This is a genomic window from Pseudomonas sp. UTLPPB19802 (genome assembly GCF_059730225.1).
In genome coordinates this window covers 2415683-2527968 of the sequence record NZ_AP048545.1, presented here as the reverse complement: position 1 = coordinate 2527968, position 112286 = coordinate 2415683, and the positions used below count along the sequence as shown (strand labels likewise).

Genomic DNA, 112286 nt, shown 5'->3' with positions numbered 1-112286 from the left:
ACCGATGGCCGTTCCCTGCGCACATTTCATGGTCGCCTGCTGTCGGCGGCCATCGATGCGCACGTGTCGCTGCAACCGGTGGCGATCCGTTACAGCCGTGACGGGCAACCGGACACACTGGCCCCGTTCATCGGCGATGATGATCTGCTCTCGCACCTGATGCGCCTGTTCTCCAACGACCAGGGCGATGTGGAAATCCAGTTGCTGCAGCCGATTCCCTGCAATGGCCAGGAACGTGCGGCCCTGGCGTTCCAGGCGCAGCAGGCGGTGCAGATGGCCCTGTTTGGCGAGACCGCCGAAGTGAAACGCCCGGTTCCACGCCCGGTGGTCACCGGCGAGGCGGAAGCCGCCTGATAATCGCCGCATATCCGTGGGAGCGGGCAAGCCCGCTCCTACAGGTACTCCCGCGAAAATGCCTGCAGCTCGGGATAGAACGAGCGAAAATCCTCGCTCAACGGCTCGTACAGCGCCTCCAACTCGGCCATGGCATGGGCCATTTCCTCCGGCCGCGACAAGCGCCGGGAAATCCCCCGCAGCACCGGCCCCAACACATCGAACCGCCGATACGAACCCAGCCAGTCATCCGCTGCCATATAAGGCGCGATCTGTGCCAGCCGCCCCGGCAAGCGTGGCTCACCGGCCAGTACCCGATAGACTCCGGCGGTAAAACTCTCCAGCGAGCCTTCGGCATACAGGGCCCAGTCCCGGGCCAGGCAATGATCGAAAAACACATCCAGGACGATCCCGGCATACCGCCGACGGGTCAGCTCGAAACGCGATAGCGCCTGGCCCACCAGGGGATGGCTGTCGGTAAACACATCAATGCGCCGATGCAGCTGGATAGCGGCCTCGATCGAAGGCGTGAACTGCCCGTCCACGCGGCCCTTGACGAAGTCGCCGTAGAGGCTGCCGAGCAGTTGTTCCGGGTGCTGGCCACCCAGATGGAGATGCGCGAGATAATTCATGCCTGCAAGCTTAGCACCCTCCGCATCTATATCGTTATAACCCGATATAGCGATTTACGCTGATGACAGAGCAAAATCATATTGGTATATCGCGAAATAGCGATTTATATTTCGCTCTATCGCGATATACCGTTTTATCACCCCCGAGACACCGCCATGACCATCGACCTCGACGAAATAATAAAAGCGCTGGCACACCCAGTACGCCGAGACATCCTCCACTGGCTGAAAGACCCGAAAGTCCAGTTCCCCGACCAACTGCACAACCATGAGTACGGCATCTGCGCCGGACAGATCGACCAACGCTGCGGCCTGTCGCAGTCCACCGTGTCGGCGCACCTGGCGACCTTGCAACGGGCCGGCCTGATCAGCAGCCAGAAAGCGGGCCAGTGGCACTTCTTCAAACGCAACGAGGAAACCATCCAGGAATTCCTCCGCATCATGAGCCAAGAGCTCTAAAAGGACCGCAGACAATGCCCCTCTCGCTACTCATCCTGGCCCTGAGCGCCTTTGCCATCGGTACCACCGAGTTCGTCATCATGGGCCTGCTGCCCGATGTGGCGGCCGACCTCGGCGTGTCGATCCCCGGTGCCGGCTGGCTGGTGACCGGCTACGCCCTCGGCGTGGCGATCGGTGCACCGTTCATGGCCATGGCCACCTCGCGGCTGCCACGCAAGGCGGCCCTGGTGGTGCTGATGGGCATCTTCATCATCGGCAACCTGCTGTGTGCCATTGCCAGCGACTATAACGTGCTGATGCTGGCACGGATCATCACCGCCCTGTGCCATGGCGCCTTCTTCGGCATCGGCTCGGTCGTCGCGGCCAACCTGGTGGCCCCGGACAAGCGCGCCTCCGCCGTGGCCCTGATGTTCACCGGGCTGACCCTGGCCAACGTCCTCGGCGTTCCCCTGGGCACCGCCCTCGGCGTTCCCCTGGGCACCGCCCTCGGCGTTCCCCTGGGCACCGCCCTCGGCCAACAGGCCGGCTGGCGCTCGACCTTCTGGGCCGTGACCGTCATCGGCGTGATCGCGCTGATCGGCCTGATCCGCTTCCTGCCGGCCAGGCATGACGAGGAAAAACTCGACATGCGCGCCGAACTCGGCGCACTCAAGGGTGCCGGCCTGTGGCTGTCGCTGAGCATGACCGCGCTGTTCTCCGCCGCCGTGTTCGCCCTCTTCACCTACATCGCGCCGCTGCTTGGCGAAGTCACCGGCGTCTCGCCACGCGGCGTGACCTGGACCCTGGTGCTGATGGGCCTGGGCCTGACCGTCGGCAACATCATTGGCGGCAAGCTGGCAGACCGCAATCTTGCCGCGACACTGATCGGCGTGTTCATCGCCATGGCCGTGCTGGCCAGCGTGCTGACCTGGACCAGCGTGCTGCTCATTCCCGCCGAGATCACCCTGTTCCTCTGGGCCACGGCCTGCTTCGCCGCTGTCCCGGCGCTGCAGATCAACGTAGTGACCTACGGCCAGGCGGCCCCCAACCTGGTCTCGACCCTGAACATCGGCGCCTTCAACGTCGGCAACGCCCTCGGCGCCTGGGTCGGCGGCAGCGTCATCGCCCACGGCATGGGCCTCACCAGCGTGCCCCTGGCCGCCGGCGCACTGGCAGTGCTCGCGCTGCTGGTGACCCTGATCACCTTTCGCCAGAACGGCAATGCCGGGCTGGCCCCCGCTAGCAACTAATCATCAAGAGGGTTGTACACATGACAACTATTTTCGATCCGATCAAACTGGGCGACCTCGAACTGCCGAACCGCATCGTCATGGCGCCGCTGACCCGCTGCCGGGCCGACGAGGGCCGTGTACCGAACGCGTTGATGGCCGAGTACTACGTCCAACGCGCCTCTGCCGGGCTGATCCTCAGCGAGGCGACCTCGGTGACGCCGATGGGCGTCGGCTACCCGGACACCCCCGGCATCTGGTCCAACGACCAGGTCCGCGGCTGGACCAACGTGACCAAGGCCCTGCATGCCGCCGGTGGCCGGATCTTCCTGCAACTGTGGCACGTCGGCCGGATTTCCCACCCGTCCTACCTGGACGGTGAACTGCCGGTCGCCCCCAGCGCGATTCAGCCCAAGGGCCACGTGAGCCTGGTCCGTCCGCAAGCGGACTACCCGACCCCGCGCGCACTGGAAACCGCAGAAATCGCCGACATCGTCGAGGCCTATCGCGTTGGCGCGGAAAATGCCAAGGCCGCCGGTTTCGACGGCGTGGAAATCCACGCAGCCAACGGCTACCTGCTCGACCAGTTCCTGCAGAGCAGCACCAACCAGCGCACCGACCAATACGGCGGCTCCCTGGAAAACCGTGCCCGCCTGCTGCTCGAAGTGACCGACGCCGTAGTGGAAATCTGGGGCGCGGGCCGCGTTGGCGTCCACCTGGCCCCACGTGCCGACTCCCACGACATGGGCGACGACAACCTGGCGGAAACCTTCACCTACGTCGCCCGTGAACTGGGCAAGCGTGGCATCGCGTTCATCTGCTCGCGGGAAAAGGAAGCCGACGACAGCCTCGGCCCACAACTGAAGGCGGCGTTTGGCGGCACCTACATTGCCAACGAACGATTCACCAAGGACAGTGCCAACGCCTGGCTCGCCGAGGGCAAGGCCGATGCCGTGGCCTTCGGCGTGCCATTCATCGCCAACCCGGACCTGCCGGCCCGCCTGAAGGCAGGCGCCGAGCTGAATGCGCCGCATCCTGAAACCTTCTACGGCAAGGGCCCGGTCGGCTACATCGACTACCCGACGCTGTAAGCGCAGAAAAGTCAGTAGTGTGTGCAGGCCCCGGTTCGAAAGAGCCGGGGCTTTTTCGTCTTAGTTGAATGTCCCGAACTGACTATCGGAAAACACTCACAAAATAGAGAGTGGTTTTCCCCGAGCTTTTTTGGGCGCAATCCGCATACTTGCCTGACGCCTCAGGAGCACGGGGCGGATTGCAGCGTCAGGGAATGGCGCTGCCAACGCGAGCCACCTAAAAGGACTTAACATGTACCTCCTGCAAATACTGGGCATAGCCCTGTCCTGCGCGACCCTTTCCGGCCTCTTGTCACTGGCCGCCTATGCCTCGGGACCCGAGCCCCTGGCGACGGTCACCGTGGAGATCCGCAACGACTCGCCACAACCGCTCGAACTGCTCGGCACCGGTCTCGACCTGCAGGGGGCTCCGGTCTCGAACTTCTCCATCGCCAGCGGCGAACGTCGGGAACTGCGCCTGGAGGGGCCACGGGCCTGGTTCATCTACGGTTCCGGGCCACGCAAATGCCGGTTCGTTGCCCAGCAATCGCTGCGGCAACGCTTCACCGACTCGGAACACACCAGCTACCTGCCCACCTGGACCCGCCAGGCCGAGTCGATCGGCGAACGCGCAGCCTCCTGCAAGGCGCGCCTGAGCAGGCCCCTCAAGGCCCCACCCTACAGCTACAGCGTGGAATTCAGCATGAGCTGAGCCGTTGACGGCGCGCAAGCCCTCTTCATCGAGCGTGTCAGCGTCACTCGAAACGCTGACACCAATGGAAAATTCCCACAGAACAAACGGAAACCATTCCTATTTAGTCCCCCTTCCTGCGGCCGATTCTTGAAGCATCTGAGCGATGCAGTGATCGGCCCAAAAGGAGGACAGCAACATGGCATCCAAGCCTCAGCGGCAAGCTGAATGGCTGCCCTGGCAACATCAGCACAAGCCGTACATCAAGGCTGCCGAAACGGGCGGCATGCGGCTGGCTGAACGGGGTGTGGCATGACCCTCCTCGAACACTACGGCCCGCTACCCGGACAGGTGCTTGCCGAGGCCATCGACAACCTGCGACTGGCCGGTCGACGCGCCGGGCTCAGCCTGCTGGTGTCGGGCGTCGGCGTGATGAACGTGATGCTGATGAACCTGGCCGAACGGCGCCGGGAGATCGGCCTGCGCCTGGCGCTCGGCGCGCGTCCCCGGGATATCCGCAATGCCTTCCTCTGCGAGACGCTGTGCCTGTCGCTGCCCGGCGTCCTCCTGGGAGCGCTGCTGGGCAGCCTCGCCGCGCTCGTCTTCAGCCATTTCGCCGGGTGGCCCCTGCGCCTGAGCCTGGTCGCCCTGCTGCTCGGCACCGGCAGTTCCCTGCTGACCGGGGTGTTCTTCGGCCTGCATCCGGCCCTCAAGGCCTCTCGCCTGCAACCCATGGAAGCACTACGGGAGACTGCCTATGAGTAACTAACACCGGAACACCACTTACAACTCAAATATCTCTCTATTTTTCAGGAATACCATCATGAAAAAGGTGCTTTCGCTCGCCTTGATTTTGGCCAGCACTCAAACTTTTGCAGCGGATGCCAGCATTACAAAATCGCAAAGACCACCTAGCCTTCACAGCTATATAAACACAGCAACATCAATACACCGAGCGCAACGCGCTGACTTCCTTCATCCAATCAACATCCAGATGAGGCTCAGAAATATTCGCTGGAGCACAACCTTCTTTCCTGAAGCAATCAACGAGAAAGTAAGGATCTGCTACTTCGAGCCTTACTCCAGTACCGAAATCGATTGTCAATTCATCAGTCCAAATTCGACAGGAAACATCAACACATTCAATCAAAAACGTTTCGGACAGGGTGTAAAGGTTTATCTCACACACATATCGGAAGATCTGAAAATTACTGCGCACCCGCAAGGGGAAGACAGCATCACCTTTGAATACAGCTACTAGCAGGGAGCTGCTCCGTCAGCCAAACAGACTGACGGAGCATCCATACATCTGGAGAATCAAGTGATATGAAAATCACTCAAACAGGCAATTCATACAACTACGCGCCCCCAACCCCCCTCTATCCCGCAAAAGCGAACGAAGAAAAACCTACTAGTAAAACCAACTCACCATCGGTCTCGATCAGTGGTCATGCGCTGCTAATAACTCATATGTACGGAGGAGAGCCCAACCCACACTTTGAAACAGTGCTAGATTCAACAAAAAGCGAGAAATACTACCTGACCCAAGCTGACAGAAATCTATTGGCAAGCATCTACGAGTTCGCCCAGGAACAGGGGGCATCCCCCAGATATGTAACATGTTTGGCCAGAGATCTGGCGACCTATCGCCAATTTCAAAATGGCACGATGCTACACAACTTGAACTGTGGACATAATTACGATACCGAAGGACATCGACTGAGTTACAGTTTCCTCGACAAGGACGCGGCAACAGCCGAAAGAATTCTCAAGAGTGAAGCCTTAAAAGGCAGCGCCCTGGATCAGGATTTCATTCGCTATATGATGGACCCTGGCTTTGGCGCTCACCATCTCTTCGATTTTGACTTTCTGGAAACAGTCATCAGCCGCTTTTCCACTACAGGCGACCCAGATGTAAAACTGCCTCCCCAATTCCAGACCTACGAAAGCAAGCAGGGCTACATCGAACATAAATCTGCGGAAATTCTCCACCCCCTGACACTGGAACGCATGGCCAAAAAGCAGCAAGCCTCCACCACCGAGAACAGCACCACGCCCTCCGCCGAGCCCGGCGCAACAACCACCGAAACCCTGAAGGACGTCTGGCACAGGGCCCTGCTGCAAATGATGCGCAAGGGCGGCTGGCAATCTTCTTTGGCCACCTTCCTCAGCGGCAAGCGCAACGGCTGACGGCCGCTCCCGGGGTCAGCCGCGCTTGCGCTGCCCCCAGGCCACCAACAATCCGCTCAGGCAGATCACCCCGATACCGAATACGGCAAACACGTCCGGCATGTGGTCGAAAACCAGGTAGCCATACATGCCGGCGAAAAGAATCTGCCCGTAGCTGAACGGTGCCAGCATCGCCGGTGGGGCGTGCCGGAAGGCCTGGGTCAGCAGCAGATGGCCGAGCATGCCGCAGGTACCCAGGCCGATCATGAACAGGCCGTGGACCAGGGTCGGCGCGCTCCAGAAGAACGGCAGCATCGCACTCATGATCAGGGTATTGAGGATACCGGTGAGAAAGTTGCTGGTAGTCGGGCTGTCGATGCCGCTGAGCATGCGGGTCAGCAGTTGATAGAAACCGAAGCACAACGCCGAACAAAGTGGTAGCAGGATCGCCGGGGTGAACAGCGAGCTGCCAGGGCGGATGATGATGAGCACCCCGACAAAACCGGCGATCACCGCCGCCCACTGGCCACGGCTGACCCGCTCGCCCAACAGCGGAACCGAGAGGGCCGTCACCAACAGAGGCGCAAGAAAGTTGACCGAGGTGGCTTCCGCCAGGGGGATATAGCGCAGACCTGTGGTGAAGAACAGGCTGGTACCGATCAGGCAAAGCGCCCGCAGCAGTTGCAGACCGGGCCGTTTGGTGCGCACCACCGCCGACAGGCCACTGCGCGGCACGAAGATCACCAGCATCATCAGGGTGTGGACCACATAACGGGCCCAGACCACCATCACGATCGGGTAGAACCCCGACAGGTACTTGGACAACGCGTCATGGCTGGCGAACAGCAGCACCGCCATGCAGATCAGCGCAATGCCCTTGAGTGGTTGCTCAGCACTCTTGTGCAGCAGGTTGGGTACATTCATTCACAGGCTCGCAACAAATTCAGTACAAAATACTTAGCACACTAACTACCAAGATGCGCCGTACCGGTATATAAATGTTGCCCGCTGTCGAGGCACGTACCGTCAGGCCGATGTGACTGGCACGGAAGATATTGACACAACTAGACTCACTTACGCATTTTGACTCAATTGCGTAGGCTGGGGCTCAGGCGCAGCATGTCCAGGCCGGTATCGACCCAACGCTCGGCATCCTTGTTCAGGTCGAAGCTGTCCGGCACCAACAACCATTGATACAGGGTGCCATCGATCCAGGCATGGAGACTGATTGCCGCACGGACCGTGTCGAGATTCTCGGGAAGCTGTCCCCGGTTCACCGCATTGCGCAAGGCTCGCTCGATGTGTTCGTTGCAGTCCAGGCTGACTGCACGGCGCTGGCGGCGCAGGTCACACATTTCATCGGTGAACTCGCACTTATGAAACAAAATCTCATTAATGCGCCGGACTTTCGGGTCAAGAGCAATCTGTTGAAACAAGTGAATCAGCAACTGCCGCATGCAGCCCAACGGATCGGGTTCGTCCTGGTCTTCGCTGGCCTTGGCCATGTCATCCAGCGGCTCACGCAGCGAATCGAGCATCGCCTGCACCAGGTCGGCCTTGTTGCTGAAATGCCAGTAGATGGCACCGCGCGTGACGCCCGCCAGGGTCGCAATATCGGCCAGGGTGGTGCGCGCCACGCCGCGCTCGTAGAACGCCTTCTCGGCGGCTTCGAGTATCTGCCTGCGGGTTTCCTGAGCTTCTTCTTTGGTACGACGAACCATGGCAGTAAAACCTCGATCAGGGTGCCGCGGATTTCCCCTGGGCTTAATCCGGGCTTAACGACGGGCGGCGATTTTTGTGCCTTTTCCCGAGATGAATTCCATGCTTTGTAACGACTTTGGGCAAAAGTTCAAGTCTTTACAAACAAACGTGAATGTAAGTATATTCATTAGCAGCCTATTTATCCAGCCAGATCATCCTTCATACCCTTCCACCCTTCTTGTGCGCTTCACGCGCGCCTGACCCGAGGATCTTCATGCAACTCAAGCCAGCTGTTACCGCTCTGGTCACCGCCGTCGCCCTGGCATCGCTGCTCAGCGGATGCAATAAAAAGGAAGAGGCCGCACCAGCGGCCGCACCCGCCCCTCAGGTCGGCGTCGTAACCCTGCAAGCCCAGCCGTTCACCCTGACCTCCGAACTGCCTGGCCGTACCACGGCCTACCGCATCGCTGAAGTGCGTCCACAGGTCAACGGCATCATTCTCAAGCGCCTGTTCAAGGAAGGCGGTGACGTCAAGGCCGGCCAGCAGCTCTACCAGATCGATCCATCGGTCTACGAAGCGACCCTGAAAAGCGCCGAGGCTAGCCTGCAATCGACCAAGTCGATCGCTGATCGCTACAAGCAACTGGTCAACGAACAGGCCGTCAGCCGCCAGGAGTACGACACCGCCGTCGCCAACCGCCTGCAATCGGAAGCGAACCTGCAGAGCGCGCAGATCAACGTGCGCTACACCAAGGTCTTCGCGCCGCTGTCCGGCCGCATCGGCCGCTCCTCGGTGACCGAGGGCGCACTGGTCAGCACTGGCCAGACCGATGCCATGGCGACGATCACCCAGCTCGACCCTATCTACGTCGACATCACGCAATCCACCGCCGAGTTGCTGAAGCTGCGTCGGGAACTGGAAAGCGGTCGCCTGCAGAAAGCCGGCGACAATGCGGCCATGGTCAAGCTGACCCTGGAAGACGGCAGCACCTACGGCCAGCCGGGCAAGCTGGAGTTCTCGGAAGTTACCGTGGATGAAACCACCGGCTCCGTGACCCTGCGCGCGGTATTCCCGAACCCCGACCATTCGCTGCTGCCGGGCATGTTCGTGCATGCGCAACTGCAGTCCGGGGTGAACAGCGCGGCGATCCTCGTGCCGCAGCAGGGTGTGACCCGTGACCTCAAGGGCACCCCGACCGCACTGGTCGTCGGTGCGGATAACAAGGTCGAGCTGCGCCAACTCAAGGCCAGCCGTACCCAGGGCAGCCAGTGGCTGGTCGAGGAAGGCCTCAAGTCGGGCGATCGCGTGATCACCGAAGGCCTGCAGTTCGTGCGCCCAGGCGCCGAGGTCAAGGCCAGCGAAGCTACCAACGTCAAAACCGCCAACCCGGCCCCTGCCCCGGCAACCGACAAAGCCGCGAGCAGCAAAGGGGAGTAAACCATGTCGAAATTCTTTATCGACCGCCCGATCTTCGCCTGGGTGATCGCCCTTGTGATCATGCTGGTCGGCGCGCTCTCGATCCTCAAGTTGCCGATCAACCAGTACCCGGCGATCGCGCCACCGGCCATCGCCATTTCCGTGACCTACCCGGGCGCCTCGGCGCAGACCGTGCAGGACACCGTGGTCCAGGTGATCGAACAACAGCTCAACGGTATCGACAACCTGCGTTATGTATCGTCGGAAAGTAACTCCGACGGCAGCATGACCATCACCGCTACCTTCGAACAGGGCACCAGTTCCGACACCGCCCAGGTCCAGGTCCAGAACAAGCTGAACCTGGCGACCCCCTTGCTGCCGCAGGAAGTGCAGCAGCAAGGTATCCGCGTCACCAAGGCAGTGAAGAACTTCCTGATGGTGATCGGCGTGGTGTCGACCGACGGCAGCATGACCAAGGACGACCTGTCGAACTACATCGTCTCGAACATGCAGGACCCGATCTCGCGGACCGCGGGTGTCGGTGACTTCCAGGTATTCGGTGCCCAGTACGCGATGCGCATCTGGCTCGACCCGGCCAAACTGAACAACTACCAGCTCACGCCGGTAGACGTGAAAACTGCCGTGTCCGCACAGAACGTCCAGGTGTCTTCCGGGCAACTGGGTGGCCTGCCGGCCATGCCTGGCCAGCAACTGAACGCCACCATCATCGGCAAGACCCGCCTGCAGACCGCCGAGCAGTTCAAGAACATCCTGCTCAAGGTCAACAAGGACGGTTCGCAGGTACGCCTGGGCGACGTCGCCGACGTCGGCCTGGGGGGCGAGAACTACAGCATCGCGGCGCAGTACAACGGCAGCCCGGCCTCGGGCCTGGCGGTCAAGCTCGCCAACGGTGCCAACGCCCTGGACACCGCCAAGGCATTGCGCAAGACCATCAGCGACCTGGAACCGTTCTTCCCGCCTGGGATGAAGGTGGTATTCCCGTACGACACCACGCCGGTGGTGAGCGAATCGATCAAGGGTGTGGTTGAAACCCTGGTCGAAGCGATCGTGCTGGTGTTCCTGGTGATGTTCCTGTTCCTGCAGAACTTCCGTGCCACCATCATCACCACCATGACCGTACCGGTGGTATTGCTCGGTACCTTCGGGATCCTCGCGGCGGCCGGTTTCAGCATCAACACCCTGACCATGTTCGGCATGGTCCTGGCCATCGGCTTGCTGGTGGACGACGCCATCGTCGTGGTGGAAAACGTCGAACGGGTCATGAGCGAGGAAGGGCTATCGCCCAAGGAAGCCACCAAGAAATCCATGGGGCAGATCCAGGGTGCATTGGTGGGTATTGCCATGGTGCTCTCGGCGGTACTGCTGCCGATGGCCTTCTTCGGCGGCTCCACCGGGGTGATCTACCGCCAGTTCTCCATCACCATCGTGTCGGCCATGGGCCTGTCGGTGCTGGTGGCGCTGATCTTCACCCCGGCGCTGTGCGCCACCATGCTCAAGGCCATTCCCCATGGCGAGCACGGCACGCCGAAACGCGGCTTCTTCGGCTGGTTCAACCGCAACTTCGATCGCAGCGTCAGTGCCTACGAGCGTAGCGTCGGCAACATCCTGACGCACAAGCTGCCGTACCTGCTGGCCTACGCGCTGATCGTGGTCGGCATGATCTGGCTGTTTGCCCGTATCCCAAGCTCGTTCCTGCCGGAAGAAGACCAGGGCGTACTCTTCGCCCAGGTCCAGACCCCGGCCGGTTCCAGTGCCGAACGGACCCAGGCGGTAGTCGACCAGATGCGCGCCTACCTGCTCAAGGACGAATCGGGTGCCGTGAGTTCGGTGTTCACCGTGACCGGCTTCAACTTCGCCGGTCGCGGCCAGAGTTCGGGCATGGCTTTCATCATGCTCAAGCCCTGGGATCAGCGTAACGCCGACAACAGCGTGTTCAAGCTGGCGGAACGGGCCCAGGCACACTTCTTCAGCTTCCGCGACGCGATGGTATTCGCCTTCGCCCCGCCGGCAGTATTGGAGTTGGGTAACGCCACCGGTTTCGACGTGTACCTGCAGGACCGTGCCGGTATCGGTCACGAGAAGCTGATGGAGGCACGCAACCAGTTCCTCGGCATGGCGGCACAGAGCAAGGTCCTGGCGGCGGTGCGCCCCAACGGCCTGAACGATGAACCGCAATACCAACTGAGCATCGACGATGAGCGTGCCAGCGCCCTGGGCGTGAGCATTTCGGACATCAACAACAGCCTGTCGATTGCGCTGGGCGGCAGTTATGTCAACGACTTCATCGACCGCGGCCGCGTGAAGAAGGTCTACATCCAGGGCAAATCCGCTGCCCGGATGAGCCCTGAAGACCTGCAGAAGTGGTACGTGCGCAGCAGCAGCGGCACCATGGTTCCGTTCTCGGCGTTCGCCAAGGGCGAATGGGTCTACGGCTCGCCGAAACTGGCGCGCTACAACGGCGTCGAGGCGGTGGAAGTGCTGGGTGCCCCGGCACCGGGCCACACCACCGGTGAGGCCATGGCGGAAGTCGAGGCCATCGCCAAGAAACTGCCGGCGGGTGTCGGTATTTCCTGGACCGGCCTGTCGTATGAAGAACGCCTGTCCGGCTCCCAGGCGCCAGCGTTGTTCGCCCTGTCGCTGCTGATGGTCTTCCTGTGCCTGGCGGCACTGTACGAAAGCTGGTCGATCCCGATCGCGGTGGTGCTCGTCGTACCGCTGGGGATCATCGGTGCACTGCTGGCAACCAGCCTGCGTGGCCTGTCCAATGACGTGTACTTCCTGGTGGGTCTGTTGACCACGATCGGTCTGGCGGCGAAAAACGCCATCCTGATCGTCGAGTTCGCCAAGGAACTCCACGAACAGGGCAAGAGCCTGCGTGATGCGGCGATCGAGGCGTGCCGCATGCGTCTGCGTCCGATCATCATGACCTCGCTGGCGTTCATCCTCGGCGTGGTTCCGCTGGCGATCTCCACCGGCGCCGGTTCCGGCAGTCAGCATGCCATCGGTACCGTGGTGGTTGGCGGTATGATCAGTGCGACCATCTTGGCGATTTTCTGGGTTCCGTTATTCTTCGTTGCAGTCTCGGCCATCGGTGGCGAGAAGAAGCACGCGAAACCCGCAACCCCTGAAACTCCACACCACGAGGCTGGCCAATGAGCAAGTCCCTTCTCTCTGTAGCGGTCGCAGCCTTCGTGCTCAGCGGCTGCTCGCTGATCCCCGACTACCAGCGCCCGCAAGCGCCGGTAGCGGCACAGTACCCGCAAGGTCCGGCCTATTCGCCGGCCCAGGCGGCGAACGTCGCCGCGGCCGAACAGGGCTGGCGCCAGTTCTTCAACGACCCGGCGCTGCAGCAACTGATCCAGGTCGCCCTGGAAAACAACCGCGACCTGAAGGTCGCGGCGCTGAACATCGAAGCCTACCGGGCCCAGTACCAGATCCAGCGCGCCGATCTGTTCCCGGCCGTCACCGCCGACGGCAGCGGCAGCCGCCAGCGGGTCCCGGCCAATGCATCGAGCACCGGCAAGGCAGCGATCACCAGCCAATACTCGGCAACCCTCGGCGTCAGCTCCTATGAGCTGGACCTGTTCGGCCGTATCCGCAGCCTGAGCGAGCAGGCGCTGCAGACCTACTTCGCCAGCGAAGAGGCCCGCCGCACCACGCAGATCAGCCTGGTGGCCAGTGTCGCCAATGCCTACCTGACCTGGCAGGCCGACAAGGAACTGCTCAAGCTGACCCAGGAAACCCTGACGGCCTACGAGGAAAGCTACCGGCTGACCTCGCGCAGCAACGAAGTCGGCGTGGCCTCGGCCCTCGACCTGAGCCAGTCGCGCACCTCCGTCGAAAGTGCACGGGTCAAGCTGGCGCAGTTCACCCGCCAGGTCGCCGAAGACCAGAACAGCCTGACGCAACTGTTGGGTACCGGTATTCCGGCCAACCTGCCAGCGGCCCAGCCGCTGTCGGCCAAGCTGCTCAGCGAACTGCCGGCCGGGTTGCCTTCGGACCTGTTGCAGCGGCGCCCGGACATCCTCGGCGCCGAGCACCAACTGATGGCGGCCAACGCCAACATCGGCGCGGCGCGGGCGGCGTTCTTCCCGAGCATCAGCCTGACCGCCAATGCCGGGACCCTGAGCCCCGACATGGGCGGCCTGTTCAAGGGCGGCTCGGGTACCTGGCTGTTCTCGCCGAAGATCAGCATTCCGATCTTCAACGCCGGCAGCCTGCGAGCCAGCCTGGACTACTCCAAGATCCAGAAGGACATCAGCGTCGCCAACTACGAGAAAGCCATCCAGACCGGCTTCAAGGAAGTCGCCGATGGCCTGGCCGCGCGCCAGACCTTCAACGAACAGTTGCAGGCCCAGCGCGATCTGGTCGCCGCCAACCAGGACTACTACCGACTGGCCGAGCGTCGCTACCGCATCGGTGTCGACAGCAACCTGACCTTCCTCGATGCCCAGCGCTCGTTGTTCAGCGCCCAGCAGTCGCTGATCAGCGATCGCCTGTCGCAGCTCACCAGCGAGGTCAACCTGTACAAGGCCCTCGGCGGTGGCTGGAACGAACAGACCGGCCAGGCCCGGCCGATCGACGAGACGCCACCGAAGGGCTGAGGCCTTTCACGCTGTACAAAAAACCCGCCCAGGCGGGTTTTTTCATGCCTGCACTGTTCCGTTCGGTAATCGCCCGAAACCGTGGAATCGCGATTGAACACAGCGCTCGATCCACCGCACCATGCCAGCGCACTGACCCAGACCAATAACAACAGGTTCATCCGCCATGTCCCGACGCCCTGCTCCCAGCGGCTGATCGCTTCCGCTCGTTCCCCCTGCACGAATCCCTTGTCTGCAACTCCAGGTTGCGGCTGTGCCCCGTTGCATCCCTAACAATTAGAGAGACCGATCCATGAAGCCACTGAACACGAGCAACCGTTCCTTCCGCGCCCTGCTGACACTCGCCATGACCAGTGCGGCCCTGCCGGCCATGGCCGAGGAGCATGGCTTTGTGGAAGACGCCAGCGCCAACCTGAACCTGCGCAACTTCTACATCAACCGCAACTTCACCAACCCGGCCTACCCCCAGGACAAGGCCGAGGAATGGACGCAAAACTTCATCCTCGACGCCAAATCCGGCTTCACCCAGGGTACTGTCGGTTTCGGCGTGGATGTGCTCGGCACCTATTCGCAGAAGCTCGATGGCGGCAAGGGCACCGGCGGCACGCAGCTTTTACCGCTGGACCGCGACGGTCGCCCGGCCGACAACTTCGGTCGCCTCGGCGTGGCGTTCAAGGCAAAAATCTCCAGGACCGAACTGAAGGTCGGCGAGTGGATGCCGGTGCTGCCGATCCTGCGCTCCGACGATGGTCGCTCGCTGCCACAGACGTTCCGCGGCGGCCAGGTCACCTCGAAGGAAATCGACGGCCTGACCCTCTACGGCGGCCAGTTCCAGAAGAACAGCCCGCGCAACGATTCGAGCATGACCGACATGTACATGCAGGGTAAGGCCACCGCCACCTCCGACCGCTTCAACTTCGCTGGCGGCGAATACACCTTCAACGACAAGCGCACGATGATCGGCATCTGGAACGCGCAATTGAAAGACATCTATCGCCAGCAATACGTCAACCTGGTGCACAGCCAGCCCCTGGGCGACTGGACCCTGGGTGCCAACCTCGGTTTCTTCTACGGCAAGGAAGATGGCAACGCGCTGGCCGGCGGCCTGGAGAACAGGACCTGGTCGGGCATGTTCTCGGCCAAGTACGGCGGCAGCACCTTCTACGTCGGCCTGCAGAAGCTCACCGGCGACAGTGCCTGGATGCGCGTCAACGGCACCAGCGGCGGGACCCTGGCCAACGACAGCTACAACAGCAGCTACGACAACGCCCAGGAAAAATCCTGGCAGTTGCGTCATGACTACAACTTCGCCGCCCTGGGAATTGCGGGGTTGACCCTGATGAACCGCTACATCAGCGGTAGCAATGTGCACGTCGGCGCGATTACCGACGGCAAGGAATGGGGCCGTGAGTCGGAGCTGGCCTACACCATCCAGAGCGGCACCTTGCGAGATCTGAGCCTGCGCTGGCGCAACTCGAGTATGCGCAGGGACTACAGCACCAATGAGTTCGACGAGAATCGCCTGATCATCAGCTATCCGATTTCGTTACTGTAAGTCAGTGTGAGTCGCTGTCCCACCACCAGTTCCAGAGCCCGGGCAGGTGCACAGCCACTGCGCTGCTCGGTACCGTTCGGGCCAGCGCCGCCCGCAACAAAGCCGGACGATCGGTGTAGAACGGCTGCTCGGCCGTCCGCACACCGGTTTCCTTCGCGCAGTCCATCAGGATCTGCAGGTACTCCTGCAGATGCCGCGCGGTGTAGCGGTTGAGGTCGTGAAAGGTCACCACCACCGGAATCACTCCATCGACCACCGGCATCTCGCCCCGGGCGATCTGCTCGCGCACCTCGGCCAGGTGCTTGAGCAGGTTGGCCCGGCGCTGCGGGCTCGCCGTGATTCCCCAGACCTTGCCATCGTTGGCACTGAGATCCGTCAGCAACACATGCAAGCCATGCCGCTGGTAGGCAGCGAAGGTACGCTTGTCATAGTTCCAGAATGGCGGGCGCAGCAGGGTCGGCGGTGCCCCGGTGATCGCGGCGATGGCGGCACTGCCGTCGTTCAGCGATTGCTCCAGCTCCTCTGGATTCAACGAGCGATGATTGGTGTGCCAATGGCCTGCGGTATGAAAACCGAGAATATGCCCCTCGGCATGCTCACGGCGCATCAGCGCCCGGCCGATGTCGCTGTTGCCGGCCCGCGGCGCACCGGTCTGGACGAAGAACAGCGCCTTGATGCCCGGCTGGATCGGGTTATGGGCCAGGTCATCGAGTACCGAGGCGGTCGGGTTGTAGAAACTCGACGCACTGGGCCCGTCATCGAAGGTCAGCAGAAAGCGGATCGGCGGCTGCGTGCGCAGGGCCTGCTCGGTGCCGGGGCTCAAGGGTATCGGCGGGCCGATACAGCCAGCCAGGCTTGTGGCGAGCGCAAGCACCAAAAAAGAAGTTAGAAGCGATTTCATGAGGTTGGCCTGGTCCAGGTCACGACAATTGCAGAACCAAGATGTAATCAAGCCATCGTCATGCAGAACGGAATGGGAACTTGAGTGCGCATCTTACTGACAGAATGGCGCAACGTCCCTGCCCTCCGCCGTCACGCAAGAGGGGCCATCGTTGCTGTCAGATTATCGCAAAGGCAAAGCGTTCCGAAGCGGGCGGTGTTTTTTCAGACGAATGAGAACAGCCTGCAACACTGGAGCGTTCCCTGGCGAGGGAACGCTCAACGACCTGTCTACTGGCGCGACTCCACGCCCAGTTCGTCCCACACCGACTCCGCCAGGTGGAATGTCGCATTGGCCGCCGGGATGCCGCAGTAGATCGCGCTCTGCATCAGCACTTCCTTGATCTCTTCGCGGGTCACGCCGTTGCTGGCTGCCGCGCGCAGGTGCAGCTTGAGTTCCTCGTTGCGGTTCATGCCGATCAGCATCGCAATGGTGATCAGGCTGCGAGTGTGCCGTGGCAACCCCGGACGGGTCCAGATATCGCCCCAGGCATGGCGAGTGATCATTTCCTGGAATTCCGAATTGAACTCGGTGAGGTTGTTCAGGCTGCGGTCGACATGGGCATCGCCCAGTACCGCACGACGCACCTGCATTCCCTCGGCATAACGTTGTTTCTCGTCCACGGACAATCTCCTCAAACCCGGTCCAGCAGGAAATCCAGCACGCGCTGGCTGAAAGCATCGCCCGCCTGCACGTTCGACAGGTGGGCGGCATGGAATTCGGCGTACTCGGCGCCCTTGACGTGCTGCTGGATGAACAGGCCGCCCGCCGGGGGCGTCACCGCATCCTCGCGGCCGGCGATCACCAGCAACGGTGCCCGGATCGCGCCGAGCTGCTCGCGAAAATCGGCATCACGTACCGCCGCGCAGTTGGCCGCATAGCCCTGCGGCGAGGTGGCGGCAAGCATGTCGGTGATCGGCTTGACTTGCCGCGGCTGTGCAGCGGAGAACTCGGGGGTGAACCAGCGGGCGATCGCCCCGTCACGCAACGCAGCCATGGCCGCCGCACCGTCGCGCAGTACAGTTTCGATGCGCGGGTTCCACATGGTCGGGTCGCCAATCTTCGCCGCCGTGTTGCACACGATCAGCTTGTTCAAGCGCGGGCCGGCATGGATACCCAGCCACTGGCCGATCAGGCCGCCCATGGACAAGCCACAGAAATGCGCACGGCCAATATCCAGCGCATCGAGCAAGGCCAGCACGTCGTGCCCCAGTTGCTCGATACTGTAGGGCCCCTCGCTCACCAGCGAACGGCCGTGACCACGGGTGTCGTAGCGCAACACCCGAAAGTGCTCGGCGAACGCCGGGATCTGGGTGTCCCACATGCCAAGGTCAGTGCCCAGGGAGTTGGAGAGCACCAGTACCGGTGCCTCTTGCGGACCATCGAAGCGGTAGTGCAGTTCGCCTTCAGCCAGTTGTACAAAAGCCACGACAATCTCCTTCAGGTAAAAGCCCGATGCTCGGCCACCGCACGCTCGACCCAGGTACGCGCCTGGCCGAGGTAATTGGCCGGATCGAGCAAGCGGTCCAATTCTTGCGCGGACAGTTGCGCGGTCACTTGCGGTTCATCGCCCAACACCGCCCGCAGGTGCCGCTGTTCGGCAACCGCGCGCAGGCAACACTGCTCCAGCAGATGGTGGGCGGCATCACGGCCCAGGCGCTGGGCGAGGACGATGCTCACCGCCTCCGCCAACAACAGGCCACGGGTCAGGTCGAGGTTGCGCAGCATCCGCGCCGGGTCGACCTCCAGGCCTTCGGCGACGATCAACGCCTGGTGCAGCGCGCCGGAGACCAGCCGGCAGATCTCCGGCAACGTCTCCCACTCGGCGTGCCACAGGCCAAGGCTGCGCTCGTGCTCCTGGGGCATGGCGCTGAACAGCGTCGAGAGCAGGCCTGGAACCCGCGTCGAGGCGCCGATCAGCACGGCGGCACCCACCGGATTGCGCTTGTGCGGCATGGTCGAGGAACCACCCTTGCCCGGCGCCGACGGCTCGAACACTTCCGCCGCCTCGGTCTGCATCAGCAAGCTGATATCGCGCCCCAGCTTGCCCAGGCTGCCGGCGATCAGGCCGAGCACGGATCCGAATTCCACCAGGCGGTCACGATGGGTGTGCCAGGGCTGCTCCGCGAGATCGAGCTGCAGTTCCTCGGCCAGCGCCTCGGCCACCGGCATCGCCTGTTCACCAAGGGCCGCCAGGGTGCCCGAGGCACCGCCAAACTGCAGGCACAGCAATCGCGGTTGCAGTTCACGCAGGCGCTGACGGTGACGGGTGACCGCCCCCAGCCAGCCGGCGATCTTCATGCCGAGGGTAACCGGCGTCGCCTGTTGCAACCAGGTCCGCCCGGCCAGTGGCGTGGCCGCATGACGCTGGGCCTGGGCCGCCAGGACTTCGCCCAGACGCTGCAGGTCGGTATCGATCAGTTGCCAGGCACTGCGCAATTGCAGCACCAGGCCGGAATCCATGACGTCCTGGCTGGTAGCGCCCAGGTGTACATAACGCTCGGCACCGGCATCGACCGCAGCGATCTGCTTGCCCAGGGCCTTGACCAACGGGATCGCCGAATTGCCGGCCGTGGCGATCGCCTCGCCGAGTGCGCCGAAATCGTAAAGCCCGGCCTGGCATGCCGCGGCAATCGGCGCGACCGCCGCCTGGGGAATCAGCCCGACCCGCGCCTGGGCCCGGGCCAGCGCGGCCTCGAAGTCGAGCATCGCCTGGACCCGGCCCTGGTCGGAAAACACCTGGGCCATGTCACGGGCGATAAAGTAGGCATCGAACAGTTGATTGCTCGGTCGTTGCATGGGAAATCCCTGGTAAGGGCGCGCCCGCCGGGGGCGCGCAGTTCGATCAATGATCGTGGTGCAGGTACGCTGCCTGTTTCGGCAGGCGCAGGCTGAACAGGAAGGCGACCACCATCATCACGGTCACATACCAGTAGAAGGCGTTTTCCATTCCGGCCGACTTCAGGTTCAGCGCCACATACTCCGCCGAACCACCAAACACCGCGTTGGCCACTGCGTAGGCCAGGCCCACGCCAAGCGCCCGCACCTGGACCGGGAACATCTCGGCCTTCACCAGGCCACTGATCGAGGTATAGAAGCTGACGATCGCCAGCGCCAGGCTGATCAGCACGAAGGCCAGGAACGGGCTGGTGACAGTCTTCAGGGCCAGCAGGATCGGCACCGTGCACAGCGCGCCCAATGCGCCGAACCAGAGCATCGAGTTGCGCCGGCCGATCTTGTCCGAGAGCATGCCGAACACCGGCTGCAGGCACATGTAGAGGAACAGTGCGCCGGTCATCACGAAGCTGGCGGTCTTGGCACTCATCCCGGCAGTGTTCACCAGGTACTTCTGCATGTAGGTGGTGAAGGTGTAGAAAATCAGCGAGCCACCGGCGGTGTAGCCAAGTACGGTAAGGAAAGCCGCCTTGTGGTCGCGGAACAGCGCACGCATGCTGCCGGCGTCCTTGTCCTCGCGGGTTTCCTTGCTGGTGGTTTCCTTCAGCGAGCGACGCAGCAGCAACGAAATCACCGCAGCGATGGCCCCCACCACGAACGGGATGCGCCAGCCCCAGGCCTTGAGCTCGGGTTCGGTGAGGAACTGCTGCAGGATCACCACCACCAGCACGGCCAACAGTTGGCCGCCGATCAGGGTCACGTACTGGAACGAGGCGAAGAAACCACGCTGGCCACGCAGCGCAACTTCACTCATGTAGGTCGCGGTGGTGCCGTACTCACCGCCCACCGACAGGCCCTGGAACAGCCGCGCCACCAACAGCAGCGCCGGCGCCCAGGCGCCGATGCTGGCGTAGGTCGGCAGGAAGGCGATGACCAGCGAGCCGGCGCACATCATCAGCACCGAGATCATCATCGAATTCTTGCGCCCGTGCTTGTCGGCCACCCGGCCGAACAACCAGCCGCCGATCGGGCGCATCAGGAAGCCGGCAGCGAAGACGCCAGCGGTGTTGAGCAGTTGCACCGTCGGGTCATCGGAAGGGAAAAAGGCTGGGGCGAAATAGATGGCACAGAAGGCATACACATAAAAGTCGAACCATTCGACCAGATTGCCGGAAGAAGCACCGACGATTGCAAAGATCCTTTTGCTGCGTTCCTCACCGGTGTACGGCGTCGTTGTTGTTGTCATGTTCATTCACTCGTAAAAGGGAAGTTGCAGTCTAGACATACTTTGCAATAGACCTGTTCCCCTGCACACCAGACCTTTGTAGGAGCCGGCTTGCTGGCGATCAGGACAATGCGGTGTGGCAGAGGTACCGCAGCCTATCGATCGCCAGCAAGCCGGCTCCCACAAGGCGGGTCAGACCCGCTCGATCGCCAGGGCCAGGCCCTGGCCGACGCCCACGCACATGGTAGCCAGCCCCTTGCGGCCGCCAGTCTTCTCCAGATGGTGCAGCGCAGTCAGCACCAGCCGCGCACCGCTCATGCCCAGGGGATGGCCGAGGGCAATGGCGCCGCCATTCGGATTGACCTGGGCTGCGTCGTCGGCAATCCCCAGCTCGCGCAGCACCGCCAGGCCCTGGCTGGCGAAGGCTTCATTGAGTTCGATGACATCGAAATCGCTGACAGCCAACCCGAGGCGCTCGGTCAGCTTGCGCACCGCCGGTACCGGGCCGATGCCCATGACTCGCGGCGCCACACCGGCGCTGGCCATGCCGAGTACCCGCGCCCGCGCGGTCAGGCCATGCTTCTTCACCGCGTCGGCGGAGGCCAGGATCAGCGCCGCTGCCCCATCGTTGACACCCGAGGCGTTGCCGGCGGTAACGGTCTTGTCGGGACCGTTGACCGGCTTGAGTTTCGCCAGTGCCTCCAGGGTGGTATCGGCACGCGGATGCTCATCCTGCTCGACCAACGTCTCGCCTTTTTTCTGGACGATACGCACCGGCACGATCTCCTCGGCGAAGAAACCGGCGGCCTGGGCCGCAGCGGTACGCTGCTGGCTACGCAGGGCGAACGCGTCCTGGTCGGCGCGGGACACCTGGTAGTCGTCGGCGACGTTGTCGGCGGTCTGCGGCATCGCATCGACCCCGTACTTCGCCTTCATCAGCGGGTTGATGAAGCGCCAGCCGATGGTAGTGTCTTCCAGTTTCATGTTGCGGGAAAACGCCGCCTCGGCCTTGCCCATGACAAACGGCGCACGGGACATCGACTCGACGCCACCGGCGATTGCCAGCTCCATCTCGCCGCTGGCAATGGCGCGAAAGGCATTGCCAATCGCCTCCATGCCCGAGGCACAAAGACGGTTGAGCGTCACGCCAGGAACGCTCTCCGGCAGGCCGGCCAGCAACAGCGCCATGCGCGCAACGTTGCGGTTGTCTTCGCCGGCCTGGTTGGCGCAGCCGAGAAACACCTCGTCGACCTCACTCCAGTTCACCGACGGGTTGCGCTCCAGCAGTGCCTTGATCGGCACCGCCGCCAGGTCGTCGGCGCGTACCCCGGCCAGGCCACCGCCGAAACGGCCAATGGGGGTACGAACGGCATCACAGATGAAGACTTCGCGCATCAGGCTTCTCCAGGAGCTTGGCCATGGGCTTCAGCGGTGCGGGCCTCGAGGTCACGCAGGGCACTGAGCTCGACGTCGGTCGGCTCGCTGGTGCTGGCAACCTGCTCGGCAAAGCGGACCGGCCAGCCAGTGGCGGCCACCACCTGCTCGCGGGTCACCCCCGGATGCAGCGAGGTAACGACGAACTCGTTGGTACCGGCTTCGGGTTCCATGATGCACAGGTCGGTGATGATCCCCACCGGACCTGCGCCCGGCAGGCCGAGGCGCTGGCGGGAGTCACCACCTTCGCCGTGACCGACCGAAGTGACGAAGTCCAGCTTGTCGACGAAGGAACGTGCCGACTGCTTGAGGATGATCAGCACGCTCTTCGCCGAACCGGCGATCTCCGGCGCGCCGCCAGCTCCTGGCAAGCGAACCTTCGGCGAGAAATAGTCACCGACCACCGTAGTGTTGATGTTGCCGAAGCGGTCGACCTGGGCCGCGCCGAGGAAGCCGACGTCGATACGCCCGCCCTGCAGCCAGTAGCGGAAGATCTCGCCGGTCGGTACCACGGTATCGGCGGTTTCCGCCAGCTCACCGTCGCCGATGGACAGCGGCAATACGCTGGGCTTGGCGCCGATCGGGCCGGATTCGTAGATCAGCACCACGTCCGGCGAGGACGTCAGCCGCGCCAGGTTGGCCGCCTTGGACGGCAGGCCGATGCCGACGAAACAGACCGAACCGTTCTTCAGACGGCGGGCGGCGGCAACGGTCATCATTTCATTGGTGGTGTAGGTCATTATTTTGCCTCCGAGGCTTGGGCCAGCTTGGCCCGGAACTCGGCGAAGTCCGCCGTGCCATGGATGTATTCGGCGATCCAGGCGGTGAAGCTTTCGCGGTCGCGGGCAATCGGGTCCCAGGCCTGGTAGAAACGGTTGTCGCGCTCGCTGTAGCCGTGGGCATAGGACGGGTGGGCCCCGCCGGGCACATGGCAGACGGCGCTCAAGGCCCAGGTCGGCAACACGCAGGCATTCATCGGTGCCTGGAGGTCATCGACGATCTCCTCGACCGTGACGATGCAACGCCTGGCGGCCAGGGCCGCTTCCTTCTGCACCCCGAGAATGCCCCAGAGCAGCACGTTGCCCTTGCGGTCGGCCTTCTGCGCATGGATCACCGTGACATCGGGACGTACCGAAGGCACCGCCGCCAGCACTTCACCCGTGAACGGGCAGGTCACGCTCTTGATCAGCGGATTGACCTTCGGCAGGTCGGAGCCGGCGTAGGCCCGCAGCACCGCGAATGGCAGGCCGGAGGCACCGGCGACGTAGGCGTTGGCCAGGTCGGCGTGACTGTGTTCCTCGATTTCCAGCGAGTGCGGCCAATGCTTCTCGACCGCATCGCGCAGGCGATGCAGGGAACCGACGCCAGGGTTGCCACCCCAGGAAAACACCAGCTTGCGGGCACAACCGGCACCAATCAACTGGTCGTAGATCAGGTCGGGGGTCATCCGCACCAGCGTCAGGTCTTTCTTGCCTTGACGAATGATTTCATGACCCGCCGCAGTCGGAATCAAATGGGTGAAGCCTTCGAGCGCGACGGTATCCCCGTCGTTGACGAACTGCTTCACCGCTTCATGCAGCGAAAGGATTTCAGCCATGGATACAGACTCCCGGTTTCAACAAGCCAGCTTGGAAGAAAAAGGCGCGAGGTCAGCGCCGGAGTGGAGCCAGATTAAGCTGGCGCTCGACCTGCAAACAATCCGATAATCGATTATGTGTTCGATAATCGAACTCATTGTTTGCAGGCTATCAAACCCTCGCCTCCTACCCGCCCGGCTCAGGTGGCATCCGCGTGACTGACCCGGCCCTTGATCAACACGCCCGCCGTGGCCAACGCCGCAGGAACCACCAGCACGGTCAGCACCTGCTCGAAGTTCCAACCCATGCCCAACAGCGTAGCGCCCATCCAGGCGCCGAGAATCGCGCCAAAGCGGCCGATCCCGAGCATCCACGACACGCCCGTGGCCCGGCCCTGGGTCGGATAGAAGCGAGCCGCCAACGACGGCATCGCCGACTGCGCACCGTTCACGCACATGCCCGCCGCCAGCACCAGGGTCCCCAGCAGGGCGATATGACCGAGGCTCTGGCCAACCGCGTAGGCAAAGATCCCGGCCAGCAGATAGAAGATGCCGATGACCTTGTGCGGGTTGAACCGGTCCATTGCCCAGCCGACCCCGACCGCGCTCAGGACGCCGCCGAACTGGAACAGCGCGCCGATGAAAGCGGCCTGCTCCAGGCTCGCGCCGCTGTCGCGCATCAGCGTCGGCAGCCAGCTGGTCAGCAGGTAGACGATCACCAGGCCCATGAAATAGGTCAGCCACAGCAGCAGGGTGCCGGCGCTGTAGGTACCGGAGAAGATCACCGCCAACACATTGCGCGCCTTGACCGTTTTCTGCTCCGGCACGCTGAAGCTCGCCGCTGCCGCCACCTGCTGCGGCGCGATCGGCGCCAGGGCCTTGCGCACCTTGTCCGTGCCGCGGTTGCGTACCACCAGGTAGCGGGCCGACTCCGGCAACCAGACGAGCAGGATCACCACCAGCAACAGCGGCAGCAATCCGCCGATCATCAGCAGGCTATGCCAGCCAAAAGCCGGAATCAGCTTGGCCGAAACAAAACCGCCACCGGCCATGCCCAGGTTGAAACCGCAGAACATGCTGGTCACCAGCAGCGACTTGTGTCGCTCGGGGGTGTATTCCGACAGCAGCGTCGTGGCATTCGGCATGCCCGCGCCCAATCCCAGGCCGGTGAGGAAACGCAGCACCAGCAACTGGTCGACGTTGCTGCTGTAGGCCGAGGCCAGGCTGAAGGCGCCAAACAGCAGAACCGCCCCCACCAGCACCACCTTGCGCCCGAAACGGTCTGCCAGCGGGCCCGAGCCGAGTGCGCCGAAGACCATGCCGATCAGCGCCGCGCTCATCACCGGCCCCAGGCTGGCGCGGTCGATCCCCCAGTCCTGGGACAACGCCGGTGCGATGAAACCCATGGCCGCGGTGTCCAGGCCATCGAGGAAAACGATCAGGAAACAGAGAATCACCACCCGCCACTGGTAGCGCGACAGCGGTTGGCTATTGATGAGGGACTGCACATCGAGGCAGTGACCGACAGCGGATTGAGGTTGGTTCATTATTTTTATTTCCACACAAGCGCGCAGACGAACAGGCGCCGACCGGGCCGGCGACGTTGGATGAAACAGGTTGGATCAGGCGGGCCGTGTCAGGACGACAGGCGCGCGGGAGAGGTATCGGCGGAGATGCTCATGGCGGTTTGGCCTCTTCATTATTATCAGGGCGTCCCCGACGCGAGCCTTGCAGGCTCATCAACTCAGGACGCTGCCGCGACATTAATCAGCAGCATCGAAAGGCGCAATTCGATAAACGCGTAATTGGGCGGTTATCGAACAGCTTCGCCCGCCGGGTGGCCGGTCAGGCGAACAACTGGGCGCTCAGGTCGCGGCTGGCGGCGAGCATATTCGGCAGGAAACGCTGCTCCAACTCACTGCGGCTGACACTGCCGGCGTGGGTGCTGACGTTCAGGGCGGCAAGCACCTGGCCAGAAGCATCGTAGACCGGCACGGCAATCGAGCGCAGGCCCTGCTCCAGTTCCTGGTCGACGATGCACCAACCCTGGCTGCGCACCTGTTGCAGGCATTCCAGCAGTGCTTCAGGAGTATGCAGGGTACGGCTGGTCTTGGCCTGTAGGTCGGCATGCTCGAGATACTCATGCAGTGACGCGTCGTCCAGCGCAGCCAGGAGAATCCGGCCCATCGAGGTGCAGTAGGCCGGCAAGCGTCCACCCACCGACAAATCGACCGAGATCAGCTTCTGGGGTGTGGCCGAGCGAGCGATATAGAGAATGTCGTCACCTTCCAGCGTCGCCATGTTGCAGGCTTCGTGAAGCTGCTCGCTCATGCGGTCCAGATAGGGCTGGGCAGAAACCGCCAGGGGCGTCGAGGACAGGTAGGCATGCCCCAGGGTGAGTACCTTGGGCAGTAGTGAATAGGTGCGCCCGTCGGTGGTGGCATAGCCGAGCTTGATCAGCGTATGCAGGCAGCGCCGCACCGCAGCGCGGGGAATTTCCGTGCGGTGACTGATCTGCGCGATGGTCAGGTGTCGCTTGCGCTCCTGGAACGCCTGCACCACGGCTAGCCCGCGGGCGAGCGAAGTCATGAAATCCGGATCACCGGTAAAGGCCTGGATCCGCTTGGCGGGCGAGGCAACGATGGGCGGTGCTACGGAATTGAAGGCGGTGCGCAGTGGGTCGTTCATTCCAGGTCCTTGTTCACGCGGTCAGCCGCTATTACAGGCTGCTACCGCCCGAGAAACAAGCCAGCCGGGCGGTACATTGTGCGATTATCGAACAGACGGCCGATAATCGCAATTGACCAACGTGACGACGAGGCTTATAACGTTGCCTTGCCGCTCTGCGATTCCCGGCATACTGGTCAGGTACCCACCGGGGAACTCACCGGCACGGCCTTACCCACGAAGTAAGGCCGTTCTCCCCTCCTCTTCTGTATCACTACCGATACACACTTATTTATGGAACAGGCACTATTTGGCCAACTCGCGCCGATAGCAACTTCCAGCGATAATTCACCGCCAAAAAACAGTCAGCACTTTCTCAAGTCCTCAACTTACAGTTAACAACTCCTACGCCTTAAACTCCTTGGACAAAGTTGACGAACTGTCCCCTCTTCGCGGTAATATTGCCCAACACCACCGCTATACTCCTCATACGTTTCCAGCACCGCCCGATGCTGTGGTAACGACGAGAGCCTGGGCTTCGCCCTGAGATGCATGTCCATTGCGCGCGGTGGTGCTTGTCGAAACCGAAAACCATTCAATTCAATTCAATTAGGTAACACTGTGACGAAAGACGAACTGCGCGCGGAACTTGAGCGCCAGGAACAACGTTACAAGGATGTTTACGGCGGGGCAGTCACCACCTACGCCGCCCAACCCGAACCGGAACGCAAACCCTGGCGCAAGCGAGCCAGCCTTCTGGACCAGGCCTTTACCCAGGAACTGCAAAAGATGGAACAGGAACTCAAGCCCCAGGAGTCCTAGGCTACGGTGTCGCGTTTTGTGAGACTTGCCCGAGGCAGCCGGTTCATCCTATCCGGATCTTTCCAGGTTCCCTGGGCGCCTGCGGCCTGCGCTATCCGCGACGAGCCCGGGTATCCGCTCCATCCAGCGGACTGATTGACGCCTGGCAGGTCCTCACGCAGAAATTTCATACCGCTGTTTCGGCCGTAGGGCTTGACACCAAAACCTCATGCATTCCGAGCATTTCCAATGAAATCAGAAGCTTGCCATACCCCCGAAAAGTCTGGGTTTTGAGGGATTCCTACATTTTTTTTCATTGAAGAATGTTACCGATGGGCAGCTAGTGCATCGATTAGCGGGCTTTTCTGGCATAATCGCGCCCCCTTATGACCGGGTCAGAAAACCTACATGATCGATTTATTCAGCGGACTGGATGCCTGGGTCCTGGTGAGCCTGGTGCTCGCACTGGCCTTTGTCCTCAGCTTCGAGTTCATCAACGGCTTTCATGACACCGCTAACGCGGTGGCTACAGTTATCTACACCAAAGCCATGCCGCCCCAGCTCGCGGTGTTCTTTTCCGGTGTATTCAATTTCTTCGGGGTACTGCTCGGCGGGGTCGGCGTCGCCTATGCCATCGTCCACCTGTTGCCGGTGGAGCTGCTGATCAACGTCAACACCGGTCATGGCCTGGCCATGGTGTTCTCGCTGCTGGCTGCGGCCATCACCTGGAACCTGGGCACCTGGTACTTCGGTATCCCGGCTTCAAGTTCCCATACCCTGATCGGTTCGATCCTCGGTGTAGGCCTGGCCAATGCCCTGCTCAACGACATTCCGCTGGGTGATGGGGTCAACTGGCAGAAAGCGATCGATATCGGCGCCTCGCTGGTATTCTCGCCGCTCGCCGGCATGTTGGTCGCGGGCCTGATCCTGGTAGGGCTGAAGTGGTGGCGTCCGCTGTCCAAGATGCACAAGACCCCGGAACAGCGCCGCAAGCTCGACGACAAGAAGCACCCGCCATTCTGGAATCGCCTGGTGCTGGTGGTTTCGGCCATGGCCGTCAGCTTCGTGCACGGCTCCAACGATGGTCAGAAAGGTATCGGCCTGATCATGCTGGTGTTGATCGGTATCGTGCCGGCGCAGTTCGTGCTCGACCTGAGCACCACCACCTACCAGATCGAGCGTACCCGTGACGCCACGTTGCACCTGAGCCAGTTCTACCAGCGCAACAACGCTACCCTGAGCGAGTTCCTGGCCCTGGGCAAGAGCGCGCAGGATGACCTGCCCGGCAAGTTCAGCTGCAACCCGCAGCAGACCGAACCGACCATCGCGGCCTTGCTGAACAATCTCAAGGGCGTGAACGACTACCATTCGCTGGCGCCTGAAAAGCGTATCGAAGTCCGTCGCTACCTGCTCTGTCTGGATGACACCGCGAAGAAGGTCGGCAAGCTGCCGGGCCTGGATGCGCGGGAGAAGGCGGACCTCGACAAGCTGCGCAAGGACCTGACCGCGACCACCGAATACGCACCGTTCTGGGTGATCCTGGCAGTGGCCCTGGCCCTTGGCCTGGGCACCATGGTCGGCTGGAAACGCGTGGTCCTGACCATTGGCGAGAAGATCGGCAAGCAGGGCATGACCTATGCCCAGGGCATGTCGGCCCAGATCACCACAGCCGGGATGATTGGCCTGGCGAATATCTTCGCGTTGCCGGTTTCGACGACTCATGTGTTGTCGTCGGGTGTGGCGGGGACCATGTTGGCGAACAAGAGCGGGCTGCAGAGCAGTACAATCAAGACCATTCTGTTGGCTTGGGTACTGACTTTGCCGGCGACCGTTGGGTTGTCCGCAGGTTTGTTCTGGATTGCCTCGAAGATCATTGGCAGTTGATTTGACTGCTTTGATCTGAAAATCAAGGTGCACCTTTGGGGGCACCTTTTTTTTCGTCTTGATGTTTAATGTTGGTGTTTAATATTGGGGTATGTGTACATATCCGTTTATGCGTTTAATTGATGTATTGGTTTCGCCCCTTACGGGCGAGTTACTTTTTTTTCAAACGCCAAAAAAAGTAACCAAAAAACGCTGCCCCTCCATTGGCCCTCGCTACGCGAGGGTCCCCTCATTCCACCCTCGCTCCGTGGGTCGCGCCGAACGGGCATCCATGCCCGTACAGCGCTAACTCGGCATCCATGCCGAGTTCCCCACTACACAAGGGCTCCATTCGGCCTGCTGGAAGGGGCCGGAAGATCAAAAGCCAAAGCAAAGGCGCTGAAACAGCTATCGCAGAAAGCCTGGATTGTTTCCGGGGATTCCAATGGCCCATTCGCGGGCAAGCCCGGCTCCTACAGGGATAGGGCGTACACGGAGTGTCTATACGACATAAAACTGTAGGAGCCGGGCTTGCCCGCGAATGGGCCCGCAAAAACACCACACAAACCAGATCAGTGATCTGTCCCCGACCTTTTGCTTTTGATCTGGCTTTGGCTTTTGATCTTGCTTTTGACCTACCTGCCCCGCCCAGCAGGCTGAGTGCAGGTTCTGTTTCGAGAGACGCCCGGCAGGGAAGCCGGGCGAGCCGTGTTGGGCCATGGATGGCCCGTCACGGCGTGCTCTCGAAACGGGACCGGAGCGAAGGAACCCTTCGCCGAGGCGAGGGGCCGAATGGAGGGGCAAGCGTTTTTGGTTCCTTTTGGGGTGTTTGCCAAAAGGAACTCGCCCGTAAGGGGCGAAACCACTACATCAGTGAAACACGCAAACGGATATGTACACTCAATAACAGCCCCCCCGAAAAAACGCGAGACAAAAAAAAGGGCAACCGAAGTCGCCCAAAATGCCTTGCGTGCTCGTTCCCTGAAAAGACCTAAGGTTTCTTCCTCTTATGTGAGTCTTTCCAGATAAAAAATCCAAATCCGCCGAGGAACACCACCATGAGGCCAACCGTCAGCACTCCGGCAATTACCACGTTATCGAAAAACATGACTGGCCTCCTGCACTCGCCCTGTTGCGATGTGCCTAAGTTACCCAAATGGGCGCGGAGGAAAATTGACCGGCGTCAATGCCGCCCGGAACCGGGCGCGGGGAAAGGAAATTAACTGACTTGCATCAAGTTTCAGCGCAGATATCAGCGCTTTTTCGGCTTTTTCTTCGGCTTTTTCTTGGCCTTGCCCAACGGCATCGCCTGCTCGAAGGCCTGGCGCACCTCATTCAGGCGCTTCTCGTTCAAGTCATGGACACGCTTGGCACGCTCGGCATTCAGGTCGATCAACTTGTCGTCTTGGCTCATGGTCGGTCACTGCATCACTATCGGTCGAATTCAGCCTGGGCCGTTCCCCAGCCCAGGCAATAGCCCAATAATGCGGGCAAGCGCCGGCGCTGACCAGCCGGGAATTCACCAATACCCCATCAAGACCTGTGCGCAACGCCGGTTTACGCGCAAAATCATCCACCTCGCCTGGCCGCCAAGGATCATTGACGTGACATTGCCCAAGGACCTCCCGCCCCTGATGGCCCTGCGCGCCTTTGAATCGGTCGCCCGCCACTTGAGCTTCATCAAGGCCGCCGACGAGCTGTCCGTCAGCCAGAGCGCAGTGAGCCACCAGATCCACAAGCTCGAACAGCACCTGGACCAGCGCCTGTTCATCCGCCGCACCCGCGCCATCGACCTGAGCGACGCCGGCAGCCGCTATTACCAGCAGATCCGCCCGGCCCTGGAACAGATCGCCGAAGCCAGCCGCCAACTTCGTGCCCCGACCTCACCACGGATAGTGCGGATCGGCCTGCTCGCCTCCTTCGCCACCCTCTGGCTGGCACCGCGCCTGACCGACTTCATTACCCGCCACCCACACATACAGGTCGCGCTGGAACCCTCGATCCAGCTCGCAGACGTTGCCGGCGATCAGGTCGATCTCGCTATCCGCTACGGCAAGGGCGGCTGGCCGGACGTCGATGCCCGGCGCTTGATGACTGAACGCCTGCTCCCCGTCTGCAGCCCGGATTTCAAGGCTCGCACGGGCGGACCGGGCCCGTTGCTGATGGCCCAGGCCCGGCAGCCCTTCGAATGGACCGACTGGGCCCGGTACCATCACTTCGATCTGCAGCCCTACCCCACGGCGATGCTCCACGATTACAACATCGTGGTCGAAGCCGCCATTGCCGGCCAGGGTATCGCCATGGGCCGCCAGCGCCTGATCGACCGTCGGCTCAAGGACGGCTCGCTGGTGCCCGCCTTCGACACCACGCCGTATGAAGGCGAGATCGGCTACTGGCTGATCAGGCCCAATGCCACGCTTACGCCGGAAGCGGAATGCTTCTGTGCCTGGCTAACCGAACAATGCGCCCGCGCAGACGCATGAGCCAATCAGATACGTCAGATTGAATCTATCCGTTTGTCGGGCAATGACCCGCCGAGCATGCTGAAACCTTCTTCCCGGAGGTTTCAGCATGAGCAATTCCCTGTCCGAACGCATCAGCCAACTGGGCCTGAGCCTGCCGCAGCCGAGCCAGCCCATCGCCAACTACGTGAATCACGTGACCAGCCACAATCAACTGTTCATCTCCGGACAGATCCCGCTGCAAGACGGCAAACCCGCCTACATCGGCCGCCTCGGCGACACCCTGGACGACGCGGAAGGTGCCAGTGCCGCAGAGCTGGCGGCCCTCGGCCTGCTGGCGCAATTGGGACAAGCCATTGATGACGACTTGTCGAGACTGGTGCGCATCGTCCGTCTCGGGGTCTTCGTGGTCGCCAGCCCGGACTTTCAACGCCAGGGCGTCGTCGCCAATGGCGCGTCCAACCTGCTGGTCAACGCGCTGGGCGAAAAAGGTCGCCACGCCCGCACCGCCGTCGGCGTGTCCAGCCTGCCCAACGGGGTCGCAGTGGAAATCGATGCAATTTTCGAGTTGCAGCCATGAGCGTCGACGATTGGTCAGAGAATGAAATCACTGGACTTCGTGCCGCGACACCCGGCTGCTCGCAGGTCATTCACTTCAATCACGCTGGCGCCTCCCTGCCCAGCCAGGCCACCCTGGACGCGATGATCGCGCAACTGCAACGCGAAGCGAGCCTTGGCCCGATGGAGGCCGGTGTCCAGGGTGCGCAGTTGGAGGACCAAGCCCGACAAGCCGCCGCCGAGCTTCTCAACACCGAAGCCCGCAACATCGCCTTCGCCAGCAGTGGTTCCGCTGCCTGGGGCCAGGCCTTCGCGGCGCTGGGTCCCTGGCGTAGCGGTGACCGGATCCTGGTCGGACGCCATGAATGGGCCGGCAATCTGGCCTGCATGGCAGAAGCGGTAAAGGCCGGCGCACGCCTTGAGGTGATCCCCTGCGATGAAACCGGTGCGGTATCGGTCGCGTCCCTGGAGCAAATGATCGACAGCCGCGTCCGCCTGATCGCCCTGACCTGGCTGCCAGCCAACGGCGGCCTGGTAAATCCGGCCGAGGCCATCGGCCAGGTGGCCCGACGCCACGGCATCACCTACTTCATCGACGCCGGCCAGGCCCTCGGACAGCTACCGTGTGACGTCCAGGCCTTGGCCTGCGACGTGCTCAAGGGCGCCGCCCGCAAGTATCTCCGTGGACCGCGAGGCACTGCACTGCTGTATGTCCGCGAGGGTTTTCTCGAACAACTGGCACCACGCCAGCTCGATGTAATGTCGGCCCCCTGGGATGAGCACGGATTCGCCCTGCGCAACGACGCCCGGCGCTTCGAAACCAGCGAACGCTCGCTGGTGCTGATGGCGGGCCTGGCCAATGCCTTGACGGAGGCCAACCAGCTGGGGATTGCGCGTATTCACGACAGAATCCAGAACTTGGCGGCAAAATTGCGCAATGGGCTGCGCAAGATCCCCGGCCTGGAGCTACAAGACCTGGGCTCGCCAGGACAACAGTCCGGATTGATTGCGTTCACCCTGGAGGGATGGGATGTCTTTGCGCTGAAACAGCGGCTGGCCGAAGACCATATCAACATAGGCGCCAACGGTACCGCCTATACGCCCCAGGACATGCAGGCCCGCGACCTGCAGGCGGTGGCGCGGATCGCGGTGAGCTATCTCAACACCGCGCAAGAAATCGAGCAACTGCTCGAGACCCTCGGCCAATTGGCCCGGGAGCCCCGTCAGACCTCGACGTCGACCAGCAGCCCCTGACGCGGCTGCTCTTCCATCAACGCGACCACCGGGACGGTGTTGTCGGCGTTCAGCTCATCGCCCGGCACCGCCAGGTGGCGCTCCGGATCGTCCTCGGCCTCGCGCCGGCGCTGCTGTTGTTCCTGCTGGCGTCGCTGTTCCTCGCGCAACTGCCACGCGGCCTCTTCGGGGTCGCGTTTCTGCAGGTCGATCGTGCTTTCGTTGGAGCTTTCCTGCACCGGCACGACAGGCGGTATATCCGGTCGCGGTCGGATCGGGTCCTGCTGTGACGTGACCGGCACGACACTCAGGGGTAGCATCGGTGGCAACATGATTGGTTCTCCTCTTCGCAGGCTGTCGGCTGTCACCCGGGTGACTTGAGCCGTCAGTCGCGAAACTGTGACCCGGTTATCGCTTGATGGTGCAATTCGCCCCGACGAACGTCACCCTGGGCTACCGTTAACCTGGGTCAATGCCTTTCTGGAAATCAGCCCTTTCGATCAAGAGCCTTTGGCCTGCAAGCATCGATTCCGTTAAGATAGTCGGCTTTTTCAAGGCGGGAGTCAGGCAGCATGGCGCAGCAGTATCAACCGGGGCAACGCTGGATCAGTGACAGCGAAGCCGAGCTGGGTTTGGGCACCGTTCTGGCACAGGATGGCCGCTTGTTGACCGTGCTCTATCCGGCCACTGGCGACACTCGCCAGTACGCGCTAAGGAATGCGCCCCTGACCCGCGTGCGATTCTCGCCGGGGGACAGCATCACCCATTTCGAAGGGTGGAAGATGACCGTGCGCGAAGTCGATGATGTCGACGGCCTGCTGGTCTACCACGGGCTCAACGCGCAGAACGAACCCGTCACGCTGCCGGAAACCCAGCTGTCGAACTTCATCCAGTTCCGCCTGGCCAGCGACCGTCTGTTCGCCGGGCAGATCGACCCGCTGTCGTGGTTCTCGCTGCGCTACCACACCCTGGAACACACCAGCCGCCAGCTGCAGTCCTCGCTCTGGGGCCTGGGCGGCGCCCGTGCGCAACCTATCGCGCACCAGTTGCACATCGCCCGTGAAGTCGCCGATCGAATCGCGCCCCGCGTACTGCTGGCCGACGAAGTGGGCCTGGGCAAGACCATCGAGGCCGGCCTGGTGATCCACCGCCAACTGCTGTCCGGCCGTGCCAGCCGCGTGCTGATCCTGGTCCCGGAAAACCTCCAGCACCAGTGGCTGGTGGAAATGCGCCGGCGCTTCAACCTGCAGGTCGCGCTGTTCGATGCCGAGCGTTTCATCGAGAGCGATGCCAGCAACCCGTTCGAAGACACCCAGTTGGCCCTGGTGGCCCTGGAGTGGCTGGTCGAGGACGAGAAGGCCCAGGATGCGCTGTTCGCCGCCGGCTGGGACCTGATGGTGGTCGATGAAGCCCATCACCTGGTCTGGCATGAAGACAAGGCCAGCCCGGAATACACCTTGGTCGAACAACTGGCCGAGACCATTCCCGGCGTCCTGCTGCTGACCGCCACCCCGGAACAACTGGGCCAGGACAGCCACTTCGCCCGCCTGCGCCTGCTCGACCCGAACCGTTTCCACGACCTGGCCGCCTTCCGCGCCGAAAGCGAAAACTATCGCCCGGTGGCCGAAGCGGTACAGGAACTGCTCGAAAAGGGCCGCCTGTCCCCAGCCGCGCACAAGACCATCAAGGGTTTCCTCGGCAACGAGGGTGAGGCCCTGCTCACCGCGGTCAATGACGGCGACGCCGAAGCCAGCGCCCGCCTGGTGCGCGAGCTGCTCGACCGCCACGGCACCGGCCGCGTGCTGTTCCGCAACACCCGCGCCGCCGTGCAGGGTTTCCCGGAACGCAAACTGCACGCCTACCCGCTGCAGAACCCGGACGAATACATGGAGCTGCCGCTGGGCGAACACGCCGAGCTGTACCCGGAAGTCAGCTTCCAGGCCCAGGCCGAGGACGGCGACGAAGAGCGCTGGTGGCGTTTCGACCCACGGGTCGAGTGGCTGATCGACCAGTTGAAGATGCTCAAGCGCACCAAGGTGCTGGTGATCTGCGCCCACGCGGAAACCGCCATGGACCTGGAGGACGCCCTGCGCGTGCGCTCCGGTATTCCGGCCACGGTCTTCCACGAAGGCATGAACATCCTCGAGCGTGACCGCGCAGCCGCCTACTTCGCCGACGAGGAATTCGGCGCCCAGGTGCTGATCTGCTCGGAAATCGGCAGTGAAGGTCGCAACTTCCAGTTCGCCCATCACCTGGTGATGTTCGACCTGCCGGCGCACCCTGACCTGCTGGAACAGCGGATCGGCCGTCTGGACCGGATCGGCCAGAAGCACGTGATCGAGCTGCATGTACCGTACCTGGAAACCAGCCCGCAGGAACGCCTGTTCCAGTGGTACCACGAAGCGCTGAATGCCTTCCTCAACACTTGCCCGACCGGCAACGCCCTGCAGCATCAGTTCGGCCCGCGCCTGCTGCCGCTGCTCGAGGGTGGCGACGATGGCGAGTGGCAGAAGCTGGTGGACGAAGCCCGTGCCGAGCGCGAGCGCCTGGAAGCCGAACTGCACACCGGTCGCGACCGCCTGCTCGAACTCAACTCCGGCGGTGCTGGTGAAGGCGAGGCGCTGGTCGAGGCGATCCTTGAACAGGACGACCAGTTCGCCCTGCCGATCTACATGGAAACCCTGTTCGACGCCTTCGGCATCGACAGCGAGGACCATTCGGAAAACGCCCTGATCCTCAAGCCAAGCGAGAAGATGCTTGACGCCAGCTTCCCGCTGGGTGACGACGAAGGCGTGACCATCACCTACGACCGCAACCAGGCACTGTCACGCGAAGACATGCAGTTCATCACCTGGGAGCACCCGATGGTCCAGGGCGGCATGGACCTGGTGCTGTCCGGTTCGATGGGCAACACCGCCGTGGCGCTGATCAAGAACAAGGCACTCAAGCCGGGTACCGTGCTGCTGGAACTGTTGTATGTCAGCGAAGTGGTCGCACCGCGCTCGCTGCAACTGGGCCGCTACCTGCCGCCGGCCGCGCTGCGTTGCCTGCTGGACGCCAATGGCAACGACCTGTCGCCACGCGTCGCCTTCGAAACCCTGAATGACCAGTTGGAAAGCGTACCCAAGGCCAGCGCCAACAAGTTCATCCAGGCCCAGCGCGACAGCCTGGCACCGAAGATCAACGCCGGTGAAACCAAGATCGCGCCACGTCACGCCGAGCGCGTGGCCGAAGCGCAGCGTCGCCTGGCGGCGGACACCGATGAAGAACTGGCGCGCCTGACCGCGTTGCAGGCGGTCAACCCGAGCGTGCGCGACAGTGAGCTGGTCGCGCTGCGCAAGCAGCGGGAAGATGGCCTGGCGATGCTGGAGAAAGCGGCGCTGCGCCTGGAAGCGATTCGGGTGCTGGTCGCCGGTTGATCTGACTATGCGCTGTGGGGGGCGGGAATCGCGTGGGGCTCAAGGGCCTCTTCGCGGATAAATCCGGCTCCCACAGGGCTCGGGTTGCCCACAAGGTTTGTGTTCAATACAGACAATGTGGGAGCCAGCCGGCCTTCAAGCCGTGACAGGCGCTCCGCTTGCCTGATCCTGCTCCATCCCCTCGCGCATCCGCGCCGCATCCCGACTGAAGCAACGCGCTGCCTGGAACAGGAACAACAGCGTCAGCAACAACGCCCCAGGAATCAGATACATCGCGTCATGCAGTCCGACGGCCTTGAACGCCTCGGTCATTTCCTGCGCGCCCGCCGCCAGCATCGCCGCATGGGCGAAATGATCAGACAGCAAACCGACCACCACCGGCCCCAAGCCACCACCGAGCAGATACAGCCCGGCGAAATACACCGCCATCGCCATTGCCCGCAGCCGCGGCTCGACCACATCCTGGATCGCGGTATAGACGCAGGTGTAGAAGTTGTAGGCAAACAGCCAGCCAACGCTGAACACCGCCACGAACACGCCGATCTCGATCCGCCCGGCATGCAGCGCCCAGGCGGTGGCCAGGGTCGAAACCACCAGGCTCGCAGCGGCGAACAATAGACGGCCATTGGCGATGCGCTGGTGAATCTTGTCCGCCACCCAGCCACCCAAGGTCAACCCGACCAGCCCGGTCAGGCCGACGATCACCCCGGTGGCCACTGCCGCTTCCTGCAACGGCATCTGGAAATAGCGCTGCAGCATTGGCACCAGGAAGGAGTTGCAGGCGTAGGTGGCGAAATTGAAGGTCAGCCCCGCCAGTACCAGCCAGAGAAAGGTCGGGATTGCCAGCAGGCGACGCACCGGACGCTCGATCCGCACCTGGGCCACCTGTACGGTTTCCGCGGCACCACGCTTGGGCTCCTTGATGAAGAACATGAACAGCGCCAGCACCAGCCCCGGCACTGCGGCGATGAAAAACGGCGCCCGCCAGCTGTCGAACGCCTTGACCATCGCGCCGATGGTGAAGAACGCCAGCAACAACCCCAGGGGCAGGCCGAGCATGAAGATGCCCATGGCCCGCGCTCGCCGGTGGGCCGGGAACAGGTCGCCGATCAGCGAGTTGGCCGCAGGCGCATAGCTGGCTTCGCCGACGCCAACGCCCATGCGTACCAGCAGGAACCCCCAGAAACTGCCTACCAGACCGTTGATCGCCGTCAGTCCGCTCCATACCGCCAGCCCCCAGCCCATCAGCTTGCTGCGCGAGCCATTGTCGGCCATGCGCCCCAGCGGCAGGCCGGCGATGGCATAGACGATGGTGAACGCGGTGCCGATGAGACCGATCTGGAAATCGCTGAGATGCCACTCCATGCGGATCGGTTCGATGATGATCGCCGGGATGGTCCGGTCGAAGAAGTTGAACAGGTTGGCAAGGAACAACAGGAACAGAATGCGCCAGGCATTCGCCGCTTGGGTCGAGTTCTGCATGGGGGTCCGTCTCTTTATTGTTATTGGGCTTCAATGCCAGGACGTCGAGGGTCCTGCCCCCTCAATCTAGTCAGACTGATATCACCTGTCTGCCACCATTCGCGGCGCTGATACCGGGCAATGGAGGCTCTATCGAGCCCCGTAAAAATACTTGTAACCCCCCCTTACAAAGCGCTGGCCGAAGCCTAGAATAGTGCCAAACTCCCTCCCTACCTTCTTTCTCCGTTGACCCTCCATGTCTGATGCTAATCCGTGTCTGAATTGCGGTGCCTGCTGTTCGTATTTCCGTGTCTCGTTCTATTGGGGAGAGTGCGTGTCGGGCGGCGGCCTGGTGCCCGACGAACTGGTCAGCCAGATCAGCCCAAGCCGGGTGGCCATGATCGGTACCGAAGGGAAAAAACCTCGCTGCACCGCCCTGGAAGGGGAAGTCGGCAGCGGAGTCAGTTGCTCGATCTACAACGAGCGCTCCAGCCCCTGCCGTGAATTCGATGCCGCCTGGGAAAACGGCGAACCCAACGAACGCTGCGATGCGGCCCGTGCCGCCTTCGGCCTGCCGCCCCTGGAGCCTGAACCGGGCTTAGTACCAATCGCTATTTAGCTCATCGCCAAATCATTGGGAGTACTCTGCCATTAGAGCTCCCGTCTCCAGACGAGCCTCTATACTCCAACCCATTGGTCGGCGCTCTGCGCCGGTAGTCCAAGGGGCATGAATAGGACAGGCTATGGAGTGGCTGGGCTTGCATTTTGTCGACAAACTTCCCGAAGACGGGCAGTTGCTGCTCGACTGCAGCCATGATCCGCTGCTGGTCATGCTGGCCTACCTGGTGGCCTGCGCCGCGAGCTTCGCCATGCTCGACATGGCCGAACGGGTCGGCCATGTCGAACAGCCGGCACAACAACGGCTTTGGCGCTGGGTCGGCGCCTGCTGCCTGGCGGGCGGCATCTGGGCCATGCATTTCATCGGCATGCTGGCATTCCGCGCGCCCATTGCGGTGAGCTATGACCTGCCCACCACCCTGATTTCCCTACTGATTGCCCTGTTCGCCTCGTTCCTGGCCATGCACACCCTCGGGCGCGCGCAATTGCGCCCTTCGCAGACCTGCCGCGCGGCCCTGTCGATGGGACTGGGTATCGCCGCCATGCACTACGTGGGCATGTCCGCCGTACGCTCGAGCGCGCAGCAGTATTATCAACCCGGCCTCGTCGGCGTGTCGGTGCTGATCGCCATCGGTGCCAGCCTGGCGGCGCTGCTGCTGGCCAGGCATTTCCGCAGCGGCAGCGGGATGTTCCATCAACTGCTCAAGTACAGTGCCAGCCTGATCATGGGCGCTGGTATCGTCAGCATGCACCTCACCGGCATGTGGTCGCTGCACCTGATGCTGCCAGCCGGCAGCGTCCCGCCCGCAGCCGTGGACAACAATCATCTGCAACTGGGGATGACCATCGGCTTCATCGCCCTCCTGATCATCGGCAGCAGCATCAGCGCCGCCCTGTCCAACAAGAAGCTGCAAAACAAGGAACAGGACCTGCGCCGAGTCAACGCCCTGCTCAGCCAACTGGACCAGGCCCGCATGTCCCTGGCCCAGGTCGCCCACTACGACCCGCTGACCAACCTGCTCAACCGCCGCGGCTTCAACCAGATCTTCGCCGAGCGGCTGATCGAACGCGGCAGCCTCAACGGCATGCTGGCGGTGATGTTCCTCGATATCGACCACTTCAAGCGGATCAATGACAGCCTCGGCCACGATGCCGGTGACGAACTGCTCAAGGTCATTGCGGCACACATCAAGAGCGCCACCCGCAGCCATGACGACGTGGTTGCGCGCTTTGGCGGCGACGAGTTCTGCATCGTCATCAGCGTGCACAAGCGCGACGAGGCCCGGAACATGGCCCAGCGCATCATGCAGAAGATGAAGGAACCGATCGAACTGGCGGGCCGGCGCATGGTGATGACCACCAGTATCGGCATCGCGATATTCCCCGAGGACGGCACAACCTGTGACGAATTGCTGAAGAATGCCGACCTGGCGCTCTATCAGTCCAAGGATGCCGGGCGAAACAGCCTGCACTTCTTCAATGCCAACCTGAAGACCAAGGCGAGCCTGGAACTGCAACTGGAGGAACAGTTGCGCCAGGCACTGCGCGAGTGTCGCGAACTGCAACTGTTCTACCAGCCGATCTGCGAGGTCAAGACCGGCCGGGTCACCAAGCTCGAAGCCCTGGTCCGCTGGAATCATCCGCAACACGGGCTATTGACCCCGGACCGCTTCCTCCACATTGCCGAAGCCAATGGGCTGGTCGCCGGGCTGGACAACTGGGTGTTGCGCACCGCCTGCAACGACTTGGCGACGCTGGACGAACAGGGTTATGGCGAGCTGATGGTCACCGTGAACTGCTCGTCGCTCAACCTCGCCCGCGAGGAGCTGGCCGACGATATCGAAGCCGCACTGCGCGCCACCGGCATTTCTGCCCAACGGCTGGAACTGGAGGTCACGGAAAACGCCCTGATGGGCAATATCACCAATACCCTGCAGCTGCTGCGGCAGATGCGCAGTCTCGGTGTGTCGTTGTCCATCGACGATTTCGGCACCGGCTACTCGTCCCTGGCCTACCTCAAGCGCCTGCCGCTCAATACGCTGAAGGTCGATCGCTCGTTCATCCTCGACATCCCCAAGTCAGCCCCGGACATGGAGATCATCCAGGCGATCATCGTCATGGCCCACACCCTGCACCTGCAAGTGGTCACCGAGGGCGTCGAGACCCAGCAACAATTCGATTTCCTCGCCGAGTACGACTGCGACTACATCCAGGGCCATCTGCTGAGCAAGCCGGTTTTGCTTGAAGAACTGCCTGCCGTGATCCAGCAACTCAACCAGCGCCAATCGTCACCGCCCACGCCGCTCACTCCGGCGACGGCGGCTCGCGAGACAGATTCACCGGTGTCGAGGGATCCTTTTGCAGATACCCCTGGCTACCACGCAGGCACATCGACTGTACGCCCCATCCGCTGATCGGCATCCCCGAGCGCTGCTCGCAGGACTTCACCACACCGCCCAGGGCGACCTGACGGCCGCCAGCAACCGGCGGTACATCGGCCATCCCGTCAGGTCGATCCCGCCGAGCCGGGCGCAGGTGGTACAGAATTCATAAAAAGTTCCCCGTCAATTAAAGAACGTCAATTATTGGCCGATCCAACGGTACCCAAAGCAGGGATTCCCCTTAGGAATACCTAGGGTCACCCCCTATCGATCAGGGCAATATCGCGCGTTAAAGTCGCGATCTCTCACCGTGATGGCGCGTTGACATCCCTCGACCGCCCAACCAGACCAGGCATATGGCGCACAATGACCTCCAAAAATAACCCAGCCAACGCAGTATCCGATCTGATGTCGCCCGCGGTCGTGGAACACACCTACAAGCCCTACTCGACGCCACGTCCACTGGCGACCCAGCAGTATCTTTATTTCACTGAAACCAATACGGATCGTATCCTCGACAACCTCGACGGCCTGCGCGACATGGTATTTCCGCGCCCGCCGCACCTGGAGGTGGAGAACGAAGCCCGCCGCGAGCAGGAGTTCCCCTCGGTCTGCCTGATCGGCCTCGGCCGTTGCGGCTCGAACATCGCGCTGGATGTCGCCGAACTGGTCTACAACGCCCGCAAGTTCTACCTCAACGAATTCAACAACGACGACAAGTCCGCCGACAAGGGCTACCGCCCCGCCCAGTGGATTCGCAACAACCTGCGCCTGGTGCAGAACAAGTCTGCCAAGCCGGTGTTCCTGGTCGAACCGCTGGTGATGCTCGGCGACCTGGACAAGGACATCGCCGGGCGCATCCGTTTTTCGCGCAAGGGCGAGAAAAGCGGCTTCATCCGCGACTACAGCAAGATGAAGATCATGGACCTGTCGGAAGTCCACGCCGGTGGTGCCGGTAACGCGCCAATCCTCGGCCAGTACCTGGCCAAGATCATCCTGAACAAGGACACCCAGCGTTTCTCCAGTCCCGACTGGAAGATGATTCACTCGTACCTGATCGACTCCTGCGGCATCAAGGCCAACCAGTCGCGCCTGTATTTCTCGATCTTCAGCGCCGGTGGCGGTACCGGCTCGGGCATGGCCTCGGAATTCGGCCTGGCGCAGCAGTACTCGTACATGAACAAGACGTTCGACACCAAGCCGATGGAGGAGCACGACAGTAAGAGCGGCCACTCCTTCGTCTTCGAACCGATCTTCACCAGCGGCATCTGCGTACTGCCGAACATCTCCGACCATCGCAGCGAGATGTCCGAGGCCCTGCACATCAACGCCGGTCGCCTGCTGTGCAAGTACCTGTCGGAGGAATGGGACTTCTCTTACAACTTCGACAACGAAGACAGCAGCGAAGCCAGCGTCATGGGCCGCATCCGCCCATGGAACGCGATGATGCTGATCTCCAACGACATCATGCGCTACGCCGAAGAGAGCGATGACGGCAACATCCAGAACATCGATGTCAATGCCATGGAAAAGCACGCCAACCAGTACATCTCCCAGCAGATCTTCAACATTCTCACCGCCCAGGCGGTCACCACCGACTACGACCAGAACTACTTCCGCCGGGCCGGCATCGACATCGGCGAAACCATCCGCCTGGATGCCAACGACCTGTTCATGAGCCTGGCCGGTCCCGTCGCGATCGCCTACGCCGAGTCGGTGGTACCGGAACAGCCGGTGCAAACCGGCGACAAGTTCAAAGTGTTCGAGAAAGAACAGCCGCGCCTGAACATCGACGACCTGTTCTTCCGCTCCATCGACCTGCCGCACTTCAACAAGGTCACCCAGGCCATCGAGGGCATCAGCCTGCTGCCAATCGAGTCCCGGCGCTACCGTGCCGCCCTGGAGCAGTACCAGGCCTCGGGTTACGACGCCGCGGCCCTGCACGACCTGCACTTCTTCAAGAACTGCTCGTCGGTGGTCTCGATCGTCTCGCTGCCCAAGGACTACAAGCTGTCCTACATGGACCTGAACCGGCTCAAGACCCACCTCAACAGCCTGTTCCCCAACACCACGCTCAAGCGCTATGCGCTGGTGATCGGCGCCTCGGCGAACCTTTCGCTGACCACGCTGATCGCCAAGAGCCCGTGCCTGTCGGATGATTTCCTGACCTTGATCGTGGCCTTCATCAAGCGTTGCTTTGCCCGCAACCCGTACCGTTTCGACGACACGCTGGACAACTCGATGCTCGAGTTCATCACCAACGACGAGTTCGACGAAGGGCACATCGACGAGTTGCTCAACGAGTTCGAGAATCCGGCGAAGATCCTCGATACCAACTGGTATGCGATCAAGCCGATGTACGAGAAGAAGTACCGCGAGCTGATCAACGACAAAGACAAGTTCGTCTCGATCAACGATATCCGCCTGTCCCGCGACTGCGTGAAGAAGGCGATCAAGTATCTGCGCGAGATCTACCGTCACCGCATCGGCAAGACCAAGGTCATTTCGCTCAACAGCCACACCGGCCGGACCGAGTACTGAGCCTGCGGCGGCCTTTCTCACAAAAGGCCGCCACCACGGGAGCACGATTGTGGAGTTTCTCCACGAGCAAACTGCTATTACTGCGTCATGCGGTTACTGGCCTACCCACTCATGGGCCATAAACGCATAACGCATATGCACCATTGCAGTGCAGATGATTAACGGAGCGCCCTTTCCTGGATCATCACCCAAGGCGATACCACCACCGCCCACAGGTTCGGATCACGTTCGAACAGGTCCTGGGCCCGCGTTTCAGACACCTTGACCAACGCTCCCGTGGCCAACCACTGCGCCACTTTTTCAGCCTGGTTCTCGGCCATCGCCTCGGCTGCCGCGACCAGATCCAGGGACGGTTCGACCCACAATAGGGCACCCCGGGCAAAGAACGGTTGCAGCTCCTCCCAGCGGATAGATGCAGTTTCACCAAGCAGCTTGGCATAGAGGGTGCTAGGTTCTTGAGTCATGGGGTTCTACCTGAGAAAAAAACGGCGCAATCATAACGTCGCGACCCAGGTAGAAAAACCCGGATGTAACGGTGGGGGGTGAAAGAGGGATCGGGGCGCCAGGGATTGCCGTGTAGGTCAGCAACATTCGGTTAACAATCCGCATGGCCATTTGCCGCTATTCTGTCTCTTTCTTTCACTTAAGCGACATCCTCCGATTTTGCCCTTGGCTGCCCGCTATCCAAGCGATAAACGAGCGCTCTAAACTGTATCGGTACAGTTGCCGGGTAAAATCGGGTTCTCAAACCCGGTTCTGCCGCCCTGGCGTCAGGACTATAAAAATTACAACAGCAAGAGTGGAGCACTAATGACTAAGCAGATTTCCAAACTGTTCGCCGCTATGGTTCTGGCCGGTATCGCCAGCCATTCTTTCGCTGCAGACACCATCAAGATCGGCATCGCCGGCCCCAAGACCGGCCCGGTGACCCAATACGGTGACATGCAGTTCACTGGCGCGAAACAGGCCATCAAGGACATCAACGCCAAGGGCGGCGTCGATGGCAAGAAACTCGAAGCCGTTGAATACGACGATGCCTGCGATCCAAAACAGGCCGTGGCCGTAGCCAACAAGGTAGTCAACGACGGCGTCAAGTTCGTCATTGGCCACCTCTGCTCCAGCTCCACCCAGCCAGCTTCGGACATCTACGAAGACGAAGGCGTGATCATGATCACCCCGGCCGCCACCAGCCCGGAAATCACCGCCCGTGGCTACAAGCTGGTGTTTCGCACCATCGGCCTGGACAGCGCCCAGGGCCCTGCCGCCGGTGACTACATCGCCGACCACGTGAAGCCCAAAGTGGTTGCCGTCCTGCACGACAAGCAACAATACGGCGAAGGCATCGCCACCGCAGTCAAGCAGACCCTGGAGAAGAAAGGCGTGAAAGTCGCTGTCTTCGAAGGCCTGAACGCCGGTGACAAGGACTTCTCCTCGATCATCCAGAAACTCAAGCAGAACAACGTCGACTTCGTCTACTACGGCGGCTACCACCCTGAGCTGGGCCTGATCCTGCGCCAGTCCAAGGAAAAAGGCCTGAACGCCAAGTTCATGGGTCCGGAAGGCGTCGGCAACGACTCCATCTCGCAGATCGCCCAGGGCGCTTCCGAAGGCCTGCTGGTCACCCTGCCGAAGTCGTTCGATGCCGAGCCAGAGAACAAGGCAATCGTCGACGCCATCAAGGCTGATGGCAAGGACCCAAGCGGTCCGTTCGTGTTCCCGGCCTACTCGGCTGTCGAACTGATCGCCGGCGGTATCACGAACGCCAAGAGCGAAGACACCGCCAAGGTGGCAGCCGCCATCCACGAAGGTACCTTCAAGACTCCAACGGGTGATCTGTCCTTCGACGAGAAGGGCGACCTGAAGAACTTCAAGTTCGTGGTCTACGAATGGCACTTCGGCAAGCCGAAGACCGAAGTATCCCCTCAGTAAGCCAGACCTGAAAGGTCAACAAAAGCCCACTGTGCGACACAGTGGGCTTTGTTTTACGAGGTTTATGGGCCTGACACCCGCGATCCGGGAGCTGGCTCACCTGAAAATCTTAAAACCGTCACCAGCGGTTCGCTGGCAAACGCTCGTGCCAACGTGGCGAAAGACCACGCCCAACGGGCCGGAACATGACTCCACCAGTGAAATGCGTATCGGGTTTTTAGGAGCGCTGTAATGCCTGAGATCTATCACTTCTTCCAACAGCTGGTTAATGGCCTGACCATTGGCAGCACCTATGCCTTGATAGCCATTGGCTACACAATGGTTTACGGCATCATTGGAATGATCAACTTCGCCCATGGCGAGGTCTACATGATTGGTTCCTACGTGGCCTTCATCGTCCTTGCCGGGCTGGCCATGATGGGTATCCACTCCCTGCCGCTGTTGATGACCGCTGCGTTCATCGCGACGATCGTCGTGACCAGTGCCTATGGCTACAGTATCGAACGCGTTGCCTACCGCCCATTGCGCGGCAGCAACCGACTGATTCCGCTGATTTCCGCCATCGGCATGTCGATTTTCCTGCAGAACACCGTACTGCTGTCCCAGGACTCCAAGGACAAGTCCATCCCCAACCTGATTCCGGGGAGCATCTCCTTTGGTCCGGGGGGCGCAGAGGAAGTACTGATTTCCTACATGCAGATCCTGGTCTTCGTGATCACCCTGATCGCCATGACCGGGCTGACCCTGTTCATCTCCCGTTCACGCCTGGGCCGCGCCTGCCGCGCCTGCGCCGAAGACATCAAGATGGCCAACCTGCTGGGGATCAACACCAACAACATCATCGCCCTGACCTTCGTCATCGGTGCCGCCCTCGCGGCGGTGGCGGCCGTGCTGCTGAGCATGCAATACGGCGTGATCAACCCCAACGCAGGCTTCCTGGTGGGCCTGAAGGCCTTTACCGCCGCGGTACTGGGTGGCATCGGCAGTATTCCGGGCGCCATGCTCGGCGGGTTGGTACTGGGTGTGGCCGAAGCCTTTGGCGCCGACGTGTTCGGCGACCAGTACAAGGATGTGGTGGCGTTTGGTCTTCTGGTTCTGGTGCTGTTGTTCCGTCCGACCGGCATCCTCGGCCGTCCGGAGGTTGAGAAAGTATGAACAGATATCTCAAACAGGCGCTGTTCAGCGCCTTGCTGGTCTGGGCCGTGGCCTTTCCGGTGCTCGGCCTGAAGCTGAGCATCGTCGGGATCAACCTCGAAGTGCACGGCACCGGTCCCCTGACCCTGACCGTGATCGCCCTGTGCTCGGTGCTGATGTTCCTGCGCGTGCTGTTCAGCCAGCAGGTCGGCGCGATGTTCAAGTCGTCCCGTGGTCCGCTGGTTTCGCCCAAGGTCGGCCAGTTCCTGACCCTGCCGAAAACCCAGCGCTGGATCATCATCGGCCTGATCGTGGCCGCGCTGATCTGGCCGTTCTTCGGCTCGCGCGGGGCGGTCGACATCGCCACCCTGATCCTGATCTACGTGCTGCTGGGCCTGGGCCTGAACATCGTGGTGGGCCTCGCCGGCCTGCTCGACCTGGGCTATGTCGGCTTCTACGCGGTGGGCGCCTACAGCTACGCGCTGCTGTCGCACTACTTCGGCTGGAGCTTCTGGCTGTGCCTGCCGCTCGCCGGCCTGATGGCCGCCACCTTCGGCTTCCTGCTCGGTTTCCCGGTGCTGCGCCTGCGTGGCGACTACCTGGCCATCGTGACCCTGGGCTTCGGCGAGATCATCCGGCTGTTCCTGCGTAACCTCACCGACCTCACCGGCGGCCCGAACGGCATCAGCAACATTCCCAAGCCGACCTTCTTCGGCCTGAGCTTCGAGCGCAGCGCCGCCGAGGGTGTGCGGACCTTCCACGAATTCTTCGGGCTGACCTACAACCCGGTGAGCAAGGTGGTGTTCCTGTACCTGGTGGCCCTGCTGCTGGCCCTGCTCGCGCTGTTCGTGATCAACCGCCTGCTGCGCATGCCGATCGGTCGTGCGTGGGAAGCCCTGCGTGAAGACGAGATCGCCTGCCGCGCACTGGGCCTGAACCCGACCGTGATCAAGCTGTCGGCCTTCACCCTCGGTGCCTGCTTCGCCGGTTTCGCCGGCAGCTTCTTCGCCGCCCGCCAGGGCCTGGTGACTCCGGAGTCGTTCACCTTCATCGAGTCGGCGATCATCCTCGCCATCGTCGTGCTCGGCGGCATGGGCTCGCAACTGGGCGTGATCCTCGCGGCGATCGTGATGATCCTGCTGCCGGAACTGATGCGTGAATTCAGCGATTACCGCATGTTGATGTTCGGCGCCATGATGGTGCTGATGATGATCTGGCGTCCCCAGGGTCTGCTGCCGATGCAACGTCCACACATGGAGCTGCGCAAATGAGCCGCGAGATCCTGAAAGTCGAAAACTTGAGCATGCGCTTCGGCGGCCTGCTGGCGGTCAACGGCGTGGCCCTGACCGTGAAGGAAAAACAGGTCGTGGCGTTGATCGGCCCCAACGGTGCCGGCAAGACCACGGTGTTCAACTGCCTGACCGGTTTCTACAAGCCGAGCGCCGGCAGCATCGTCCTCGACGGTCAGCCGATCCAGGGCCTGGCCGGCCACGAGATCGCCCGCAAGGGCGTGGTGCGGACCTTCCAGAACGTACGTCTGTTCAAGGACATGACCGCAGTGGAAAACCTGCTGATCGCCCAGCACCGCCACCTGAACACCAACTTCCTCGCCGGGCTGTTCAAGACCCCGTCGTTCCGCAAGAGCGAGCAGGAAGCCATGGAGTACGCCGCGTACTGGCTGGAAAAGGTCAACCTGACCGAATTCGCCAACCGCCCGGCCGGCACCCTGGCCTATGGTCAGCAACGTCGCCTGGAAATCGCCCGCTGCATGATGACCCGTCCGCGGATCCTCATGCTCGACGAACCGGCAGCCGGCCTCAACCCCAAGGAAACCGACGACCTCAAGGCGCTGATCAGCGTGCTGCGCGAGGAGCATGACGTGACCGTGCTGCTGATCGAGCACGACATGAAACTGGTCATGAGCATTTCCGACCACATCGTCGTGATCAACCAGGGCACGCCGCTGGCCGATGGCACGCCACAACAGATCCGCGACAATCCCGAAGTGATCAAAGCCTACCTGGGGGAAGCGTAAATGCTGCAGTTCGAAAACGTTTCCACCTTCTACGGCAAGATCCAGGCCCTGCACAGTGTCAACGTGGAAGTCCGCCAGGGCGAAATCGTGACCCTGATCGGCGCCAACGGCGCGGGCAAGTCGACCCTGCTGATGACCCTCTGCGGTTCGCCACGGGCCCACAGCGGCAGTATCCGCTACATGGGCGAAGAGCTGGTGGGGCAGGAGTCCTCGCAGATCATGCGCAAGAGCATCGCGGTGGTCCCCGAAGGCCGCCGGGTGTTCTCGCGCCTGACCGTGGAGGAAAACCTCGCCATGGGCGGTTTCTTCACCGACAAGGGCGACTACCAGGCGCAGATGGACAAGGTCCTGGAACTGTTCCCACGGCTCAAGGAGCGCTTCAGCCAGCGCGGCGGCACCATGTCCGGCGGCGAGCAGCAGATGCTCGCCATCGGCCGGGCGCTGATGAGCAAGCCCAAGTTGTTGCTGCTCGACGAGCCGTCGCTGGGCCTGGCACCGATCATCATCCAGCAGATCTTCGATATCATCGAGCAACTGCGCAAGGACGGTGTGACGGTGTTCCTGGTGGAACAGAACGCCAACCAGGCACTGAAGATCGCCGACCGTGCCTACGTACTGGAAAACGGCCGGGTGGTGATGGAAGGCAGCGGCAATGACCTGCTGACCGACCCGAAAGTCCGCGAAGCCTACCTGGGCGGTTGATTGGCGTCACGGTTCACGAAAAAGCCCCGGCTCGCCGGGGCTTTTTCTTGCCTGCCAGATGCTCAGGACAGGGCCGTCTCATGCTGCTGGCACGCCCCGTCGATATCCCTCGCCAGGGACTCCAGCAGCGCCTGCGCGCCACGATCGCGACGCAGCTTTGCGAGATGCCTGCGCGCCAGCTCGATATGAGCGCGAGCCTGGTCCGTGGCGCCACGCCGCAACGCCATTGGAATGCTGATGACGGCAATCTGAATGACCAGGCGGTGCGCGCCATGACGATCATGCTGTTCGATGACCCGCTGCAGCAGATCCCCCAACGCTGCGGTATTACGCTCCGGGGCCCGCCGCAACAACTGCTCCAGCGCCCGCAGCCAGAACAGCCGGTAACGCGGGACCAACTCATCCTCGGCTAACAGCAACGCCCAGGCCTCCTCATCACGCTGCAGATGCGCCAGCACCTGCGCCTTGTACATCAGCCGCTGCTGACGCTCGGTCGGCCACTGCGCACCCTGCACGCCCGCCTCCCACTCGGCCATGACCAACCAGGCCTGGTCGGGCCGGTTGAGTCGCAACAAGGCGTTGATCCGCACCTCCCGCATGCAGTCATAGACCGGCTGCCCCTGCGCCAGGATCCGGCCCTGCTGCTTGTCCAGAAACGCCAGGGCATCCTCAGGACGGCCGTCATCGATTATCGCCTCGGCCTTTTCGTAACTCATGCAGGAAAAGCACCCCCGACGCGGGTCCAGGCGCTGCAAGGCCTCGTCACAGACTGCGATCCGCTCTTCAGCCCATCCCGCACCGTCGACATTGGCATAGCAGGACACCAGATCCTGGGTCACACAGACCGATTGCGGGCACTGTTGCGCATCCTCCCGGTTGGCCCGCTCGAACAGCGCCACCACCTGCGCCAGCGCCGTTTCCCCTTCCAGCAGGCTGCCGACGCGATTGCGCATCTCCCAATGGCCGACGAACACCTCCAGCCACGGATGATCAATGGCCTTGGCCAGCGCCTTGACCTCCGGCAGCAGCGCCTGGGCCTGGGCGACTTCCAGGTTGAAGATGTGTTGAAGCATCCGTTCCAGCGCATCGACAGCCTGCCCCTTGCCCGACACTCGCAGCTCAGCCTTGAGCGTTTCCAACCAACTCCAGATATCCATGCGCGGCACTCTCCACTCGGCTCTTCAGGATCACCCATCATCGGGCCAGCAGAATCTGCATCGACTGCGCCAGCCCTTCCAGCGCCTCGGTCAGCACGGATGGCGCCTGCCCCACCGCTTGCCCGGCAATCATCACCTTGAACGCCTTGAGCAGCCGGGCCGCATCCAGCGCGCCAGGCGAGTTGTCGTCAATGGCCTGGAGCAGGGCCACGATGGCCGGGTTGGCGACGTTGAGATAAAGCCGATGGGCGGGCTGGGCCGTTATCTGCTGCGTATATTGGCGAGCCAGGTGCAAGGCCGCCGATGCAATCCGCCGATCCGCCTCATCGCTTTCAAGACGGGCCTTCAACTGCGCCTCATGATTGCTCACCACCACCATCGGCAGCGCCTGGGGGGCAAAACGCGCCACCACCAGTTCCTCGTTCACTGCCAGCCGCGCACTCAGCCAGTCGAGCTGCGACGCCGGCAGGCTCACCGGCGTGAACAACTGCCTGTTGCCACTTTCGCTGCCCAACTCGACCAGACGCACCCCTTGCGCCGCGCACCAAAGGCGCAGGAACGGCAGCACGGCATAACGATTGCCCTGCGCGATAGGAAAACCCAGGGCATGGAACAACATCGTTTCAAAGCCATCGTGGCTCTCCAGCAGCACATGCACCGCCCCATCGACCGGCAGATCGCGAACCCGCAGGTCGCCCTGGGAGGTGGGAACGCGCAGGCTGTCCTTGAGCAGGTCGAAGAGGCGCTGATCGCACAGAGTCGCCCCCAGCAAGGACTCGTTATGGCGCGACAGCACCCGTCGCCAGGCCTGCGGCTGGTGCTCGACGAGCCCGACCAGGCCGTCGATCAGCGCCTCGCCCAGGGCATGGCGGATCGCGGTGTAATGCTGGTCCCGTTGCAGGGCCTCGCGGCTCGCCGTCGGGGTCAGGTGGTTCGACTCGATCACGCCACCGATGAAACCCGCCCAGGATGGCAACAGGTCACGGGCATTGTCATCCAGCAGCATCCCGCGCAGGAACACGCTGAGATGACGGTTGTCATTCGAACCATAGGTCGCGCCATCCTGAACCCATAGCAACCCTTGCAGGTCGGGCCGGGCAGGCGAACGGACGGGCATGCAGCCAATCGGTTCGAAGGTCCTCTCAAAGCCCTTGGCGAACGCCACTTGCCGCTTGTGCAGTTGCAGCGGATGCAAGCCGCTCTCCCCCGGCAATCGCCAGGGCGGCGGTTCCTGGTTGATCACTGTGTCGGCATCCGCACCGACATGAATGGGCACTTCCAGCAGCGCGCAATAGCGCTCCAGGACCGCACGCAGGCATGCACTCTCGGCCAGGGCGCGGTGGTGCTCATGCAATTCCAGGGTAACTTCCGTCCCCACCGGCCGCGGCTCGCAAGCCACCACGCTGTACTGCTCGGCATTGCTGGACTGATAACAGAACCCAAGATGCGGCTGCTGGCAGGACGTGCTGCGAACGATGACCCGCCTGGCCAGCACGAAGGCCGACAGAAAGCCCAGCCCGAACATGCCGATCAGGCCTCCCGCATCCGCCCCCGTCTCGCGCAGGCCCCGCGTGTAGCCGACACCCACGGTCGCCAGGTAGGCGTGGATCTCATGTTCCGTCAGACCGGCACCGGTATCGACGATCCTGATGGTGTTTGACTGGGGATCGCCGAACACCTCGATACGTCCCTGCTCCCGCCAGTCGCCGTGTTCCAGGCGGCGGCGCAGAATCGAGTCGTGGGCGTTCTGTACCAGTTCGCGCAAGGCCACGGTAGGCGTGGAATACAGATGCTTGCCAAGCACCGACATCAGCCCCTTGAGGTCCACCCCGGCGCGATGGATGCGGGGAGAGTCATTTGTCGTGGAAACGCTGGGCCTGTCCATATCCAACCCTTGAAGGAAATCCGCTTTCATGGGAAACAGCTCATTTGGCCGGGCATTCTCGACGAAACGGACCATGAATGAAATCGTCGGCGCCCTGCCGGGCTGCGCAGGACGTTCCGGCGTGCAGCAGCCCTGAAAAGGCCTGGCGCCGTACCCTGGTGAAAAATAATCGATTATTTTTACCGACCGCTGTAACGAAACCGGTCCTCGTCACTCAAGTAAGACAGCAAGGCAATGAACGCCATCCGGGCCATTGCTTGCCATTGTCCACCCAGGAGATCAACCATGAACAATTGCACTACCCGCGCCCTGTCCGCCACCACTCTCGCCCTGGCCCTCGGCTCCGCACTGAGCATCGCCGCCCTGCCGATGACCGCTCACGCCGAGGACATGGAGAAATGCTTTGGCGTGGCCATGAAAGGCCAGAATGACTGCGCCGCCGGCGCCGGTACCAGCTGTGCCGGGACTTCGGCCCGCGACCAGCAGGGCGACGCCTGGAAACTGGTCCCGAAAGGCACCTGCGAGAAGACCGCCAGCAGCACCTCGCCCACCGGTTTCGGGCAACTGAGCGCCTTCAAGGAAAAAGCCTGATCATCCCGCCTGCCTGAGCGCCGAAGATGTCCACCTCAATGCCACACGCGCCCCTTCATCACGCTCAGGCCACCGGCAGTGAGCTCCCGCCCCGTGCCGGGCTGGGGCTCAAGCCGGAACACTTCCAGGTGGTCCTGGAAACCCGGCCGGACCTCGGCTTCTTCGAGGTCCACGCCGAAAACTACATGGTCGCCGGTGGCCCGTTTCATCACGCCCTGGGGCTGATCCGTGAACACTACCCGTTGTCACTGCACGGTGTCGGCCTGTCCATCGGCGGCGAAGGCCCGCTGGACGAGCAACACCTCAAGCGCCTGGCGACACTGATCGAGCGTTACCAGCCGCACGCCTTTTCCGAACACCTGGCCTGGTCGAGCCATGGCCCGGTGTTTCTCAACGACCTGCTGCCGCTGGCCTACGACCCGGCCACCCTGCAACGGGTCTGCGAACATGTCGACCAGGTGCAAAGCACCCTGAAACGCCCGATGCTGCTGGAAAACCCGGCCACCTACCTGCAGTTCCAGCGTTCGACGCTGGACGAACCGGAATTCATCGGCGAAATCATCCGCCGAACCGGCTGCGGGCTGTTGCTGGACGTGAACAACGTCCATGTCTCGTGCGTCAACCACCAGCGCGATGCGCTGGCCTACCTGGAGGCATTGCCACTGCACGCCGTCGGTGAAATCCACCTGGCCGGCTTCGCCGAAGACAGCGACAACCTCGGTGATCGCCTGCTGATCGACGATCACGGCGCCCCCGTCGACCCGGCCGTCTGGGCCCTGTATCGACAGGTATTGGCGAAGACCGGGGCACTGCCGACTCTGATCGAGCGCGACAACCGGATTCCGGCCTTTGCCGTGCTCCTGGACGAAGCCGCCCAGGCCCAGCATTGGCTGGACCGGGTCGAGGAACGAGCATGAGCGACCAGCAGATCTTCAGCACCGCCCTGCTCGATCCGCAACAGCCCTGCCCACCGGGTCTTTACAGCCGCAACGGGGCCGATCCGGCCAGCCGTTTCGCGGTGTACCGCAACAATGTGCAAAGTTCGTTGATCAATGCCCTCGCGGACAGTTACCCGGTCGTCAGGCAATTGGTCGGCGACGAGTTTTTCCGAGCCATGGCCGCCGTGCATGTCCGGCAGATCCCGCCTTGCAGCCCGATACTCAACGAGTACGGGCGGGACTTCGGCGCCTTCATCCAGGGCTTCGCCCCGGCGGCGAGCGTGCCCTACCTGGCCGATATCGCCCGTCTGGAGCGCTTGCGGATCGATGCCTATCACGCCGCCGACACGACGCCCATGAGCCCCGAGCAGATCGGCCGACACCTCGCCGCCCCCGAAGCACTGGGCTGCCTGAAGGTCACGCTGCACCCCTCGGTCGCAGTGCTGCAGTCGGCCTATCCGATTGTTTCGATCTGGCAGGCCCACCAGGGCACGGGACAGCTGGAGCAGATCGACCCGACCCGGAGCGAGTCGGCACTGGTCCTGCGCCAGCATTGGCAGGTCGAGGTGTTCGGGATCGATGACGCCACCCGGGTATTGCTCCAAAGCCTACAGGACGGCCTGCCGCTGGAGCCGGCGATGGCGGGTGCCTATGCCGCCAACCCCGGATTCGATCCGGGCCAGGCCCTGGGCCTGCTGATTCGCCACAACGCCCTCATTGACCTGCAAACAACGCAAAAGGCCCGCCCATGAACACCCACCTGGAAACCCGGCGCCGCGCTACCGGCCTGTTCGGGCGCATCATTGAACGGTTCGAGAAAATCCCCTACAGCCTGATCGCCCTTGTCGGGCGCTTTTCCATCGCGGCCGTGTTCTGGAAGTCCGGGCAAACCAAGATCGAAGGCCTTGCCATCGACCTGGTCGCCGGCACCTTCGAGCTGGGCCTCCCGCACCTGGCGCCTTCGACCGTGCCGTTGTTCGCCAGCGAGTACCAGGTGCCGCTGCTGTCACCGGAAGTCGCCGCCCACCTGGCCGCGATCGCCGAGCACGTCTTCCCGGCGCTGATCCTGCTCGGGCTCGCCACGCGCTTTTCGGCCCTGGCCTTGCTCGGCATGGCCCTGACCATCCAACTGTTCGTCTATCCGGGTGCCTACCCGACCCATGGCACCTGGATCGCCCTGCTATTGTTGCTGATGGCCAAGGGGCCCGGTCGGCTCTCCCTCGACCAGTTGATCGCCCAGCGCTATCGCTGAATCCGCTGCAGCGCCTCGCCGCTGCGCTTGAACCAGCCGACCAGGTAGTCGGCCAGCACCTGTGTGCGCCGCGGCAGCCCGCCCTGGTAGGGATGCACCAGGTAGGCCGGCATGTCGCGGGTCTGGTAATCGCGCAACAGCCAGCGCAGACGCCCATCGGCCAGTTCCGCGGTCAGCGCATAGGACGGCAGGCGGGCGATCCCGGCACCGACCAGCGCGGCCTTTTTCAACAGGCTGTAGTGATTGCTGGCGAAAGGGCCGCCGACCCGTACCCGCAGCAACTCATGCTGGCGATGGTACTGCCACTCCTCGCGCCCGCTGTAGTGGCTGTTGAGCAGGCAACGATGATGGGCTAGCTCCTGGGGCGTCTGCGGCTCGCCGTAACGCTCCAGGTAGGCCGGGCTGGCACAGGTCAGTTCGTTCATCACCAGCAGGGGCCGGGCCACCAGGCGCTCGTCGTTGCCGACGTCGGTGCGGATCGCCAGGTCGAAGCCCTCGCGGGCCAGGTCGCGAAAGGCATTGCTCAGGTCCAGCTCGATCTGCACATCGGGATAGTCCCGGGAGAACTCCAGCAGCAGGCCATCGAAGAAAGTTTCCCCAAGGGAGACCGGCACCGTCATCCGCACGGGACCGGCGATGTCGTCCTTGAGCCGGGCCAGCGCCTGGTGCGCCCGTTCCACCTGCCGGACCAGGGCCTGGGCCTGGGGGAGCAAGGCCGCGCCCGCAGCGGTGAGGCTCAGGCGTCGCGTGGTGCGATGCAGCAGGACCACCGCGAACTGCGCTTCCAACTGGCTGATGCGCTTGGACAACTGCCCCTTGCTGCAGCCCAACTGCTGGGCTGCCAGGGTGAAGCTGCCCGCCTCGACCAGCACGGCGAACGCCGCCAGATCATCCATTTCGCTCACGGCATTGTTTCCAAAAGAAAACCAAAGGTTGCCTATTAGCCTGCTTATCGGCAGAAAAATCCAGCCTAGACTGCAGGCTCACCCCTCAACAGGAGCAAGCGTCGGATGAAAATTATCTTGATTGGAGCCCAGGGAACCGTTGGCTCGGCGATCGAAAAGGAACTGGCCTCGCGTCACGAGATCATCAAGGTCGGGCGTACCCGTGGCGACCTGCAGGTCGACATCAGTGACAGCGCATCGATTCGCAAACTGTTCGAACAGACCGGCAAGTTCGATGCACTGGTCTGCGCCGCCGGTAACGTCACGTTCGCGCCACTGGCCGAGATGACGGCAGAGCATTTCGCCGTGGGCTTGCAGGACAAGCTGATGGGCCAGGTCAACCTGGTGCTGATCGGGCGTGAATACGCCAATGACGGGGCCTCGTTCACCCTGACCACCGGCATCCTGAGCCACGATCCGATTCGCGCCGGCGCTTCGGCCAGCCTGGTCAACGGCGCCCTCGACAGCTTCGTCAAGGCAGCGGCCATCGAGTTGCCACGGGGCCTGCGGATCAACTCGGTGAGCCCCACCGTGCTGGTCGAGGCCATGGGCAGCTACGCGCCCTACTTCCGCGGTTTCAAGCCGGTCCCCGGCGAAGAGGTGGGCCTGGCCTACGCCAAGAGCGTGGAAGGCCTGCAGACCGGCCAGACCTATCGCGTCGGTTGAGGCCCGCCGGAATCGATCCCCAGGCACCGGCCCCATGGCGCCTTCCGACCTGCGCCCCTGACCTGTAGGAGCCCTGCCCTGGGGGAGCCCACAGGCTCAATGGTGCCCAGGGCGGTTCAGCGCAAAGCTTGTGATGAGGGTCCAGGCTGGGTAACGTGGCGGCACTTGCCAGGAGACCCGATGATGCGTGCCGCCCGTTCCTTGATGATTTTCGCCCTGCCCCTGTTCGCCGCCGGCTGCCAGATGCTTGCCCCCGCCGGCCCCCACCCCACGGCCGGACTGAACCGCATGCAGGGCGAACTGAGCAGCGTCGACGGCAAGCTGCTGTTCAAGCCCTGCCAGGAACAACGCCGCTTCATCGTCAACGACAGCGGCAACACCAGCATCGCCCAGGAAGCCGCCAGCTTCGCGGGCAAGCCCGGCAAGCTGTTCGTCGACCTGCGCGGCAGCTTCTCGTCGAGCAAGGCCGACGGCTCCGACGGCCAGTTGAACCTGCAACAGCTCTACCGCCTGGAGCGTGACAGCGGTGGCTGCAGCGACCCTGACTTCCGCCGCCAGACCGTTATCGCAAACGGCCATAACCCGGACTGGACCTTCAAGGCCACCGGCAACGGCCTGGTGCTCGAACGCAACAAGCAACCACCGCTGGTCCTGCCCTACCTGGAAGAGCAACTCGGTGACGGCCGCTTCAGCCTCAGCACCGAAGCCAACAACCAGCACATCGAGCTGTGGGTCGCACCGCAGCGTTGTGTCGACAGCAGCACCGGCAGCATCCGCCACCTCAGTGCCGAGCTGCGAATCAACGGCCAGGTCCAGCGCGGCTGCGCCACGTTCGGCGGCGCCCGCAACGACTGATTCAGACCAGCAGTCATTCAAGCCTCACGGAAAACCGCCGTTGGGGCTTATAATCTCCGGTTTGTTGTAAAGCCGGCGCGCCCGCGTGGCCCGCATACTGGACCCTGTCATGCTACGAATCACCGAACTCAAGCTGCCGCTCGACCACCCCGATGAAGACCTGCGGTCAGCCATCGTCCAGCGCCTGGGCATTGCCAGCGACGACCTGCTGGACTTCACCCTGTTCAAGCGCAGCTACGACGCCCGCAAGAAGTCGTCCGAACTGTTGTTCATCTACACCATCGACCTCTCGGCGCGCAATGAAGAAGCCCTGCTGAAGAAGTTCGCCGACGACCACAACGTCAATCCGGCGCCGGATGTCAGCTACAAGGTGGTGGGCCAGGCGCCAGCCGACCTGCGCGAGCGGCCGATCGTGGTCGGCTTCGGTCCCTGCGGCATCTTCGCCGGCCTGCTGCTGGCCCAGATGGGCTTCAAGCCGATCATCCTCGAGCGCGGCAAGGAAGTACGCCAACGCACCAAGGACACCTGGGGCCTGTGGCGCAAGAGCGTACTCAACCCCGAGTCCAACGTGCAGTTCGGCGAGGGCGGTGCCGGGACCTTCTCCGACGGCAAGCTCTACAGCCAGATCAAGGACCCGCACCACCACGGCCGCAAGGTCCTGCATGAGTTCGTCAAGGCCGGCGCGCCGGAAGAGATCCTCTACGTCAGCAAGCCGCACATCGGTACCTTCCGCCTGACCGGCATGGTCGAGAACATGCGCAAGGAAATCGAGGCGCTGGGCGGTGAAGTACGTTTCCAGCAGCGAGTCACCGACCTGCTGCTCGACGGCGATCAACTCACCGGCGTGGTGCTCGACAGCGGCGAACAGCTGGATTCCCGCCACGTGGTCCTGGCCCTGGGCCACAGCGCCCGCGACACCTTCCGCATGCTGCACAGCCGTGGCGTGTTCATGGAAGCCAAACCGTTCTCCATCGGTTTCCGTATCGAACACCCGCAGTCGCTGATCGACAGCGCGCGGCTGGGCAAATATGCCGGGCACCCGAAGCTCGGCGCCGCCGACTACAAACTGGTGCACCACGCCAAGAACGGCCGTTCGGTCTACAGCTTCTGCATGTGCCCGGGCGGTACCGTGGTGGCGGCCACCTCCGAGCCGAACCGGGTGGTCACCAACGGCATGAGCCAGTACTCGCGTAACGAGCGCAACGCCAACTCCGGCATCGTCGTCGGCATTACGCCGGAAGTCGATTATCCGGGCGGCCCGCTGGCCGGTATCGAGCTGCAGGAGCGCCTGGAGTCCCACGCCTTCGTGCTCGGCGGCAGCAACTACGAGGCACCGGCGCAACTGGTCGGCGACTTCATCGCCGGCAAGCCGTCGACCGCCGTGGGCAGCGTCGAGCCGTCCTACAAGCCGGGCGTGGCCCTCGGGGACCTGGCACTGGCCTTGCCGGACTTCGCCATCGAGGCCATCCGCGAGGCACTGCCGGCCTTCGAGCGGCAGATCAAGGGCTACTCGTTGCACGATGCGGTGCTGACCGGGATCGAGACCCGTACCTCGTCGCCGCTGCGCATCACCCGTGACGCGTCGATGCAGAGCCTGAACGTCAAGGGCCTGTTCCCGGCGGGCGAAGGCGCCGGTTATGCCGGTGGCATTCTCTCGGCCGGTGTCGACGGTATTCGTATCGCCGAAGCGGTGGCACGCAACATCCTCGGGATCGAGGCCTGAGGCCGCCGCCATGAGCTACAGCGTCTCGCCCATCGGCTTCGTGCGCTCCTGCTTCAAGGAGAAGTTCGCCATCCCGCGCCAGCCCCAACTGGCGCCGGCGGCTCGGGGCGTCGTGGAACTGGTGGCGCCGTTCGACCAGGGTGATGCGGTCCAGGGGCTGGAGCAGGTCAGCCATGTCTGGCTGCTGTTCCTGTTCCACCAGGCGCTGGAGGACAAGCCAAGGCTCAAGGTCCGGCCGCCGCGCCTGGGGGGTAACAAGTCGATTGGCGTGTTCGCTACCCGGGCAACGCACCGACCGAACGGCATCGGCCAGTCCGTGGTAAGGCTGGACAAGGTCGAAGGCCATCGGCTGTGGATCTCGGGAATCGACCTGCTGGATGGCACGCCGATTCTCGATATCAAGCCGTATGTGCCCTACGCCGATATCGTCGCTGGCGCCGTCAACGACATCGCCAGCGCGGCGCCACAACTGATTCCCGTGCAGTGGACGGCTAACGCCCTGCAACAGACCCAGACGCACGCCCAGCGCCTTGGCGAGCCTCTGGTCGAACTGATCGAACAGTGTCTGGCCCAGGACCCACGTCCGGCCTACCAGACGCCTACACCGGAGCGTGAGTACGGTGCGCAGTTCTGGGACCTGGATGTACGCTGGCATTACCCGCAGGCGGGCTTGATCCGCGTACTGGAAGTCATCCCCGCTCGCTAGACTCGGCTTCTCTCCTCCAGGGCACCAGCTCCTGCTGTGGTGAGCAGGCTTGCCTGCGCTAGAATCGGCTCTCTCCCTCAAGGCACCAGCTCCTCCTGTGGCGAGCAGGCTTGCCTGCGCTGGGGTGCGAAGCACCCCTAAAACCCGTGCACGCAGCGTATCAGACATAACGTGCCCACGGGTTTACCGCTGCTACGCAGCCGAACGCGGGCAAGCCCGCTCGCCACAAGGCCGCCTACCAAAGAAAACCGCTCAGCCCGGAAACGAAAAAGCCCGCGCTGCCTTTCGGCAACGCGGGCTTTTTTGAGTATGGCGCTCTTACTTCTCGACGAACGCACGCTCGATCAGGTAGTCACCCGGCTCGCGCATACGTGGCGAAACGGTCAGGCCGAAGCTGTTGAGCACTTCGCTGGTCTCGTCGAGCATGCTCGGGCTGCCGCACAGCATGGCGCGGTCGTCCTGCGGGTTGATCGGCGGCAGGCCGATGTCGCGGAACAGCTTGCCGCTGCGCATCAGGTCGGTCAGGCGGCCTTCGTTCTCGAACGGCTCACGGGTCACGGTGGGGTAGTAGATCAGCTTCTCACGCAGCGCTTCACCGAAGAACTCGTTCTGCGGCAGGTGCTCGGTGATGAATTCGCGGTAGGCGACTTCATTGACGTAGCGCACACCGTGGCAGAGGATCACCTTCTCGAAACGCTCGTAGGTTTCCGGATCCTGGATCACGCTCATGAACGGCGCCAGGCCGGTACCGGTGCTCAGCAGGTACAGGTGCTTGCCCGGTTTCAGGTCGTCCAGCACCAGGGTACCGGTAGGCTTCTTGCTGATGATGATCTCATCGCCTTCCTTCAGGTGCTGCAGTTGCGAGGTCAGCGGACCATCCGGCACCTTGATGCTGAAGAATTCGAGATGCTCTTCCCAGTTCGGGCTGGCGATCGAGTAGGCACGCATCAGTGGCCGGCCGTTAGGCTGCTGCAGGCCGATCATCACGAACTGACCGTTTTCGAAGCGCAGCCCCGGATCGCGGGTGCACTTGAAGCTGAACAGAGTGTCGTTCCAGTGGTGAACACTGAGGACACGCTCGTGATTCATGTTGCTCATTGGGATGGGGCTCCTGGAGATTTGGCCTGCGCTATCAATGAGCGCAATTGCATAGCATTCTAATGGCGGCGACAATATCTGTTAAATGCATTATCAAGATAAGGGTTATCGGTTATATAGATATGCGATTTACTCTCCGTCAACTTCAAGTATTCGTCGCCGTCGCCCAGCAGGAAAGCGTATCACGCGCCGCTGGCCTGCTGGCGCTTTCCCAGTCTGCCGCAAGCACCTCGATCACCGAGCTGGAGCGACAATCGAGCTGCCAATTGTTCGACCGGGCCGGCAAGCGCCTGAGCCTCAACGCCCTGGGCAAGCAGCTGTTGCCACAGGCCGTGGCGCTGCTCGACCAGGCCAAGGAGATCGAGGACCTGCTCAACGGCAAGTCCGGCTTCGGCTCCCTGGCTGTCGGCGCCACGCTGACCATCGGCAACTACCTGGCAACCCTGCTGATCGGCAGCTTCATGCAACTGCACCCGGAGAGCCAGGTGAAGCTGCATGTGCAGAACACGGCGAACATTGTGCAACAGGTCGCCCACTACGAAATTGACCTGGGTCTGATCGAAGGCGATTGCAGCCATCCCGACATCGAGGTGCAGAGCTGGGTCGAGGATGACCTGGTGGTGTTCTGCGCCCCGCAGCATCGATTGGCCCAGCGTGGCCAGGCGAGCATGGAGGAACTGACCCGTGAAGCCTGGATCCTGCGTGAACAGGGCTCGGGGACCCGGCTGACCTTCGACCAGGCCATGCGTCATCACCGCAGTGCACTGAACGTCCGCCTGGAACTGGAACACACCGAGGCGATCAAGCGGGCGGTGGAATCGGGACTGGGGATCGGCTGTATCTCGCGCCTGGCGCTGCGCGATGCGTTTCGTCGAGGTAGCCTGGTACCGGTGGAAGCGCCGGAGCTGGACCTGGCGCGGCAGTTCTACTTCATCTGGCACAAGCAGAAATACCAGACTTCGGCGATGCGCGAGTTTCTCGAACTGTGCCGCAACCTCACCGCCGGCGTACGCCGCAGCGATGAGATCGTGCTGCCGAGCCTGGTCTAAAAGGGGTTAAAGCAGGATCACCGCCCAAACCAGGGCGATCATGCTCAGGGCCACGAACTGTGCGGCACTGCCCATGTCCTTGGCATTTTTCGACAGGGGGTGACGGTCGAGGGAAATGCGGTCGATCGCCGCCTCCACTGCCGAGTTGAGCAGCTCGACGATCAGCGCCAGCAGGCACACGGCAATCAGCAACGCACGCTCGACCCGGCTGACGCCGAGGAAGAACGCCACGGGGATCAGGATCACGTTCAACAGCACCAGTTGGCGGAACGCCGCCTCGCCGGTGAAAGCGGCACGCAGGCCGTCCAGGGAATATCCCGACGCGTTGAGGATACGTTTTAAACCGGTTTGACCTTTAAAAGGCGACGACATAAGTAGGCAACTGAACAAAATGGTATAGGAAAGCTAGTTCAACCAAAGTCAAAAAAGCGTGAATGCCAGGGGCGTTACTGGCTGGAGATTGACTCAAGTTGTTGCAGCAGCAGCGCAGCCTGGGTCCGGGTACGAACCCCCAGCTTGCGGAAGATGGCCGTCACATGGGCCTTGATGGTCGCCTCGGAAACGCTCAGCTCATACGCGATCTGTTTATTCAGCAAACCTTCGCAGACCATGGTCAACACCCGGAACTGCTGCGGCGTCAGGCTCGACAGTCCGGCACTGGCGGCCTTGGCTTCGTCGGAAACACTGACCGCCTCGAACGCCTGGGGCGGCCACCAGACCTCGCCATCCAGCACATTGCGCACGGCTTGCTGGATCACTTCCAGGGAACTGGACTTGGGAATGAAGCCACTGGCGCCGAATTCGCGGGAACGCACCACTACCGCGGCTTCCTCCTGGGCCGAAACCATCACCACCGGAATCTGCGGGTATTGGCCCCGCAGCAGCACCAGGCCGGAGAAACCATAGGCACCGGGCATGTTCAGGTCCAGCAGGACCAGGTCCCAATCGGCTTTCTCGGTCAGGCGGGTTTCCAGTTCGGCGATGCTCGCCACCTCCACCAGCCGCACATCGGGACCGAGCCCGAGGGTCAGCGCCTGGCGCAGTGCACTGCGAAAAAGAGGATGGTCATCGGCGATCAGGATTTCGTATGTGGTCATTTTTCAAATGATCCTGTTTTTTAGGCGGGCATCAATCGGGTCGACACACGCCGAGGCATCTCGAAGCGACGGCCTGATAAAGGCCATGCGTCAAAGGGCACGCTTAACGCCTGGAACCGGCGTTTGCACATTCTGCCGCACCCGAATCGGCGCCAAGCATGCCCAGCACAGCCGGGGTGGTCAAGTTCGATGCTATCCGGCAAAGTCACCGGCTACCTGACAAGAGTGCCATTATGCGAAGCCAAGCCCTGCGTGCCGATATCCTGATGCTGCTGACCGCCATGATCTGGGGTTCCGGCTTCGTCGCACAAACCTCGGGGATGGAGCATATCGGCCCCTTCCTCTTTTCCGGCCTGCGTTTCGCCCTCGGCTCGCTCTGCCTGTTGCCACTGGTGTTGCGCCGCAATCCCCGGCAGGTGCGGCCAGAGCCGTTTCTGACCCGCGGCCTGTTGCTCGGCGGGATGCTGATGGGGCTGGCCCTGGCACTGGGCATCAACCTGCAACAGGTCGGCCTGCTGTTCACCACGGTAACCAACGCCGGTTTCATCACCGGCCTCTATGTCATTGTAGTGCCCCTGCTGGGACTGTTCATTGGCCACAAGACCGGAATCGGCACCTGGCTGGGGGCGGTGCTTGCGGTGGTCGGCATGTTTTTGCTGAGCGTTGGCGAGCAGTTCCAGGTCTCACCGGGGGACTGGCTGCAACTGATCGGCGCCTTCGTCTGGGGCGGGCATGTGATCCTCGTCGGCGTGTTCGCCAAACGCCACGACGTGATTCGCCTGGCGTTCCTGCAGTTCGCCACCTGTGCCGTGGTCAGCCTGGTGCTTGCCCTGTGCCTCGAACCGATCCAGTGGCCGGCCATCGTCGCCGCCGCTCCGGCGATTCTCTACGGCGGTATCGTCGCGGTGGCTATCGGCTACACCTTGCAGGTGATCGCCCAGAAGGACGCGATTGCCTCCCACGCCGCCATCATCTTTTCCCTGGAAGCGGTATTTGCCGCTATCGCGGGCGCCTGGCTGCTCGACGAGTCGCTGCATCTGCGCGGCTATATTGGCTGCGCGCTGATGCTGGCGGGCATGCTGGTCGCCCAGCTATGGCCACGGGCAGAGGTTACGGTGCCGGCAGAAAAGGCCTGAGTTGCCGATGGGCCTGGTCGTCGAAATCCAGCGGCAACTGGAACTTGGCGCCCAGGTAATGAGTGGTGAAGACCTCCAGCAAGGCACTGACCGCTTCGCCAGCACGGGTATCACCAGCGAGCTCCAGGCACAGGGCACCGACCTCCGCCGTACAGAAGTGGTCATCGCGCTTGGAGCGGCGCAGCTTGTAGCGTGACAACTGCTCCGACTCCAGGCTCAGCACCGGGAAACGCTCCAGGTACGGGCTCTTGCGGAACATCTTGCGGGCTTCGGTCCAGGTCGCGTCCAGCAGGATGAACAATGGACGCTTGCCTTCCACCGGCCGCACCTCGGTCACCACCCGCTCCGGCGCAACGAACTCGCCTGGAAACACGATGAACGGCTGCCATTGCGGATCGTCGAGCAGCGCCAGCAGTTGCGGATCGACTTCGGTACGCGACCAACTGAAGGCCGTGGTATCGCCAAGCACGTCGGCAATCAGCCAGCCGGTGTTGCTCGGTTTCATCGGTTCCACATCGTGCATCAGCAGGCAGATCGCCGACCGCGCCGATACCCGCGGGAGCCAGTCGCACAGGCAGTACTGCGGAATCACCCGGCACCCTTCACAACGCTCGGCTCGTGAGCCGCGGGCGGTGAATGGCGCTTTCGCACGGGCCAGGCGTTCGGCGCGAAGACGGGAAACAGCGTGGCTCATGGGCAGCTACGCCGGCAGGAAGAAGGCTTGAACACGAAAGGCACGACTCAAAGCGGTAAAAAGTCCGCGCAGTCTAACAGAGGCGGCCAACGGGATTGAGCCACTGATTATCGGCGTTTTCCTTCAACGGCAAGCTAGTAGGTCTTACAAGGGGCCTCTATACTTCGCGACCACTGAACGCACAGCCCGGCAACGGGTCGAAGCACCAGTTACCGAACCAGGAGAGTTGCATGCTGCGTCTTACCGTCCCGTCCATCGCCCTGTTGCTGGCGTTGCCTTTCAGCGCCCAGGCGGCATCGCTGAAGGATTTCGAACTGAACAAAATGCTGAAGGACGTCGCGCAGAAGAGCAACGAAAGCCTGCCTCGCGAACTCAACGAGCACATTCTGGAAGTCGCCTACACGGTTGAAGACAACCAGTTGATCGACCACCTCAGCGTGCAGTCCGACTATGCCGAAAGCATGCGCGAGAACCCGAAGGCGGTTTATCTGCAACTGGGTGCCAGCGTCTGCCGCAACCCCAACTATCGCAAGCTGATGGCTCGCGGCGCGGTGATGCGCTACGAGTTCACAGAGAACAAGAGCAACCGCCCTGTCGCCTCCGCGCGCTTCGTGGAAAGCGACTGCCCGAAAGAAGTACCGCCGAAGAAAAAGTGATCACTGCCGGGCCTGGCGCCGCTGTTCATCATCGGCGCGCAGTTCCGCCACCAATGCCTGCAGGTAACGTGAACGGCGGTCCACGCCCTCCAACCGCCGCAGGCATTCGTCCTCGAAACTGAGCTGATTGGCCTCGGCGGCCATCCGCAACAGCTGATACAACTCGACATCGACTTCCAGTGTCACCCTCTTCATTCCCCGCCTCCGTGCCGTACAGCTGAACCGGCCAAGCCCTTGCGACGTTTGCCGTCAACGCCCTATCCAGTAAATCAGAGCCGGAACCCCGGGACAGGGCTTCTGACGAGCGGCACCATTCGTGAAGCCCAAGGCAACAAGCGGTTGCCGACCTGGCTTCATGGGGCCATGATCCAATGGCCAGTTGTCATGCAAACGCATCAGACTGGGCGTACAGCGACACATGCAGTGTCGCGGCGGCGGCGACGATTTCGACCGCGCCAGAGTTTCTGTGTAGAAGGAGACCTTGCATGCCTTACGAACCCAATGACTTGCTGTTCCGTCATTTCCAGAACAACGGTGTCGACCTCACGAACAAGGTCGAAGAACAACTCAAGCAGATTGCCCCCGACAGCCCCAACCTTCCGCTCTACCGCGACATGATGCTGACCGTCCTGCGCATGGCCCAGGACGACCGCAACCGCTGGAATGCCAAGATCGTCCTGCAGGCCTTGCGCGAACTGGAGAATGCCTTTCGCGTACTTGATCAGTTCAAGGGCCGGCGCAAGGTCACCGTATTCGGTTCCGCCCGAACGCCGGTCGAACATCCGCTGTATGCCCAGGCCCGCGAGCTGGGAGCCGCACTGGCCAAGTCCGAGCTTATGGTCATCACCGGCGCCGGCGGTGGCATCATGGCCGCCGCCCATGCGGGAGCCGGGCTGGAACACAGCCTCGGTTTCAACATCACCCTGCCCTTCGAGCAGCATGCGAACCCGACGGTCGACGGCACCGTCAACCTGCTGTCCTTCCATTTCTTCTTCACCCGCAAGCTGTTCTTCGTCAAGGAAGCCAACGCGCTGGTGCTGTGCCCAGGCGGTTTCGGCACCCTCGACGAAGCCCTGGAAGTCCTGACCCTGATCCAGACCGGCAAGAGCCCGCTGGTACCCGTCGTCTTGCTGGATGTGCCTGGCGGCACCTTCTGGCAGAGCGCCATCGACTTTTTGCGCAACCAACTGGAAGCCAACCGCTACATCCTGCCCAACGACCTGAAGCTCATGCGCCTGGTGTACAGCGCCGACGAGGCCGTGGCGGAAATCAACCAGTTCTACAGCAACTTCCACTCCAGCCGCTGGTTGAAGAACCAGTTCGTGATTCGCATGAGTCATCCGCTCAATGAACAGGCGCTGGCGCAACTTGACGAGCAGTTCGCCGACCTGTGTGTCAGTGGTGGTTTCCATCAGCATGGCTACGCGGGCCAGGAGCACGATGAGCCGCAATTCAGTCACCTGTCGCGACTGGCGTTTCACTTCACGGCAAGGGATCAGGGACGATTACGGGAACTGGTGGACTTCATCAACCAGCCGGAAAACTGGAAAAAGCCCGTGGTAACGGCGCAACAGCGCGTGCGCGAACCGATCAAGGCGACCTGATCAGTCGTCCAGGCCTCGGCCGCTCAACAGGCGGCCGATCATGTCCATGGAATAACCCCGATAACTGAGAAAGCGTCCCTGCTGGGCACGCTCGCGGGCGTCAGCCGGCAGACGCCCGGCAAACTTGCGCCGCCAGGTGTCTTCCAGTTGTGCCTGCCAGTCGAAGCCGCTTTCACGCAAGGCCAATTCGATATCGGCGCGTTGCAGGCCACGCTGGCTCAACTCTTCGCGAATACGCATAGGGCCATAGCCGGAGCGGGCACGGTAGGAGACAAAGCTTTCGAGGTAACGGGATTCGGACAGCAGCCCCTCTTCCGTCAGGCGGTCGAGTTCGCTGTCGATCAGTTCAGGCGGGGCGCCGCGCTGACGCAACTTGCGCGTCAGCTCGACTCGACCATGCTCGCGTCGCGCGAGCAGGTCCATTGCAGCACGCCGTACGGCGACCGGCGTATCCAGTACGGCGCTCATCAGCTCACTCAGATATCGGCGTCAGCCAGATCGTCTTCGGTTTCGTCGGCAGTGGCGCTGCCTTTGAAGTCTGCTGGAGCATTGGTGTTCAGCAGCTTGTCACGCAGTTGCTTTTCCAGCGCCGCAGCGATGTCCGGGTTCTCCGCCAGGAACTTGGCAGAGTTGGCCTTGCCCTGACCGATCTTGCTGCCGTTGTAGCTGTACCAGGCACCGGATTTCTCAACGAAACCATGCAGTACGCCCAGGTCGATCATCTCGCCATTGAGGTAGATGCCCTTGCCGTACAGGATCTGGAATTCAGCCTGGCGGAACGGCGAAGCCACCTTGTTCTTGACGACCTTGACGCGGGTTTCGCTGCCCACCACTTCGTCGCCTTCCTTCACCGCGCCGGTACGGCGGATGTCAAGGCGAACCGAAGCGTAGAACTTCAGCGCGTTACCACCGGTGGTGGTTTCCGGGCTGCCGAACATCACGCCGATCTTCATGCGGATCTGGTTGATGAAGATGACCAGGCAGTTGGCGTTCTTGATGTTACCGGTGATCTTGCGCAGCGCCTGGGACATCAGGCGAGCCTGCAGGCCGACGTGCATGTCGCCCATCTCGCCTTCGATCTCGGCCTTCGGTACCAGCGCGGCTACGGAGTCGACGATGATCACGTCGACCGCGTTGGAACGCACCAGCATGTCGGTGATTTCCAGGGCCTGTTCGCCGGTATCCGGCTGGGAAACCAGCAGGTCGTCGACGTTAACACCCAGCTTGCCGGCGTATTCCGGGTCCAGGGCGTGTTCGGCGTCGACGAAGGCGCAAGTGGCGCCGGCTTTCTGGGCCTGGGCGATAACGGAAAGCGTCAGGGTGGTCTTACCCGAGGATTCCGGGCCGTAGATCTCGATGATCCGGCCTTTCGGCAGGCCGCCGATGCCCAGCGCGATGTCCAGGCCCAGGGAACCAGTGGAGATAGCAGGAATAGCCTGGCGCTCATGATCGCCCATACGCATCACGGCACCCTTGCCGAATTGACGTTCGATCTGACCCAAGGCCGCAGCCAAGGCTTTCTTCTTGTTGTCGTCCATTAAAGTCCTCACGTAATCAATAAGGCCTGTGACGGCCAACACCTGTATAAGTAGACAGTATTATTCCACAGCCTTGGCGACTCGCCTACCCCTGATTTGCGATTTCTGCTTCCGCCCGTCGCAACAGCCCTTCCAGGGCAGCCTGAACGGTCTGCTGGCGGACCGCATCGCGGTCGCCGTCGAACTGGCGGCGCTCGGCGCTCACCTGGCCACCGACGCCCCAGGCCAGCCAGACGGTACCCACCGGTTTCTCGACGGAACCGCCGTCCGGCCCGGCCACGCCACTGACCGCCACGGCGAAGCGCGCCCGGCTGTGGGCCTGGGCACCCCGGACCATGGCCTCGACCACCTCGCGACTGACCGCGCCGACCTGGCCGAACAGTACCTCGGGCACCTGCAACTGGCGGGTCTTCTGCTGGTTGGAGTAGGTCACATAGCCGGCCTCGAACCAGGCCGAACTGCCGGGAATCCGCGTGATCGCCTCGGCGATGCCGCCGCCGGTGCAGGACTCGGCGGTGGTGACCTGGGCGTTGAGGGTCTGCAGGCGCTTGCCGAGGTCGGCGGCAAGCCGGGTGATGTCGTCCACGTTGCTCTCCTGTCTGAAAATAAACCGCATGCTCTCCTGATTTGAGAGAGCCCCATCGGGCCCTTTCGCGGCGATGCGGCGTCCCGACAAGCCCGGCTCCTACAGGATTCGCGTCGCCCCCAATTCTGCGTACAACCCAGCTCTTGTAGGAGCCGGGCTTGCCCGCGAAAGGGCCCGCAAACCTTGCCCACAACCCTGCAATCGCCCACAGAAGCCGCCGCGCAATGAACACCCTACACGAGCACATCCGGCTTTCAAGCCACGCTTTGCATCCGAATGTCAGCGCGAGACCTTGTCGGCATATGCCTGGCAGGCCTGCAGGGCAATCAGGGCGCGGTCGCCGTCGTCGGTGATGGCGATAATTCGTTGAGCATGCGCGGGGTCAAGTCGGGCGCGTGGGGCTGCATGAACCACGCTGCCGGTGGCGGCGGTGGCAGGCAGCGTACAGCCGCTGGCGGGGTCACTGCTGTCGAGGAGGACTGACAGCCGTAGATCGGCAGTAGCCAGGCGATCACGCAGGCGAGCCTGATCCTGTTGCACATCGTTCAGCTCCTTGGAATGGGTTTGGTCGCTGGCCTGGAGCTGCTGCTCCAGGGCCAGGCGCTTGTCCTGCTCGGCACGCTGTTGCGTCGCCGCAGCCAGGGAAATCTGTTGGAGCGCATCGGCCTGCAACCGGGCCTGATGCTCCAGTTGCAAGCCGTAACGCAGGCCTTGAATCCGCCAGGCCAGTGCCGCCGAACCACCGGCCACCAGGGCCAGCAGGACGACGACAACGAACAGACGGTAAGGCGCCGGAATCAGGTCGAGGAGGCGCATAGCACCGCCCTCGCCCGCGCCCAGAGTTGCAGGCGATCATCGAGGCCGTTGAGGCCGCCGTTGATCCTGCGGGTGATGCTGTTGAACTGGTCGGCATCGGCCAACCCGTTCAACCCTTGCTGCTCCCAGAACCAGGCCGCCGACTCGGCGGCCCACAGTGGTTGCTCAAGCAGCTCCGGTTGTTGCAGCAGACGCTCGTCGCCGAACAGCGCGAGGCTGCATTGACGGTAGTTGCTGCGACCGGTGACCTGGATCAGCCCGCGACCGCGATAGCGCTGGCCATCGCCATCGGCGTCCGGGGTGTTGCCCAGGCGAATCGCCAGGGCGCCCGTATCGTACTTGCTCAGGTACTGGTCACTGCCCAGCTCACGCACGTAGCGCAGTTGCGCGGACTCATGGCCCACCTGGGCCAGGAAGGCGGCAATGCGCTTGGGGGTAGTGATGTCGTGCCGGGACATGGCGGTGTTGAGAGCGGGTACGAAAACGCCGGCTTTGGGGCCAGCGTTGGGCAGGATTTGCAGCAGTTGCTGCTCGGTAACGGGCATGGCTTTCTCCGGGCCCAAAAAAACCGCTCGATGGCGGTGGATGAGGTCTGGGTTTTGCCCAAACGGTAAGCGCAGTCGCTGCCTGCAGCTAGGACTGCCAGTTCAATGAGGCGAGCCATTCAGGCGCAACAGGACGGTCACCGGACGCCGGAAAACCGACTGACTGAGGCCAATCGCGCAGCGCCTGCATATACACCAGCAACTCATTGAACTGTTCATCCGAGAGCGTGGTAGGCGCGTTGATTTCCTTTTGATCACGGTGTCGATCGCGAATCCCCATGACTGCCGACAGAGCACCATCCCGCCATGCCCGCTCCAGGGCAGCAGATTGCTCTGCCGTCAGGCTTGGGGCCGTGGCAATAGGCAGTCCATTTGCATCAGGCACGATCACCTTGCCGGCAGACTCATCGGAAAGCAGGGCATCTCGCATGCCCTCCGTGATCTGCTGTCCACCGTTGTCAACGAGCGAGAAAGCAAATCGAGCGTCAGCCTCAATCCATTTCGCGTAGATCATAGTTACTCCTTGATTCAGTTTCCGATAGCGAGCCATTTCATCGAGCCAGGGGCAGCCAGCACTGCTGCTGCTGTAAACCCGGTCGTAGAAGAGGATCGATATGATTGATATTGGCCCGCAACTGCCGCAGTGCTGTCGTAGTTGGCAGCGACCAGTGACAGATAGTGAAGGTTCGCCGGAAACTGCAAGGGAAACGTCACGCTCGTGGCGTTGGTCGTGCCCCACTGAATAACCAGGCCACCCAACCAGGATGGAAAAGCCACGAAACCACTCGGAGCAAGACTCATCGCGAAGCCAAACCGGAGTTTTTTCGAGGTAACGAACGACTCGTTGTCTACGCCAGCGACAACCTGTTCCTGAGTTGCAATCTTCGCTGTTCCTGGCCGAACCTCAGTGGCGGGAGCCACCAGTTGCGCCAGTGCCGAAATGTCGATGTTTGCCTGGTTGATCGGCGTGCTCCAAGCCTTGATACACCACATGACAGACAAGTTTCGCGGCCGAGTTTCGTTACCACCCGTTGCGCCTGTTACACCATCAACTTCATAAGCCCAGCAGTTATTGGCTGAGCCCGACTGAGGCATAAGCTGAGCTTTTGTCTTGATAGCATGCGTGTGACTTTTCAGCTCGTCAGCTTGATAGCTGCCGATTACTCGGCCAACATCCACCCCTCGTCCATGATCCCAGCCGCGCAAGAACTCCCCACGCGACTCAGGCAAACGGAAGTACCCGGCAGGCTCCGTACCATCATTGAACGTCGTTCCCAGATACGCGTAGAGATCCGGGTAAACCGCGATGCTTTGCACGCTATGGTCGGCCTCGAGAAAACCTGCCGGTACCGTGCCTTTCGGGAACGGCACCATAGAGCCAACAGGGAGCGACGACGCCTTCCTTACCAGCGCCTCGACCTCATCCTTGGTGTAGGCGTTGGTAATGCCATACTCAGCCAGCGTCGTGCGAACCTTCTCAGGCGGCAGCGAACTTTGAATGATCGTCCGGATGGCGATCAGCAATTGATCGTGAGCCGCCTCGGAGGGTTCAAGCCCACCGGCCTGGACAATACTCAGCAACTCGTCGGTAACCAGGTTCCCCCAGCTCGCCGGAATCAGCGAACCGGGAGCACCGGTAATCGGGTTGTCATCAACAAACTTGCCATTCGAAAGCCCGACACCGGGTACGCTTTTTGGATAATCCATTTACATCTCCTCTAACCATCACTGATATGCACCTTTTGCTTAATAAAAGGCGCGCTGTCTCGGGCATTTCTGTCCGAGAAAAAAGTACCGGCTCGTGGCCGGTTGTATTCGTTCATCAGGGAGTCACTCAGTAAGATCAGGCCGGAAGCAAGGGCCAGTCGATGGTTTCTGGATAACCTGGCTGCTCTGGCAGACGATTGAGTGCAACGCGATAGCGCTTCCACTCCTTGAGTTGCGCTACTTCGATCTGGGTGGCATCACCAAGATCCACTGCGTCCTGCAATGGAGCAATCCTCAGCCCGGCGACAGATAGCAGCTGACTCAGCTGATCCCTTGCTCGACCCAGCACTTCTTCTGGCGACTCTTTCGGCCTCTCCGGCATGACTTCCGAGTAGTTCTCAAACTCTGGATCCGGAAACAACTTGGAGTCATCGTTCAGATCAGCAATAGGTATATCTACGGCCCTGAAACCTGTTCCGTCCTTTCTGACTGCCCATCCGCTCATAGATTGTCCTCCCATCCCATGCACTGAAGAATTCCAGTTGTTGTCGTAGATCCATACATCACGGCAGTGCCCTCGATAAAAAGCTCGCCATGAATCGTTGTGACAGGACCACTTGCGTTGTAACCGCCTGCAATTGGAGCAGCGGTGAGATATGACGTACTCAGATACTGGTTGACCGCAGAGTTGAAAGCGGCACTTGGCGAGACGTTGATTTGGCCTGACGTGGTACCACCGGTCAGTTTGATCAGTGAGACACCAGGCGGAACAACCCCCGAAATTGAAGCAGCCACTGCTGGCGATGCGACTCCTGAGGCAATGGTGGGATAGGAGACGACGTTGGTTCCGGCAGTTACGATATAACCGACTCTGCGCCCTACTTGACTGAACTTAAGCGGATATTTGTTCGCCGTCGTGTCCGTACGAATCCATCCGACCCGGGCCTTGTGAGTGTAGCCTGATGGCAACGTCGGTGCAGTGGCACTAAGAGAAAGAAGCCCTGCTACCCCACTTGCGCTGCCCCAAATGACCCAGACACTGTACCAGTTGGATGCAGCTAGGACGCCACTATCCAAACCATTTGCACCCGCGATAGCAGAGTTGATGCTCAGGCTTACGGCGCCCAGACTTTTGAACGACGCGTCGTTACCCACAATCAATTGATCTGCCGCAACATTCACCAGCGAACTCAATCCCGACGCTGCAGCCGCCAACCCCTTGTGCGAACCAACAACCGCGAACTTCTGTGCACTCTGAACTTGAGCTGCCAGTGCCGCAACATCGATATTGCCCTGATTGACCGGAGAGCTCCAGGCCTTGATGCACCACATCACCGCTAGGTTACGCGGTCGAGTTTCTGATCCTGTACGCGGGGTACCACTCACATCATCAGTCACAGGGTCGCCAGTTGTCGCACGGTCGACAATTCCACTTCCACTCGAAGCGCCGCCGACGCCTGCACCATATGTTGCAAATGCGATACTTGAACTGAGTGGAGGGTGTCTATGCCCTTGCATTGCATCCAGCTGATAAGACCCTAATCCTCGCCCAGCATCCACCCCCCGCCCATGATCCCAACCACGCAGGAACTCCCCGCGCGATTCTGGAAGCCTGAAGTTTCCTGCTCCTTCATCCCCCTTGTTAAAGGTAGTCCCCAGATACGCCGCCAGATCCGGATAGGTCGCAACACTCTGCACACTGCCATCGACCTCAAGGAACCCATTCGGCACCACGCCCTTCGGAAACGCCATCATCGCCCCGACCGGCAACGCGGTGGCGTTCTTGAACAGCGCCTCGACCTCGGCCTTGGTATAGGCATCGGTAATCCCGTACGCCGCCAACGTCGTACGAATCTGCTCCGGCGGTAGCGAGCTCTGGATGATGGTCCGGATCGCCTTCAGCAACTGGTCGTGCTCGGCCTCCGCAGGCTCCAGCCCACCGGCCTGGACCACATTCAGCAATTCCTCGGTCACCGCATTCCCCCACACCGCCGGAATCAGCGACCCAGGCGAACCATTCACCGGGTTCTCATCGACAAACCTGCCATTGACCAACCCAACGCTGGGCGTGCTTTTTGGATAATCCACGTATCCGTCCTCTTCAGTCGTAATTGATGTGCACCAGCGTGTGCGCCGGGGCTGAGCGGTGAATCAGGCATTCCAGGGCGCTGCCCGGGTTGGCGCCGAAGCGCTCGCCCCAGTAGCTGGCGCCGAAACGACGGCCCATGAGCAGGCGACCGCCGGTGTTGAGCGTCCACATGAACTGCGCCGTCCAGGTACCGAAGCGCGCCCGGCCAAAGCGGGCACGGCCCATGCGCGGGGTCTGCTGTTCGGTAATGGTGGCGTTGGGATAACCCTGGCTGCGGGCGATATCCAGGAAGTAGCCGATGCTCTGGTCACCCACCGCCAGCAGGCGCCGACGCACCGCCAAACGGCGGTCGTCGAACAAGGGCTTGGGCCCCAGGCACGGGTCGGGCAGGTTCATCACCCGTTCCCAGTCCGGCACCAGTTCGCTGACGGTCACCGGGTCCACTTCGTTGAGCAGGTCCACCGCCCGGGCGTCGACCCGCGCCAGTTCCTGGGCGATACCCAGCAGCACCTGCTGGATCTCCGGCACCTGCTCCGGGTCCCAGGCGGGACCGGCCGGCAGCAGGCTGCGCAGTTGCTCCTGGTATTGTGCGGCAGTTCTTATTCCAGCCATACGCAGCCTCCGAAGGTCAGCAACTGGTTGGTGGCTGCTGGCACATCGGCGGACGGGCTGACCAGCAAATGGTCGTTCTCGCCCGTGGCGCTGCTGATGGATTCGGCGATATGGGTCAGCAACAGGGTCTCGCCGAGCCCGCCCTCGCGCTTGTGCAGGTCACGCAGTTGCGCTTCGACGGCGGCGCGGGTCGCCGAGGTGTCCGGCACCAGGCGCAGGGTGTAGGTCACCGGCACCCGCACTGGCGCCAGCACATGCAACTCGGCGGTCACCGGACGTAGCGGCTCGATATAGGCCTGGACCACCGCCAGTTGCGTGGCATCGGGAATCGGTACCGGGTCGTCGTCACGCATGACGAACAGGCCGACAGTGCCCGGCCCGAGGTAGTTACCACGGCACCAGGCACGGGTGATCCCCGGACACTCCAGCGCCCAGGTTTCATAGTCGGCGGCCGCCCCGCCATGGGGAATGATTCGATAGGAACGAATCACCCGCGAGCGCAGGGATTCCAGGCTCTCTGCCGCCACCCCACCGCTCAGCCCTGGGGCGAGTACCGTGAAGGTGTTGCCGATGCCCTGCACCGGCTGGACCGGGAACAGCGTCAGGCCGGCATCGGCATTGCCCAGGCTGCCGGCATCCAGCGCCTGGATCTGCGCGGTATTGCTACCGGCGCTGGTGGTGCCTCCCTGGGTCACCTTGTAGCTGCGGCCATCATTGCTCTGCAGCAGGGTGTCGACGTCCAGCACCGCACCGGCGGCAGCGGTGAAACTCACGCTGCCGGTGGCCGCCTGGGCGGCCTTGCGCGGTTGGTGCAGACGAAGCGCGGCAATGCGCTCCAGGGTGGATTCATCGGCGGTGTCGGGCAGGATCTGCTCGGCAATCCAGTCGAGGTATCCATACAGGCCAAAGGCCGCACCGCTGAGGGTGCGGGCCAGGACCTGGGCATCGGACTGGCGCAGCGCATCGCTGGCCAGGTCGCTTTGGGTGCGGTTGATCAGCACCGGCAGCGAAGGGGTTTCAAACGGCATAAGTCACCTGCCAACTGTGGTTCGGGTTGATATCCAGGCGCTCGCCGCCGGCCAGGGTCAGAACCGTGCGCAGGTTCAGCCGCTGGGCGTCGAGCCGTTCGGTTTGAATCTCGATGGCGCTGCAATGGCCGTCGTCGATCAGCCATTGCAAGGCTTCACGGGCATAGAACTCGGCGTCGAGCTGGGTCTGCGCGGTCAGCTTGACCCGCCGCAGCAGCCACAGCCGCGAGCCGATGCGGTCGTTGGCGACCATGGGGAAGCTGTCGCCCCACCAGCCGTAGCGCTCATCGTCGTCGATCGGGTCGTCGCTGTTGGCGCGCCGCCAGGTGAACAGGCTGATCAGTACCGAGCGGGTCAGCGCCGCCTTGAGGTTGTTGGAAACGAACATCAGGCACCTCCCGCCGGTGCGCCGGTCTGGCCACCACCTGGCTGAATGCCGCCGTGCACGTGGGTCATCTGGCTGATGCCGCCGGCGACCTGGTCGCCCTGGGAGACAATCTTGCCGGTCTGGGTCAGGGTCGGGCTGTCGAGGTTGATCGCGGTAGTGGCGCGGATGTTCAGGGTGCCGGTCTCGATGTCGATGATCCGGCCGCGCTTGAAGTGGATCCGGTCGCCTTCGTCGGTGTAGAGGGCGATCTCGCCAGGGGCGAGGTTCTGCAGGCGGTAGCGGCGGTCAGCGACCACCAGCACGATGCCATGGGAACGGTCGCCACCGAGAAAAGTGGCGATGCCTTCGGCGCCGGCCAGCGGGTTGCTGGTGAAACCGTAGGGTTCGAAGTGCTCCATGTCGTCGTTCACTTCGCCGGCGGTCAGGCGCATTTGCAGCGATTGCAGTTTGTTGGCCGAGTTGGCGAGCACGACGGTGCCGCGCGCCAGCAGGCGGGTCAGTAGGCTCATGAGGGTTTCCTTGGGCGAGCGGTGTGTCAGGAGAATCTGGAGAGGGGCTACCTGGCCTTGCTCTTGGCCTTCGTCGGCGTCGCCTCGAAGACCTCCGGCGGTGCCACTTCCAGGGTGGTGATCGAACCCTGCTCGGACAGCGAGTAGGTGATTTTGGAGATCAGCATGTCCTGGTCCACGTCCAGCACCGGGTCCTTCACCCGTACCAGCAGGTTGTGCCGCCACAGGTCGCCGTTGGTCTGTCGCCAGCCCTGCACGGTGTAGGTGGTGGCCAGGGCCTTGCCGGCACGGGTCGCCCGCTCCCAGTCGGCCCGTTGCTGGGCCAGTTCCGGGGTGAGCTGCACGCTTTCGCTGATCACCGTGACACGCTTGCGCAACGGACTGGTCTCGCTGGACACGCCGCTGACTTCGCTCACCGCGCTGCCGCTCTTCTGGTCGCTGCCCTTGTGCTGGCCGATCACTCGGTATTCGGAGAACACCGCGCTGTAGTCCCTCGCGGTGCTGGCCGAGAGAATGTTCTTGCCCAGTTCCAGCACATCGCTGGCACTCCCGGCGCTGCCGGGCTTGGCCAGCACCAGGTTGCCGTTCGCATCATCGGTGGAGAACACCCGATACAGGGTCAGCAGGCGGTCGATGGACTTGAACACCGTCTCCCCCGGCACGATGCTGTGGGTCTGCAGCTTGGTGGTTTCCGAAATCTCGCTACGCACGTTGACCTGGTAGGGCTTGGCGAGCGCCTCGACGATCGTCAGCAGGCCCTGCTGGCGCCATTGGCTCGGCCGGTTGATGGCCGCGCAGTCGACCAGGTCGCGGGTCAGCGAACTGCCCTCGATGGTCAGGCTGATCTGCTTGCCGTCATAGCTGATGGGCGCCTTGTAGACGTGCCCGGTAAGCACCAGGTCGCAACCGATCAGCACCTGGCAGCGGGCGCCGGCCTTGATCGGCACGGCCAGGGTCTGTCCCGGCCATTGCCAGGTGATGCCCAGCTTGAAGGTGCGGAACTGGCGCTCGAGATCGGCACTGATCTCGATGGCCTTCCAGCCTTCGTAGCTCAGGCCGTCGACCAACAGGACGACGGCGTTGTCGATATCGTTCATGGCTTACTCCCGGGAGATCTGCAACGGCGCCGGCGGGATAAAACCGGGGTGGGCAATCCGGTTGCGTTGCACCACTTCCCCGACCCGCGTGGCATCGCCGAAGTTCTTGTAGGCGACGACCAGCGCCGGCAGGTTGCTCTTGGGCACCAGGTCGATCAGCCGCACGCCGTTGGAAGCCACTGCGTTGAGATGCTGCACCAGTGCCTGGCGCACGGTATTGAGCGCCTGGTAATGCACCGAATCAGCCTTGAGCGCCGCCTGCCAGATCGCCTCGTTGAGGTTATCCCGCAGCGCCAGCACGTCATCGACCACCGGCACGTCGGCACGTTGCACCGGTTGCTGGGCCTGTTGCGCCAGGGACGGAGTGACCGCCAGTTTCACCGCCTGGGTCGCCGCCGGAATTACCGAGACGAGCTGGGCGATCTGCACCAGCATGGCATCCTGGATCAGGTTCACCGTAGCCTGGGAGGCTGCGGCGGTGTCCTTGCCGATCGCCAGTTGCGAGGCGTCGAGGGACTTGGCGTCCTCGACCTGCTTGGACAGGTCGGCGAGCATCCCGTGGTAACCCTGGACCGCAAAGTCCTTCAACCCGCGCACTTCGCCAACCAGCCCACGGACCTCGCCAACCAGTCCGCTGAACTCGGCCTTGACCTCGCTGAGCACGCCCTTGACCGCCGCGCTCACCTGATGGGGAAACTCCTTGACCGCACGGACCAGGGCATAGACGTTCGCATAGGTCTCGATCAGCGGCTGCAACTGCTGTTCGATCACCTGGTACGCCTGGGTAATGCCCTTGCGCAGGTTGTCCAGGCCGACCCGCGCCTGGTTGACCAGTTTCATCGCTTCATCGAAACGGCCCACCGAAGAGGTGAGCAGCTTGCTCGACGCCACCTGCAGTTGCTCCTGGGTGTTGACGACCGGCTTGGGAAATTGCAGCGGCTGGTCCGGGTAGAACTTCAGGTTGAAGGTCACCAGCCCGCCATCCTGGCGGGTCTGGGTCATGTCGCATTCGCCGACCTTGACCTGCATCCGCCCCAGCCACGGGTGGACCAGTTCACCGCTGCCCTCCTCCAGCGCCTTGAGCAGGTTGTCACGCTGCTCCAGGCAGTCGGCGCCAACGATGAAGGCGGTCAGGTCATGGATTTTCGCCTGCTGGCCAAGCCGTTCGAAGAACGGCTGGTCGCGTTGGGGATACTCATGCAACTGGCCTTTCTGGCCAACCGGGGTCTTCGCCTGGTCGACCCAGAACGGCACGCCGCGAAACGACGCCGGCAACAGACGATCACGCCAGTTAGTCGCCATAGGCACCTCCGAGGGAAAGCGAGCGGTAGCCGACGGCGGGCGTCAGGCTCAGGCCCGGTTGATTGGTTTGGGGTTGGTCGACACGCAGGCCCTGGGGTGCGTTTTCAAAGCGCACGGTCAGGCCGCCTTCGAGTTGGGTACGGTTGTTGGTGGCAGCTTGCCGGACGAGCAGGTTGGCGTTCTGCGTCAGGCCGCCGGCCAGCAAGGCATTGTTTCGCGAGGAACCAACGCCTGTGGCCGAAGGCTGACCAGCCGATTCATCGTCACCACCGAAGAATCGGCTGACGACTCCCACCACACCGCTGATCAGATCCTTGATTGGCTGGACGAACGGCTTCAGTTTTTCCAGCAGAGAGGAGAAGAACTTGGGCAATGCCTCAAACTTGACCCTCAACGTCTCCAGGGGATCGCCACCAAACAGCGTGCTCATGAAGTTGCGTATCGGCGCCGCCAAGGTTTCCAGGCTGCCCGCCAGACGCCCCATCAGCGAAGTCAAGCCGGCCCAGATTTCCTGCAGGCTCGATACCGGCGACCAGGCTTCGAAGACTGCCTTGAGGCTATTCCAGAACTGAAAGGCACCGTCTCGGAGACCATTCCATAGCTCTTCGAAGTAAGCCACGACACCGCCCCAAAGCCCACTCAGGTACTGCAGCGGCGACCAGGCATCGAAGGTCGCCTTGATACTCGCGATGAAGCGCACGACGCCATCGACGAGGCCACTCCAGAGCCCCGCGAAGAAGCTCTTGATACCACCCCAGATTCCTTTCAGGTACTCCAGTGGTGACAAACTGGTGAACCAGGTCTTGAGTTCACCCCACAGTTTGCCGGCACCCTGAATGATTTCCGCAGCTTTTTTGAGAAAGCCACTTTTGACGTCCGCCCAGGTCGCTGCCGACTTCACCTTGAGTTCGTCGAGAAACTCGCCGGTACTGGCGCTGGCCCTTTTCCAGACGCTGGCTATGCCTGCGCCCATCGCCCTGGAGCTTTCAAGGGTCCATGACGCAGCCTTGGTCATGAGCCGCGAGAACCCATTCATCAGGCCCACCAAGGGCTTCCACAGCAACATGATCGTTATCACAGCCCCGGCAACAGCGGCAGCGACCAGTCCAATGGGTGATGCCAACACCCCCAACACCGTCGCCAAACCGGCCGCAGTCGCGGCAATCACTGTAAAGGCCAACGCCCCGGCTGCCAGCGCCTGAACCAACGCCGGATTGTTGGCGACGAATTGACCGAAGCTGGTTGCCAGGGGGATCAGCGCAGTCACAATGCTATCGAACGCTGGCAATAGCGCCTGGCCGATTTTCAGCGTGATCTTGTCCAGTGCCTTTTCGAGCTTCGCCAGATGCTGCGCAGTCGTTTCCAAGGCTGCCTTGGGTGGTTTGGGCATCACGGGAGCCTTGTGTGCGGTCACTGCCTTGGGCACCACAGGCAGCTTGGGCGTGGTCGGCAGCTTCGGAACGGCTGGCAGTTTCGGCGCCTTACGCACTACAGCCGCCTGGGCCAGCCGATCCTGCTCCTTGATTGCCGCCTTGAGCCCTTTGGTGAAGGGCGTCAGCAAACCACCGCCCGTCAGGTTCAACTTGTCCAGCCCGCTTTCTTCAAGATCCTTCTTGAGCTTGCTGGCGTGGAGACGAAACCCCGTCTCCTTTTTCTCGTCTTCTTTGGCCATCACTCCACCTGCTGCATCGCATTGATCCGTTGCGCGTGCTCCAGGGACTCCCGGAGCACATCCAAGGGCCTTGCCATCATCTGTTCGGGGTCAACCTTCCAGAACCAGGCCAGGTCATAGGCGACCGCAATCAGTTCGCCGATGGCTGCGATGCCGCACTCATGAAAAAACCGGCCACCGCCCAGCTCAAGGTATTGAGGTCGGACAGATCCAGCTGGTTGACCGACGACGGCGGGATGCCGGCGCAGACCGCGATGTACTTGGCCGACACATCCATGTCGAGGCTGACCTCTTCGCTCTTGTCGATCTTGTACGGCAGCGCCTTGATCGCCCGCACTTCCTGCACCGTCGGACGGCGCAGGGTGAGTTCGTCGAGGGTCGCGCCGTGGGCTTCGATGGGCACCTGCAGCTTCATCGGCTCGCTCATTGCCAGGTCCCCTTGATGCCTTCGAATTTCAGTTCGATAGCCGCGTCATCGCCCTTGATGACCGGCTCCTCGACCAGGTAGGCACCGGCCAGGACGTAGACCTTGCCATTGCTGAATTCGCAGGTGACGGTCATGTCGGAACCGGCGATCAGTTGCTTGAGCGGGAAGTCCGCGGTGTGCAGCGCGGTGACCTTGAAGGAGGGCGCGATGTCGGTTTCCTTGTAGAAGCCCGGTACCACCGTTTCCCGCTTGACGGCCATCAGGGGCGCTTCGCAGCCGCCGTTGATGGTCAGTTGAGCGCCGTCCACTTTGACGTAGCAGGTGCCCGCAATCAGTTGACCCATGATGTATCTCCAAAAAATAAGCCCGCTCATGGCGGGCTGGAATGAAACCGTGAGGAAGACGCGGCTCAGGCCGCCGCGTCGTACTGCAGGCGGAACTGGTTGAGCAGCGCGAACACGCGCAGGCCGTTGACGTAGTCAGGCGGGAACAGCACGTTGACCCGGCTCGGGTCCTGGCTGTCGCGCTCGACGATCAGGTGCTCGGCGAACAGCTCGGCGTTTTCCACGTGGCCTTCCAGTTCGAGCTTGGCGTACTGGGCGATCAGCTCACCGCGAATGGTGCTCGGGGTGACGATCGGCTGGCCGGCGCCGAAGCGGGTGCCATCGGCGGCCAGCTTGTGGCGACCGTACTTGCTGGTGATCACGCTTTGCAGGCGGCGCACGATGAAGGCCGACTGGTGCATGGTTTCGCTGTCCAGGTAGGAGTTGTCCGCCTGACCGTAGGCGTTCTTCTGGTAGGTGGTGATCGCCCGCTGGATGCGCACGTAGCCGCCTTCGTAGTAGGCGGTGGCGACACCGTAGCTGAGCAGCGACTGGCGCTCGGTCAGGGTGAAGCGCTCGCTGGCCGCGGCCGGATCGATACCCGGCAGGCTGCCGCTCTGGGTTGGACGGCTGGCGTCGGCCGAGATGAACACCGAGGTGCGTGCAGCCAGTGCCGCGGCCTGGACCCACACCGGTTGTGGGACGCCCTGCTCCATCGCCAGGACAGTGACGTGCTGGTCGTTGCGGGCCTGGCCGGCAGCGACCAGCGTGCCGACAGTGCCACGCTTGGCGGTGTAGACATGCCCGAACAGCTGCTTGGACCAGGACCAGCGACCCACGCTGTCATCCATCGCCGCCTGCCAGGCGTTCAGCGAGGCCGCGTCGGACCATGGCTGGCAGATGAACTCGAACGGCTCGTCGCCCAGGGCCGCAAGGGCCGCGACCTGGTCCGGGATACCGGCGCCACCGGCCATCTTCGCGCTGACGATGGTCAGGCCGGCCGGGGTTTCCTCGCCGTTGCTCTTGCCCAGGCGATTGAACTGCAGACTGATGTCGTTACCGCTGTCACCGGTCCATTTGCAGCTCAGGGTGACGGTGCCATCAGTAGCCACGGCACTGACCGGCAGGTCGGCGGCGGCGTTCACTTGCAGCGCCAGGGTGGTGGCGACCTGGGCAGCGGTCTGGCCGCTGACCACGGCGGCCTGCACGCGGACACCGCCGACATACAGGTTGAGCACGCCGCTTTCGGTGGCGCTGCCGGTCAGTTTCAGGTCGGCCTTGGCGATGGCGCCGGTGGTGTTGCGCAGCGGCAGGCACCAGATCTCGCCGACCGGATCGGCCTTGCGCCAGGTGTCGTACATGGCGGCGAGCATCGAGCCCTGACCGCCGATGCTCTTGGCCAGAGCGACGCTGGAGACCAGCACCAGGCTGCCGACTTCCGCGCTGGTGGCGTTGTCGTTGACCTGGGCGACGATCAGTCGACGCAGGGTCGACGACGCGCTATTGGCCGCCGAATTGTCCATCTCGGCGTAGAACAGCGGAACACGCAGGTCCGATGGGATGTTGCTGAATCCGATAGCCATTATTGGGCTTCCTGTGGTTGTGCCGCTTGCACGGCGGAAAGGGTGATATCGCCATCGGCCTGGCGGCGGCGCCACCAGGCGCTGTCGGCCACTTCGCGACCGGCGGCCGGCAGCAGGTCGCCAGCCTCCGGGTCCGGTACGGCACGGCCGGCGGCCGGTACTACAGTGATGCGCTGGGTCATGGTTTTACGTTTCCTGAAAAGGCCAGCTCCAGGCGCCCGTCTGGGCCTGGGCGCTGCAGATTGGGGTCGGCGGGGTCGATGGCATCGACCCGCACCGTCACCCCGGTAAAGGACGGCAAGCCGTCCAGTTCACGCTCATGCCAGGTTTCCGCCGGGTCGGAGGCGCGGTTGCGCCCCAGTTGGAACTCGGCGAAGAAACGCAGGCGATAAAGCAAGCGGGTAGCGTTGATCGACACCAGCCGGCCGCCGCCATACTGGAGCGGCGTGTAGAAGGTGTCGGGCTTGAACCCCACCAACGCGCGCCAGAGTTCGGCACGCAGGGCGTGGAGTTGGTCGAAAGGGGCCTGGCCGTTGCTGGCGTCGAGCACCAGGGTCAGTTCCAGGCGATCGCGAATGGTCTGCCGGGAGACGTTCTGCGCGGTGTTCTCGGCGGCAAAATCGCAACGAACGGTGATGAACGCCGACGGGGTCGGCAGCGTGGTATTGCCTTGCAGCAGGTCCAGGTCGAGACCGGTGGAAATATGTTGGGCAAGGCTGGGGCATTCAGCACGCAGTTGCGTGATGATGGGGGTGATATTCATGGAAAGATTCCGGTTCGAATGGAAGGTCATGGCCGCAGGTGCGGCGAGTTACCCCTGATAGCAGGCACCACCCGGAGACCGGGCAGCGGGAATGGACGTCGCTAGCGGTCCAGGCAACTCGCGGAAATGCTGCAGCGGTAGCTGTTGGCGCGGTTGCCGCTGGCCGTGACCTTGTCGATGGACCAGCGACCCTGCATGAAGTCCGGCCAGCTGCTGTCCAACAGCACCAGTCCTTCAGCCGCCAGCGCCGGATTGCCCGGGCAGTCGATACGCAATTTCAGCGCTTCACGCTCCATGCGCCGCACCTCACCCTCACCCGCAGCCCGCGCCTCATCCTCGGATGGATAACGCTGGCGCAGTTTCTTGAAGGGCTTGGTGCCGGTCTCGACCACCCGCTCGCGCCCGGCCGCCGCATCCCACCAGGTGGTCTGGCAGCCCTGGTACTTGCCGCGGCTGCTGTCGTCGAGCGTCGCGGCAATGAAGGCCGGATCGCCCGGACGGTTGTCGCGGGTCACCGCCAGCGGTACATCCTCCAACTGTTTGCCGGACAACGACTTGACCTGCCCACGACGGGCCAGCACATACAACTCGTTCACCGGTTTGGTGACGGCGTCGAAGCGGCGGGCAATCCGTGTGAGAAAGCCCATGTCGGTTTCATTGGACTGATCCAGGTGCGTGATTCGAATCCCATCCAGCTCTGGTGCAACCCGTGGCGAAAAGCCGTGTCGGGAGGTCAGCTGTCGAAACAGCGCGCCCAGGGTGGTCGGGCCATGACTGACACTGCGCCGGGCCCTGAAACCGGTCTGGTCACTGACTTCGAACGGCGCCGCCGTGGCCAGTAGCGTCAGGCGCAGGGGAAACAACGTCGGCGTGCGCCGGGTGACAATGAACTCACCCTTGTCGACCAGTCCGGATTCGCGATAGCCGATCCGCAGTCCCACCTTGCCGCCCAGGCTGGGCAGGCCCGGCAGGTCCTCGATATCCAGGGTCAGCTTGAGCTGGTCGGACTCGATACCCGCGGCATCGGTGTATTCCCAATCGATCAGTCGCTCGTTGAGCAGCGCGGCGTTGGCGCCATACAACTGTACCTCGGGGGTAAATCCCAGGCTCATGGCATCCTCCTCAATCCCAGGCCGATACCGGCGCAGCACTCGGGGCTCGCGCCTCGACTTCCGGCAGGATCACCCAGACGCTCGCCGGCAATACGGCTCCGTATTCGGCAAGTTGCGGGTTGAGACGCCACAGCGCCTCCTCCACGACATCGTCGCAACGTCCCTGTTCGCGGTACAGCAAGAGATTCACCGAGTCACCGGCCAGGCTTCGCGCTCTACGCATTGACGAACTCCTTCAGATCCACCGTCCAGTCGACGATCATGGCCGTGCCGTCGTCGATGATCTGGCCCTGGGTCTCCGACACGCTGTCGACTCGCCAGAGCCCCCAATTGCGGCCAATACCATCGACCAGCGGCAAAGGCACGGCACGGGCCTGGAGGGCGCGCAATTGGTCAAGCCGCTCCATGCCGGCAGCGCCCATGGCCTTGCCGCCGATGGTCAGGCTTTCCAGTCCGGGACCGGTCTGGCTGGACTTCGGCTTGCTCTGCAGAATGTTCAGTTCGACCCAGCCGCCGGCGGTCTTGCGGACCAGGGTGCTGTAGGCGAAATCCCTGGACAGGCCAAAGATGAAATCGCCCAACGCCATCTGCTGTCGCATCAGTCACCTCCATCGGTCAGGGCCGTGCCACGCCTTGCAGCGAGGGGGTCGGCCATCATCATCGGCACGAATTGCGCCTGCATCTGTTGCATTACGGTATCGGCCAGCTGCCGGGCGGTAGCCTGGTCCAGGCCGTTGATCTGGATCACCGGGGCAAAGGTGACCTGGCGGTTGTCCGCCGGCTTGGCGGCCAGTTCACTGCCAACCGCACCTGGCGCCGGCAGGCGGTTGCCAGGAGCACTGATCCTGTCGCCCAACTGGTCACCCAGCCACGAGCCGACATCACTGCCGGCGATACCTCCGAGCACACCGCCCAAGGCCCCCCCGATGGCCGTGCCGACACCAGGAAAAATCAGCGTGCCGAGGGCCGCACCTGCCGAAGCGCCGGCGGAGGCGCCCGCCCAGCCGCCACCCGCCGCACCGAGGCCACTGACCATGGATCTGGCATCACCATCACGGAGCGCATCGAATACCTGCATGCCTGCATCCAGCAATCTCATGGGACCCGGCAGGCGGCCACGCATCGAACGGGCACCGGCCATGGGATGCGCCTGTGCCCTGGAGGGGCTTGCAGAGAGCGAGCGCGCCCCGGCGAAGCCCAGCGTCAATGATTGGTCCGCGACGAAACCCATTACGGTATCGCGCGACAAAGTCGATTCCGCTGGAGCTTCCGCCACCTTGGCCTGCCCTTTATCGTGGACCTCGACCTGCTTTATGCCCGGTGACTTCCCGGTCCTTCTCCGGTACGTTTGTCGACCATGGCGACCGTTGTTGCCACCCTTGTTCTGACCCCCCTGCCGACTTTCGATACGGGGCCTCGATGGCTTTTCGCTCGACGGCGGAGGATTGGAAGGTGGCGAGGGATCTGATGGCGCAAGCGGGTCAACCTTGCTCTTTTTGTCGGGTCGCAATTTGCCGAGAACCCGCCGATTGATCTCTGCCGCCGCGGTCTCCAAGCCATTTGCAAGCATCCCGCCCGCCAGCGCCTTGACCCCCGCTGCTGCCAAGGCAACGAGGGTGGCTGTAACGGCAACCGCCACCTTGGGCATGCTTTCGGCCAAACCGCTCAAGCCATTGATCAGGCTGCCCAGCGGCACCAGCACACTTTCGACCACGGGAGCAAAGGCATTGCCCAGCGTCGTCGAGAATCGATCCAGGCTCGCCGAGAACTGGCGCCAACCACCGGACAGGGAATCACCGCCATTTTCCGCAGCCTGGTTCAGGGCGCCCTTGTCACCCAGTACGGAACTCGCATAACGGTGCTTGTCGGCGACCTGGGCAAACGCTTCCTTCAACGGAGCCTGGTCTTTGAGCAACGGAAGAATGGCTTCGTCATTGCCGAACAGACTTTTTGCCAGGCTGCCGCGCCTGTCGACGGAAACCTTGTTCAAGGCCTCCAGCAGAGAGGCAATGGCGGCGGGCGCATCGCGCCTCATCAACTCGGACAACTCGGTGCGATTCAGCTTGAGTTCGGCAAACGCTGCCTGTTGCTCCGGGGAAGCCTGGGTATCCAGCGCAGTGCTGAACGTTTTCAAGGTTCCAGTTGCCTGCTCCTTGTTCATCCCGGCCTGCAGCAGCACGGCCGAAAACGCCGCCGTCTGTTCCGGCGGCAAGCCTATCGCGGCGGTCGCGCTACCCGCTTGCCGAACCACCGCGCCGATGTCGGTGGGCATGGCCCCGAACTTCTGCGCGAGCAGGCTGGACGCATCCGCCAAGTCCCGCACCTGCACCTGACTGAGTTTCAGATCGGTGCGCCACCCGGCCATGAGCTCTCCGGACTGCTCGGCATCGATACGAAACGCCGAGGCCATGAGCGCGGCATCATGCGTGAAACCGAGTATGGCTTCGCGTCGTTCCCCCGGATCGCTGAACTCCTTGCCGATGCCTGCGGTGACCGCTCCCCTCTCTATCCTGGCCAGGTCCACGGCATTGATGCCCCTGGCCGCCAATGGACGCTCGCTGGCCATCTTCAGGTTGGCTTGCAATAACGCTTCGCGCTCAGTGCGCTCAAGCTTCATCACCACGGCCAGATCGGCCATTGCCGTATCCAGAGAAACCGCCGACTGAAGCAGCCGGGGCGGTTTGCGCTCGTCACCTAACGCGGGCTTGCCCGCTCCAGTTGCCGGAGCCTGCAAGGCGCGCGACGTGGCCAGCGAAGTATTCAGCGACTCGATTGCCGCGCGCAGTTGCCGCTGTTCGACAGTCAGCAGCGCGATCTGGGTACCCAGTGACAGGTCGAGCGTGGCCCAGCCCTCGCTGACCTGGGTGGGCAGCCAGGCAATGCTATCTTGTGCCATCCGGCGCTACTCCTCTTTCAACCCCAGGCGTGCCACCGCTATGTCGTAGCGGCGCATGGCCTTTGCGGCGTCCCACTCGAGGATCTCCGCCTCGCTCGCCAGGTAGACGAGCGGCACGACATCGAGGATTACTTCGATGTCGCGCTCTGAAAGAAGGCCGCCGGTTTGTTTAAAAAATCGTCGATACGCACCTGCAACTGGGTCCAGTCGGGCACGGTGAGGTGAGCCAGGTCGGGAATCATCAGCCCGCTGCAATGAGCGGTGATGAACTCGGCGCGCTCCTTGGCCGTCTTCAGCGTCTTCATCACCTTGGTCGCCCTCAGCGCGGGCATTTCCAGGCTCAGCGAGCTGATGATGCGCCCCCCCAGGTCCAGCGGCTGCAGCAGTTGCACCTGGTCCGGGTCCGACTCCTGCACTTCAGCTGGAGCATCCTCGGCCTCGGCGCGCTGCTCCAGGAAATAGCGGGTGGGGCGCGTCGACATGTCGTGGACGTATTGGGCAATGCTCACGTAGTCCGGGCGCTTGAGCTGGTCGAGCACCTTGTCCGAAAGACCGGTCGCCAGCTTGGCCAGTTCGAAGAACTGATCGTCCTCATCGTCTCCGGCACGAGCCAGGGCTTCCTTCTGCGCGGCATAGAACAGCGGCTTGAGCTGGATCTGCTCGATCTGCGTACCGTCGTCGGCGGTGATGGGCGAAAGCAGGCGGTGCTTGGGGGGTATCCAGGACATGTAGTGAACTCCTTGAAGACGGATGGGGCCGTCGGCGACACCCTGGAAAGGGTCGGGACGGCCGATAAAAAACCGCGAAACGCGGCTCAGGGCATCAGCACGGCACGGCGGGCACTACCCAGGATGTCTACGCCGTTGAGCATGAACTTCTGCGTGCGCACATCGATGTCGATGACCGGCACGCCGTTTTCCAGGCGGTTGTAGGTGCGGCAGGAAAACTCGAGGGTGGTCTTGGGCTTTTCGCCCATCTTCACCAAGCCTTCCTCGAGGGATTTCAGCCGGCCACCGACGGTGTGGTAGATGAAGTAGGTGTTGCCATCCTGGTCCTGGCCGGCCTCGCGGACATTGAGCAGGATGTCATCGCCAACGGTTACGCCCAGAGCCAACATCAGTTCGGGGCCGGCGCCCTGCAGGATCAGCTTGGCCGACAGCGCCTTGGCGCTCTTGGCCATTTCCTCGGCGATGAAACGCCCGCCCTGCAGCGTTTCCATTTCGAATTCGATCTTCGGCGGAGTGAACTCCTCCACCGTGGCCGACAACGGCAGGCCTTGGAGGGTGGCCGCAATGGCCTGTCTTGCGCGGTTGGTAAACATTAGAGAACGTCCTCCAGGAACTGTTCGATGATTTCATCGCGGGCGTTGAGCTGGTAAACCATGTGCTCGTTGGGGGCGTAGCGGCCGTAGTCGATAACCACGAACCAGGTGCCATTCTTGTACTTCTCGACGCTGTTCAACTCGGGATGCAGGTAGACACTGCCACCCGGAATGGTCTCGTCGGCCACCTGGGTCTGCAGCCAGTCGTTGATGCGCTTGACCTCCTGCTCCATGAAGGACTTGGTGAGGTTGCGTGCCATGGCTTTCTGGCCGGCCTTGACCAACTTGCGGCTGATGGCATCTTCCAGGCCGACGTAGCTGATGAACTTGCCGGTGACCGAGCGGTTGCCCAGCAACGAGAAGCCACCGAGTACGGTGCGGGCGTAATAGCTGACGCCGTAGCGGTTGAGCAGGTCGCCCTCGGTGGAGGTGTCGAGGATGTTGTATTCGACAACGCGGGACACGTCTTCGGCGAAGGTCACTTGGTTGCCCGGGCTTTCCCATTGCTTGACCTTGGCCAGTGCGGCGATGGCCAGGCTCGACGGTGCCAGGAACACGTTCTTCTTCGCCGCCTTGGAATAGATGGCCGGCAGGTTGTGCACCAGCAGGCAACGGTCGAAACCCAGTTCGGCGCCGCCCAGTTCCTTGCTGTAGTTGACCTGGTCAGCGACCGAGGCGTCCTTGCCATCGAGCACCACGCGGGCCTTGATGCGCTTGCCGAAGGCGGCGAACTCGCCGGCAACGGCCTTGGTGCCGGTGAAGCCCGGCGCACCGATGATGGTCAGGTCTTCCGGGACGCTGCCCAGGGCCGCCAGGCCCAGCTTGCGGCCGGTGGTCGGATCTTCACCGCCGATCACGTTGTTCAGGGTATCGGCGGGGGTCGCGCCCTCTTCGACGATGACCACGTAGACCGGCACCTTGACCACCTTGAGGATCTGGTACACCGCCTGGAACAGGGTCCCGGCTTCGGCCCCGGTAGGGTCCAGCCGGGCCTGGGTGGTGAAGCTGTTCAGGCGCAGCGGGGTGTTGCGCGGCAGCAGGGCACTGGCGTTCGGTGCGGTACCGACCAGGCCGATGACGTTGTCGCCCAGGCCACCCATGGCCTCCGGCGATTCGGTGGCATTGACGGTAATGCCGTTGTGCTCGAAGTTCAAAACCTCAGCCATGGTTATTCTACCTTCCTGGTGATGGCCTTCTTGGCCGGGTTGGTGTTCGGGGCCAGGACGCTGGACAGTTCCAGGCGTCCCGCGCTACGCAGCGCGCTGGCCTCGACATCGAGCAGTTCAAGCTCCTGGCCGACGCTCGACCAGTGCCCGCCCCCGATGGGGAATGGCACGATGACGGTGTATTTCTGGCGGTTGGACATTTGCGAATTTCTCCAGACGCAAAAACACGAAAGCCCCGGGTAGGGGCTGTGTGCAGGCGAAAAAAAAAACCGCTTTCGCGGTGATGGGTCAGCTACGGTCCGACAACGGATAAAGCGCCTTGATCTCGGCGACCTTGTCGCGCCAGGCCTTTTCCTTCTCGGGGTTTTGATCGTATTGCCATTCGAGGAACAGAGGATCGGCCTCGCTGACGTAAAGGGCTCGGCGTGCGGCAACCAGGCTTTCCAGCTTTTCCGCTCGTTCGTTTTCCCGGCAGATCTCATCGGCGCGCTCGGCACTCATGCCCAATGCAACCAATGTAGAACGATCGGCTGGCACGTTGATGAGGGTTTCGCCAGAAGCGACCAGGAGTTTCTTGATAAAACCGGACATAGTCAGGCCCCCTTCACGGTGTAGCGTTTGTCGTTGTCATTGGTATAGGCAAGGCGGCTTTCAGGATAAGCAGTGCCCATTTCCGGCGCATTGATGGAAAAAGGCTTGACCGTCCAGGACATTTCCCAGGGAGTGGCCGTTGCCGGCTGTTCGGCACGGCTGATTTCGACCTCCTTATCCAGTCGGCTGTACTTGAGTTCTTCCGGAAAGTTCCTGATTACCTTGTAAGAGAGCCCGCCGCGCAAATAGCAACCGGAGTCTTGCGCCGAATTGACCAAGGAGCCAGGCTGAACACCTGCATACAATGGATACTTGCCCGTCACCGGCCGGGCAAAGGACAACATGCCAAGCTCCACACGACGCACCGTTTCACGGTAGGTTTGCGATACCCGTTTTACGGAGATGAAGTTGGCATCACCATGCCAAATATAGCCACAGCCCTCCAGTTCTAGGTTCAAACCGGCAATATGGACCTCTGCATTATTTTTGAACGGATTGAGATCAGCATCCCGATAGTAGATGCGCGAGATGTTAACTTCCGAAATACCCTGCTCGTTACCCGGCATCCGCCACCAGACCGGATACATCATGTCCGTCGGCAGCCCCGTCAAGTCAATGACTTGGGTATAGGACTCCTTGCCATTGATGTCCTTCGCCTTCACCGAATTGCGCCAATTGGTAAACTGGTCGAGTGCGACATCCATACGCGCGTCGATCTTGCCGATCTGATTGGTCACCGTCTCGGTCAGTTTGTTACACGCATCTACAACCTTAGTAATCGTTGTTTCAATTCCCATTATCAACCCCCAATAAAATTTAAATAACAAATACCGGCATTCAATGTCACGGTACCGTTGCCAGGCTCTACTTCGCCTCCAACGCCATCACCCGCAACATCAGGTCCACATGGCGGGACATGTTGCTGATCGAAGCTGCGGCCAGTTCGGCGATCTCCTCTGCCAGCAACACATTGAGATTTTCACTGCCGACGACGACCGTAACGCTGTCGGTCGGCAACGCTGAAATATCCAGGGTGAACTTTTGCAGCACGCGGGCTACCGCAGCCTTGTAGGTCAGCAGCGTGCCGGCCTGCGAATACACCGCAAGCAAAGTGCCGCTGGCCAGGTAGAAGCCGAACTCGCCGATCTCATACTCGTCCGGGCCATCGAACAACGCGGCCATCCTGAGCTGTTGGGCACCCAGGTCCTCGTAGTCGATGATTTCCACTCGCTGGCGTTCATCGCGCAGGGCCATCTCGCTACCGTTCGGGTCATAGCGCGCGGTCCCGGCGCCAATATGGGTGATGCTTCCTTTCAAGCCCTGGTTTCTTGCCTGCAGTACTTCAGCCAGGCCGGCGGAAGTGAAGCGAACCAGGCGCGTGATGTCTTGTGTCATGGCTGCGCCTTGAAGTCGTCATGTATTAGGAAGAGGCGCCGAAAACCGTGCCTCATGGTTCGAATCTGCCTAACCGCTCAAGGCAGGACTGCACTGAGAAAAAATTCGCTGGCACCCAGTGGGGCATGGGCGACACTTCCGACGCTCAGCGCTGCCCGCAACCTAACCTCAGGCAAGGCCGCGTCATGGCTATCTTCATGAACACCGAGGGAAGTATCGACCGCAGCAGCAAGGCACACATCTCCACGGGTTTCATGCACGATGGTGATAGTGCCCAGGTCACGCTCGCTCTTCGCCGCGTTGATGCGACGAATCAGGCGGTTGTGATCGCCGCTAGACCAACTGCGCCCAATGATTGCCTGCACATCGAAGGAGTACGGAGTGCCTCGGGGATGCTGCTCGTACCACGCCTGGATGTTCGGCGTGAAGCCAAGTGACTCAACCGCATAGCTCAACGCCTTGCGCACTCCGGCCTGGCGCTGGATCTGCCAGGAGAGCGAAACCGTCAGGCGTTTTTCGGTCTCGCTGGCTTGAGCATCCCACTCACTGACCCCTCGGTCCGCGCCCAGATAGGGCAGGAACCCGGCAGGTGTCTGCAGCGGACTCATCAGTTCGGGAAAGGGTGGAACGACACGCTCGAGCAGTTTGCCGAAGGCCAGGTCGAGCGCCTTTTCCAAGGGCGAGCTGTTGGCGGGCAACAGGCTGCCAGGGGCTTTTTCTGCCGTCATAGCGTCAGCACCTCAACCTCGACACCGGTGCAGTAAGGCGCCTGGAATGCCGTGGTGACGATAGGCTCACGGGGCTCGAGAATCTCGACCTGTACCGCGCCCGCACTGTGCAGGGTGTAATCGATCCAGCTCGGCTCGACCCGCCCTTCCAGCCTGTGACAGGCCTCGGCATAAGCCTGGAGCTGACGAACCGCCGCCAGTTGGGTGAGCCCCGAATCCGGCCCACCGTTGATCCTGGCCACCACGCGGATCCTGTAGTCCTTGACCTCGGCGCCCTGGACGCTCACAAGATCTGTCTCGGGCCTTACGTCAGGGCGGGAAAAATGACTGCGCACCCGTTCGAGCAAATCGGCCGATGGCGTACCATCGCCGCTACGCCCCAATACGGTGACCATCACCTCGCCAGGTGCGGTGCGCCGGCCATTACCATCCTTGACCTGGGCGGCGTAGCCATCCGGGTCGAAGGTGTAGGTGACAGCGACCACGCCCGCCGACGTGCTTTCCACCTTGACCGAGGGGCGCTCCCCCAGGGTGAATACCTCACGACGATACTGCATGCGCGACCCCGCAGCCGGAGCGTGGGGCGCCAGGTAGTAACGCAGGCGGGCATCCTCATCACTTTCGTGGATGGGCGGAACCGGCGGAAATGCCGTCGGATCCCCCGGATCCAGCAACTGCCGCTCAAGGCCCATGTCCGCCAAACGCGCATCGAGGTTGCTGCCAGTGGCCCACCAGGCCAGCATCTGCTTGATGCGGGCGTTGTACTTGCGCTCGTGAGTCTGCAAACGCACGCAGAACGCCTCAAGGGCCATGGTCAGCAACTCGCTTTCATTCTCGAGACTGACCTTCAACTTGGCGGCGCTGTCGGGGGAACGGGCGCCGACATACTCGATGACAAAGGTCTTGAACTCGGCGAGCAGGTCCTCGAAGACCTCGACCTTGACGATCTCCGGTTCCGCCAGTTGGTTCTGGCCAGGGATCAGCATGCTCATGTGACTACCTCGAATGTCTGTTGACGGTTCTTCCAGGTCCCGGCGAAACGCAGCAGCAGGCCGGCCCCCTGGCGACTGGCGACAATGACCTGCGGGACGAAGTCGCCAATGCCATTGGCCTGGTTGTAGAACGCCTGCGCCGCGTGGCTCTGGGCCAGCAGCAACAGGTCATCACCGAGGTTCTGCCCGAGCAGCTCGGGAATCCGTGAACCGTAGAGAGGCCGCTTCTGGCGAGTGCCCAGGGGCGTAGTGAGGGCGCGGGTGGCGCGTTGAACGAACTGGAGCCAGTCATCGACCGTCGCTCCAGCGTTTCTGTCGACTCCGATCAAGACAGGCTCCTTATGCAGTACTGATGACCCGGCCCTGGTGATCCACCAGCGGGCCGAGCAGGTGAACGCCAGCGGCATCGACAGTCAGGCCTGCCGCGCCCAGCTTCAGTTCGATGGACTGTGCAGTCAGCGCCAGACGTGCCGGCCCCAGGCTCAGTTCAAGGGTTTCACGGGATCCGTGGAAACCGGCCTCGCCGTTTTTCCAGGTGAGAAGATGAGCGCTATCGTCGTAGCTGCTCTCGGTACCATCCTTGTGCAGTCGACGCGTCAGGCCTGCCGTCGTCGCAGCCGGAGGAAAGCGGTCGCAATTGATGCCGAACAAGGCCACCGACTGGCTACCGCCTTCGCCTGCGCCATAGTTGAGCAACAGGCACTGCTCGCCCACCGAAGGAATGCGCGACTCGCTCTGTTCGCCAGCGCTGGGGTTGAAGAAACGGATCGCCGGCGTCAGCAGGTCGCCGTGGCTGACCTTGCAGGTGTTGCTCGGGGCGTCCACCGAGACGCATACGCCGATACGGCAGAAACTCTCGGCCCGGCGATGCAGGTCGTCGATTTCAGCCTCCATCTCGGCCAGGCGCTCGATGATCGGGCCCAGGTGCAGGCGTAGTAGCGCATCGAACATCGTGGACTCCTTGCAGGCTTCCTAGGGAAGCGGCGTGTATTGATCCGGGTCGTCGAGACTGGTCACTTCCCAACTGCGGGCAAACCTCGGAATGCCAGTCGGGTCGTCCAGCAGGGGTTGACCGAGATAGAGTGTCTGGTTGAAGGAAATGGTCCAGCCGCCATAGACCTGGCCGCCAACAGTGAGGGTCGAAGGCACGCCCTGGATATTACGGGGCAACTCACACTGCCCCGCCGCTCCCCAGCGGTTATCGATGAGCAGATCGATCAACTGGCTGGCCAGGTTGCAGGCCGACAACGTCGCATCCATCTCCTGGGTAGCTACCACCGTCTGCAGCGACAGGCTGAAATCGTGGGCCCGGCGACCATCGCTGGAACGAATGCCAGCACTGTCGCCGTCGATGGCTATGAGTACCCAGGCCGGTACCACTACACCGTCGAAGTCACGACGAGTACCTACCTTGAGCTGCGGGTAAGCGCTCTTGATCACGTTCTGGATGGTGGAAAACAGCATCGAGGGGCTGTCGATAGGGTTGGCAGGCATGAGCGGTTCCTGTTGCGGTGTCACGGCCGGTCCGATTGAGAAGTGCGTACGACCGGGTGCATGTATAAAGATGCGCCCAGCCGTTCAACGCGGGTAAAGGCCAATGAGGCCGGACGCCGCTTACTGACCCAGCAACTCCAGGCCATAAGCCATGTTCAGCGACTTGGTCAGCGAAGTGCCCAGGGCGAATACTTCCGTTTCAAAGGTGAAGTAGGCGTTCTGCTGCGCCAGCGGCACCAGCGACGGCGCCAGGCTGTTGAGGGTGTACGAACCCGAGCCGGTGAGGCCCTGCTTGCTCACTGTGGTGCGGGTGCCGTTCAGGTCGGCGGAGACGCGGATCACGTAGTTCAAAGTGCGCTCAGGGTTCTTCGGGTTGAGCGTGACCTTGACCGAGGCAGGATTGCCGGCAGTCTTGACGATATCGGTGATCACAATCTTGTAGTGGGTCAGCGCGTTGTCCACCGAACCGCCGCTGTTACCGCAGCCGCCAACACGACCGGCCGGCAGGGAGAAGTAACCGGCCGGACGATAAGTGCCGGGGATCGCGCAAGCGACGATGCCATCTCGCGCCGCAGCGATACGATAGTTGGCATTCGCGCCGAGGCTGTCGTTGGCGGAAATCACCACCCATGGCTCGCTCAGGCTCGGCAGTTCCTGGGGCTTGATGATGGTCAGGTTCTCTTCCGGGGTACGGTAGCGAATGGCCTTACGAGTCGGGCAGTTCCCGGAGAGGATATTGGCCTCGACCGTCAGATAGCCGATCGGTCGGGACATGTTTTCGCATTGCTGGATCTGGGCCGCCTGGGCATTGATGGAGGCCAGCAGCGAGCTGGCGGCAATCGCCGCGAAAGCGAACAGTTTTTGATGGAACGTCATGGTAGTTACCTCAAGATCGAATGGATGGGGCGCACACGGGCGCGCTGGACGTTTCGCTCAGGGGCGAGGGCTCGAGACGCTCGGTCTTCATGTGGTTGAGTGCCGCGCAACGCGGACACTTGATCTGGATCTGGCTGAACTGGCCAAGACGGGCCAGCAGTCGATTGCATTTGCCGCAGCGAAACTCTTGCAACATCGGTGGACCTCCTTGTTCAACGGACGATGTGTTCACTGGCTGTTCCCGGCCTCCGGAGGAGGCACTTCGCCAACCCCCAATCGCCTGGCCGCCCAGCGCTCGTAGAGGCCGATGGCGACATCCGCCCCGGCCATCGCGGTCAGGCAGCCGAAGGCGCCGGCGGTCCAGATCGACAGGCCGGCGGCGTACAGCAGCATGATGGTCGACACGCCGCAGACCATGCAGGCTCCGGAGCGCAGTACCAGCCGCCGCAACAGCGGCCAGCCGCGGGCGCCTTCCTTGTCGGCGCGCCACATTTCGCCGGACACGCCGCCGATCACGGCCAGCACGATGACCAGCCAGATAGGCATGTCCGCCAACGCTTGTTGCTCGCTCGTCATGTCAGGCCTCCTGTAAAAGAAAATGGCCATTCGCTGGCCGGTGTTGGTTTGGCTTGTAGTTCAAGGTGAAGGGTTCTCGTGGGAGCCCATTTCAGTGGGCATTCCAAAGGGCCCGGCTTGATCCAGGCCCTTTGGTAATGCCGGCGTCCGTTCCGGCCCCGCACGCTTTTCGAGCGAACGTGGGATACGCGAAGCGGACGCCCGATCCTTCGGCGCGACTGGCGCGGTACGGATCGATTCAAATTGTTCTTCCGACCGCGGCCCCTGCCCGCCGGATAACTGCTTCTGATGCTTTACGCTGCACACCCGGGTCAGTTGCCAACCCTCTGAACCGTCAAGGCCGGTTCATCGCTGCCTGTTCTTTGAAGCGGTACGACTAAAGAGCTTCGGGGTCATCCCCTGGCATCGCTGCCTTGGCTGGCCTCTCTGGCCGGCTTGGAGCAAAGAATATGCATGTATGCATATACAGTCAATGCATGAATGCATTTATTTTTGCACGTAAAATGCGCAAACGCATGGAGGCCGCGCCGATCAAGGGGTGGGGCTTTTTTGCAGGCGAAAAAAAAACCCACATCGCTGTGGGTTTTTTCCGAGTCAGAGGGAGTTAACGGGCGTACATGCCCCACCAGAAGACGTGGCCGAGGATGGTGATCTGCTCTTCCTGGATTTCCTGGAAGCTATAGTCTTCATCCGGGTGCTCGTCGCGATTGAAGCTGCGCAGGCGAATGCCGGTGGGCAGGCGATAGAGCTGCTTCACCCGCAACTGGCCATTGTGGTTGATCGCGTAGAGGTCACCGTCGACGATATCGCCAATGGCGCTCTTGCCGGCGTTGACCCCGACCGTGGCGCCGTCGCGCAATACCGGCAACATGCTGTTGCCGCGCACGGTCACGCACTTGGCCTGGTCGAACTGCACGCCGTTGTGGCGCAGGCTGCGCTTGCCGAAGCGCAGGCTGGCCTTCTCGCTTTCCTCGATGACGAATCTTCCTGATCCAGCAGCCAATTCAACCTCGCGAAGAAAGGGCACGGACACCTCGTCTGCATCGACGGGGGTGTCATCGTCCCACAGGCTTATATCCTTGAGTTCAGAGTGCAGCGGGCCCTGGTCCTGGTCGCGGGCGGCACCGATATCGGCACGGCCACGCAGTTGGTCGGTACTGACCTGGAAGTACTCGGCGATCTTCGAGATGTGCTTGTCCGAAGGGTCGACGATCTTTCCGCTGAGTATCCGCGACAGGGTGGATTGGGGCACGCCGGTACGACGGTGAAGCTCCGTGGGGGAGATCCCGTGGCGATCGAGCAGTGCTCGGAGGACGGTAGAAACGTTGCGTATTTGCATAACGCGCATATTGATTGGGCTTTGCTTGAATAGCAAATGCTAATTTGCATATTTAATGCATAAACACTCAAGCAACAGCAAAAGGCCATGTCTGCGGAGCCGGTCCGCCCGTGTTAACCTTGCGCCCATTGCAAGGCAATCAGCCCAATTTTGCCCCCACACTTTTCAAGCTATTACCTATCCCACTGATGAATAAGCCAATCTCCGATCTGTCCTCGCACACCCCGATGATGCAGCAATACTGGCGCCTGAAGAATCAGCACCCCGATCAGCTGATGTTCTATCGCATGGGCGACTTCTACGAGATCTTCTATGAAGACGCGAAGAAGGCGGCCAAGTTGCTGGACATTACCCTGACCGCGCGCGGACAGTCGGCCGGGCAATCGATTCCGATGTGCGGGATTCCGTTTCACTCCCTCGAAGGCTACCTGGCCAAGCTGGTGAAACTCGGCGAATCGGTGGTGATCTGCGAGCAGATCGGCGACCCGGCGACCAGCAAGGGCCCGGTGGAACGCCAGGTGGTGCGGATCATCACCCCCGGCACCATCAGTGACGAAGCGCTGCTCGACGAACGCCGCGACAACCTGATCGCCGCCGTACTCGGCGATGAGCGCCTGTTCGGCCTGGCGGTGCTGGATATCACCAGCGGCAACTTCAGCGTGCTGGAGATCAAGGGGTGGGAGAACCTGCTGGCCGAGCTGGAGCGGATCAATCCGGTGGAGTTGCTGATTCCTGACGACTGGCCGCAGGGCCTGCCGGCAGAGAAACGCCGTGGCACACGTCGTCGTGCGCCGTGGGATTTCGAGCGCGATTCGGCACATAAAAGCCTCTGCCAGCAATTCGCCGTGCAGGACCTCAAGGGCTTCGGCTGCGAAACCCTGACCCTGGCCATCGGCGCCGCCGGCTGCCTGCTCGGTTATGCCAAGGAAACCCAGCGCACCGCCCTGCCGCACCTGCGCAGCCTGCGTCATGAGCGCCTGGACGATACCGTGGTGCTCGATGCCGCCAGCCGCCGCAACCTGGAACTGGACACCAACCTTGCCGGCGGCCGCGACAATACCCTGCAGTCGGTGGTCGACCGATGCCAGACCGCCATGGGCAGCCGCCTGCTGACCCGCTGGCTGAACCGCCCATTGCGTGACCTGAAGGTTCTCACCGCGCGGCAGGTGTCCATCGGCTGCCTGCTCGAAGGCTACCGCTTCGAACAGCTGCAACCACAGCTCAAGGAAATCGGCGATATCGAGCGGATTCTCGCGCGGATCGGCTTGCGTAACGCCCGCCCTCGCGACCTGGCGCGGCTGCGTGACGCCCTCGGCGCCCTGCCGCAATTGCAGGATGCGATGCTCGAACTGGATGCCCCGCACCTCAAGCAGTTGGCCGCGACTGCCAGCACCTACCCGGAACTGGCGATCCTGCTGGAACGCGCCATCATCGACAACCCGCCAGCGGTGATCCGCGACGGCGGCGTGTTAAAGACCGGCTACGACGCCGAACTCGACGAGTTGCTGTCGCTCAGCGAAAACGCCGGGCAATTCCTCATCGACCTGGAAGCCCGGGAAAAAGCCCGCACGGGCCTGGCCAACCTCAAGGTCGGCTACAACCGCGTGCACGGCTACTTCATCGAGCTGCCGAGCAAGCAGGCCGAATCGGCACCGGCCGACTACATCCGCCGCCAGACCCTCAAGGGCGCCGAGCGCTTCATCACCCCGGAACTCAAGGAGTTCGAAGACAAGGCACTGTCGGCCAAGAGCCGGGCGCTGGCGCGGGAGAAGATGCTCTACGAGGCCCTGCTGGAAACCCTGATCGGCGAATTGCCGCCGCTGCAGGACACCGCCGCCGCCCTGGCCGAACTGGATGTGCTGAGCAACCTCGCCGAGCGTGCGCTGAACCTCGACCTGAATTGTCCACGTTTCGTCGACGAGCCGTGCATGCGCATCAACCAGGGTCGTCACCCGGTGGTCGAGCAGGTGCTGACGACGCCGTTCGTCGCCAACGACCTGTCGCTGGACGACAACACCCGCATGCTGGTGATCACCGGCCCGAACATGGGCGGTAAATCCACCTACATGCGCCAGACCGCACTGATCGTGCTGCTGGCCCATATCGGCAGCTACGTGCCCGCCGCCAGTTGCGAGCTGTCGCCTGTGGACCGGATCTTCACCCGGATCGGCTCCAGCGACGACCTGGCCGGTGGCCGCTCGACCTTCATGGTGGAGATGAGCGAAACCGCCAACATCCTGCACAACGCCACCGAGCGCAGCCTGGTGCTGATGGACGAGGTCGGTCGCGGCACCAGTACCTTCGATGGCCTGTCCCTGGCCTGGGCCGCCGCCGAGCGCCTGGCGCACCTGCGGGCCTACACCCTGTTCGCCACCCACTACTTCGAGTTGACGGTACTGCCGGAGAGCGAACCGCTGGTTGCGAACGTGCACCTCAACGCCACCGAGCACAACGAACGCATCGTCTTCCTGCACCACGTGCTGCCCGGTCCGGCCAGCCAGAGCTACGGCCTGGCGGTGGCACAACTGGCCGGCGTGCCGGGCGATGTGATCCGTCGCGCCCGCGAGCACCTGAGCCGCCTGGAGACCACCAGCCTGCCCCATGAGGCCCCGGTGGCCAAGCCCGGCAAACCGCCGGTGCCGCAACAAAGCGATATGTTCGCCAGCCTGCCGCACCCGGTGCTCGACGAGTTGGCCAAGCTCGATCTGGATGACCTGACGCCACGCCGTGCACTGGAAATGCTCTACACATTGAAGACACGGATCTAACGCAGACGGCTGCAAGCTGCTAGAATCTCGCGCGGTTTGGGAAGCTGCGGGCTATTAGCCTGGTTCGCAGAGCCGTTCCCAAGCCCTGCGAGCCCGTCCTGATAGGGTTTTCGCCGCCGCCGCCTGAGGAGAGAATTAGAAATGACCTTCGTCGTCACCGACAACTGCATCAAGTGCAAGTACACCGACTGCGTAGAAGTCTGTCCGGTGGACTGCTTTTACGAAGGGCCGAACTTCCTGGTGATTCACCCGGATGAGTGCATCGATTGCGCACTTTGCGAGCCTGAATGCCCTGCCGTGGCCATCTTCTCCGAAGATGAAGTGCCGGAGGAAATGCAGGAGTTCATTCAATTGAACGTCGAGCTGGCCGAGATTTGGCCGAACATCACCGAGAAGAAGGATTCGCTGCCGGACGCTGCCGAGTGGGATGGCGTCAAGGGCAAGATCAAGGATCTCGAGCGCTGAGATCCGCCGTGTTACCGGAAAAGGCCCCTTGCGGGCCTTTTTGCGTTTCTGGACCAGGGCCGGCACTTTTCTGCAGGCAAAAAAAGGGGCGGTGTAACCCGCCCACATTTTTTCCCTAGTCCCTTTTTTCCCTTTCATCATCCTGATGAATCGCGTCCTGCGATGTTCCTCTCAGCGATCTTCCTGATCGCCGTGTCTATCCGTCGACACAGGGCTGATATTAATGACTTTCCGGACGCTCGCAAGAGGCTCCGGCAGCTCATGAAGATGTCTGGAATTCATCAATTGAATTAAAAAATTCAAATATTTCAAATACTTAAACAGATAGCTCGGTGATCTGCCCCGGTTTCGATCCTTGATCGCTTACGCCACGCGTAAGCAAAGGCTTACACCGCCAGGCAACCAAATCAGAACTTCCGGATTTTTAAGGGTCGCACATGATCAGCGTGCCTCCGCACCTCAACGAGGCTCAGGAGTAGACCTGGAAGGTGAAAGGCTTTTTCGGGTCATATGTCCTGTTCAGGGTGTCAGCCGCAGGAGTAACGTCGAATTTGCTCCATGCGTCGACAAACTGGACATAGGGTGTTTGTTCATCGTCGAAAAGAATAACAGCGTTGAAATCATGACTACGATCGAAAAGAGCGCCGGTATAATCCTCAACTCCGACGACAAATGACGTTTCGCCATTTTCCGCATGCCGCCGAAGAATTTCTTCCCGCACTTGCTCGATCGACTCAAGACAGTGGGAGTTTTTCAGTCTATGGCCAAATATGACTCGATGGACAGTATCACTATCTGTACCACCGGAAAACAGGCCCGTATTCCCCACTCTAAGAATGTTCTCTCCTCTAGTGGCATTGAAATGCAAGGCTGCTGCCAGCAATGAGCAGTTACCAGAATAGTTTACCCAGGTATTGTTCACAAATGCCGCCATATGATTCAAGGTCTCTAGATCAATCCTTTCAGGCAGACAGCATGGGTTGTCCTCGACATACAGTGCGCCCTTGATTTTTTCCACATCTTTTTCCAGCGAAGACCACAATTGCCTGTTTCCTATGTCATCGGCAACCTTCTGGCTCGCGAAATCCAGGGAACCAACACCGCCCATAAGCTTCATGTTTTGCCTCAACGCAGATTCGAATTCCTCCAAACCTACCGTAAAAGCGGAGAACAAAAATATGACAAATCGCTCCTTACCCAAACAATCAAGCCATCGCGCTTAACTAAAATTTAAAAAGCTAAAACACAACGGGAAATAACTCTACTTACTTGGCCGCCCGTCAACTCGTGACATTGAAAGCAACGACGTCCGGCAATTCAGGCCCCCTGTAGAAATTACACCTGGGCCTGGAGAGCAATGACAATCATCCAGCCTGCCCCAAGCTCGTCCTGCCACGCACCCGGCAGATTAGCTCTTGACCAGAGACACAAATGATAAATATTATCATTATCACAAAATCGGTCAGGTGCCGTCGTGACACAATCCCACTTCAACCAGGTCTTCCTCACCCAGCGACTGACCTTGCTGCGTACGCTGCAGCGCATGGTGCAAAACCCCAGCACCGCCGAGGATCTGCTGCAGGAGACCTACCTGCGCGTCACCCGGGCGCTAAGCGAACGCCCCATCGATCATCTTGAGCCCTTCGTGTTCCAGACCGCCCGCAACCTTGCGTTGGATCATCTGCGTGCACGGCGGATCCAGTCGCGCACGCTCATGGAAGATGTGCCCATGGAGGTCGTGGAGAGTGTCGCAGCACCACTGAGTACCCCGGAAGATGCCACCCATGCCGAACAACTGCTGGAGCGCCTGAGCGTGAGCCTTGGCCAACTGACCGCCCGCCAGCAGCAGATCTTCATCCTCAGCCGCCTGCACGGTTGCAGTTACCAGGAGATCGCCGAACGACTCGAAGTGTCCCTGAGCACCGTGCAAAAGGACCTCAAGCTGATCATGGCTATCTGCGTCGGGGTAGCCGACCGCCTGGATCGCCCGTAAGCTTGCCGCCAGACCCAAGACCGATAAGATCCGCCAGCACAGCAAGCGGATCAGCGAACAGAACCGTGACAGCGACTACCGAGGAACACCCGTGACGGACAGCCACAACCAGCCACCTCCCGAGACCGCTCGACAGGTGATGCTAGATGACGCCATGGATCAGGCACTGGACTGGCTGATCATCATGGAGTGCCCGACTGCCGCGCAGCGCGCCGAATTCGACGCCTGGCTCGCCGCCGACCCCGCCCATGAACAAGCCTATGCCCGCGCCGGTGGCGCCTGGAACGCACAGCCGGTGATCGCCGCCGCCCAGGCGATGCAGGCGACGACACGCCCGCGCCCGTCCGTATTGCGCCGCCTGCGCCCCCACTGGAAACCCCTCGCGACCGCCGCCGTGCTGCTGGTTGCCGTGGGCATCTACGGCAACCTGCCGCTGCGCCTGCAAGCCGATCACCTGACCGTCGTCGGCGAGCGCCAGCGCCTGCAACTGGAAGACGGCTCGAAGGTCCTGCTCAACACCAACTCGGCGTTCTCCAGCCGCTTCACCGACCAGCAGCACCTGGCCCGCCTGTACAAGGGCGAGGCCTTTTTCGAGGTGTCCGGCCAGCGCGAACATCCGCTGGAGATCGACGCCGGCCCGGTCCAGGCCAGCGTGCGCGATACCAGCTTCGCGGTGCGCTACCTGGACGGTGAGGCGCAAGTGCAAGTCCAGCGCGGCGACGTCGACCTGCGCACTCGCGATGACAGCGCTCGCCTGCGCCTGTCGGCCGGCAGCAGCGTGCGGATCGGGCCCCATGGTTTTGGCCGCCCGGAAAAACTCGACGCGCAGAAGGACCTGGCCTGGGTCCAGGGCCGCCTGGTATTCGAAAACTGCCCGATGGGCCAGGTGCTGGCCGAACTGCGACGCTACTACCCCGGTTGGATCGTCAACAACAACGAGCAGTTGGCCAAGGTCGCCGTCACCGGCAACTACCGCCTGGACAAGCCGCTGGACGTGGTCCGCTCCCTCGCCCACATCACCTCGGCGCGGGTTTCGGAATACCCGGCCGTGGTTATTCTCAACTAGTGTACTGTGTGGCTAATTCGCATACTCGACTCCGGGCCCATGGCTTCGCCAGACTGCGTTGCCATTCCTCGCCGTAGCCCTGCTACGACTCGCCATGGCACCTTGCCTGGGCCCCCTGGACCCGAATTTGAATACTCGAATTCACCGTACAGGACACTAGCTGCAAGTTTTTTTACTCGATAGCCACCGATCATTCGTCTCGTTATAGCCAATGCAAGTGATTCTCATAACGAATCGCATCGCAACTATAAGTTTCGAATACCGGAGCGCTATCGATGCCCACTCGTTTCACCTCCAAGGCCCGCAGCGGCGGCCTGCAACAGTGCACCCTGTCCCTGCTGACCGTCGCCGTGCTGCTCGCCGGCGCCCAGGCGACTCCCGTACTGGCGGCCAGCAGCGCCAGCCAACCGGCGCACAGCCTGGGCAACTACAACTTCTCGATCGCCCAGCAGCCGCTGGTCTCGGCACTGAACGCGTTCACCTCGGTGACCGGCTGGCAGGTCGGCCTGCCCGCCGAACTCGGCCAGGGCGTGGCATCGCCTGGCGTGCGCGGTGCGCTGACGCCGGAAAAAGCCCTGGAACAGTTGCTGGTCGGCACCAACCTGAGCTATCGCAAGCTCGGCGACAACAACGTCGTGCTGGAAAAGCGTGCCGGTGGCGCCACCCTCAACCTGCAGCAGGTGACCATCAGTGCCACCCGCCAGGAACAGGACGTGTCTTCGGTCCCCAACACCGTGACCGTGCAGGACCGCCAGCAGCTCGACCGGCAGAACGTAAACAACATCAAGCAACTGGTGCGTTATGAGCCAGGTGTTTCCGTCGGCGGCGCCGGCCTGCGCGGCGGCGGTATCAGCGGCTACAACATCCGCGGTATCGACGGCGATCGCATCCTGACCCAGGTCGATGGCGTCGAGGTCCCCGACAGCTTCTTCAACGGTCCCTACGCACAAACCCACCGCAACTACGTCGACCCGGAAATCGTCAAGCGCGTGGAAATCCTCCGCGGCCCGGCTTCGGTGCTCTACGGCAGCAACGCCATCGGCGGCGCGGTCAGCTATTACACCCTTGATCCAAGCGACATCATCAAGCCCGGCGAGGACGTCGGTGCCCGCCTGAAGACCGGCTACAGCTCCGCCGACAACAGCTGGCTGACCTCCGGTACCGTCGCCGGACGCAGCGGCGACTTCGACGGCCTGCTCCATCTGAGCCAGCGCAACGGCCGCGAAACCGAATCCTATGGCGACACCGGCGGCACCGGCCTGAAACGCATCGAAGCCAACCCGGAAACCAACCGCACCACCAACGTCCTGGCCAAACTGGGCTGGAACTACAACGACGACTCGCGCCTGGGCCTGACCTACGAGCGCTACAAGAGCGATGTCGATACCAATCAGCGCAGTGCCGTGGGTGGGCCGTTCAGCAACGGAACGGGAGTTGGCATGTACCGCTCGCGTACCGGTAACGACACCGTCACCCGCGAACGCTTCGGCATCGAGAACAGCTTCGGCCTGGACAGCGCCGTGGCCGACCACGTCAAGCTGAGCCTGAACTACCAGACCGCCAAGACCGACGAGAGCACCCTGGAAGACTACTTCCCCTTCGTACGTCGCGTGATGCGTAGCCGCGACACGGTCTACAAGGAACAGCAATGGGTATTCGATGCCCAGGCTGACAAGGCCTTCAACATCGGTGAAACCGATCACCTGTTGACCTACGGCACCACGATCAAGCAGCAGGAAGTCACGGGTTCGCGTAGCGGCAGCGGTACCTGCCTGGCAGTCAGCACCGTACCCGGCCAGGGTTGCACCGCGATCGGCGGCAACAGCCCGCTGGATCGCCTGGTGAAGTCCAGCGATTTCCCCGATCCAACCATCAACACCTATTCGCTGTTCGCCCAGGACCAGATCAGCTGGGACAAGTGGACCTTCCTGCCAGGCCTGCGCTACGACTACACCCAGCTCAAGCCACACATCACCCAGGAATTCATCAACACCATCACTGCGGCGGGCGGTGGCGCAATCGACGGTTCGAACAAGACCTGGCACCGCGTCTCGCCCAAGTTCGGCCTGACCTACGCCCTGACCGACCAGTACACCTGGTACGGCCAGTACGCGGAAGGCTTCCGTACCCCGTCCGCCAAGGCGCTGTACGGTCGCTTCCAGAACGGCACCACCGGCTATAACGTCGAGCCCAACCCGAACCTGGAACCGGAAAAGAGCAAAAGCTACGAAACCGGCCTGCGTGGTCGATTCGATGCCGGCTCCTTCGACGTGGCGGTGTTCTACAATAAGTATCGCGATTTCATCAACGAAGACGCGGTCGCTCCCGGCTACAGCGAGCTGACGTTCCAGACCAACAACATCAAGCACGCCACCATCAAGGGCGCGGAGGTCAAGGGCCGTCTGAACCTCGACCACTTCGGCGCGCCACAGGGCCTCTACACCCAGGGTTCGGTGGCCTATGCCTACGGTCGCAACGATGACAGCGGCGAGCCGATCAACAGCGTCAACCCGCTCACTGGCGTATTCGGCCTGGGCTACGACCAGGAAAAATACGGGGCGCTGCTCAGCTGGACCCTGGTCAAGCGCAAGGACCGGGTGGACGACACCACCTTCAACGCCCCCGATGGTCTGACCAGCAGCAAGCAGTTCAAGACGCCGGGCTATGGCGTGTTCGACCTGACCGGCTTCTACAAGGTCACCGACGACGTGACGGTCAATGCCGGCCTGTACAACCTGACCGACAAGAAGTACTGGAACTGGGATGACGTGCGTGGCTACGACGGCGTCGGCGAAGCCGGCGTACTCAGCCCGGCCAACCTCGACCGCCTGACCGCTCCAGGCCGCAACTTCTCGGTCAACCTGATCTGGGATATCTGACCGATCGACGCCTCCCCCGCCGCGATGTGAAACGGCGGGGTGAGGTTTTTTTACTGTGGCGCGTCTCCTTGTTCGTCTAGTAACTGAAAGCGCCTCTCATTCCCAAGGACTCCGTGATGACCTCCCAGGACAATACCCAACGCCCAAGCCTGCGCTCCCAGCGCCTGAACCAGATCACCAACGAGCCGCACAGCAAGCTCGACCAACTGGTGAAGGCCCACGCGCCCTTCGAGAACCAGGCCAACTTCGCCCGTTTCGTCGTTGCCCAGTACCTGTTCCAGTCGGAACTGGTTGCGCTGTACAACGACCCTGAACTGATCGCCCTTGTCCCCGACCTGCCGGCGCGCTGCCGTGCCGAAGCGGCCAAGGCCGACCTGGCGGACCTGGAAACCGAAGTGCCGGCACCGGTGGCCGGTGCCGTGAAGAACCCGAGCAAGGCCGAAGCCCTGGGCTGGATCTTCGTTTCCGAGGGTTCCAAGCTCGGTGCGGCATTCCTGATCAAGCGCGCCGTAGGCCTGGGCCTGAGCGAAACCTTCGGTGCCCGTCACCTGGGCGAACCGGCGGGTGGCCGCGCCGAAGGCTGGAAGAGCTTCATCAAGACCCTCGACGGCCTGGAGTTCAGCGCCGAAGAGGAAGCGGCGGTGGAAAAAGGGGCGATCGATGCGTTCGTGCGCTTTACCGTGCTGCTGGAACAGGCCTACGCGTCGGCGCCTGAGCTGGCCTGAGTGATTCGGGTTTGCCTCTGAGGCCCTTGATTGTTTCGAGGGTCTCTTCGCGGGCAAGCCCGGCTCCTAAAGGAATAGGTCATACGCCCATCCTGAGTGCGACACAAAACTGTAGGAGCCGGGCTTGCCCGCGAATGGCCCTGAAGGCTCCCTACCCTGTGAATGAAAAACCAGGCTTGAGCCAAATCGCCCGGCGCACCACAATTGAACCCATGACCAGCAAAACGCCCTCCTCCTCCAGACTCGCTCGCATCCTGTTCGGCCTGCTCGCCTACGTCAGCCTCGGCATTGGCCTGATCGCCATCGTCGTGCCCGGCCTGCCGACCACCGAATTCATCCTGCTGGCTGCCTGGGCTGCCACCAAGAGTTCACCGCGACTGAGCGCCTGGCTGGAAAACCACCGGCTGTTCGGCCCGATCCTGAGCAACTGGCGCAACGGCAAGATCATCGCCCGCCGGGCCAAGGTCAGCGCCACCGTCAGCATGCTGCTGTGCGCGACGCTGATGCTGGTGATGCTCGAACACCACTGGCCGATCTACCTGGCCATTGCCGGGATGACCATGGGCAACCTGTGGATCTGGTCCCGCCCCGAGCGCCTGCCGACTGCCGAGTTGCCCTGAAGACGGCGACAATCACCAGCAAGCCGGCTTCCCAAGCTACCCAAAGTCATCGCACCTGGCCCGCAATCGTCGGGGACTTTCCTGCAAGAATCGACAGCCTCGAATATTTGAGCTGCAATGTCCTTTCTCATGGAGGGCCTTTCGATGACCGATCTGCTGACATCCATTCAAGCCGCACTCGAGCTACCCGCCTCTACCCCTGACTTCACCGAGCCCGGCGCCCTGCCTGCGGCCTTCGCCGTCACCGACCTCGCCAGCGCCAGCCTCGCGGCCGTGGGCCAGGCAGTGGCCGAACTGCTCCGGCAACAGATCGGACAAAGTCCGGGGGTCAGCGTCGACCGCCGCCTGGCCTCCTTCTGGTTCGCCAGCACCCTGCGTCCCATCGGCTGGAGCCTGCCGGCCCCTTGGGATCCGCTTGCCGGCGACTACGCCACGGCCGATGGCTGGATTCGCCTGCACACCAATGCCCCCCACCATCGGGCTGCCACCGAACGGGTGTTGGGGCAGGCCAGTGACCGAACGGCGATGGCCGAACGAGTCGCCCACTGGAACAAGGGCGAACTGGAACAGGCCATCGTCGACAGCGGTGGCTGCGCCGCCGAAATGCGTTCCTGGGACGACTGGAAAAACCATCCCCAGGGATTGGCGGTCAATGCCGAACAACTGATTCAACGCAGCTTCGACGATCACCCACGGGCCCGCGCCTGGACGGGCTCAGCCGCACAGCCGCTGGCCGGGATCAAGGTCCTCGACCTGACCCGCATCCTCGCCGGCCCCATAGCCAGCCGCATGCTGGCCGGGCTTGGCGCCGATGTGCTGCGCATCGACCCACCCGGCTGGGAGGAGCCGAGCCTGGTGCCGGAAGTCACCCGTGGCAAGCGCTGCGCCCGCCTGAACCTGCACGACAGTGCCGACCGACGGGTGTTCGATCAACTACTGGGCGAGGCCGATATCCTCCTGCATGGCTATCGGGCCGACGCCCTGGAGCGACTGGGCTACGCGGCGCAGCACCGGCGGCAACTGGCACCGGGGCTGATCGACATCAGCCTCAATGCCTACGGCTGGAACGGCCCCTGGCGCAACCGTCGCGGTTTCGACAGCCTGGTGCAGATGAGCTGCGGTATCGCCCAGGCCGGACTGCTGTGGAAGCAGGCGGATGTTCCGACACCCTTGCCGGTGCAGGCGCTGGATCATGCCACCGGTTACCTGATGGCGGCTGCAGCGATCCGCGCACTGACCGAACGGCTGCACAGCGGCCGTGGCGGCTCGGCCAGGTTATCGTTGGCGCGCACGGCGAAATTGCTGCAGGAACAAGGAACGCTCAACGACACGCAGCCCCTGCGCCGGGAAACCTCAACCGATCGCAGCACCTGGATCGAGTACACCGCCTGGGGGCCGGCCCATCGCCTGATACCGCCGTTGAATATCGAAGGGACGTCGCTGCACTGGCAATTGCCGGCCGGGAAGCTGGGGGCGCATCCGGCCAAGTGGTGAGCCAGGGGGCTGGCGGTTACAGCGCCAGCCCTTTTATTTCCAATCATTTCAAATAACGAAAAACAATTAAGCCCCGCGGTTAATTGCCAGATACCCATGGCGCCACAAACTTTCAAATTGGCGACATCAACCCGGGCAAACTCTCCATGAACTAGAAACGCTTTTCTTTAAACAAATATAAAACCCTTAAAAATCAATCAATTAGCAAAATAACCGGCATAACCTCGCCATTAACTCAAGTTATTGGCTGAAAAGTCCAATACCGCCAATAACCTGACCTGAATCATCTCCCTCCTGTATTCACGCCCCTACCCTGAAGCCTCACTTCTCCTGAACTGGAGTCATGCAATGGCTGAGTCTCCCGGAAAACTACGCCTGGGTGCGCTGGTTGCCCTGGTAGTGGGTTCGATGATCGGCGGAGGAATCTTTTCCCTGCCACAAAACATGGCCGCCAGTGCGGATGTCGGCGCCGTCCTGATTGGCTGGGCCATTACCGCCGTTGGCATGTTGACCCTGGCGTTCGTGTTCCAGACCCTGGCCAATCGCAAGCCGGACCTGGACGGTGGGGTGTACGCCTATGCCAAGGCCGGCTTCGGCGACTACATGGGCTTTTCCTCGGCCTGGGGCTACTGGATCAGCGCCTGGCTCGGCAACGTCGGGTACTTCGTCCTGCTGTTCAGCACCCTGGGCTACTTCTTCCCGATCTTCGGCGAGGGCAATACCGTTGCGGCGGTCATCGGGGCTTCGCTGCTGTTGTGGGCGGTGCATTTTCTGGTGTTGCGCGGTATCCGGGAAGCGGCCTTCATCAATCTGGTGACCACCGTCGCCAAGGTGGTGCCACTGCTGCTGTTCGTGCTGATCGCGCTGTTCGCCTTCAAACTGGAGATCTTCACCGCCGATATCTGGGGCGTGAAGAACCCTGGCCTGGGCAGCGTGATGAACCAGGTGCGCAACATGATGCTGGTCACCGTCTGGGTGTTCATCGGCATCGAGGGGGCGAGCATCTTCTCCTCCCGTGCG

General features: G+C 62.1%; 114 protein-coding genes and 1 pseudogene (2 of these 115 running past the window's edge). 47 read left to right on the top strand and 68 right to left on the bottom strand.

The genetic code is table 11. The features are described from left to right. On the top strand, positions 1-354 hold the end of the coding sequence (locus tag AC6I6U_RS11450) for a lysophospholipid acyltransferase family protein (RefSeq protein ID WP_497882051.1). Its footprint begins 453 nt before the window's first position; the window shows 354 of its 807 coding nt (coding positions 454-807); the start codon falls outside the window, past its left edge; the stop codon is at positions 352-354. 38 nt (positions 355-392) lie between these two features. Here AC6I6U_RS11450 and AC6I6U_RS11445 read toward each other — a convergent pair whose 3' ends face one another. Next, positions 393-965, bottom strand: a complete 573-nt coding sequence (locus tag AC6I6U_RS11445; protein ID WP_497882050.1) for an acyl carrier protein phosphodiesterase — start codon at positions 963-965, stop codon at positions 393-395. A gap of 156 nt (positions 966-1121) precedes the next feature. Here AC6I6U_RS11445 and AC6I6U_RS11440 point away from each other — a divergent pair, with 156 nt between their 5' ends. From AC6I6U_RS11440 to AC6I6U_RS11410, 7 genes and pseudogenes are all read left to right on the top strand, one after another. Next, positions 1122-1424, top strand: coding sequence for an ArsR/SmtB family transcription factor (locus AC6I6U_RS11440; protein WP_497882049.1), 303 nt, complete (start codon positions 1122-1124; stop codon positions 1422-1424). A 14-nt stretch (positions 1425-1438) separates the two neighbouring features. Then, the gene (locus AC6I6U_RS11435; RefSeq protein WP_497882048.1) at positions 1439-2653 is read left to right on the top strand and encodes an MFS transporter; all 1215 of its coding nucleotides are present in this window, start codon (positions 1439-1441) and stop codon (positions 2651-2653) included. A gap of 20 nt (positions 2654-2673) precedes the next feature. After that, on the top strand, positions 2674-3723 hold the full coding sequence (locus tag AC6I6U_RS11430; protein WP_497882047.1) for an alkene reductase: 1050 nt from the start codon (positions 2674-2676) through the stop codon (positions 3721-3723). Between the two features lie 232 nt (positions 3724-3955). Continuing rightward, positions 3956-4414, top strand: a complete 459-nt coding sequence (locus AC6I6U_RS11425; protein ID WP_497882046.1) for a hypothetical protein — start codon at positions 3956-3958, stop codon at positions 4412-4414. 381 nt (positions 4415-4795) lie between these two features. Further along, positions 4796-5158: pseudogene (locus AC6I6U_RS11420) on the top strand (ABC transporter permease); the annotation flags it as partial. Positions 5159-5216: 58 nt separating this feature from the next. Then, entirely contained in the window at positions 5217-5654 is a 438-nt protein-coding gene (locus tag AC6I6U_RS11415; protein ID WP_497882045.1) for a hypothetical protein, read from the top strand. Positions 5655-5719: 65 nt separating this feature from the next. Then, a complete protein-coding gene (locus tag AC6I6U_RS11410) occupies positions 5720-6583 on the top strand; it encodes a hypothetical protein (RefSeq protein WP_497882044.1) in 864 nt (287 codons plus the stop codon). A gap of 15 nt (positions 6584-6598) precedes the next feature. On the opposite strand, the gene AC6I6U_RS11405 is transcribed toward AC6I6U_RS11410, so the two are convergent. Both AC6I6U_RS11405 and emhR read right to left on the bottom strand, forming a co-directional pair. Beyond that, on the bottom strand, positions 6599-7486 hold the full coding sequence (locus AC6I6U_RS11405; protein ID WP_497882043.1) for a DMT family transporter: 888 nt from the start codon (positions 7484-7486) through the stop codon (positions 6599-6601). 164 nt (positions 7487-7650) lie between these two features. Then, positions 7651-8283 (bottom strand): efflux system transcriptional repressor EmhR, encoded by a 633-nt coding sequence (gene emhR, locus AC6I6U_RS11400; RefSeq protein ID WP_497882042.1) that lies wholly within the window; start codon positions 8281-8283, stop codon positions 7651-7653. Positions 8284-8537: 254 nt separating this feature from the next. Here emhR and AC6I6U_RS11395 point away from each other — a divergent pair, with 254 nt between their 5' ends. From AC6I6U_RS11395 to AC6I6U_RS11380, 4 genes are all read left to right on the top strand, one after another. Beyond that, positions 8538-9701 (top strand): efflux RND transporter periplasmic adaptor subunit, encoded by a 1164-nt coding sequence (locus tag AC6I6U_RS11395; protein ID WP_497882041.1) that lies wholly within the window; start codon positions 8538-8540, stop codon positions 9699-9701. 3 nt (positions 9702-9704) lie between these two features. Further along, complete coding sequence (locus tag AC6I6U_RS11390) at positions 9705-12857, top strand: efflux RND transporter permease subunit (RefSeq protein ID WP_497882040.1); 3153 nt, start codon at positions 9705-9707, stop codon at positions 12855-12857. Next, positions 12854-14305 (top strand): AdeC/AdeK/OprM family multidrug efflux complex outer membrane factor, encoded by a 1452-nt coding sequence (locus tag AC6I6U_RS11385; protein WP_497882039.1) that lies wholly within the window; start codon positions 12854-12856, stop codon positions 14303-14305. The genes AC6I6U_RS11390 and AC6I6U_RS11385 overlap by 4 nt, the downstream gene beginning before the upstream one ends. 292 nt (positions 14306-14597) lie before the next feature. Further along, positions 14598-15860 carry an OprD family porin gene (locus AC6I6U_RS11380; protein WP_497882038.1) on the top strand — a complete coding sequence of 421 codons (1263 nt, stop codon included), beginning with the start codon at positions 14598-14600 and terminating at the stop codon, positions 15858-15860. A gap of 1 nt (position 15861) precedes the next feature. Here AC6I6U_RS11380 and AC6I6U_RS11375 read toward each other — a convergent pair whose 3' ends face one another. The 10 genes from AC6I6U_RS11375 to pcaR form a co-directional block, all read right to left on the bottom strand. Then, the gene (locus AC6I6U_RS11375) at positions 15862-16761 is read right to left on the bottom strand and encodes a polysaccharide deacetylase family protein (RefSeq protein WP_497882037.1); all 900 of its coding nucleotides are present in this window, start codon (positions 16759-16761) and stop codon (positions 15862-15864) included. 269 nt (positions 16762-17030) lie between these two features. Continuing rightward, entirely contained in the window at positions 17031-17423 is a 393-nt protein-coding gene (pcaC, locus tag AC6I6U_RS11370; RefSeq protein WP_497882036.1) for a 4-carboxymuconolactone decarboxylase, read from the bottom strand. Between the two features lie 11 nt (positions 17424-17434). Then, positions 17435-18229 carry a 3-oxoadipate enol-lactonase gene (gene pcaD, locus AC6I6U_RS11365; RefSeq protein WP_497882035.1) on the bottom strand — a complete coding sequence of 265 codons (795 nt, stop codon included), beginning with the start codon at positions 18227-18229 and terminating at the stop codon, positions 17435-17437. An 11-nt stretch (positions 18230-18240) separates the two neighbouring features. Then, on the bottom strand, positions 18241-19599 hold the full coding sequence (locus tag AC6I6U_RS11360; protein ID WP_497882034.1) for a 3-carboxy-cis,cis-muconate cycloisomerase: 1359 nt from the start codon (positions 19597-19599) through the stop codon (positions 18241-18243). A gap of 46 nt (positions 19600-19645) precedes the next feature. Then, positions 19646-20941 (bottom strand): MFS family transporter, encoded by a 1296-nt coding sequence (locus tag AC6I6U_RS11355; RefSeq protein ID WP_497882033.1) that lies wholly within the window; start codon positions 20939-20941, stop codon positions 19646-19648. Positions 20942-21112: 171 nt separating this feature from the next. Next, complete coding sequence (gene pcaF / locus AC6I6U_RS11350) at positions 21113-22318, bottom strand: 3-oxoadipyl-CoA thiolase (RefSeq protein WP_497883019.1); 1206 nt, start codon at positions 22316-22318, stop codon at positions 21113-21115. After that, entirely contained in the window at positions 22315-23097 is a 783-nt protein-coding gene (locus tag AC6I6U_RS11345) for a CoA-transferase subunit beta (RefSeq protein ID WP_497883018.1), read from the bottom strand. Before AC6I6U_RS11345 ends, pcaF begins: the two co-directional genes overlap by 4 nt. Then, positions 23094-23951, bottom strand: coding sequence for a CoA transferase subunit A (locus AC6I6U_RS11340; protein WP_497882032.1), 858 nt, complete (start codon positions 23949-23951; stop codon positions 23094-23096). The genes AC6I6U_RS11345 and AC6I6U_RS11340 overlap by 4 nt, the downstream gene beginning before the upstream one ends. Before the next feature lie 179 nt (positions 23952-24130). Beyond that, complete coding sequence (gene pcaK / locus AC6I6U_RS11335; protein WP_497882031.1) at positions 24131-25477, bottom strand: 4-hydroxybenzoate transporter PcaK; 1347 nt, start codon at positions 25475-25477, stop codon at positions 24131-24133. 298 nt (positions 25478-25775) lie between these two features. Continuing rightward, positions 25776-26618, bottom strand: a complete 843-nt coding sequence (gene pcaR / locus AC6I6U_RS11330) for a pca regulon transcriptional regulator PcaR (protein ID WP_497882030.1) — start codon at positions 26616-26618, stop codon at positions 25776-25778. 600 nt (positions 26619-27218) lie between these two features. On the opposite strand from pcaR, the gene AC6I6U_RS11325 reads away from it, so the two are divergent. Further along, positions 27219-27419, top strand: coding sequence for a hypothetical protein (locus AC6I6U_RS11325; protein ID WP_497882029.1), 201 nt, complete (start codon positions 27219-27221; stop codon positions 27417-27419). A gap of 387 nt (positions 27420-27806) precedes the next feature. After that, entirely contained in the window at positions 27807-29282 is a 1476-nt protein-coding gene (locus AC6I6U_RS11320) for an inorganic phosphate transporter (protein ID WP_497882028.1), read from the top strand. A gap of 970 nt (positions 29283-30252) precedes the next feature. Here AC6I6U_RS11320 and ccoM read toward each other — a convergent pair. Next, positions 30253-30369 (bottom strand): cytochrome c oxidase subunit CcoM, encoded by a 117-nt coding sequence (gene ccoM, locus AC6I6U_RS11315; protein ID WP_010449458.1) that lies wholly within the window; start codon positions 30367-30369, stop codon positions 30253-30255. 144 nt (positions 30370-30513) lie between these two features. After that, positions 30514-30675, bottom strand: a complete 162-nt coding sequence (locus tag AC6I6U_RS11310; protein WP_497882027.1) for a hypothetical protein — start codon at positions 30673-30675, stop codon at positions 30514-30516. A 190-nt stretch (positions 30676-30865) separates the two neighbouring features. On the opposite strand from AC6I6U_RS11310, the gene AC6I6U_RS11305 reads away from it, so the two are divergent. The 3 genes from AC6I6U_RS11305 (at position 30866) to AC6I6U_RS11295 (ending at position 33535) form a co-directional block, all read left to right on the top strand. After that, on the top strand, positions 30866-31744 hold the full coding sequence (locus AC6I6U_RS11305; RefSeq protein WP_497882026.1) for a LysR substrate-binding domain-containing protein: 879 nt from the start codon (positions 30866-30868) through the stop codon (positions 31742-31744). Between the two features lie 88 nt (positions 31745-31832). Continuing rightward, complete coding sequence (locus AC6I6U_RS11300; RefSeq protein WP_497882025.1) at positions 31833-32303, top strand: RidA family protein; 471 nt, start codon at positions 31833-31835, stop codon at positions 32301-32303. Next, complete coding sequence (locus tag AC6I6U_RS11295) at positions 32300-33535, top strand: aminotransferase class V-fold PLP-dependent enzyme (protein WP_497882024.1); 1236 nt, start codon at positions 32300-32302, stop codon at positions 33533-33535. The genes AC6I6U_RS11300 and AC6I6U_RS11295 overlap by 4 nt, the downstream gene beginning before the upstream one ends. Here the strand turns inward: AC6I6U_RS11295 and AC6I6U_RS11290 are convergent. Beyond that, on the bottom strand, positions 33505-33846 hold the full coding sequence (locus AC6I6U_RS11290) for an aspartate-semialdehyde dehydrogenase (RefSeq protein ID WP_497882023.1): 342 nt from the start codon (positions 33844-33846) through the stop codon (positions 33505-33507). The genes AC6I6U_RS11295 and AC6I6U_RS11290 overlap by 31 nt on opposite strands. Before the next feature lie 240 nt (positions 33847-34086). Between AC6I6U_RS11290 and rapA the strand changes: the two genes are divergently transcribed. Further along, positions 34087-36933, top strand: a complete 2847-nt coding sequence (gene rapA / locus AC6I6U_RS11285) for an RNA polymerase-associated protein RapA (protein WP_497882022.1) — start codon at positions 34087-34089, stop codon at positions 36931-36933. A gap of 135 nt (positions 36934-37068) precedes the next feature. Here rapA and AC6I6U_RS11280 read toward each other — a convergent pair whose 3' ends face one another. Then, positions 37069-38415, bottom strand: a complete 1347-nt coding sequence (locus AC6I6U_RS11280; RefSeq protein WP_497882021.1) for a spinster family MFS transporter — start codon at positions 38413-38415, stop codon at positions 37069-37071. Positions 38416-38650: 235 nt separating this feature from the next. Here AC6I6U_RS11280 and AC6I6U_RS11275 point away from each other — a divergent pair, with 235 nt between their 5' ends. The 3 genes from AC6I6U_RS11275 to AC6I6U_RS11265 all read left to right on the top strand — a co-directional run bounded on the left by AC6I6U_RS11275 (position 38651) and on the right by AC6I6U_RS11265 (position 43934). Further along, on the top strand, positions 38651-39013 hold the full coding sequence (locus tag AC6I6U_RS11275; protein WP_497882020.1) for a YkgJ family cysteine cluster protein: 363 nt from the start codon (positions 38651-38653) through the stop codon (positions 39011-39013). Between the two features lie 124 nt (positions 39014-39137). Then, a complete protein-coding gene (locus AC6I6U_RS11270) occupies positions 39138-41426 on the top strand; it encodes a putative bifunctional diguanylate cyclase/phosphodiesterase (RefSeq protein ID WP_497882019.1) in 2289 nt (762 codons plus the stop codon). Positions 41427-41759: 333 nt separating this feature from the next. Then, entirely contained in the window at positions 41760-43934 is a 2175-nt protein-coding gene (locus tag AC6I6U_RS11265; RefSeq protein ID WP_497882018.1) for a hypothetical protein, read from the top strand. A gap of 158 nt (positions 43935-44092) precedes the next feature. Here the strand turns inward: AC6I6U_RS11265 and AC6I6U_RS11260 are convergent, their stop codons facing one another. Further along, the gene (locus AC6I6U_RS11260) at positions 44093-44398 is read right to left on the bottom strand and encodes a DUF2288 domain-containing protein (RefSeq protein WP_497882017.1); all 306 of its coding nucleotides are present in this window, start codon (positions 44396-44398) and stop codon (positions 44093-44095) included. Positions 44399-44744: 346 nt separating this feature from the next. Between AC6I6U_RS11260 and AC6I6U_RS11255 the strand changes: the two genes are divergently transcribed. From AC6I6U_RS11255 to AC6I6U_RS11235, 5 genes are all read left to right on the top strand, one after another. After that, positions 44745-45863 (top strand): branched-chain amino acid ABC transporter substrate-binding protein, encoded by a 1119-nt coding sequence (locus tag AC6I6U_RS11255; RefSeq protein WP_497882016.1) that lies wholly within the window; start codon positions 44745-44747, stop codon positions 45861-45863. Positions 45864-46094: 231 nt separating this feature from the next. Then, positions 46095-47018 carry a high-affinity branched-chain amino acid ABC transporter permease LivH gene (gene livH, locus AC6I6U_RS11250; protein ID WP_054061010.1) on the top strand — a complete coding sequence of 308 codons (924 nt, stop codon included), beginning with the start codon at positions 46095-46097 and terminating at the stop codon, positions 47016-47018. Then, a complete protein-coding gene (locus AC6I6U_RS11245) occupies positions 47015-48268 on the top strand; it encodes a high-affinity branched-chain amino acid ABC transporter permease LivM (protein WP_497882015.1) in 1254 nt (417 codons plus the stop codon). The genes livH and AC6I6U_RS11245 overlap by 4 nt, the downstream gene beginning before the upstream one ends. Continuing rightward, positions 48265-49032, top strand: a complete 768-nt coding sequence (gene livG, locus AC6I6U_RS11240; protein ID WP_497882014.1) for a high-affinity branched-chain amino acid ABC transporter ATP-binding protein LivG — start codon at positions 48265-48267, stop codon at positions 49030-49032. The genes AC6I6U_RS11245 and livG overlap by 4 nt, the downstream gene beginning before the upstream one ends. Next, a complete protein-coding gene (locus AC6I6U_RS11235) occupies positions 49033-49734 on the top strand; it encodes an ABC transporter ATP-binding protein (RefSeq protein WP_017127665.1) in 702 nt (233 codons plus the stop codon). It begins immediately after the preceding gene. 62 nt (positions 49735-49796) lie between these two features. Here the strand turns inward: AC6I6U_RS11235 and AC6I6U_RS11230 are convergent, their stop codons facing one another. Continuing rightward, positions 49797-50891 carry a hypothetical protein gene (locus tag AC6I6U_RS11230; protein ID WP_497882013.1) on the bottom strand — a complete coding sequence of 365 codons (1095 nt, stop codon included), beginning with the start codon at positions 50889-50891 and terminating at the stop codon, positions 49797-49799. 37 nt (positions 50892-50928) lie between these two features. Beyond that, positions 50929-52776 (bottom strand): ATP-binding protein, encoded by a 1848-nt coding sequence (locus AC6I6U_RS11225; RefSeq protein ID WP_497882012.1) that lies wholly within the window; start codon positions 52774-52776, stop codon positions 50929-50931. Between the two features lie 285 nt (positions 52777-53061). On the opposite strand from AC6I6U_RS11225, the gene AC6I6U_RS11220 reads away from it, so the two are divergent. Genes AC6I6U_RS11220 through AC6I6U_RS11205 form a run of 4 tightly spaced genes read left to right on the top strand, consistent with a single transcriptional unit; the run spans position 53062 to position 55557 of the window. Then, complete coding sequence (locus AC6I6U_RS11220) at positions 53062-53367, top strand: BufA1 family periplasmic bufferin-type metallophore (protein ID WP_497882011.1); 306 nt, start codon at positions 53062-53064, stop codon at positions 53365-53367. A gap of 26 nt (positions 53368-53393) precedes the next feature. Beyond that, positions 53394-54284: an MNIO family bufferin maturase gene (gene bufB / locus AC6I6U_RS11215; protein ID WP_497882010.1), complete on the top strand. Its 891-nt coding sequence runs from the start codon at positions 53394-53396 to the stop codon at positions 54282-54284. Continuing rightward, a complete protein-coding gene (locus tag AC6I6U_RS11210) occupies positions 54281-55057 on the top strand; it encodes an HvfC/BufC N-terminal domain-containing protein (protein WP_497882009.1) in 777 nt (258 codons plus the stop codon). The genes bufB and AC6I6U_RS11210 overlap by 4 nt, the downstream gene beginning before the upstream one ends. Beyond that, the gene (locus AC6I6U_RS11205; protein WP_497882008.1) at positions 55054-55557 is read left to right on the top strand and encodes a DoxX family protein; all 504 of its coding nucleotides are present in this window, start codon (positions 55054-55056) and stop codon (positions 55555-55557) included. Before AC6I6U_RS11210 ends, AC6I6U_RS11205 begins: the two co-directional genes overlap by 4 nt. On the opposite strand, the gene AC6I6U_RS11200 is transcribed toward AC6I6U_RS11205, so the two are convergent. Further along, positions 55548-56462, bottom strand: coding sequence for a LysR family transcriptional regulator (locus tag AC6I6U_RS11200; protein WP_497882007.1), 915 nt, complete (start codon positions 56460-56462; stop codon positions 55548-55550). The two genes, AC6I6U_RS11205 and AC6I6U_RS11200, sit on opposite strands and share 10 nt — an antisense overlap. Before the next feature lie 105 nt (positions 56463-56567). Here AC6I6U_RS11200 and AC6I6U_RS11195 point away from each other — a divergent pair, with 105 nt between their 5' ends. The 4 genes from AC6I6U_RS11195 (at position 56568) to tsaA (ending at position 60451) form a co-directional block, all read left to right on the top strand. Beyond that, on the top strand, positions 56568-57167 hold the full coding sequence (locus AC6I6U_RS11195; protein ID WP_497882006.1) for a short chain dehydrogenase: 600 nt from the start codon (positions 56568-56570) through the stop codon (positions 57165-57167). Between the two features lie 183 nt (positions 57168-57350). Beyond that, positions 57351-58022, top strand: a complete 672-nt coding sequence (locus AC6I6U_RS11190) for a COG3650 family protein (protein WP_497883017.1) — start codon at positions 57351-57353, stop codon at positions 58020-58022. Between the two features lie 109 nt (positions 58023-58131). Then, the gene (locus AC6I6U_RS11185; protein WP_497882005.1) at positions 58132-59745 is read left to right on the top strand and encodes an NAD(P)/FAD-dependent oxidoreductase; all 1614 of its coding nucleotides are present in this window, start codon (positions 58132-58134) and stop codon (positions 59743-59745) included. A gap of 10 nt (positions 59746-59755) precedes the next feature. Continuing rightward, entirely contained in the window at positions 59756-60451 is a 696-nt protein-coding gene (tsaA, locus tag AC6I6U_RS11180; protein ID WP_497882004.1) for a tRNA (N6-threonylcarbamoyladenosine(37)-N6)-methyltransferase TrmO, read from the top strand. A 318-nt stretch (positions 60452-60769) separates the two neighbouring features. On the opposite strand, the gene fpr is transcribed toward tsaA, so the two are convergent. Then, entirely contained in the window at positions 60770-61549 is a 780-nt protein-coding gene (gene fpr / locus AC6I6U_RS11175; protein WP_003198368.1) for a ferredoxin-NADP reductase, read from the bottom strand. A 122-nt stretch (positions 61550-61671) separates the two neighbouring features. On the opposite strand from fpr, the gene AC6I6U_RS11170 reads away from it, so the two are divergent. After that, positions 61672-62598 carry a LysR family transcriptional regulator gene (locus AC6I6U_RS11170; RefSeq protein WP_497882003.1) on the top strand — a complete coding sequence of 309 codons (927 nt, stop codon included), beginning with the start codon at positions 61672-61674 and terminating at the stop codon, positions 62596-62598. A gap of 6 nt (positions 62599-62604) precedes the next feature. On the opposite strand, the gene AC6I6U_RS11165 is transcribed toward AC6I6U_RS11170, so the two are convergent. Together AC6I6U_RS11165 and erdR are read right to left on the bottom strand one after the other, a co-directional pair. Next, on the bottom strand, positions 62605-62970 hold the full coding sequence (locus tag AC6I6U_RS11165; RefSeq protein ID WP_497882002.1) for a diacylglycerol kinase: 366 nt from the start codon (positions 62968-62970) through the stop codon (positions 62605-62607). 74 nt (positions 62971-63044) lie between these two features. Next, positions 63045-63695: a response regulator transcription factor ErdR gene (gene erdR / locus AC6I6U_RS11160; protein ID WP_497882001.1), complete on the bottom strand. Its 651-nt coding sequence runs from the start codon at positions 63693-63695 to the stop codon at positions 63045-63047. Between the two features lie 233 nt (positions 63696-63928). Between erdR and AC6I6U_RS11155 the strand changes: the two genes are divergently transcribed. Then, on the top strand, positions 63929-64831 hold the full coding sequence (locus AC6I6U_RS11155; protein WP_497882000.1) for a DMT family transporter: 903 nt from the start codon (positions 63929-63931) through the stop codon (positions 64829-64831). Here AC6I6U_RS11155 and AC6I6U_RS11150 read toward each other — a convergent pair. Beyond that, positions 64806-65525, bottom strand: coding sequence for a tRNA-uridine aminocarboxypropyltransferase (locus AC6I6U_RS11150; RefSeq protein ID WP_497881999.1), 720 nt, complete (start codon positions 65523-65525; stop codon positions 64806-64808). The two genes, AC6I6U_RS11155 and AC6I6U_RS11150, sit on opposite strands and share 26 nt — an antisense overlap. A 230-nt stretch (positions 65526-65755) precedes the next feature. Between AC6I6U_RS11150 and AC6I6U_RS11145 the strand changes: the two genes are divergently transcribed. Then, on the top strand, positions 65756-66181 hold the full coding sequence (locus AC6I6U_RS11145; RefSeq protein ID WP_497881998.1) for a PA3611 family quorum-sensing-regulated virulence factor: 426 nt from the start codon (positions 65756-65758) through the stop codon (positions 66179-66181). Here AC6I6U_RS11145 and AC6I6U_RS11140 read toward each other — a convergent pair whose 3' ends face one another. After that, the gene (locus AC6I6U_RS11140) at positions 66182-66376 is read right to left on the bottom strand and encodes a hypothetical protein (RefSeq protein ID WP_497881997.1); all 195 of its coding nucleotides are present in this window, start codon (positions 66374-66376) and stop codon (positions 66182-66184) included. Between the two features lie 290 nt (positions 66377-66666). Between AC6I6U_RS11140 and AC6I6U_RS11135 the strand changes: the two genes are divergently transcribed. After that, complete coding sequence (locus AC6I6U_RS11135) at positions 66667-67785, top strand: LOG family protein (RefSeq protein WP_497881996.1); 1119 nt, start codon at positions 66667-66669, stop codon at positions 67783-67785. Here the strand turns inward: AC6I6U_RS11135 and recX are convergent, their stop codons facing one another. The 41 genes from recX to AC6I6U_RS10930 all read right to left on the bottom strand — a co-directional run bounded on the left by recX (position 67786) and on the right by AC6I6U_RS10930 (position 99265). Next, entirely contained in the window at positions 67786-68253 is a 468-nt protein-coding gene (recX, locus tag AC6I6U_RS11130; RefSeq protein WP_497881995.1) for a recombination regulator RecX, read from the bottom strand. It abuts the gene before it with no gap. Positions 68254-68261: 8 nt separating this feature from the next. Beyond that, the gene (gene recA, locus AC6I6U_RS11125) at positions 68262-69323 is read right to left on the bottom strand and encodes a recombinase RecA (protein ID WP_497881994.1); all 1062 of its coding nucleotides are present in this window, start codon (positions 69321-69323) and stop codon (positions 68262-68264) included. A gap of 85 nt (positions 69324-69408) precedes the next feature. Then, positions 69409-69939: a CinA family protein gene (locus AC6I6U_RS11120; RefSeq protein ID WP_497881993.1), complete on the bottom strand. Its 531-nt coding sequence runs from the start codon at positions 69937-69939 to the stop codon at positions 69409-69411. 249 nt (positions 69940-70188) lie between these two features. Beyond that, on the bottom strand, positions 70189-70725 hold the full coding sequence (locus AC6I6U_RS11115) for a lysis system spanin subunit (RefSeq protein WP_497881992.1): 537 nt from the start codon (positions 70723-70725) through the stop codon (positions 70189-70191). After that, entirely contained in the window at positions 70707-71270 is a 564-nt protein-coding gene (locus AC6I6U_RS11110) for a glycoside hydrolase family 19 protein (RefSeq protein ID WP_497881991.1), read from the bottom strand. Before AC6I6U_RS11110 ends, AC6I6U_RS11115 begins: the two co-directional genes overlap by 19 nt. A gap of 88 nt (positions 71271-71358) precedes the next feature. Continuing rightward, on the bottom strand, positions 71359-71784 hold the full coding sequence (locus AC6I6U_RS11105; protein WP_497881990.1) for a phage tail assembly chaperone: 426 nt from the start codon (positions 71782-71784) through the stop codon (positions 71359-71361). Between the two features lie 14 nt (positions 71785-71798). Next, the gene (locus AC6I6U_RS11100; RefSeq protein ID WP_497881989.1) at positions 71799-72977 is read right to left on the bottom strand and encodes a phage tail protein; all 1179 of its coding nucleotides are present in this window, start codon (positions 72975-72977) and stop codon (positions 71799-71801) included. Positions 72978-73113: 136 nt separating this feature from the next. Then, positions 73114-73482 carry a tail fiber assembly protein gene (locus tag AC6I6U_RS11095; protein ID WP_497881988.1) on the bottom strand — a complete coding sequence of 123 codons (369 nt, stop codon included), beginning with the start codon at positions 73480-73482 and terminating at the stop codon, positions 73114-73116. After that, on the bottom strand, positions 73479-75065 hold the full coding sequence (locus AC6I6U_RS11090; protein WP_497881987.1) for a phage tail protein: 1587 nt from the start codon (positions 75063-75065) through the stop codon (positions 73479-73481). The genes AC6I6U_RS11095 and AC6I6U_RS11090 overlap by 4 nt, the downstream gene beginning before the upstream one ends. 13 nt (positions 75066-75078) lie before the next feature. Continuing rightward, complete coding sequence (locus tag AC6I6U_RS11085) at positions 75079-75678, bottom strand: YmfQ family protein (RefSeq protein WP_497881986.1); 600 nt, start codon at positions 75676-75678, stop codon at positions 75079-75081. Further along, positions 75666-76706: a baseplate J/gp47 family protein gene (locus AC6I6U_RS11080; protein WP_497881985.1), complete on the bottom strand. Its 1041-nt coding sequence runs from the start codon at positions 76704-76706 to the stop codon at positions 75666-75668. Before AC6I6U_RS11080 ends, AC6I6U_RS11085 begins: the two co-directional genes overlap by 13 nt. Continuing rightward, the gene (locus tag AC6I6U_RS11075; RefSeq protein ID WP_010451253.1) at positions 76696-77094 is read right to left on the bottom strand and encodes a phage GP46 family protein; all 399 of its coding nucleotides are present in this window, start codon (positions 77092-77094) and stop codon (positions 76696-76698) included. The genes AC6I6U_RS11080 and AC6I6U_RS11075 overlap by 11 nt, the downstream gene beginning before the upstream one ends. Beyond that, on the bottom strand, positions 77094-77603 hold the full coding sequence (locus AC6I6U_RS11070; protein ID WP_497881984.1) for a phage baseplate assembly protein V: 510 nt from the start codon (positions 77601-77603) through the stop codon (positions 77094-77096). The genes AC6I6U_RS11075 and AC6I6U_RS11070 overlap by 1 nt, the downstream gene beginning before the upstream one ends. Before the next feature lie 47 nt (positions 77604-77650). Continuing rightward, entirely contained in the window at positions 77651-78700 is a 1050-nt protein-coding gene (locus AC6I6U_RS11065; RefSeq protein WP_497881983.1) for a phage baseplate assembly protein, read from the bottom strand. Between the two features lie 3 nt (positions 78701-78703). Then, complete coding sequence (locus AC6I6U_RS11060; RefSeq protein ID WP_497881982.1) at positions 78704-80002, bottom strand: DNA circularization protein; 1299 nt, start codon at positions 80000-80002, stop codon at positions 78704-78706. Further along, entirely contained in the window at positions 79992-81674 is a 1683-nt protein-coding gene (locus AC6I6U_RS11055) for a hypothetical protein (protein WP_497881981.1), read from the bottom strand. The genes AC6I6U_RS11060 and AC6I6U_RS11055 overlap by 11 nt, the downstream gene beginning before the upstream one ends. Before the next feature lie 130 nt (positions 81675-81804). Continuing rightward, complete coding sequence (locus tag AC6I6U_RS11050) at positions 81805-82101, bottom strand: phage tail assembly protein (protein ID WP_497881980.1); 297 nt, start codon at positions 82099-82101, stop codon at positions 81805-81807. Further along, a complete protein-coding gene (locus AC6I6U_RS11045; protein ID WP_010451233.1) occupies positions 82098-82445 on the bottom strand; it encodes a phage tail tube protein in 348 nt (115 codons plus the stop codon). Before AC6I6U_RS11045 ends, AC6I6U_RS11050 begins: the two co-directional genes overlap by 4 nt. Before the next feature lie 65 nt (positions 82446-82510). Next, positions 82511-84007 carry a phage tail sheath subtilisin-like domain-containing protein gene (locus tag AC6I6U_RS11040; RefSeq protein ID WP_497881979.1) on the bottom strand — a complete coding sequence of 499 codons (1497 nt, stop codon included), beginning with the start codon at positions 84005-84007 and terminating at the stop codon, positions 82511-82513. Continuing rightward, positions 84007-84189 (bottom strand): DUF2635 domain-containing protein, encoded by a 183-nt coding sequence (locus tag AC6I6U_RS11035; RefSeq protein ID WP_054056811.1) that lies wholly within the window; start codon positions 84187-84189, stop codon positions 84007-84009. The genes AC6I6U_RS11040 and AC6I6U_RS11035 overlap by 1 nt, the downstream gene beginning before the upstream one ends. Beyond that, entirely contained in the window at positions 84186-84770 is a 585-nt protein-coding gene (locus AC6I6U_RS11030; protein ID WP_497881978.1) for a phage tail terminator protein, read from the bottom strand. Before AC6I6U_RS11030 ends, AC6I6U_RS11035 begins: the two co-directional genes overlap by 4 nt. A 101-nt stretch (positions 84771-84871) precedes the next feature. Beyond that, positions 84872-85882 (bottom strand): phage late control D family protein, encoded by a 1011-nt coding sequence (locus tag AC6I6U_RS11025; RefSeq protein ID WP_497881977.1) that lies wholly within the window; start codon positions 85880-85882, stop codon positions 84872-84874. 10 nt (positions 85883-85892) lie between these two features. After that, complete coding sequence (locus tag AC6I6U_RS11020) at positions 85893-86105, bottom strand: tail protein X (protein ID WP_497881976.1); 213 nt, start codon at positions 86103-86105, stop codon at positions 85893-85895. Next, the gene (locus AC6I6U_RS11015; protein ID WP_497881975.1) at positions 86098-86481 is read right to left on the bottom strand and encodes a phage tail protein; all 384 of its coding nucleotides are present in this window, start codon (positions 86479-86481) and stop codon (positions 86098-86100) included. The genes AC6I6U_RS11020 and AC6I6U_RS11015 overlap by 8 nt, the downstream gene beginning before the upstream one ends. Further along, positions 86481-88778 (bottom strand): phage tail tape measure protein, encoded by a 2298-nt coding sequence (locus AC6I6U_RS11010; protein WP_497881974.1) that lies wholly within the window; start codon positions 88776-88778, stop codon positions 86481-86483. Before AC6I6U_RS11010 ends, AC6I6U_RS11015 begins: the two co-directional genes overlap by 1 nt. A 128-nt stretch (positions 88779-88906) precedes the next feature. Then, the gene (locus AC6I6U_RS11005; protein ID WP_497881973.1) at positions 88907-89506 is read right to left on the bottom strand and encodes a phage tail assembly protein; all 600 of its coding nucleotides are present in this window, start codon (positions 89504-89506) and stop codon (positions 88907-88909) included. A gap of 86 nt (positions 89507-89592) precedes the next feature. Then, positions 89593-90099 carry a phage major tail tube protein gene (locus AC6I6U_RS11000; RefSeq protein WP_497881972.1) on the bottom strand — a complete coding sequence of 169 codons (507 nt, stop codon included), beginning with the start codon at positions 90097-90099 and terminating at the stop codon, positions 89593-89595. After that, positions 90099-91265 carry a phage tail sheath protein gene (locus tag AC6I6U_RS10995; RefSeq protein ID WP_497881971.1) on the bottom strand — a complete coding sequence of 389 codons (1167 nt, stop codon included), beginning with the start codon at positions 91263-91265 and terminating at the stop codon, positions 90099-90101. The genes AC6I6U_RS11000 and AC6I6U_RS10995 overlap by 1 nt, the downstream gene beginning before the upstream one ends. A 2-nt stretch (positions 91266-91267) precedes the next feature. Next, complete coding sequence (locus tag AC6I6U_RS10990; protein WP_497881970.1) at positions 91268-91465, bottom strand: hypothetical protein; 198 nt, start codon at positions 91463-91465, stop codon at positions 91268-91270. Between the two features lie 88 nt (positions 91466-91553). Further along, complete coding sequence (locus AC6I6U_RS10985) at positions 91554-91856, bottom strand: hypothetical protein (RefSeq protein WP_497881969.1); 303 nt, start codon at positions 91854-91856, stop codon at positions 91554-91556. A 2-nt stretch (positions 91857-91858) separates the two neighbouring features. Next, positions 91859-92653: a phage tail protein gene (locus AC6I6U_RS10980; protein ID WP_497881968.1), complete on the bottom strand. Its 795-nt coding sequence runs from the start codon at positions 92651-92653 to the stop codon at positions 91859-91861. Between the two features lie 67 nt (positions 92654-92720). After that, positions 92721-93251: a hypothetical protein gene (locus AC6I6U_RS10975; protein ID WP_497881967.1), complete on the bottom strand. Its 531-nt coding sequence runs from the start codon at positions 93249-93251 to the stop codon at positions 92721-92723. A 77-nt stretch (positions 93252-93328) separates the two neighbouring features. Beyond that, a complete protein-coding gene (locus tag AC6I6U_RS10970; RefSeq protein ID WP_497881966.1) occupies positions 93329-93979 on the bottom strand; it encodes a phage tail protein I in 651 nt (216 codons plus the stop codon). Continuing rightward, on the bottom strand, positions 93976-94971 hold the full coding sequence (locus AC6I6U_RS10965; RefSeq protein ID WP_497881965.1) for a baseplate J/gp47 family protein: 996 nt from the start codon (positions 94969-94971) through the stop codon (positions 93976-93978). Before AC6I6U_RS10965 ends, AC6I6U_RS10970 begins: the two co-directional genes overlap by 4 nt. After that, positions 94968-95300, bottom strand: a complete 333-nt coding sequence (locus tag AC6I6U_RS10960; RefSeq protein ID WP_497881964.1) for a phage baseplate protein — start codon at positions 95298-95300, stop codon at positions 94968-94970. Before AC6I6U_RS10960 ends, AC6I6U_RS10965 begins: the two co-directional genes overlap by 4 nt. Before the next feature lie 10 nt (positions 95301-95310). Next, positions 95311-95922, bottom strand: a complete 612-nt coding sequence (locus AC6I6U_RS10955) for a phage baseplate assembly protein V (RefSeq protein ID WP_497881963.1) — start codon at positions 95920-95922, stop codon at positions 95311-95313. Positions 95923-95943: 21 nt separating this feature from the next. Further along, on the bottom strand, positions 95944-96465 hold the full coding sequence (locus AC6I6U_RS10950; protein WP_497881962.1) for a hypothetical protein: 522 nt from the start codon (positions 96463-96465) through the stop codon (positions 95944-95946). 120 nt (positions 96466-96585) lie between these two features. After that, a complete protein-coding gene (locus AC6I6U_RS10945; RefSeq protein WP_497881961.1) occupies positions 96586-97341 on the bottom strand; it encodes a hypothetical protein in 756 nt (251 codons plus the stop codon). 10 nt (positions 97342-97351) lie between these two features. Then, positions 97352-97537 carry a Com family DNA-binding transcriptional regulator gene (locus AC6I6U_RS10940; protein WP_497881960.1) on the bottom strand — a complete coding sequence of 62 codons (186 nt, stop codon included), beginning with the start codon at positions 97535-97537 and terminating at the stop codon, positions 97352-97354. Positions 97538-97569: 32 nt separating this feature from the next. Then, on the bottom strand, positions 97570-97917 hold the full coding sequence (locus AC6I6U_RS10935) for a phage holin family protein (protein WP_497881959.1): 348 nt from the start codon (positions 97915-97917) through the stop codon (positions 97570-97572). Between the two features lie 604 nt (positions 97918-98521). Next, positions 98522-99265 (bottom strand): LexA family transcriptional regulator, encoded by a 744-nt coding sequence (locus AC6I6U_RS10930; protein WP_497881958.1) that lies wholly within the window; start codon positions 99263-99265, stop codon positions 98522-98524. Positions 99266-99456: 191 nt separating this feature from the next. On the opposite strand from AC6I6U_RS10930, the gene mutS reads away from it, so the two are divergent. Both mutS and fdxA read left to right on the top strand, forming a co-directional pair. After that, positions 99457-102024, top strand: a complete 2568-nt coding sequence (gene mutS, locus AC6I6U_RS10925) for a DNA mismatch repair protein MutS (protein ID WP_497883016.1) — start codon at positions 99457-99459, stop codon at positions 102022-102024. Positions 102025-102165: 141 nt separating this feature from the next. Beyond that, positions 102166-102489 (top strand): ferredoxin FdxA, encoded by a 324-nt coding sequence (gene fdxA / locus AC6I6U_RS10920; RefSeq protein ID WP_029295271.1) that lies wholly within the window; start codon positions 102166-102168, stop codon positions 102487-102489. 469 nt (positions 102490-102958) lie between these two features. On the opposite strand, the gene AC6I6U_RS10915 is transcribed toward fdxA, so the two are convergent. Then, positions 102959-103606, bottom strand: a complete 648-nt coding sequence (locus AC6I6U_RS10915; RefSeq protein ID WP_497881957.1) for a T3SS effector cysteine hydrolase SpvD family protein — start codon at positions 103604-103606, stop codon at positions 102959-102961. A gap of 357 nt (positions 103607-103963) precedes the next feature. Between AC6I6U_RS10915 and AC6I6U_RS10910 the strand changes: the two genes are divergently transcribed. The 7 genes from AC6I6U_RS10910 to arcD all read left to right on the top strand — a co-directional run. Next, on the top strand, positions 103964-104482 hold the full coding sequence (locus AC6I6U_RS10910; protein WP_497881956.1) for an RNA polymerase sigma factor: 519 nt from the start codon (positions 103964-103966) through the stop codon (positions 104480-104482). A gap of 91 nt (positions 104483-104573) precedes the next feature. Continuing rightward, the gene (locus AC6I6U_RS10905; protein ID WP_497881955.1) at positions 104574-105548 is read left to right on the top strand and encodes a FecR family protein; all 975 of its coding nucleotides are present in this window, start codon (positions 104574-104576) and stop codon (positions 105546-105548) included. Between the two features lie 275 nt (positions 105549-105823). Continuing rightward, the gene (locus AC6I6U_RS10900) at positions 105824-108427 is read left to right on the top strand and encodes a TonB-dependent receptor (protein WP_497881954.1); all 2604 of its coding nucleotides are present in this window, start codon (positions 105824-105826) and stop codon (positions 108425-108427) included. A 116-nt stretch (positions 108428-108543) separates the two neighbouring features. After that, positions 108544-109152, top strand: coding sequence for a biliverdin-producing heme oxygenase (locus AC6I6U_RS10895; protein ID WP_497881953.1), 609 nt, complete (start codon positions 108544-108546; stop codon positions 109150-109152). Between the two features lie 212 nt (positions 109153-109364). Continuing rightward, a complete protein-coding gene (locus AC6I6U_RS10890; RefSeq protein ID WP_497881952.1) occupies positions 109365-109772 on the top strand; it encodes a YbaN family protein in 408 nt (135 codons plus the stop codon). 144 nt (positions 109773-109916) lie between these two features. Further along, positions 109917-111266 (top strand): CoA transferase, encoded by a 1350-nt coding sequence (locus AC6I6U_RS10885; RefSeq protein ID WP_497881951.1) that lies wholly within the window; start codon positions 109917-109919, stop codon positions 111264-111266. Between the two features lie 348 nt (positions 111267-111614). Next, a protein-coding gene (arcD, locus tag AC6I6U_RS10880; protein WP_497881950.1) for an arginine-ornithine antiporter crosses the window boundary here: on the top strand, positions 111615-112286 show its beginning. 756 nt of this gene lie beyond the right edge of the window; the window shows 672 of its 1428 coding nt (coding positions 1-672); the start codon lies at positions 111615-111617; its stop codon lies off the right edge, out of view.

Coding starts and splice junctions, on each gene's coding strand:
- AC6I6U_RS11445 (WP_497882050.1), bottom strand. CDS start 965: ATGAATTATCTCGCGCATCTCCATCTGGGTGGCCAGCACCCGGAACAA.
- AC6I6U_RS11440 (WP_497882049.1), top strand. CDS start 1,122: ATGACCATCGACCTCGACGAAATAATAAAAGCGCTGGCACACCCAGTA.
- AC6I6U_RS11435 (WP_497882048.1), top strand. CDS start 1,439: ATGCCCCTCTCGCTACTCATCCTGGCCCTGAGCGCCTTTGCCATCGGT.
- AC6I6U_RS11430 (WP_497882047.1), top strand. CDS start 2,674: ATGACAACTATTTTCGATCCGATCAAACTGGGCGACCTCGAACTGCCG.
- AC6I6U_RS11425 (WP_497882046.1), top strand. CDS start 3,956: ATGTACCTCCTGCAAATACTGGGCATAGCCCTGTCCTGCGCGACCCTT.
- AC6I6U_RS11415 (WP_497882045.1), top strand. CDS start 5,217: ATGAAAAAGGTGCTTTCGCTCGCCTTGATTTTGGCCAGCACTCAAACT.
- AC6I6U_RS11410 (WP_497882044.1), top strand. CDS start 5,720: ATGAAAATCACTCAAACAGGCAATTCATACAACTACGCGCCCCCAACC.
- AC6I6U_RS11405 (WP_497882043.1), bottom strand. CDS start 7,486: ATGAATGTACCCAACCTGCTGCACAAGAGTGCTGAGCAACCACTCAAG.
- emhR (WP_497882042.1), bottom strand. CDS start 8,283: ATGGTTCGTCGTACCAAAGAAGAAGCTCAGGAAACCCGCAGGCAGATA.
- AC6I6U_RS11395 (WP_497882041.1), top strand. CDS start 8,538: ATGCAACTCAAGCCAGCTGTTACCGCTCTGGTCACCGCCGTCGCCCTG.
- AC6I6U_RS11390 (WP_497882040.1), top strand. CDS start 9,705: ATGTCGAAATTCTTTATCGACCGCCCGATCTTCGCCTGGGTGATCGCC.
- AC6I6U_RS11385 (WP_497882039.1), top strand. CDS start 12,854: ATGAGCAAGTCCCTTCTCTCTGTAGCGGTCGCAGCCTTCGTGCTCAGC.
- AC6I6U_RS11380 (WP_497882038.1), top strand. CDS start 14,598: ATGAAGCCACTGAACACGAGCAACCGTTCCTTCCGCGCCCTGCTGACA.
- AC6I6U_RS11375 (WP_497882037.1), bottom strand. CDS start 16,761: ATGAAATCGCTTCTAACTTCTTTTTTGGTGCTTGCGCTCGCCACAAGC.
- AC6I6U_RS11360 (WP_497882034.1), bottom strand. CDS start 19,599: ATGCAACGACCGAGCAATCAACTGTTCGATGCCTACTTTATCGCCCGT.
- AC6I6U_RS11355 (WP_497882033.1), bottom strand. CDS start 20,941: ATGACAACAACAACGACGCCGTACACCGGTGAGGAACGCAGCAAAAGG.
- AC6I6U_RS11340 (WP_497882032.1), bottom strand. CDS start 23,951: ATGGCTGAAATCCTTTCGCTGCATGAAGCGGTGAAGCAGTTCGTCAAC.
- pcaK (WP_497882031.1), bottom strand. CDS start 25,477: ATGAACCAACCTCAATCCGCTGTCGGTCACTGCCTCGATGTGCAGTCC.
- pcaR (WP_497882030.1), bottom strand. CDS start 26,618: ATGAACGACCCACTGCGCACCGCCTTCAATTCCGTAGCACCGCCCATC.
- AC6I6U_RS11320 (WP_497882028.1), top strand. CDS start 27,807: ATGATCGATTTATTCAGCGGACTGGATGCCTGGGTCCTGGTGAGCCTG.
- ccoM (WP_010449458.1), bottom strand. CDS start 30,369: ATGTTTTTCGATAACGTGGTAATTGCCGGAGTGCTGACGGTTGGCCTC.
- AC6I6U_RS11310 (WP_497882027.1), bottom strand. CDS start 30,675: ATGAGCCAAGACGACAAGTTGATCGACCTGAATGCCGAGCGTGCCAAG.
- AC6I6U_RS11300 (WP_497882025.1), top strand. CDS start 31,833: ATGAGCAATTCCCTGTCCGAACGCATCAGCCAACTGGGCCTGAGCCTG.
- AC6I6U_RS11295 (WP_497882024.1), top strand. CDS start 32,300: ATGAGCGTCGACGATTGGTCAGAGAATGAAATCACTGGACTTCGTGCC.
- AC6I6U_RS11290 (WP_497882023.1), bottom strand. CDS start 33,846: ATGTTGCCACCGATGCTACCCCTGAGTGTCGTGCCGGTCACGTCACAG.
- rapA (WP_497882022.1), top strand. CDS start 34,087: ATGGCGCAGCAGTATCAACCGGGGCAACGCTGGATCAGTGACAGCGAA.
- AC6I6U_RS11280 (WP_497882021.1), bottom strand. CDS start 38,415: ATGCAGAACTCGACCCAAGCGGCGAATGCCTGGCGCATTCTGTTCCTG.
- AC6I6U_RS11275 (WP_497882020.1), top strand. CDS start 38,651: ATGTCTGATGCTAATCCGTGTCTGAATTGCGGTGCCTGCTGTTCGTAT.
- AC6I6U_RS11270 (WP_497882019.1), top strand. CDS start 39,138: ATGGAGTGGCTGGGCTTGCATTTTGTCGACAAACTTCCCGAAGACGGG.
- AC6I6U_RS11265 (WP_497882018.1), top strand. CDS start 41,760: ATGACCTCCAAAAATAACCCAGCCAACGCAGTATCCGATCTGATGTCG.
- AC6I6U_RS11260 (WP_497882017.1), bottom strand. CDS start 44,398: ATGACTCAAGAACCTAGCACCCTCTATGCCAAGCTGCTTGGTGAAACT.
- AC6I6U_RS11255 (WP_497882016.1), top strand. CDS start 44,745: ATGACTAAGCAGATTTCCAAACTGTTCGCCGCTATGGTTCTGGCCGGT.
- livH (WP_054061010.1), top strand. CDS start 46,095: ATGCCTGAGATCTATCACTTCTTCCAACAGCTGGTTAATGGCCTGACC.
- AC6I6U_RS11245 (WP_497882015.1), top strand. CDS start 47,015: ATGAACAGATATCTCAAACAGGCGCTGTTCAGCGCCTTGCTGGTCTGG.
- livG (WP_497882014.1), top strand. CDS start 48,265: ATGAGCCGCGAGATCCTGAAAGTCGAAAACTTGAGCATGCGCTTCGGC.
- AC6I6U_RS11235 (WP_017127665.1), top strand. CDS start 49,033: ATGCTGCAGTTCGAAAACGTTTCCACCTTCTACGGCAAGATCCAGGCC.
- AC6I6U_RS11230 (WP_497882013.1), bottom strand. CDS start 50,891: ATGGATATCTGGAGTTGGTTGGAAACGCTCAAGGCTGAGCTGCGAGTG.
- AC6I6U_RS11225 (WP_497882012.1), bottom strand. CDS start 52,776: ATGGACAGGCCCAGCGTTTCCACGACAAATGACTCTCCCCGCATCCAT.
- AC6I6U_RS11220 (WP_497882011.1), top strand. CDS start 53,062: ATGAACAATTGCACTACCCGCGCCCTGTCCGCCACCACTCTCGCCCTG.
- bufB (WP_497882010.1), top strand. CDS start 53,394: ATGTCCACCTCAATGCCACACGCGCCCCTTCATCACGCTCAGGCCACC.
- AC6I6U_RS11210 (WP_497882009.1), top strand. CDS start 54,281: ATGAGCGACCAGCAGATCTTCAGCACCGCCCTGCTCGATCCGCAACAG.
- AC6I6U_RS11205 (WP_497882008.1), top strand. CDS start 55,054: ATGAACACCCACCTGGAAACCCGGCGCCGCGCTACCGGCCTGTTCGGG.
- AC6I6U_RS11195 (WP_497882006.1), top strand. CDS start 56,568: ATGAAAATTATCTTGATTGGAGCCCAGGGAACCGTTGGCTCGGCGATC.
- AC6I6U_RS11190 (WP_497883017.1), top strand. CDS start 57,351: ATGCGTGCCGCCCGTTCCTTGATGATTTTCGCCCTGCCCCTGTTCGCC.
- AC6I6U_RS11185 (WP_497882005.1), top strand. CDS start 58,132: ATGCTACGAATCACCGAACTCAAGCTGCCGCTCGACCACCCCGATGAA.
- tsaA (WP_497882004.1), top strand. CDS start 59,756: ATGAGCTACAGCGTCTCGCCCATCGGCTTCGTGCGCTCCTGCTTCAAG.
- fpr (WP_003198368.1), bottom strand. CDS start 61,549: ATGAGCAACATGAATCACGAGCGTGTCCTCAGTGTTCACCACTGGAAC.
- AC6I6U_RS11170 (WP_497882003.1), top strand. CDS start 61,672: ATGCGATTTACTCTCCGTCAACTTCAAGTATTCGTCGCCGTCGCCCAG.
- AC6I6U_RS11165 (WP_497882002.1), bottom strand. CDS start 62,970: ATGTCGTCGCCTTTTAAAGGTCAAACCGGTTTAAAACGTATCCTCAAC.
- erdR (WP_497882001.1), bottom strand. CDS start 63,695: ATGACCACATACGAAATCCTGATCGCCGATGACCATCCTCTTTTTCGC.
- AC6I6U_RS11155 (WP_497882000.1), top strand. CDS start 63,929: ATGCGAAGCCAAGCCCTGCGTGCCGATATCCTGATGCTGCTGACCGCC.
- AC6I6U_RS11150 (WP_497881999.1), bottom strand. CDS start 65,525: ATGAGCCACGCTGTTTCCCGTCTTCGCGCCGAACGCCTGGCCCGTGCG.
- AC6I6U_RS11145 (WP_497881998.1), top strand. CDS start 65,756: ATGCTGCGTCTTACCGTCCCGTCCATCGCCCTGTTGCTGGCGTTGCCT.
- AC6I6U_RS11140 (WP_497881997.1), bottom strand. CDS start 66,376: ATGAAGAGGGTGACACTGGAAGTCGATGTCGAGTTGTATCAGCTGTTG.
- AC6I6U_RS11135 (WP_497881996.1), top strand. CDS start 66,667: ATGCCTTACGAACCCAATGACTTGCTGTTCCGTCATTTCCAGAACAAC.
- recX (WP_497881995.1), bottom strand. CDS start 68,253: ATGAGCGCCGTACTGGATACGCCGGTCGCCGTACGGCGTGCTGCAATG.
- recA (WP_497881994.1), bottom strand. CDS start 69,323: ATGGACGACAACAAGAAGAAAGCCTTGGCTGCGGCCTTGGGTCAGATC.
- AC6I6U_RS11120 (WP_497881993.1), bottom strand. CDS start 69,939: ATGCGGTTTATTTTCAGACAGGAGAGCAACGTGGACGACATCACCCGG.
- AC6I6U_RS11115 (WP_497881992.1), bottom strand. CDS start 70,725: ATGCGCCTCCTCGACCTGATTCCGGCGCCTTACCGTCTGTTCGTTGTC.
- AC6I6U_RS11110 (WP_497881991.1), bottom strand. CDS start 71,270: ATGCCCGTTACCGAGCAGCAACTGCTGCAAATCCTGCCCAACGCTGGC.
- AC6I6U_RS11105 (WP_497881990.1), bottom strand. CDS start 71,784: ATGATCTACGCGAAATGGATTGAGGCTGACGCTCGATTTGCTTTCTCG.
- AC6I6U_RS11100 (WP_497881989.1), bottom strand. CDS start 72,977: ATGGATTATCCAAAAAGCGTACCCGGTGTCGGGCTTTCGAATGGCAAG.
- AC6I6U_RS11095 (WP_497881988.1), bottom strand. CDS start 73,482: ATGAGCGGATGGGCAGTCAGAAAGGACGGAACAGGTTTCAGGGCCGTA.
- AC6I6U_RS11085 (WP_497881986.1), bottom strand. CDS start 75,678: ATGGCTGGAATAAGAACTGCCGCACAATACCAGGAGCAACTGCGCAGC.
- AC6I6U_RS11080 (WP_497881985.1), bottom strand. CDS start 76,706: ATGCCGTTTGAAACCCCTTCGCTGCCGGTGCTGATCAACCGCACCCAA.
- AC6I6U_RS11075 (WP_010451253.1), bottom strand. CDS start 77,094: ATGTTCGTTTCCAACAACCTCAAGGCGGCGCTGACCCGCTCGGTACTG.
- AC6I6U_RS11070 (WP_497881984.1), bottom strand. CDS start 77,603: ATGAGCCTACTGACCCGCCTGCTGGCGCGCGGCACCGTCGTGCTCGCC.
- AC6I6U_RS11065 (WP_497881983.1), bottom strand. CDS start 78,700: ATGAACGATATCGACAACGCCGTCGTCCTGTTGGTCGACGGCCTGAGC.
- AC6I6U_RS11060 (WP_497881982.1), bottom strand. CDS start 80,002: ATGGCGACTAACTGGCGTGATCGTCTGTTGCCGGCGTCGTTTCGCGGC.
- AC6I6U_RS11055 (WP_497881981.1), bottom strand. CDS start 81,674: ATGGCCAAAGAAGACGAGAAAAAGGAGACGGGGTTTCGTCTCCACGCC.
- AC6I6U_RS11050 (WP_497881980.1), bottom strand. CDS start 82,101: ATGAGCGAGCCGATGAAGCTGCAGGTGCCCATCGAAGCCCACGGCGCG.
- AC6I6U_RS11045 (WP_010451233.1), bottom strand. CDS start 82,445: ATGGGTCAACTGATTGCGGGCACCTGCTACGTCAAAGTGGACGGCGCT.
- AC6I6U_RS11040 (WP_497881979.1), bottom strand. CDS start 84,007: ATGGCTATCGGATTCAGCAACATCCCATCGGACCTGCGTGTTCCGCTG.
- AC6I6U_RS11035 (WP_054056811.1), bottom strand. CDS start 84,189: ATGACCCAGCGCATCACTGTAGTACCGGCCGCCGGCCGTGCCGTACCG.
- AC6I6U_RS11030 (WP_497881978.1), bottom strand. CDS start 84,770: ATGAATATCACCCCCATCATCACGCAACTGCGTGCTGAATGCCCCAGC.
- AC6I6U_RS11025 (WP_497881977.1), bottom strand. CDS start 85,882: ATGAGCCTGGGATTTACCCCCGAGGTACAGTTGTATGGCGCCAACGCC.
- AC6I6U_RS11020 (WP_497881976.1), bottom strand. CDS start 86,105: ATGCGTAGAGCGCGAAGCCTGGCCGGTGACTCGGTGAATCTCTTGCTG.
- AC6I6U_RS11015 (WP_497881975.1), bottom strand. CDS start 86,481: ATGCGACAGCAGATGGCGTTGGGCGATTTCATCTTTGGCCTGTCCAGG.
- AC6I6U_RS11010 (WP_497881974.1), bottom strand. CDS start 88,778: ATGGCACAAGATAGCATTGCCTGGCTGCCCACCCAGGTCAGCGAGGGC.
- AC6I6U_RS11005 (WP_497881973.1), bottom strand. CDS start 89,506: ATGTCCTGGATACCCCCCAAGCACCGCCTGCTTTCGCCCATCACCGCC.
- AC6I6U_RS11000 (WP_497881972.1), bottom strand. CDS start 90,099: ATGTTTACCAACCGCGCAAGACAGGCCATTGCGGCCACCCTCCAAGGC.
- AC6I6U_RS10995 (WP_497881971.1), bottom strand. CDS start 91,265: ATGGCTGAGGTTTTGAACTTCGAGCACAACGGCATTACCGTCAATGCC.
- AC6I6U_RS10990 (WP_497881970.1), bottom strand. CDS start 91,465: ATGTCCAACCGCCAGAAATACACCGTCATCGTGCCATTCCCCATCGGG.
- AC6I6U_RS10985 (WP_497881969.1), bottom strand. CDS start 91,856: ATGTCCGGTTTTATCAAGAAACTCCTGGTCGCTTCTGGCGAAACCCTC.
- AC6I6U_RS10980 (WP_497881968.1), bottom strand. CDS start 92,653: ATGGGAATTGAAACAACGATTACTAAGGTTGTAGATGCGTGTAACAAA.
- AC6I6U_RS10975 (WP_497881967.1), bottom strand. CDS start 93,251: ATGACACAAGACATCACGCGCCTGGTTCGCTTCACTTCCGCCGGCCTG.
- AC6I6U_RS10970 (WP_497881966.1), bottom strand. CDS start 93,979: ATGACGGCAGAAAAAGCCCCTGGCAGCCTGTTGCCCGCCAACAGCTCG.
- AC6I6U_RS10965 (WP_497881965.1), bottom strand. CDS start 94,971: ATGAGCATGCTGATCCCTGGCCAGAACCAACTGGCGGAACCGGAGATC.
- AC6I6U_RS10955 (WP_497881963.1), bottom strand. CDS start 95,922: ATGTTCGATGCGCTACTACGCCTGCACCTGGGCCCGATCATCGAGCGC.
- AC6I6U_RS10950 (WP_497881962.1), bottom strand. CDS start 96,465: ATGCCTGCCAACCCTATCGACAGCCCCTCGATGCTGTTTTCCACCATC.
- AC6I6U_RS10945 (WP_497881961.1), bottom strand. CDS start 97,341: ATGACGTTCCATCAAAAACTGTTCGCTTTCGCGGCGATTGCCGCCAGC.
- AC6I6U_RS10940 (WP_497881960.1), bottom strand. CDS start 97,537: ATGTTGCAAGAGTTTCGCTGCGGCAAATGCAATCGACTGCTGGCCCGT.
- AC6I6U_RS10935 (WP_497881959.1), bottom strand. CDS start 97,917: ATGACGAGCGAGCAACAAGCGTTGGCGGACATGCCTATCTGGCTGGTC.
- AC6I6U_RS10930 (WP_497881958.1), bottom strand. CDS start 99,265: ATGCGCGTTATGCAAATACGCAACGTTTCTACCGTCCTCCGAGCACTG.
- fdxA (WP_029295271.1), top strand. CDS start 102,166: ATGACCTTCGTCGTCACCGACAACTGCATCAAGTGCAAGTACACCGAC.
- AC6I6U_RS10915 (WP_497881957.1), bottom strand. CDS start 103,606: ATGAAGCTTATGGGCGGTGTTGGTTCCCTGGATTTCGCGAGCCAGAAG.
- AC6I6U_RS10900 (WP_497881954.1), top strand. CDS start 105,824: ATGCCCACTCGTTTCACCTCCAAGGCCCGCAGCGGCGGCCTGCAACAG.
- AC6I6U_RS10895 (WP_497881953.1), top strand. CDS start 108,544: ATGACCTCCCAGGACAATACCCAACGCCCAAGCCTGCGCTCCCAGCGC.
- AC6I6U_RS10890 (WP_497881952.1), top strand. CDS start 109,365: ATGACCAGCAAAACGCCCTCCTCCTCCAGACTCGCTCGCATCCTGTTC.
- AC6I6U_RS10885 (WP_497881951.1), top strand. CDS start 109,917: ATGACCGATCTGCTGACATCCATTCAAGCCGCACTCGAGCTACCCGCC.